At 71.7% G+C, this 113,547-nt stretch carries 113 protein-coding genes, 1 pseudogene and 1 riboswitch; of the genes and pseudogenes, 89 read left to right on the plus strand and 25 right to left on the minus strand.

The genetic code is table 11. From position 1 onward, the window contains the following. Positions 1–232: 232 nt before the first annotated feature. The 47 genes from rplK (at position 233) to truA (ending at position 37,764) form a co-directional block, all read left to right on the plus strand. Entirely contained in the window at positions 233–664 is a 432-nt protein-coding gene (gene rplK, locus AB0K07_RS19480) for a 50S ribosomal protein L11 (RefSeq protein WP_053653970.1), read from the plus strand. 77 nt (positions 665–741) lie between these two features. Further along, positions 742–1,458, plus strand: coding sequence for a 50S ribosomal protein L1 (gene rplA, locus AB0K07_RS19485; protein ID WP_363756832.1), 717 nt, complete (start codon positions 742–744; stop codon positions 1,456–1,458). Positions 1,459–1,543: 85 nt separating this feature from the next. Next, a complete protein-coding gene (locus AB0K07_RS19490) occupies positions 1,544–2,380 on the plus strand; it encodes an ABC transporter ATP-binding protein (protein WP_363756833.1) in 837 nt (278 codons plus the stop codon). Continuing rightward, a complete protein-coding gene (locus tag AB0K07_RS19495; RefSeq protein WP_363756834.1) occupies positions 2,377–3,066 on the plus strand; it encodes a hypothetical protein in 690 nt (229 codons plus the stop codon). Before AB0K07_RS19490 ends, AB0K07_RS19495 begins: the two co-directional genes overlap by 4 nt. A 347-nt stretch (positions 3,067–3,413) precedes the next feature. Further along, positions 3,414–3,959: a 50S ribosomal protein L10 gene (gene rplJ / locus AB0K07_RS19500; RefSeq protein ID WP_363756835.1), complete on the plus strand. Its 546-nt coding sequence runs from the start codon at positions 3,414–3,416 to the stop codon at positions 3,957–3,959. Between the two features lie 54 nt (positions 3,960–4,013). Then, on the plus strand, positions 4,014–4,397 hold the full coding sequence (gene rplL / locus AB0K07_RS19505) for a 50S ribosomal protein L7/L12 (protein ID WP_354964801.1): 384 nt from the start codon (positions 4,014–4,016) through the stop codon (positions 4,395–4,397). 571 nt (positions 4,398–4,968) lie between these two features. Then, positions 4,969–8,400 carry a DNA-directed RNA polymerase subunit beta gene (locus AB0K07_RS19510; protein ID WP_363756836.1) on the plus strand — a complete coding sequence of 1,144 codons (3,432 nt, stop codon included), beginning with the start codon at positions 4,969–4,971 and terminating at the stop codon, positions 8,398–8,400. An 80-nt stretch (positions 8,401–8,480) separates the two neighbouring features. Beyond that, positions 8,481–12,371 carry a DNA-directed RNA polymerase subunit beta' gene (locus AB0K07_RS19515; RefSeq protein ID WP_363756837.1) on the plus strand — a complete coding sequence of 1,297 codons (3,891 nt, stop codon included), beginning with the start codon at positions 8,481–8,483 and terminating at the stop codon, positions 12,369–12,371. A gap of 92 nt (positions 12,372–12,463) precedes the next feature. Then, a complete protein-coding gene (locus AB0K07_RS19520; RefSeq protein ID WP_363756838.1) occupies positions 12,464–12,832 on the plus strand; it encodes a hypothetical protein in 369 nt (122 codons plus the stop codon). 579 nt (positions 12,833–13,411) lie between these two features. After that, positions 13,412–13,834 carry a hypothetical protein gene (locus tag AB0K07_RS19525; protein WP_363757162.1) on the plus strand — a complete coding sequence of 141 codons (423 nt, stop codon included), beginning with the start codon at positions 13,412–13,414 and terminating at the stop codon, positions 13,832–13,834. Positions 13,835–14,346: 512 nt separating this feature from the next. Next, complete coding sequence (gene rpsL / locus AB0K07_RS19530; RefSeq protein WP_014440718.1) at positions 14,347–14,721, plus strand: 30S ribosomal protein S12; 375 nt, start codon at positions 14,347–14,349, stop codon at positions 14,719–14,721. Between the two features lies 1 nt (position 14,722). After that, positions 14,723–15,193 (plus strand): 30S ribosomal protein S7, encoded by a 471-nt coding sequence (rpsG, locus tag AB0K07_RS19535; protein ID WP_007465317.1) that lies wholly within the window; start codon positions 14,723–14,725, stop codon positions 15,191–15,193. Between the two features lie 74 nt (positions 15,194–15,267). Beyond that, positions 15,268–17,364 carry an elongation factor G gene (fusA, locus tag AB0K07_RS19540; protein WP_363756839.1) on the plus strand — a complete coding sequence of 699 codons (2,097 nt, stop codon included), beginning with the start codon at positions 15,268–15,270 and terminating at the stop codon, positions 17,362–17,364. Between the two features lie 213 nt (positions 17,365–17,577). Next, a complete protein-coding gene (gene tuf / locus AB0K07_RS19545; protein WP_357050837.1) occupies positions 17,578–18,771 on the plus strand; it encodes an elongation factor Tu in 1,194 nt (397 codons plus the stop codon). Between the two features lie 349 nt (positions 18,772–19,120). After that, positions 19,121–19,429 (plus strand): 30S ribosomal protein S10, encoded by a 309-nt coding sequence (gene rpsJ, locus AB0K07_RS19550; protein ID WP_007073037.1) that lies wholly within the window; start codon positions 19,121–19,123, stop codon positions 19,427–19,429. A gap of 11 nt (positions 19,430–19,440) precedes the next feature. Then, positions 19,441–20,106 (plus strand): 50S ribosomal protein L3, encoded by a 666-nt coding sequence (rplC, locus tag AB0K07_RS19555; protein ID WP_363756841.1) that lies wholly within the window; start codon positions 19,441–19,443, stop codon positions 20,104–20,106. Further along, positions 20,103–20,753, plus strand: a complete 651-nt coding sequence (gene rplD, locus AB0K07_RS19560) for a 50S ribosomal protein L4 (protein ID WP_053653946.1) — start codon at positions 20,103–20,105, stop codon at positions 20,751–20,753. Before rplC ends, rplD begins: the two co-directional genes overlap by 4 nt. Continuing rightward, on the plus strand, positions 20,750–21,052 hold the full coding sequence (rplW, locus tag AB0K07_RS19565; RefSeq protein WP_007465304.1) for a 50S ribosomal protein L23: 303 nt from the start codon (positions 20,750–20,752) through the stop codon (positions 21,050–21,052). Before rplD ends, rplW begins: the two co-directional genes overlap by 4 nt. Positions 21,053–21,064: 12 nt before the next feature. Next, positions 21,065–21,904, plus strand: coding sequence for a 50S ribosomal protein L2 (rplB, locus tag AB0K07_RS19570; protein ID WP_088987576.1), 840 nt, complete (start codon positions 21,065–21,067; stop codon positions 21,902–21,904). A 12-nt stretch (positions 21,905–21,916) separates the two neighbouring features. After that, positions 21,917–22,198 (plus strand): 30S ribosomal protein S19, encoded by a 282-nt coding sequence (gene rpsS / locus AB0K07_RS19575; RefSeq protein WP_007465299.1) that lies wholly within the window; start codon positions 21,917–21,919, stop codon positions 22,196–22,198. Positions 22,199–22,239: 41 nt separating this feature from the next. Next, entirely contained in the window at positions 22,240–22,698 is a 459-nt protein-coding gene (gene rplV / locus AB0K07_RS19580) for a 50S ribosomal protein L22 (protein WP_089018943.1), read from the plus strand. Further along, a complete protein-coding gene (gene rpsC, locus AB0K07_RS19585) occupies positions 22,698–23,567 on the plus strand; it encodes a 30S ribosomal protein S3 (protein ID WP_007465294.1) in 870 nt (289 codons plus the stop codon). The genes rplV and rpsC overlap by 1 nt, the downstream gene beginning before the upstream one ends. A 3-nt stretch (positions 23,568–23,570) precedes the next feature. Beyond that, positions 23,571–23,996 carry a 50S ribosomal protein L16 gene (gene rplP / locus AB0K07_RS19590; protein ID WP_007465292.1) on the plus strand — a complete coding sequence of 142 codons (426 nt, stop codon included), beginning with the start codon at positions 23,571–23,573 and terminating at the stop codon, positions 23,994–23,996. After that, positions 23,996–24,232, plus strand: a complete 237-nt coding sequence (gene rpmC, locus AB0K07_RS19595; protein WP_007465283.1) for a 50S ribosomal protein L29 — start codon at positions 23,996–23,998, stop codon at positions 24,230–24,232. The genes rplP and rpmC overlap by 1 nt, the downstream gene beginning before the upstream one ends. Further along, positions 24,229–24,504, plus strand: coding sequence for a 30S ribosomal protein S17 (rpsQ, locus tag AB0K07_RS19600; RefSeq protein WP_363756842.1), 276 nt, complete (start codon positions 24,229–24,231; stop codon positions 24,502–24,504). The genes rpmC and rpsQ overlap by 4 nt, the downstream gene beginning before the upstream one ends. A 97-nt stretch (positions 24,505–24,601) precedes the next feature. After that, the gene (gene rplN, locus AB0K07_RS19605; RefSeq protein ID WP_015619002.1) at positions 24,602–24,970 is read left to right on the plus strand and encodes a 50S ribosomal protein L14; all 369 of its coding nucleotides are present in this window, start codon (positions 24,602–24,604) and stop codon (positions 24,968–24,970) included. After that, on the plus strand, positions 24,967–25,287 hold the full coding sequence (rplX, locus tag AB0K07_RS19610; protein WP_007465276.1) for a 50S ribosomal protein L24: 321 nt from the start codon (positions 24,967–24,969) through the stop codon (positions 25,285–25,287). Before rplN ends, rplX begins: the two co-directional genes overlap by 4 nt. Next, a complete protein-coding gene (gene rplE / locus AB0K07_RS19615; RefSeq protein WP_074314595.1) occupies positions 25,287–25,853 on the plus strand; it encodes a 50S ribosomal protein L5 in 567 nt (188 codons plus the stop codon). The genes rplX and rplE overlap by 1 nt, the downstream gene beginning before the upstream one ends. Position 25,854: 1 nt before the next feature. Beyond that, positions 25,855–26,040, plus strand: coding sequence for a type Z 30S ribosomal protein S14 (locus AB0K07_RS19620; RefSeq protein ID WP_007073023.1), 186 nt, complete (start codon positions 25,855–25,857; stop codon positions 26,038–26,040). Between the two features lie 116 nt (positions 26,041–26,156). Continuing rightward, the gene (gene rpsH / locus AB0K07_RS19625) at positions 26,157–26,564 is read left to right on the plus strand and encodes a 30S ribosomal protein S8 (RefSeq protein WP_007465270.1); all 408 of its coding nucleotides are present in this window, start codon (positions 26,157–26,159) and stop codon (positions 26,562–26,564) included. Between the two features lie 16 nt (positions 26,565–26,580). After that, positions 26,581–27,123 carry a 50S ribosomal protein L6 gene (gene rplF, locus AB0K07_RS19630; RefSeq protein WP_363756843.1) on the plus strand — a complete coding sequence of 181 codons (543 nt, stop codon included), beginning with the start codon at positions 26,581–26,583 and terminating at the stop codon, positions 27,121–27,123. Further along, positions 27,120–27,509, plus strand: a complete 390-nt coding sequence (rplR, locus tag AB0K07_RS19635; protein ID WP_363756844.1) for a 50S ribosomal protein L18 — start codon at positions 27,120–27,122, stop codon at positions 27,507–27,509. The genes rplF and rplR overlap by 4 nt, the downstream gene beginning before the upstream one ends. Positions 27,510–27,542: 33 nt before the next feature. Beyond that, positions 27,543–28,157 carry a 30S ribosomal protein S5 gene (rpsE, locus tag AB0K07_RS19640; protein WP_074314587.1) on the plus strand — a complete coding sequence of 205 codons (615 nt, stop codon included), beginning with the start codon at positions 27,543–27,545 and terminating at the stop codon, positions 28,155–28,157. Further along, positions 28,157–28,339 (plus strand): 50S ribosomal protein L30, encoded by a 183-nt coding sequence (rpmD, locus tag AB0K07_RS19645; protein ID WP_074314584.1) that lies wholly within the window; start codon positions 28,157–28,159, stop codon positions 28,337–28,339. Before rpsE ends, rpmD begins: the two co-directional genes overlap by 1 nt. Further along, a complete protein-coding gene (gene rplO / locus AB0K07_RS19650; RefSeq protein ID WP_030329906.1) occupies positions 28,339–28,782 on the plus strand; it encodes a 50S ribosomal protein L15 in 444 nt (147 codons plus the stop codon). Before rpmD ends, rplO begins: the two co-directional genes overlap by 1 nt. A 233-nt stretch (positions 28,783–29,015) precedes the next feature. After that, the gene (gene secY / locus AB0K07_RS19655; RefSeq protein WP_363756845.1) at positions 29,016–30,344 is read left to right on the plus strand and encodes a preprotein translocase subunit SecY; all 1,329 of its coding nucleotides are present in this window, start codon (positions 29,016–29,018) and stop codon (positions 30,342–30,344) included. Next, a complete protein-coding gene (locus AB0K07_RS19660) occupies positions 30,345–30,998 on the plus strand; it encodes an adenylate kinase (protein ID WP_363756846.1) in 654 nt (217 codons plus the stop codon). Between the two features lie 87 nt (positions 30,999–31,085). Then, a complete protein-coding gene (map, locus tag AB0K07_RS19665; RefSeq protein ID WP_363756847.1) occupies positions 31,086–31,937 on the plus strand; it encodes a type I methionyl aminopeptidase in 852 nt (283 codons plus the stop codon). 115 nt (positions 31,938–32,052) lie between these two features. After that, complete coding sequence (locus AB0K07_RS19670; protein WP_363756848.1) at positions 32,053–32,646, plus strand: DUF1707 domain-containing protein; 594 nt, start codon at positions 32,053–32,055, stop codon at positions 32,644–32,646. A gap of 292 nt (positions 32,647–32,938) precedes the next feature. Continuing rightward, a complete protein-coding gene (gene infA, locus AB0K07_RS19675; protein ID WP_007073013.1) occupies positions 32,939–33,160 on the plus strand; it encodes a translation initiation factor IF-1 in 222 nt (73 codons plus the stop codon). A 91-nt stretch (positions 33,161–33,251) separates the two neighbouring features. Continuing rightward, positions 33,252–33,365: a 50S ribosomal protein L36 gene (gene rpmJ / locus AB0K07_RS19680; protein ID WP_012184307.1), complete on the plus strand. Its 114-nt coding sequence runs from the start codon at positions 33,252–33,254 to the stop codon at positions 33,363–33,365. A 266-nt stretch (positions 33,366–33,631) separates the two neighbouring features. After that, a complete protein-coding gene (rpsM, locus tag AB0K07_RS19685) occupies positions 33,632–34,012 on the plus strand; it encodes a 30S ribosomal protein S13 (RefSeq protein ID WP_007465236.1) in 381 nt (126 codons plus the stop codon). An 88-nt stretch (positions 34,013–34,100) separates the two neighbouring features. After that, complete coding sequence (gene rpsK, locus AB0K07_RS19690; RefSeq protein WP_007073011.1) at positions 34,101–34,508, plus strand: 30S ribosomal protein S11; 408 nt, start codon at positions 34,101–34,103, stop codon at positions 34,506–34,508. A 13-nt stretch (positions 34,509–34,521) separates the two neighbouring features. Next, positions 34,522–35,148: a 30S ribosomal protein S4 gene (gene rpsD, locus AB0K07_RS19695; RefSeq protein WP_089018952.1), complete on the plus strand. Its 627-nt coding sequence runs from the start codon at positions 34,522–34,524 to the stop codon at positions 35,146–35,148. A gap of 99 nt (positions 35,149–35,247) precedes the next feature. After that, positions 35,248–36,270 carry a DNA-directed RNA polymerase subunit alpha gene (locus AB0K07_RS19700; RefSeq protein ID WP_089018953.1) on the plus strand — a complete coding sequence of 341 codons (1,023 nt, stop codon included), beginning with the start codon at positions 35,248–35,250 and terminating at the stop codon, positions 36,268–36,270. 34 nt (positions 36,271–36,304) lie between these two features. Next, on the plus strand, positions 36,305–36,865 hold the full coding sequence (rplQ, locus tag AB0K07_RS19705) for a 50S ribosomal protein L17 (protein ID WP_363756849.1): 561 nt from the start codon (positions 36,305–36,307) through the stop codon (positions 36,863–36,865). Between the two features lie 68 nt (positions 36,866–36,933). Then, a complete protein-coding gene (truA, locus tag AB0K07_RS19710) occupies positions 36,934–37,764 on the plus strand; it encodes a tRNA pseudouridine(38-40) synthase TruA (RefSeq protein ID WP_363756850.1) in 831 nt (276 codons plus the stop codon). Positions 37,765–37,784: 20 nt separating this feature from the next. Here truA and AB0K07_RS19715 read toward each other — a convergent pair whose 3' ends face one another. Then, the gene (locus AB0K07_RS19715; RefSeq protein ID WP_363756851.1) at positions 37,785–38,846 is read right to left on the minus strand and encodes a hypothetical protein; all 1,062 of its coding nucleotides are present in this window, start codon (positions 38,844–38,846) and stop codon (positions 37,785–37,787) included. A gap of 102 nt (positions 38,847–38,948) precedes the next feature. Here AB0K07_RS19715 and AB0K07_RS19720 point away from each other — a divergent pair, with 102 nt between their 5' ends. Genes AB0K07_RS19720 through AB0K07_RS19730 form a run of 3 tightly spaced genes read left to right on the plus strand, consistent with a single transcriptional unit; the run spans position 38,949 to position 42,274 of the window. Further along, on the plus strand, positions 38,949–39,554 hold the full coding sequence (locus tag AB0K07_RS19720; RefSeq protein WP_363756852.1) for a methyltransferase: 606 nt from the start codon (positions 38,949–38,951) through the stop codon (positions 39,552–39,554). Positions 39,555–39,594: 40 nt separating this feature from the next. Next, on the plus strand, positions 39,595–41,274 hold the full coding sequence (locus AB0K07_RS19725) for an ATP-binding cassette domain-containing protein (protein WP_363756853.1): 1,680 nt from the start codon (positions 39,595–39,597) through the stop codon (positions 41,272–41,274). 37 nt (positions 41,275–41,311) lie between these two features. After that, complete coding sequence (locus AB0K07_RS19730; RefSeq protein WP_363756854.1) at positions 41,312–42,274, plus strand: aldo/keto reductase; 963 nt, start codon at positions 41,312–41,314, stop codon at positions 42,272–42,274. 100 nt (positions 42,275–42,374) lie between these two features. Here AB0K07_RS19730 and AB0K07_RS19735 read toward each other — a convergent pair whose 3' ends face one another. Next, the gene (locus tag AB0K07_RS19735) at positions 42,375–42,911 is read right to left on the minus strand and encodes a hypothetical protein (RefSeq protein WP_363756855.1); all 537 of its coding nucleotides are present in this window, start codon (positions 42,909–42,911) and stop codon (positions 42,375–42,377) included. Between the two features lie 71 nt (positions 42,912–42,982). Beyond that, a complete protein-coding gene (locus tag AB0K07_RS19740) occupies positions 42,983–48,832 on the minus strand; it encodes a ThuA domain-containing protein (RefSeq protein ID WP_363756856.1) in 5,850 nt (1,949 codons plus the stop codon). Between the two features lie 292 nt (positions 48,833–49,124). Further along, positions 49,125–49,234, plus strand: a riboswitch (TPP riboswitch). Here AB0K07_RS19740 and thiE point away from each other — a divergent pair. The 7 genes from thiE (at position 49,229) to thiC (ending at position 55,159) form a co-directional block, all read left to right on the plus strand. Beyond that, a complete protein-coding gene (gene thiE, locus AB0K07_RS19745; RefSeq protein ID WP_363756857.1) occupies positions 49,229–49,855 on the plus strand; it encodes a thiamine phosphate synthase in 627 nt (208 codons plus the stop codon). It overlaps the preceding riboswitch by 6 nt. After that, positions 49,852–51,033 carry a glycine oxidase ThiO gene (gene thiO, locus AB0K07_RS19750; RefSeq protein WP_363757163.1) on the plus strand — a complete coding sequence of 394 codons (1,182 nt, stop codon included), beginning with the start codon at positions 49,852–49,854 and terminating at the stop codon, positions 51,031–51,033. Before thiE ends, thiO begins: the two co-directional genes overlap by 4 nt. Further along, complete coding sequence (gene thiS / locus AB0K07_RS19755) at positions 51,030–51,230, plus strand: sulfur carrier protein ThiS (RefSeq protein ID WP_363756858.1); 201 nt, start codon at positions 51,030–51,032, stop codon at positions 51,228–51,230. Before thiO ends, thiS begins: the two co-directional genes overlap by 4 nt. Beyond that, positions 51,227–52,006 (plus strand): thiazole synthase, encoded by a 780-nt coding sequence (locus tag AB0K07_RS19760; protein WP_363756859.1) that lies wholly within the window; start codon positions 51,227–51,229, stop codon positions 52,004–52,006. The genes thiS and AB0K07_RS19760 overlap by 4 nt, the downstream gene beginning before the upstream one ends. Positions 52,007–52,089: 83 nt before the next feature. Continuing rightward, positions 52,090–52,767 carry a thiamine phosphate synthase gene (locus AB0K07_RS19765; protein WP_363757164.1) on the plus strand — a complete coding sequence of 226 codons (678 nt, stop codon included), beginning with the start codon at positions 52,090–52,092 and terminating at the stop codon, positions 52,765–52,767. Further along, on the plus strand, positions 52,764–53,549 hold the full coding sequence (gene thiD / locus AB0K07_RS19770; RefSeq protein ID WP_363756860.1) for a bifunctional hydroxymethylpyrimidine kinase/phosphomethylpyrimidine kinase: 786 nt from the start codon (positions 52,764–52,766) through the stop codon (positions 53,547–53,549). The genes AB0K07_RS19765 and thiD overlap by 4 nt, the downstream gene beginning before the upstream one ends. 17 nt (positions 53,550–53,566) lie before the next feature. After that, entirely contained in the window at positions 53,567–55,159 is a 1,593-nt protein-coding gene (thiC, locus tag AB0K07_RS19775) for a phosphomethylpyrimidine synthase ThiC (protein WP_363756861.1), read from the plus strand. Positions 55,160–55,216: 57 nt separating this feature from the next. On the opposite strand, the gene AB0K07_RS19780 is transcribed toward thiC, so the two are convergent. The 4 genes from AB0K07_RS19780 to AB0K07_RS19795 all read right to left on the minus strand — a co-directional run bounded on the left by AB0K07_RS19780 (position 55,217) and on the right by AB0K07_RS19795 (position 60,421). After that, positions 55,217–58,300, minus strand: a complete 3,084-nt coding sequence (locus tag AB0K07_RS19780; RefSeq protein WP_363756862.1) for a hypothetical protein — start codon at positions 58,298–58,300, stop codon at positions 55,217–55,219. Positions 58,301–58,377: 77 nt separating this feature from the next. Further along, the gene (locus tag AB0K07_RS19785; RefSeq protein WP_074314545.1) at positions 58,378–58,686 is read right to left on the minus strand and encodes a cupin; all 309 of its coding nucleotides are present in this window, start codon (positions 58,684–58,686) and stop codon (positions 58,378–58,380) included. After that, on the minus strand, positions 58,686–59,633 hold the full coding sequence (locus tag AB0K07_RS19790) for an LLM class F420-dependent oxidoreductase (RefSeq protein ID WP_363757165.1): 948 nt from the start codon (positions 59,631–59,633) through the stop codon (positions 58,686–58,688). The genes AB0K07_RS19785 and AB0K07_RS19790 overlap by 1 nt, the downstream gene beginning before the upstream one ends. A gap of 2 nt (positions 59,634–59,635) precedes the next feature. Continuing rightward, positions 59,636–60,421: an ABC transporter ATP-binding protein gene (locus AB0K07_RS19795; RefSeq protein ID WP_363756863.1), complete on the minus strand. Its 786-nt coding sequence runs from the start codon at positions 60,419–60,421 to the stop codon at positions 59,636–59,638. 271 nt (positions 60,422–60,692) lie between these two features. On the opposite strand from AB0K07_RS19795, the gene AB0K07_RS19800 reads away from it, so the two are divergent. Further along, on the plus strand, positions 60,693–61,724 hold the full coding sequence (locus tag AB0K07_RS19800) for an ABC transporter substrate-binding protein (RefSeq protein WP_363756864.1): 1,032 nt from the start codon (positions 60,693–60,695) through the stop codon (positions 61,722–61,724). A gap of 100 nt (positions 61,725–61,824) precedes the next feature. After that, complete coding sequence (locus AB0K07_RS19805; RefSeq protein ID WP_363756865.1) at positions 61,825–62,685, plus strand: ABC transporter permease; 861 nt, start codon at positions 61,825–61,827, stop codon at positions 62,683–62,685. A gap of 104 nt (positions 62,686–62,789) precedes the next feature. Here the strand turns inward: AB0K07_RS19805 and AB0K07_RS19810 are convergent, their stop codons facing one another. Continuing rightward, positions 62,790–63,971, minus strand: a complete 1,182-nt coding sequence (locus tag AB0K07_RS19810) for an ABC transporter substrate-binding protein (RefSeq protein WP_363756866.1) — start codon at positions 63,969–63,971, stop codon at positions 62,790–62,792. A gap of 444 nt (positions 63,972–64,415) precedes the next feature. Between AB0K07_RS19810 and AB0K07_RS19815 the strand changes: the two genes are divergently transcribed. From AB0K07_RS19815 to AB0K07_RS19830, 4 genes are all read left to right on the plus strand, one after another. After that, positions 64,416–67,622, plus strand: coding sequence for a nitrate- and nitrite sensing domain-containing protein (locus AB0K07_RS19815; protein ID WP_363756867.1), 3,207 nt, complete (start codon positions 64,416–64,418; stop codon positions 67,620–67,622). Next, positions 67,619–68,026: a roadblock/LC7 domain-containing protein gene (locus AB0K07_RS19820; RefSeq protein ID WP_007465177.1), complete on the plus strand. Its 408-nt coding sequence runs from the start codon at positions 67,619–67,621 to the stop codon at positions 68,024–68,026. Before AB0K07_RS19815 ends, AB0K07_RS19820 begins: the two co-directional genes overlap by 4 nt. A gap of 90 nt (positions 68,027–68,116) precedes the next feature. Continuing rightward, positions 68,117–68,482, plus strand: coding sequence for a DUF742 domain-containing protein (locus tag AB0K07_RS19825; RefSeq protein ID WP_363756868.1), 366 nt, complete (start codon positions 68,117–68,119; stop codon positions 68,480–68,482). Continuing rightward, on the plus strand, positions 68,463–69,086 hold the full coding sequence (locus AB0K07_RS19830; RefSeq protein WP_363756869.1) for an ATP/GTP-binding protein: 624 nt from the start codon (positions 68,463–68,465) through the stop codon (positions 69,084–69,086). Before AB0K07_RS19825 ends, AB0K07_RS19830 begins: the two co-directional genes overlap by 20 nt. Before the next feature lie 43 nt (positions 69,087–69,129). On the opposite strand, the gene AB0K07_RS19835 is transcribed toward AB0K07_RS19830, so the two are convergent. Both AB0K07_RS19835 and AB0K07_RS19840 read right to left on the minus strand, forming a co-directional pair. Beyond that, complete coding sequence (locus AB0K07_RS19835) at positions 69,130–70,218, minus strand: uroporphyrinogen-III synthase (RefSeq protein WP_363756870.1); 1,089 nt, start codon at positions 70,216–70,218, stop codon at positions 69,130–69,132. Beyond that, a pseudogene (locus AB0K07_RS19840) lies at positions 70,218–70,313 on the minus strand (nitrite reductase (NAD(P)H) small subunit); the annotation flags it as partial. The pseudogene AB0K07_RS19840 and the gene AB0K07_RS19835, both read right to left, overlap by 1 nt. A gap of 339 nt (positions 70,314–70,652) precedes the next feature. Here AB0K07_RS19840 and AB0K07_RS19845 point away from each other — a divergent pair. From AB0K07_RS19845 to glmM, 6 genes are all read left to right on the plus strand, one after another. Continuing rightward, on the plus strand, positions 70,653–71,360 hold the full coding sequence (locus tag AB0K07_RS19845; protein WP_363756871.1) for a methyltransferase domain-containing protein: 708 nt from the start codon (positions 70,653–70,655) through the stop codon (positions 71,358–71,360). Positions 71,361–71,430: 70 nt separating this feature from the next. Beyond that, the gene (locus tag AB0K07_RS19850; protein WP_363756872.1) at positions 71,431–71,718 is read left to right on the plus strand and encodes a DUF6364 family protein; all 288 of its coding nucleotides are present in this window, start codon (positions 71,431–71,433) and stop codon (positions 71,716–71,718) included. Beyond that, positions 71,657–72,001: a hypothetical protein gene (locus tag AB0K07_RS19855; protein ID WP_199723366.1), complete on the plus strand. Its 345-nt coding sequence runs from the start codon at positions 71,657–71,659 to the stop codon at positions 71,999–72,001. The genes AB0K07_RS19850 and AB0K07_RS19855 overlap by 62 nt, the downstream gene beginning before the upstream one ends. Positions 72,002–72,358: 357 nt before the next feature. Then, positions 72,359–72,802, plus strand: coding sequence for a 50S ribosomal protein L13 (gene rplM / locus AB0K07_RS19860; RefSeq protein WP_363756873.1), 444 nt, complete (start codon positions 72,359–72,361; stop codon positions 72,800–72,802). A 20-nt stretch (positions 72,803–72,822) separates the two neighbouring features. Continuing rightward, entirely contained in the window at positions 72,823–73,287 is a 465-nt protein-coding gene (gene rpsI, locus AB0K07_RS19865; protein WP_363756874.1) for a 30S ribosomal protein S9, read from the plus strand. Between the two features lie 117 nt (positions 73,288–73,404). Beyond that, positions 73,405–74,763: a phosphoglucosamine mutase gene (gene glmM, locus AB0K07_RS19870; RefSeq protein WP_363756875.1), complete on the plus strand. Its 1,359-nt coding sequence runs from the start codon at positions 73,405–73,407 to the stop codon at positions 74,761–74,763. A gap of 129 nt (positions 74,764–74,892) precedes the next feature. Here glmM and AB0K07_RS19875 read toward each other — a convergent pair whose 3' ends face one another. Next, on the minus strand, positions 74,893–76,086 hold the full coding sequence (locus AB0K07_RS19875) for a pyridoxal phosphate-dependent aminotransferase (RefSeq protein ID WP_363756876.1): 1,194 nt from the start codon (positions 76,084–76,086) through the stop codon (positions 74,893–74,895). Between the two features lie 200 nt (positions 76,087–76,286). On the opposite strand from AB0K07_RS19875, the gene glmS reads away from it, so the two are divergent. Then, positions 76,287–78,200 carry a glutamine--fructose-6-phosphate transaminase (isomerizing) gene (gene glmS, locus AB0K07_RS19880; protein WP_363756877.1) on the plus strand — a complete coding sequence of 638 codons (1,914 nt, stop codon included), beginning with the start codon at positions 76,287–76,289 and terminating at the stop codon, positions 78,198–78,200. An 83-nt stretch (positions 78,201–78,283) separates the two neighbouring features. On the opposite strand, the gene AB0K07_RS19885 is transcribed toward glmS, so the two are convergent. Both AB0K07_RS19885 and AB0K07_RS19890 read right to left on the minus strand, forming a co-directional pair. Beyond that, the gene (locus AB0K07_RS19885; RefSeq protein ID WP_363756878.1) at positions 78,284–79,954 is read right to left on the minus strand and encodes an alpha/beta hydrolase; all 1,671 of its coding nucleotides are present in this window, start codon (positions 79,952–79,954) and stop codon (positions 78,284–78,286) included. After that, positions 79,951–80,247 carry a hypothetical protein gene (locus AB0K07_RS19890; protein ID WP_363756879.1) on the minus strand — a complete coding sequence of 99 codons (297 nt, stop codon included), beginning with the start codon at positions 80,245–80,247 and terminating at the stop codon, positions 79,951–79,953. The genes AB0K07_RS19885 and AB0K07_RS19890 overlap by 4 nt, the downstream gene beginning before the upstream one ends. Before the next feature lie 173 nt (positions 80,248–80,420). On the opposite strand from AB0K07_RS19890, the gene AB0K07_RS19895 reads away from it, so the two are divergent. From AB0K07_RS19895 to ung, 6 genes are all read left to right on the plus strand, one after another. Continuing rightward, positions 80,421–80,789 (plus strand): holo-ACP synthase, encoded by a 369-nt coding sequence (locus AB0K07_RS19895; RefSeq protein ID WP_363756880.1) that lies wholly within the window; start codon positions 80,421–80,423, stop codon positions 80,787–80,789. A 54-nt stretch (positions 80,790–80,843) separates the two neighbouring features. Next, on the plus strand, positions 80,844–82,313 hold the full coding sequence (locus AB0K07_RS19900) for an NAD(P)H-hydrate dehydratase (protein WP_363756881.1): 1,470 nt from the start codon (positions 80,844–80,846) through the stop codon (positions 82,311–82,313). A gap of 91 nt (positions 82,314–82,404) precedes the next feature. Further along, entirely contained in the window at positions 82,405–83,523 is a 1,119-nt protein-coding gene (alr, locus tag AB0K07_RS19905; RefSeq protein WP_363756882.1) for an alanine racemase, read from the plus strand. Continuing rightward, complete coding sequence (locus tag AB0K07_RS19910) at positions 83,520–84,605, plus strand: alpha/beta hydrolase (protein WP_363756883.1); 1,086 nt, start codon at positions 83,520–83,522, stop codon at positions 84,603–84,605. Before alr ends, AB0K07_RS19910 begins: the two co-directional genes overlap by 4 nt. 15 nt (positions 84,606–84,620) lie before the next feature. After that, a complete protein-coding gene (tsaE, locus tag AB0K07_RS19915) occupies positions 84,621–85,103 on the plus strand; it encodes a tRNA (adenosine(37)-N6)-threonylcarbamoyltransferase complex ATPase subunit type 1 TsaE (RefSeq protein WP_363756884.1) in 483 nt (160 codons plus the stop codon). Between the two features lie 69 nt (positions 85,104–85,172). After that, positions 85,173–85,874 carry a uracil-DNA glycosylase gene (ung, locus tag AB0K07_RS19920; protein ID WP_363756885.1) on the plus strand — a complete coding sequence of 234 codons (702 nt, stop codon included), beginning with the start codon at positions 85,173–85,175 and terminating at the stop codon, positions 85,872–85,874. A gap of 65 nt (positions 85,875–85,939) precedes the next feature. Here the strand turns inward: ung and AB0K07_RS19925 are convergent, their stop codons facing one another. Beyond that, complete coding sequence (locus AB0K07_RS19925; protein WP_363756886.1) at positions 85,940–86,644, minus strand: helix-turn-helix transcriptional regulator; 705 nt, start codon at positions 86,642–86,644, stop codon at positions 85,940–85,942. 326 nt (positions 86,645–86,970) lie between these two features. On the opposite strand from AB0K07_RS19925, the gene AB0K07_RS19930 reads away from it, so the two are divergent. The 7 genes from AB0K07_RS19930 (at position 86,971) to AB0K07_RS19960 (ending at position 93,258) form a co-directional block, all read left to right on the plus strand. Next, a complete protein-coding gene (locus AB0K07_RS19930; RefSeq protein WP_363756887.1) occupies positions 86,971–87,111 on the plus strand; it encodes a hypothetical protein in 141 nt (46 codons plus the stop codon). Between the two features lie 37 nt (positions 87,112–87,148). Continuing rightward, positions 87,149–87,826, plus strand: coding sequence for a tRNA (adenosine(37)-N6)-threonylcarbamoyltransferase complex dimerization subunit type 1 TsaB (gene tsaB / locus AB0K07_RS19935; protein WP_363756888.1), 678 nt, complete (start codon positions 87,149–87,151; stop codon positions 87,824–87,826). Positions 87,827–87,887: 61 nt separating this feature from the next. After that, complete coding sequence (gene rimI / locus AB0K07_RS19940; protein ID WP_363757166.1) at positions 87,888–88,361, plus strand: ribosomal protein S18-alanine N-acetyltransferase; 474 nt, start codon at positions 87,888–87,890, stop codon at positions 88,359–88,361. Continuing rightward, on the plus strand, positions 88,354–89,400 hold the full coding sequence (gene tsaD / locus AB0K07_RS19945) for a tRNA (adenosine(37)-N6)-threonylcarbamoyltransferase complex transferase subunit TsaD (RefSeq protein ID WP_363756889.1): 1,047 nt from the start codon (positions 88,354–88,356) through the stop codon (positions 89,398–89,400). Before rimI ends, tsaD begins: the two co-directional genes overlap by 8 nt. Before the next feature lie 13 nt (positions 89,401–89,413). Further along, positions 89,414–89,668, plus strand: a complete 255-nt coding sequence (locus AB0K07_RS19950) for a hypothetical protein (RefSeq protein ID WP_074314499.1) — start codon at positions 89,414–89,416, stop codon at positions 89,666–89,668. A gap of 93 nt (positions 89,669–89,761) precedes the next feature. Continuing rightward, positions 89,762–91,462: an ABC transporter ATP-binding protein gene (locus AB0K07_RS19955; protein WP_363756890.1), complete on the plus strand. Its 1,701-nt coding sequence runs from the start codon at positions 89,762–89,764 to the stop codon at positions 91,460–91,462. Further along, positions 91,462–93,258 carry an ABC transporter ATP-binding protein gene (locus AB0K07_RS19960; protein WP_363756891.1) on the plus strand — a complete coding sequence of 599 codons (1,797 nt, stop codon included), beginning with the start codon at positions 91,462–91,464 and terminating at the stop codon, positions 93,256–93,258. The genes AB0K07_RS19955 and AB0K07_RS19960 overlap by 1 nt, the downstream gene beginning before the upstream one ends. A gap of 9 nt (positions 93,259–93,267) precedes the next feature. On the opposite strand, the gene AB0K07_RS19965 is transcribed toward AB0K07_RS19960, so the two are convergent. From AB0K07_RS19965 to AB0K07_RS20000, 8 genes are all read right to left on the minus strand, one after another. Further along, on the minus strand, positions 93,268–94,008 hold the full coding sequence (locus AB0K07_RS19965; protein WP_363756892.1) for a DUF4142 domain-containing protein: 741 nt from the start codon (positions 94,006–94,008) through the stop codon (positions 93,268–93,270). A gap of 125 nt (positions 94,009–94,133) precedes the next feature. After that, positions 94,134–94,442, minus strand: coding sequence for a DUF1707 domain-containing protein (locus AB0K07_RS19970; RefSeq protein ID WP_363756893.1), 309 nt, complete (start codon positions 94,440–94,442; stop codon positions 94,134–94,136). A 19-nt stretch (positions 94,443–94,461) separates the two neighbouring features. Continuing rightward, positions 94,462–95,643 (minus strand): ROK family protein, encoded by a 1,182-nt coding sequence (locus AB0K07_RS19975; protein WP_363756894.1) that lies wholly within the window; start codon positions 95,641–95,643, stop codon positions 94,462–94,464. Positions 95,644–95,663: 20 nt separating this feature from the next. Next, complete coding sequence (locus tag AB0K07_RS19980) at positions 95,664–96,926, minus strand: ABC transporter permease (RefSeq protein WP_363756895.1); 1,263 nt, start codon at positions 96,924–96,926, stop codon at positions 95,664–95,666. Next, complete coding sequence (locus AB0K07_RS19985) at positions 96,923–97,741, minus strand: ATP-binding cassette domain-containing protein (protein WP_363756896.1); 819 nt, start codon at positions 97,739–97,741, stop codon at positions 96,923–96,925. Before AB0K07_RS19985 ends, AB0K07_RS19980 begins: the two co-directional genes overlap by 4 nt. Positions 97,742–97,854: 113 nt before the next feature. Next, entirely contained in the window at positions 97,855–98,949 is a 1,095-nt protein-coding gene (locus AB0K07_RS19990) for a substrate-binding domain-containing protein (protein ID WP_363756897.1), read from the minus strand. 178 nt (positions 98,950–99,127) lie between these two features. Further along, complete coding sequence (gene ybaK, locus AB0K07_RS19995) at positions 99,128–99,607, minus strand: Cys-tRNA(Pro) deacylase (protein ID WP_363756898.1); 480 nt, start codon at positions 99,605–99,607, stop codon at positions 99,128–99,130. Between the two features lie 10 nt (positions 99,608–99,617). After that, on the minus strand, positions 99,618–100,820 hold the full coding sequence (locus tag AB0K07_RS20000; RefSeq protein WP_363756899.1) for a methyltransferase domain-containing protein: 1,203 nt from the start codon (positions 100,818–100,820) through the stop codon (positions 99,618–99,620). 310 nt (positions 100,821–101,130) lie between these two features. On the opposite strand from AB0K07_RS20000, the gene groES reads away from it, so the two are divergent. The 3 genes from groES to AB0K07_RS20015 all read left to right on the plus strand — a co-directional run bounded on the left by groES (position 101,131) and on the right by AB0K07_RS20015 (position 104,964). Further along, a complete protein-coding gene (gene groES / locus AB0K07_RS20005; RefSeq protein ID WP_030330046.1) occupies positions 101,131–101,445 on the plus strand; it encodes a co-chaperone GroES in 315 nt (104 codons plus the stop codon). Between the two features lie 70 nt (positions 101,446–101,515). After that, positions 101,516–103,162, plus strand: a complete 1,647-nt coding sequence (gene groL, locus AB0K07_RS20010) for a chaperonin GroEL (protein ID WP_363756900.1) — start codon at positions 101,516–101,518, stop codon at positions 103,160–103,162. Positions 103,163–103,287: 125 nt separating this feature from the next. Further along, positions 103,288–104,964, plus strand: a complete 1,677-nt coding sequence (locus tag AB0K07_RS20015; RefSeq protein WP_363756901.1) for a molybdopterin-dependent oxidoreductase — start codon at positions 103,288–103,290, stop codon at positions 104,962–104,964. A gap of 191 nt (positions 104,965–105,155) precedes the next feature. Here the strand turns inward: AB0K07_RS20015 and AB0K07_RS20020 are convergent, their stop codons facing one another. After that, positions 105,156–105,539, minus strand: a complete 384-nt coding sequence (locus AB0K07_RS20020) for a WhiB family transcriptional regulator (protein WP_363756902.1) — start codon at positions 105,537–105,539, stop codon at positions 105,156–105,158. A 252-nt stretch (positions 105,540–105,791) separates the two neighbouring features. Between AB0K07_RS20020 and AB0K07_RS20025 the strand changes: the two genes are divergently transcribed. Continuing rightward, positions 105,792–106,604 carry a LuxR family transcriptional regulator gene (locus AB0K07_RS20025; protein WP_363756903.1) on the plus strand — a complete coding sequence of 271 codons (813 nt, stop codon included), beginning with the start codon at positions 105,792–105,794 and terminating at the stop codon, positions 106,602–106,604. Positions 106,605–106,706: 102 nt separating this feature from the next. Here the strand turns inward: AB0K07_RS20025 and AB0K07_RS20030 are convergent, their stop codons facing one another. Then, positions 106,707–107,126, minus strand: a complete 420-nt coding sequence (locus AB0K07_RS20030; RefSeq protein ID WP_363756904.1) for a DUF5319 domain-containing protein — start codon at positions 107,124–107,126, stop codon at positions 106,707–106,709. A 184-nt stretch (positions 107,127–107,310) separates the two neighbouring features. On the opposite strand from AB0K07_RS20030, the gene guaB reads away from it, so the two are divergent. Both guaB and AB0K07_RS20040 read left to right on the plus strand, forming a co-directional pair. Beyond that, positions 107,311–108,873, plus strand: a complete 1,563-nt coding sequence (guaB, locus tag AB0K07_RS20035; protein ID WP_363756905.1) for an IMP dehydrogenase — start codon at positions 107,311–107,313, stop codon at positions 108,871–108,873. A 27-nt stretch (positions 108,874–108,900) separates the two neighbouring features. After that, positions 108,901–110,019, plus strand: coding sequence for a GuaB3 family IMP dehydrogenase-related protein (locus tag AB0K07_RS20040; RefSeq protein WP_363756906.1), 1,119 nt, complete (start codon positions 108,901–108,903; stop codon positions 110,017–110,019). Between the two features lie 69 nt (positions 110,020–110,088). Here AB0K07_RS20040 and AB0K07_RS20045 read toward each other — a convergent pair whose 3' ends face one another. After that, complete coding sequence (locus tag AB0K07_RS20045) at positions 110,089–113,406, minus strand: ThuA domain-containing protein (protein WP_363756907.1); 3,318 nt, start codon at positions 113,404–113,406, stop codon at positions 110,089–110,091. Positions 113,407–113,547: the final 141 nt, after the last annotated feature.

The following is a 113,547-nucleotide window of genomic DNA, read 5'->3' on the forward strand; positions in this document are numbered from 1 at the left end:
CTCCCGGGTGTGCCAAAACTACTCTAGGTGCCCTTTTTTTTTCCGGGGGCGGGGGGGGCGCCCCCCCCCCCCCCCCGACGTCGGCGTACGCCCTCCCGCTCGACCTCGGCGGACGAGTGGGCTGCGGCCTGCGCTACTCTTGAACGTCGCCGCTGTCGCACCGCGCTGACCGTGCGCGCCCGCCAGGGCGGCGTCAGCCGCATTTTCCCAGCTCCAAGCCCCAGGAAGTGACATGCCTCCGAAGAAGAAGCTCGTCAAGACGTTCACGCTTCAGCTGCCGGCGGGCCAGGCCACGCCGGCGCCGCCGGTCGGCCCCGCGCTCGGCCAGCACGGCGTGAACATCATGGAGTTCTGCAAGTCCTACAACGCGCAGACCGAGTCCCAGCGGGGCGACATCGTCCCCGCCGAGATCAGCGTGTACGAGGACCGGTCCTTCACCTTCGTGCTGAAGACCCCGCCCGCTGCCCGGCTGCTGATCAAGGCCGCCGGTGTGCAGAAGGGCTCGGGCGTTCCGCAGAGCGAGAAGGTCGGCTCGGTCAGCCGCGCCCAGCTGCGTGAGATCGCCGAGAAGAAGATGGCCGACCTCAACGCCAACGACCTGGACCAGGCCGAGAAGATCATCGCCGGCACCGCCCGGTCGATGGGCATCACCGTCAACGACTGACCTCGGCCCCGGCCGACGACCCATCGTGGGAGGGCCCGCGCCGAGCGGCCCGCCAGAGACCACAGGAGTAATCAGCAATGCAGCGCAGCAAGAGCTACCGCAAGGCCGCCGACGTCATCGACCGGTCCAAGCTCTACACCCCCGCCGAGGCCGTGAAGCTGGCCAAGGAGACCACCAACGTCAAGTTCGACGCCACGGTCGAGGTCGCCATGCGCCTCGGCGTCGACCCCCGCAAGGCGGACCAGATGGTCCGCGGCACGGTCAACCTGCCGCACGGCACCGGTAAGACCGCCCGCGTGATCGTCTTCGCCGCCGGCGCGAAGGCCGATGAGGCCGCCGCTGCGGGTGCGGACGAGGTGGGCACCGACGAGCTGGTCGCCCGGATCCAGGGCGGTTGGCTGGACTTCGACGCGGCGATCGCCACGCCGGACCAGATGGCCAAGATCGGCCGGATCGCGCGGATCCTGGGCCCGCGCGGTCTCATGCCGAACCCGAAGACCGGCACGGTGACCATGGACGTCACCAAGGCGGTGCAGGACATCAAGGGCGGCAAGATCACCTTCCGGGTGGACAAGCACTCCAACCTGCACCTGATCATCGGCAAGGCCTCCTTCTCGGAAAGCCAGCTGGTGGACAACTACGCCGCGGTGCTCGACGAGGTGCTGCGCGCCAAGCCGTCCGCGGCGAAGGGCAAGTACCTCCGCAAGGTCATCCTGACCACCACGATGGGCCCGGGCGTCCCGGTCGACCCGAACCTGGTGAAGAACCTGCGTGAGGACTCGGTCGAGGCCTGAGCCGAGCCGACACTTCGCTCCACCGGGGCGCCGCCACACCTGTGGCGGCGCCCCGCCGCGTTCCCGGTGTGACAGGCTCGACCGCATGTGGCTGGAGAACGTCTGGTTGCGGTACCACCGGCGTGGTCCGTGGGTGCTGCGGGGCGTGGACGTGCGGATCGGTCCGGGTGAGGTGGCGGTCGTGCTGGGCCGAAACGGGGTGGGCAAGTCGACCCTGCTCCAGGTGGCCGCCGGGGTGCTCCGCCCGGATCGGGGTCGGGTCACCGACCGGCCGGGGCGGGTGGGCTGGGTGCCCGAGCGGTTCCCGGCCGACCAACCCTTCACCGTGGCGCGCTACCTGACCGGGATGGCCCGGATGGCCGGCCTGGGCCGCACGGCGGCCGACGAGGCCGTGACGGCCTGGACGGACCGGCTGGGGTTGGCCGAGTTCCGTGCGGTCCGGCTGCCCGAGCTGTCGAAGGGCACCGCGCAGAAGGTGGGCCTCGCCCAGGCGATGCTGCGCCCACCGGGCCTGCTGGTGCTCGACGAGCCGTGGGAGGGGCTGGACGCCACCACCCGGGAGCTGGTTCCCAAGCTGATCGACGAGGTGCTGGTCGCCGGCGCGGCGGTCCTGGTCAGCGACCACCGTGGCGAGACGGTCCGGCTGCCGGGCGCGCGCCGCTGGACGGTGGCCGACGGCACGGTCACCGAGGATTCCGCACCGCCGGACGAAACGGTCGCCGTGGTCGAGGTCGCGGTGCCGGCCGCGCGGGTCGCCGGCACCGTCGCCCGGTTGCGCGCCGAGGGCCACCAGGTGCTGCGGGTACGCACCGACGCCCGCTCAGCCCCGCCGCCGGCCCGCCCGGGCGGTGACGCCCCGCCGGACGAGCCGGTGGGGGTCGACGGCGACGCGGTCGAGCAGGCTGCGGGGGAGGCCCGATGACCGGCCTGGTCCGGCTGCGACTGGCCGGTTTCCTGCGGACCGGGCGGGCGGTCGCGCCACTGCTCGCCGGCCTCGTCGCGCTCGGCATCCTGTACGGCGGCGGCCGGGCCCAGCCGGCGGAGGCGTACGGCGTCTCCGCCGTGGTGCTCTTCCCGGTGCTCGCCTGGCAGACCAAGATCCTGCTCGACGTCGAGCCGGACGTGCAGCGCCGGCTCGCCCAGGTGACGGTGGGGGTGGCCCGGGAACGGCTGGCCGGGCTGCTCGCCGCCGGTGTGGCGGCCCTGGTCACGGTGGCCGTGGCGCTGGCCTTCCCGTGGTTGGTCGGCGGGGTCACCGGCCCGGTCGACCCGGGGGACCGGTCGGTGCCGGCCGGTGTCGCGCTGGGCCTGTGGGCGCATCTGCTGGTCGTACCCGCCGCGGTGGCCCTCGGCGCGCTGGCCAGCCGGGCGTCCGTGGGCAGCGCCGGGTACGGCGTCGCGGTGCTGGCCCTCGGCGGCGTCGGCGCGGTGGTGCTCGGCCTGACCGGGTCGGTGGCCCCCTGGCTGGCACCGCCGATCATGGCTGCGGCCCGGGCCGCCGCGGGCGACGCCGCCGCGCTCACCCTGCTCGGGCTCACCGCCTGGGCGCTGGCATGGAGTGCCGCGGCGGTCGGCGGTTACCTGTGGCGGCGGCGGGCCCGGAGCTGACCGGCTCCCGGGCGTGGGCGGCGTGGCCCGGCCCACAGGGAGGTGATTTGGCGCTGGTCACCACGGTCGCGTACTCTTCAACCGTCATCCGTGCCTGTCATGGATGAGGAACCACCCAGAGACCGCTGGTCACCGTGCTTCGGCACGGTCGAAGGTCCCGCGACAACGGGCGACCCGCGTAGGGCGGCAAGCGTAACTCGGCAGTGAGCATGGTCCGCCGACCGTGACGATCCGCCGGCCCTCGCCCCGTGCGCCCTGCGCCGGGGCTTTTTCGTTGTCGTGCTGCCTCCGCCCCCGTTCCGGCTCGGCCGGCGGGGACCAGCCTCGAGTAACGAGAGAGGAGGGACATGGCGGACAAGCCGATCCGGGCCGACAAGGCCACGGCCGTCGCAGAGCTGACCGAGAGCTTCCGCAGCGCGGGCGCCACCGTGCTGACCGAGTACCGCGGTCTGACGGTCTCCCAGCTCACCCAGCTGCGGCGCTCGCTCGGCGCCGAGACCAGCTACACGGTCGCGAAGAACACGCTGGCGAAGCGTGCTGCGACGGACGCGGGCATCACCGGCCTCGACGAGCTGTTCACCGGTCCTACCGCGCTGACTTTCGTTTCGGGCGACGTCGTCGAGGCGGCGAAGGGGCTTCGCGACTTCGCGAAGGCCAACCCGAAGCTCGTCATCAAGGGCGGTGTCTTCGAGGGCAAGGCCATTTCCGCGGCCGAGGTCACGAAGCTCGCCGACCTGGAGTCCCGCGAGGTGCTGCTGGCCAAGCTGGCCGGCGCGATGAAGGGCAACCTGAGCAAGGCCGCGGCCCTGTTCCAGGCCCCGCTGTCGAAGACCGCCCGTCTGGCGGCTGCCCTGCAGGACAAGCGCGAGAAGGAGAGCGCCGAGGCGGCCTGAGGCCCTCCCGGCGCACCAGTTCTTACTTAACAGATTCAGGAAAGGACGCCAGACATGGCGAAGCTCAGCACCGACGAGCTGCTCGACGCGTTCAAGGAGATGACGCTGATCGAGCTCTCCGAGTTCGTGAAGCAGTTCGAGACGACCTTCGAGGTCACCGCCGCTGCCCCGGTCGCCGTGGCCGCCGCTGGTGGGGCTCCGGCCGCCGCCGAGGCCGAGCCGGAGAAGGACGAGTTCGACGTCGTCCTCGAGGCTGACGGTGGCAAGAAGATCCAGGTCATCAAGGTCGTGCGTGAGCTGACCGGCCTGGGCCTCAAGGAGGCCAAGGACGCGGTTGAGTCCGCGCCGAAGGCCATCCTGGAGAAGGTCAACAAGGAGACCGCCGAGAAGGCCAAGGCCAAGCTCGAGGGCGAGGGCGCCAAGGTCACCCTCAAGTGACCTGACGCTCCACCAGCGCGTGCCCGGCTCGGTGAGCTGGGACACGATCGCGTCGCGGCGGGCGGCGATCCGACACGGATCGCCGCCCGCCGTGTTGGTGAACGCGGCCACAGCCGTCCTGAGCTGGGCGCCGACGGCCCGGTGGGATGACCCGGAGGAGCGCGGCGGGTCGCCCTTCGGTGGGAAAGACGGGTCGACCCGGATACCGGCCCTTGACGCGGCCCCGGGCTGCCAGGCACGCTGACACCAGCAAGACACCGCGCTTGCGACGGCCACGACGTGGGTAATGACAGCGGCGGCACCATCGGCCGCAGCAACCCGAGCGGCCCAGCGGGAACGTTGCGTTCCGAGCGGCCCGGCAGACCCCGGTTCACGGGGGCCGAGGCGCGTTCCGCAAACGACCTGCGGGGTGGGCTGGACAGCGGTTAGCCTCTCGGCTACACTGCTAGTTTGCGCTGCCTTCCGACTTGACCCCTGCTCGGAAATGTCCGTTTACGGATATTTCTGGTGGGGTCATTGGAGTGCACGCGTACCAGCCGTTCTGCAGCACCGGTCCTCGGAAGGACGCATCTTGGCAGCTTCCCGCCCTGCGAAGACCAGTCGTACGTCGAGCGCTTTCGCGCCCCGCCGAGTTTCATTCGGCAGGATCACCGAACACCTCGAGGTCCCCAACCTCCTCGCCATCCAGAACGAGTCCTTCGACTGGCTCGTCGGCAACGAGGGTTGGCAGGGCCGGTCGGCGGACGACCCGCACGCACGCTCGGGTCTCGCGGAGATCCTCGAAGAGATCAGTCCCATTGAGGACTTCTCCGGCACCATGTCGCTTTCCTTCTCGGCACCGCGCTTCGACGAGGTTAAGGCCTCGATCGAGGAGTGCAAGGAGAAGGACCTGACCTACTGCGCTCCGCTCTTCGTGACCGCGGAGTTCACCAACAACACCACTGGCGAGATCAAGAGCCAGACGGTGTTCATGGGTGACTTCCCGATGATGACGCCCAAGGGCACCTTCGTCATCAACGGCACCGAGCGCGTCGTGGTCAGCCAGCTCGTCCGGTCTCCGGGCGTGTACTTCGACAAGCAGCCGGACAAGACCTCCGACCGCGACCTCTCCAGCGTCAAGGTCATCCCGAGTCGGGGTGCCTGGCTGGAGTTTGACATCGACAAGCGCGACACGGTCGGCGTACGCATCGACCGCAAGCGTCGGCAGGCCGTCACGGTCCTGCTCAAGGCCATCGGATGGTCGGCTGAGCGGATCCGTGAGCGGTTCGGCTGGTCCGAGCTGATGATGACCACGCTCGAGAAGGACCACATCGCCGGCCAGGACGAGGCCCTGCTCGACATCTACCGCAAGCTGCGCCCTGGCGAGCCGCCGACGCGCGAGAACGCCCAGACCCTGCTCGACAACCTCTTCTTCAACCCGAAGAGGTACGACGTCGCCAAGGTCGGGCGCTACAAGTTCAACAAGAAGCTCGAAGTCGACGTGCCGATCACCACGGGCACGCTGACCGAGGACGACATCGTCGCCACCGTGGAGTACCTCTGCCGGCTGCACGCCGGTGAGGAGGGCTACGAGGCCGACGACATCGACCACTTCGGCAACCGGCGCCTGCGCACCGTGGGTGAGCTGATCCAGAACCAGGTTCGGGTCGGCCTCTCCCGCATGGAGCGGGTCGTCCGCGAGCGGATGACCACGCAGGACGTCGAGGCGATCACCCCGCAGACCCTGATCAACATCCGCCCGGTGGTGGCGGCGATCAAGGAGTTCTTCGGGACGTCGCAGCTGTCCCAGTTCATGGACCAGACCAACCCGCTGGCGGGCCTGACCCACCGGCGCCGGCTGAGCGCGCTCGGCCCGGGTGGTCTGTCCCGGGAGCGGGCCGGCTTCGAGGTCCGCGACGTGCACCCGTCCCACTACGGCCGGATGTGCCCGATCGAGACGCCGGAAGGCCCGAACATCGGCCTGATCGGCGCGCTGTCCACCTTCGCCCGGGTCAACCCGTTCGGCTTCATCGAGACGCCGTACCGGAAGGTCATCGAGGGTCGGGTCACCGACCAGATCGACTACCTGACCGCGGACGAGGAGGACCGGTTCGTCAAGGCCCAGGCCAACGCGCCGCTGAAGGCTGACGGCACGTTCGCCGAGGACCGGGTCCTGTGTCGTCGTAAGGGCGGCGAGACCGAGGACGTCGTCCCCGGCGCCGTCGACTACATGGACGTGTCGCCGCGGCAGATGACCTCGGTCGCGACCGCCATGATCCCGTTCCTCGAGCACGACGACGCCAACCGGGCACTGATGGGCGCGAACATGCAGCGCCAGGCGGTGCCGCTGGTCAAGGCCGAGGCGCCGCTGGTGGGCACGGGCATGGAGTACCGGGCCGCGGTCGACGCTGGCGACGTGGTCGTCGCCGAGGTCGGCGGTGTGATCGAGGATCTCTGCGCCGACTACGTCACCATCCACCAGGACGACGGCCACCGCCGGACGTACCTGCTGCACAAGTTCCGCCGCTCCAACGCCGGCTCCTGCGTCAACCAGAAGCCGGTCGTCTTCGAGGGCGACCGCGTCGAGGCCGGTCAGGTCATCGCCGACGGTCCCTGCACCGACGAGGGCGAGATGGCGCTCGGGCGCAACCTGCTCGTGGCGTTCATGTGCTGGGAGGGCCACAACTACGAGGACGCGATCATCCTGTCGCAGCGCCTCGTGCAGCAGGACGTGCTCACCTCGATCCACATCGAGGAGCACGAGGTCGACGCCCGGGACACCAAGCTCGGCCCGGAGGAGATCACCCGCGACATCCCGAACGTCAGCGAGGAAATGCTCGCCGACCTCGACGAGCGCGGCATCATCCGGATCGGCGCCGAGGTCGTCCCCGGCGACATCCTGGTCGGCAAGGTCACGCCGAAGGGCGAGACCGAGCTGACCCCGGAGGAGCGGCTGCTTCGCGCGATCTTCGGTGAGAAGGCGCGTGAGGTCCGGGACACCTCGCTGAAGGTGCCGCACGGCGAGACCGGCACGGTCATCGGTGTGCGTACCTTCTCCCGCGAGGACGGCGACGAGCTGCCTCCGGGCGTGAACGAGCTGGTCCGGGTGTACGTGGCCCAGAAGCGGAAGATCCAGGACGGCGACAAGCTCGCCGGCCGGCACGGTAACAAGGGCGTCATCTCCAAGATCCTGCCGATCGAGGACATGCCGTTCCTGGAGGACGGCACGCCCGTCGACATCGTGCTCAACCCGCTGGGTGTGCCGAGCCGGATGAACATCGGCCAGGTGCTCGAGACCCACCTCGGCTGGGTCGCCAAGACCGGCTGGAAGGTCGAGGGCGACGACGCCTCCTGGAAGAAGCAGCTGCGTTCGATCGACGCGCACGAGTCCGAGGGGGACACCAACGTGGCCACCCCGGTCTTCGACGGCGCCCGCGAGGAGGAGATCGCCGGTCTGCTCTCGTCGACCCTGCCCAACCGGGACGGCAACCAGCTGATCGGCGCCAGCGGCAAGGCGCAGCTGTTCGACGGTCGCTCCGGCGAACCGCTGCCGGACCCGATCGCGGTCGGCTACATCTACATCCTGAAGCTCAACCACCTGGTCGACGACAAGATCCACGCACGGTCGACCGGTCCGTACTCGATGATCACGCAGCAGCCGCTGGGTGGTAAGGCGCAGTTCGGTGGTCAGCGCTTCGGTGAGATGGAGTGCTGGGCGATGCAGGCGTACGGCGCCGCGTACGCCCTGCAGGAGCTGCTCACGATCAAGTCCGACGACGTCCTCGGCCGGGTGAAGGTCTACGAGGCCATCGTCAAGGGCGAGAACATCCCGGAGCCGGGCATCCCGGAGTCGTTCAAGGTGCTGCTCAAGGAGCTGCAGTCGCTGTGCCTCAACGTTGAGGTGCTGTCCAGCGACGGCGTGGCCCTGGAGATGCGCGAGACCGACGACGAGGTGTTCCGGGCCGCCGAGGAGCTGGGCATCGACCTGTCCCGGCGCGAGCCGAGCTCGGTCGAAGAGGTCTGAGGTGAGCGGTCGGGGGCCGGCCTGCCGGCCCCCGACCTCGCCCGAGTATTAGCAGTACAGACGACGACATAGGGGACATAGTGCTCGACGTCAACTTCTTCGACGAGCTGCGCATTGGTCTCGCCACCGCCGACGACATCCGTCAGTGGTCGCACGGCGAGGTCAAGAAGCCTGAGACGATCAACTACCGCACCCTGAAGCCGGAGAAGGACGGGCTCTTCTGCGAGAAGATCTTCGGTCCACAGCGGGACTGGGAGTGCTACTGCGGTAAGTACAAGCGCGTCCGGTTCAAGGGCATCATCTGTGAGCGCTGCGGCGTCGAGGTGACCCGCTCCAAGGTCCGTCGTGAGCGGATGGGGCACATCGAGCTCGCCGCTCCGGTGACCCACATCTGGTACTTCAAGGGCGTGCCGAGCCGGCTGGGCTACCTGCTGGACCTCGCCCCCAAGGACCTCGAGAAGATCATCTACTTCGCCTCGTACGTCGTGACGAGCGTGGACGCGGAGTCGCGTCACCGTGACCTCTCGACGATCGAGAACGAGATCCTGGCCGAGAAGCGGCAGTCCGAGAACAGCCGCGACTCGGAGATCGAGAAGCGCGCCGCCAAGCTCGAGGCCGACCTGGCCGAGCTGGAGGCCGAGGGCGCCAAGGCGGACGTCCGGCGCAAGGTCAAGGAGGGCGGAGAGCGCGAGATGCGCCAGATCCGCGACCGGGCCCAGCGCGAGATCGACCGCCTGGACGAGGTGCTGGACACCTTCCGCAAGCTGGAGCCGAAGCAGCTGGTCACCGACGAGCTGCTCTACCGCGAGCTGCGCGACCGGTTCGGTGAGTACTTCACCGGTTCCATGGGCGCCGAGGCCATCAAGGCTCTGGTCCAGAACATGGACCTCGACGCCGAGGCCGAGAGCCTGCGGGAGACCATCCGGTCCGGCAAGGGCCAGCGGAAGATCCGGGCGCTCAAGCGGCTCAAGGTCGTGGCGGCGTTCCTGAACACCCGCAACTCGCCGCTCGGCATGGTGCTGGACTGCGTCCCGGTCATCCCGCCGGACCTGCGTCCGATGGTGCAGCTCGACGGTGGCCGTTTCGCCACCTCCGACCTGAACGACCTGTACCGCCGCGTGATCAACCGGAACAACCGCCTCAAGCGACTGATCGACCTCGGCGCGCCCGAGATCATCGTCAACAACGAGAAGCGGATGCTCCAGGAGGCCGTCGACGCGCTGTTCGACAACGGCCGCCGCGGCCGGCCGGTCACCGGTCCGGGCAACCGCCCGCTCAAGTCGCTGTCCGACATGCTCAAGGGCAAGCAGGGCCGGTTCCGGCAGAACCTGCTGGGCAAGCGCGTCGACTACTCCGGCCGTTCGGTCATCGTGGTCGGCCCGAAGCTCAAGCTGCACCAGTGCGGCCTGCCCAAGCAGATGGCGCTGGAGCTGTTCAAGCCGTTCGTGATGAAGCGGCTGGTCGACCTCAACCACGCACAGAACATCAAGTCCGCCAAGCGGATGGTCGAGCGGCAGCGCCCGGTCGTGTGGGACGTGCTGGAAGAGGTCATCGGCGAGCACCCGGTGCTGCTCAACCGGGCGCCGACCCTGCACCGCCTGGGCATCCAGGCCTTCGAGCCGCAGCTGGTCGAGGGCAAGGCGATCCAGATCCACCCGCTGGTCTGCACCGCGTTCAACGCGGACTTCGACGGTGACCAGATGGCGGTGCACGTGCCGCTGTCCGCCGAGGCCCAGGCCGAGGCGCGGATCCTGATGCTGTCGTCGAACAACATCCTCAAGCCGGCCGACGGCAAGCCGGTCACCATGCCCACCCAGGACATGGTCATCGGCCTCTACCACCTCACCCACCTCACCCCCGGTGAGAAGGGCGAGGGCCGGGCGTTCAGCTCGGACGCCGAGGCGCGGATGGCGTTCGACAACGGCGAGCTGCACCTGCAGGCGCCGGTGCGGATCCGGCTGCGCGACGTGATCGGTGTCGACAACGGCGCCGGCGCCGAGGCGTGGACCGCCCCGGAGGGCTGGGTCGAGGGTGACCCGCTGACCGTGGAGACCACCCTGGGCCGGGTGCTGTTCAACGAGACGCTGCCGCAGGGCTACCGCTTCGTGAACTACGAGATCCGCAAGGGTCAGCTCTCCGCGATCGTCAACGACCTCGCCGAGCGCTTCCCCAAGGTGGCGCTGGCCGCCACCCTGGACGGGCTCAAGGAGGCCGGTTTCCACTGGGCCACCTGGTCCGGCGTCACGATCGGCATGGAGGACGTCATCGCTCCTCCGCGCAAGGCGGAGATCCTGGCGAAGTACGAGAAGGAAGCCGACCGGATCGACAAGCAGTACCAGCGTGGTCTGATGACCGCCGAGGAGCGTCGCGGCGAGCTCATCGAGATCTGGACCAAGGCGACCAACGAGGTCGCCAAGGAGATGGACACCGCGCTGCCGCAGGAGAACCCACTGTGGAAGATGATCAACTCGGGTGCCCGCGGTAACCTGCTCCAGCTCCGGCAGATCGCGGCGATCCGTGGTCTGGTGGCCAACCCGAAGGGTGAGATCATCCCGCGGCCGATCAAGGCCAGCTACCGGGAGGGTCTGTCCGTGCTGGAGTACTTCATCTCCACGCACGGTGCCCGTAAGGGTCTCGCCGACACCGCGCTGCGGACCGCCGACTCGGGTTACCTGACCCGTCGTCTGGTGGACGTCTCGCAGGACGTGATCATCCGCGAGGAGGACTGCGGCACCGACCGGGCGATCCCGATGCAGATCGGCGAGCGCCTGGAGGACGGCAGGCTGGTCGTGCACGAGCACGCCGAGACCAGCGTGCACGCCCGTACCCTGGCCGACGACATCAAGGGGCCGGACGGCACCGTCGTCGCCGAGCGGGGTCAGGACATCAACTCCATCGGGGTCGACAAGATCGTCGCCGCTGGCGTGGAGACGGTCCGGGTGCGCAGCGTGCTCACCTGCGAGTCGAAGCTGGGTGTCTGCGGTGCCTGCTACGGGCGCTCGCTGCCGACCGGCAAGACCGTGGACGTCGGCGAGGCGGTCGGCATCATCGCCGCCCAGTCGATCGGTGAGCCGGGTACGCAGCTGACGATGCGTACCTTCCACACCGGTGGTGTCGCGGGTGAGGACATCACCCAGGGTCTGCCGCGTGTCCAGGAAATCTTCGAGGCCCGGGTCCCGAAGGGTAAGGCGCCCATCGCCGACACCCCGGGCCGGATCCGGATCGAGGACGGCGAGCGCTCGCGGAAGATCATCGTGGTGCCGGACGACGGCAGCGACGAGATCGTCTACGACAAGATCTCCAAGCGGGTCCGGCTGCGGACCCACGACGGCGGTCACGTCGAGGTCGGCGAGAAGCTCACCGAGGGCACCATCGACCCGCACGAGCTGCTGCGCATCCTCGGTCCGCGCGCGGTCCAGGTCCACCTGACCCAGGAGGTCCAGGAGGTCTACCGCTCGCAGGGCGTGCTCATCCACGACAAGCACATCGAGATCATCATCCGCCAGATGCTCAAGCGGGTGACGGTCATCGACTCCGGCTCGACCGAGTTCCTGCCGGGTGTGCTGGTCGACCGGGCGCTGTTCGAGTCGGAGAACCGCCGGCTCGTCTCGGAGGGCGGCGAGCCCGCCGCCGGTCGTCCGGTGCTGATGGGTATCACCAAGGCCTCGCTGGCCACCGACTCCTGGCTCTCGGCGGCCTCCTTCCAGGAGACCACCCGGGTGCTGACCGACGCTGCGATCAACTCGCGCAGCGACTCGCTGGTCGGCCTCAAGGAGAACGTGATCATCGGAAAGCTCATCCCGGCTGGTACCGGCATCAGCAAGTACCGCAACGTCCGGGTGGAGCCGACCGAGGAGGCCAAGGCCAAGGTCTACTCGATGACCGGGTACCCGGAGACCGACTACGGCTTCGGGCCGGCCAGCGGGCAGGCTGTGCCGCTGGACGACTTCGACTTCGGGTCGTACCGCTAAGCACCAACCACGACGAGGCCCCCGGCGGATGCCGGGGGCCTCGTCGTGTCCGGAGTGACCCGGCCGGGGACCGGGTTCGGCATGATGGGGGCATGACGACCGCACCCGGGCAGGTGCCCGTGGCGCAGCAGGGCCTGCGTCACCCGCTCGATCCCGACCCGGTCCGCGCCACCAAGGCGCGGGCGGTCTTCGCGCTGGGGCTGCTCGGCCTGCTGACCGGCCTGTTCATCGGCGGGGTGGTGCCCGCCACGGTGGCACTCCAGCTGGCCCGGCAGGCACGCCGAGAGGCGTACGCCTCGGGGGGTTTCCTGACCGGCGGCGCCTGGCTGCGGCGGGGGGAGCAGCTGGCCTGGGGTGGCCTGGTGCTGGTCGCGGTGAGCGTGGTGGTCGTGGTGGTGATCGGGGTGGTGCGGTTGGCCGGCACGCCGTTCGGCCACGACTACCCGGCGAACATGGACTGAGCCGGCCCGCGGCCGCGCCCGGCGGGGGCGGCTGTGTCCCCGGCGGTAGCCTGGCCGGTGTCCGCCGCGCGGCGGCGGCGGCCCTGTCGACAGGAGGACCTCGTGACGGAACCGGCGCGGCCCCCGGCGGACGATCCGGCCGGGCACCCTGGCGCGCCGGACCCGGCCCCGGGCCCGTCCGAGCCGAGCGGCTGGGAGCGACCCGACCCGAGCGGGCAGCCCGACGCACCCGCGGCCGCCCCTCACCCGAGCGGGCAGCCCGACGCACCCGCGGCCGACCCCGACCCGGGTACGCCGCCGGCGTCTTCGCCCGCCTGGGGCACCCCGCTCGCGGCCACGCCCGGTTGGGGCGCGCCGCCGCCATCCTCCGGTTGGGGCGCACCGGCGGCCGGCTGGGGTGCGGCCACCCCACCCGGGTCCGGTCAGCCGTACCCGGCGTCCTCCGGGGCGCCGAGCCCGTCGCCGCACGGCTGGGGTCAGCCGTCGTCCGGTCCGGCGGGCGGGCAGGGTGCGCCGGCGGGCTGGGGACAGCCGGTGCCGGGCCATCCTCCGACCTGGGGTACCGCGTCGGGTCGGCCGGTGCCGCCGCCCACCGACGACGAGCGTCGCCCGCCGAAGCGGGTCGAGGCGGTGCCCGGCACCCCGTTCGGTGTGGTCTACCTGGACGTGCCCCCGGTCACCTCCGGGCTGGCCATCGGGGCGCTGGTGGCCGGGATCGCGTCGATCCTGGTCTCGCTGCTGGTGATCTGCTTCGGGGTGGTCGGCGCGAACAACGGTGGGGTCTGGGCGTCCGGGGCGTTCACCGTGCTCGGCGTGCTGGCCGGGGCCGCGGCGACCGTCGCCGGCCTGCTCGGTCAGCGGCAGATCCGCCGGCCGGCCGGACCGCCCGCGGTCCGCTTCACCGGCCGGGGGTTGGCGATCGCCGGGATCAGCTGCGGGGCGGCGGGGGCGCTGCTGAGCCTGCTCGGCCTCGGCCTGGCGCTGGTGATCTCCCTGGCGTGAGGCCGGTCACGACCGGATCCCGCCCGCGACCCGGGCCGCGCACCTGGTCCGCGGTGCCGGCCCCGGGGCCGACGGGTGGTCCGCCGGAGAAGCCGGTACACTTGTGTCTGTAGGTGCCCATCGCGGGCGACGGGGCAGGGCGAGATCCGGCCGGCAGGTGTGAGACGGTCGCCGGGCCATTCCGTTTTGACCTGGGCGGCTGTGGTAGGTACTCTTTCCCCTTGTGCCCGGGCCTGCCCGGGCAACTCGTGCGTGCGCTGGATCCGGAGTACGGACGGCGGCACGACAAGCCAAAGATCCGGGGCGGGGCGACCCGCGTGCCGGTGACAGAACCCGGTACGTCCGCGCAAGCGTCCGCACCGGGACCGTGAGCTGGGCGACACGCCCGACCGCGGGTGCCGGGACCTCCGCAAGGTGGCCCTGGTCGGAATGTAGGAGAGCCGGTCATCAGGCCGGCTAACGAGCAGACGGCGCGGCCGCAACACTGCGGCCGAAGGGAGCGGAGAAACCCGGTGCCCACGATCCAGCAGCTGGTCCGAAAGGGCCGCCAGGCGAAGACGAGCAAGACCAAGACCCCGGCGCTGAAGGGTTCCCCTCAGCGGCGCGGCGTGTGCACCCGCGTGTACACCACCACCCCCAAGAAGCCGAACTCGGCGCTGCGCAAGGTCGCTCGTGTGAAGCTCAGCAGCCAGATCGAGGTGACCGCCTACATCCCGGGCGTCGGTCACAACCTGCAGGAGCACTCGATCGTGCTCGTTCGCGGCGGCCGGGTGAAGGACCTCCCCGGCGTGCGTTACAAGATCGTTCGCGGCTCGCTGGACACCCAGGGTGTCCGCAACCGCAAGCAGGCGCGCAGCCGTTACGGCGCGAAGAAGGAGAAGAGCTGACATGCCGCGTAAGGGACCCGCTCCGCGGCGGCCGCTGGTCGCTGACCCGGTGTACAACTCGCCGCTGGTCACCCAGCTGGTGAACAAGATCCTGCTGCGCGGCAAGCGTCAGCTCGCCGAGTCGATCGTGTACGCGGCCCTCGAGGGCTGCCGCGAGAAGTCCGGCACCGACCCGGTCGTCACCCTCAAGCGGGCGATGGACAACGTCAAGCCGACCCTCGAGGTGCGTAGCCGTCGTGTCGGTGGCGCCACCTACCAGGTTCCGGTCGAGGTCCGCCCCACCCGGGCGACCACGCTGGGTCTGCGCTGGCTGGTCACGTACTCCCGCGCCCGGCGCGAGAAGACCATGGTCGAGCGGCTGATGAACGAGCTGCTGGACGCGAGCAACGGCCTCGGTGCCGCCGTCAAGCGGCGCGAGGACACGCACAAGATGGCCGAGTCCAACAAGGCCTTCGCGCACTACCGCTGGTAACACCCTGGTTCCGGCGCCCTCGGGCGCCGGAACCGCCACCAGTTGAGTCGAGACGACGATAAGTAGGGATTGAAGTGGCCGCCGCAGACGCGCTCGCCAACGTACGCAACATCGGCATCATGGCGCACATCGATGCCGGTAAGACCACGACCACCGAGCGGATCCTGTTCTACACCGGCATCACGTACAAGATCGGTGAGGTCCACGAGGGCGCTGCCGTCATGGACTGGATGGAGCAGGAGCAGGAGCGTGGTATCACCATCACCTCCGCTGCCACCAAGTGTGAGTGGAAGGGCCACACGATCCAGATCATCGACACGCCTGGCCACGTCGACTTCACGGTCGAGGTCGAGCGGTCGCTGCGGGTGCTGGATGGTGCGGTCGCGGTCTACGACGGTGTCGCCGGCGTTGAGCCGCAGACGGAGAACGTCTGGCGGCAGGCCGACAAGTACAACGTCCCGCGGATGTGCTTCGTCAACAAGCTCGACCGGACCGGCGCCGACTTCTTCCGCTGCGTGCAGATGATGATCGACCGGCTCAACGCCACCCCCCTGGTGCTCCAGATCCCGATCGGGCTCGAGGGCGACCACATCGGTGTCGTCGACCTGATCGGCATGCGCGCGCTCACCTGGCGTGGGGAGACCCAGAAGGGTGACGACTACGCGATCGAGGAGATCCCGGCCGACCTGGCCGACTCCGCGGCCGAGTGGCGCGAGAAGCTGATGGAGACCCTGGCCGACGTCGACGACGCGGTGATGGAGAAGTACCTGGAAGGCGAGGAGGTCTCCGTCGAGGAGATCAAGGCCGCCATCCGGCGCGCCACCATCGCCGGCAAGGCCAACCCGGTGCTCTGCGGCTCGGCGTTCAAGAACAAGGGCGTCCAGCCGATGCTCGACGCCGTGGTCGACTTCCTGCCGTCGCCGCTGGACGTTCCGGCGATCGAGGGTACGGCCACCGACGGCGAGACTCCGCTGCTGCGGAAGCCCTCCAAGTCGGAGCCGTTCTCCGGCCTGGCCTTCAAGATCCAGACCGACAAGCACCTTGGCAAGCTCACCTACGTCCGGGTCTACTCCGGCGTGGTCGAGACCGGCACCCAGGTGGTCAACTCCACCAAGGACCGCAAGGAGCGCATCGGCAAGATCTACCAGATGCACGCCAACAAGCGGGAAGAGCGCGGCTCGGCCCAGGCTGGCGACATCATCGCGGTGCAGGGTCTCAAGCAGACCACCACCGGTGACACGCTGTCCGACCCGGCGAACCCGGTCATCCTCGAGTCGATGACCTTCCCGGAGCCGGTCATCGAGGTTGCCATCGAGCCGAAGACCAAGGCCGACCAGGAGAAGCTCAGCACCGCCATCCAGCGGCTGGCCGAGGAGGACCCCACCTTCCGCGTCAAGCTGGACGAGGAGACCGGTCAGACGGTCATCTCCGGCATGGGTGAGCTGCACCTGGACATCCTGGTCGACCGGATGCGCCGCGAGTTCAACGTCGAGGCGAACATCGGTAAGCCGCAGGTGGCGTACCGCGAGACCATCCGCCGCAAGGTGGACAAGGTCGAGTACACGCACAAGAAGCAGACCGGTGGTTCCGGCCAGTACGCCCGCGTCATCGTGAGCGTCGAGCCGCTGCCCCTGGACAACGACTCGCCGACCTACGAGTTCGCCAACGCCGTCAGTGGTGGCCGCATCCCCCGGGAGTTCATCCCGTCGGTGGACGCGGGCGCGCAGGACGCCATGCAGTACGGCATCCTCGCCGGCTTCCCGCTGGTCGGTGTCAAGCTGACCCTGCTGGACGGCCAGTACCACGAGGTCGACTCGTCGGAAATGGCATTCAAGATCGCCGGCTCGATGGTGATGAAGGACGCGGCCCGCAAGGCCGACCCGGCGTTGCTCGAGCCGATGATGGCCGTTGAGGTCACCACTCCTGAGGAGAACATGGGTGACGTCATCGGCGACCTCAACTCCCGCCGCGGCCTGATCCAGGCGATGGAGGAGCGCAGTGGCGCCCGCATCGTCAAGGCTCTGGTGCCGTTGTCGGAGATGTTCGGCTACGTCGGCGACCTGCGGTCGAAGACCCAGGGCCGGGCTAGCTACAGCATGCAGTTCGACTCCTACGCCGAGGTTCCGCAGAGCGTCGCGAAGGAGATCATCGCCAAGGCAACGGGCGAGTAACGTCCCCGAGCAGGTGATTCGTGGTCGGTCGCGGGAGGGTTCACCCGCCCGCGGCCACCACGATCGGGTTGCGTGAGACCGGGCCTGTAGGCTTCATCGCCGCAGAACCCACAAAAGCTCTCCGGCCGTCAGGCCGGAAAGGCTGTCGACAGAGTCCTAAGCGCCGACCGGCGCGCCGGGCGTACGAACCAAGAAGTCCACAGGAGGACACCAGTGGCGAAGGCGAAGTTCGAGCGGACTAAGCCGCACGTCAACATCGGCACCATTGGTCACATCGACCACGGTAAGACGACGCTGACGGCGGCCATCACCAAGGTCCTGCACGACCAGTTCCCGGACCTGAACCCGTACACGCCGTTCGACGAGATCGACAAGGCGCCGGAGGAGAAGGCCCGCGGCATCACGATCTCGATCGCGCACGTCGAGTACCAGACCGAGGCGCGGCACTACGCGCACGTCGACTGCCCCGGCCACGCGGACTACATCAAGAACATGATCACCGGTGCCGCGCAGATGGACGGCGCGATCCTGGTGGTCGCGGCGACCGACGGCCCGATGCCGCAGACCCGCGAGCACGTGCTGCTGGCCCGTCAGGTTGGCGTGCCGTACATCGTCGTGGCGCTCAACAAGAGCGACATGGTCGACGACGAGGAGCTCCTGGAGCTCGTCGAGCTCGAGGTCCGCGAGCTGCTCTCCTCGCAGGAGTACCCGGGTGACGACCTGCCGGTCGTCCGGGTCTCGGCGCTGAAGGCCCTCGAGGGTGACCCCGAGTGGACCGGCAAGCTCATGGACCTGATGACCGCGGTCGACACCGCGATCCCGCAGCCGGAGCGCGAGACCGAGAAGCCGTTCCTCATGCCGATCGAGGACGTCTTCACGATCACCGGTCGTGGCACCGTCGTCACCGGTCGCGCCGAGCGCGGCATCCTCAAGCCGAACGAGGAGGTGGAGATCGTCGGTATCCGCGAGAAGTCGCAGAAGACGGTCTGCACCGGCATCGAGATGTTCCGCAAGCTGCTCGACGAGGCCCGCGCGGGCGAGAACGTCGGTCTGCTGCTGCGTGGCATCAAGCGCGAGGACGTCGAGCGCGGCATGGTGGTCGTCAAGCCGGGCACCACGACCCCGCACACGGAGTTCGAGGCGACCGTCTACATCCTCTCCAAGGAGGAGGGCGGCCGGCACACCCCGTTCTTCCAGAACTACCGTCCGCAGTTCTACTTCCGGACCACGGACGTCACCGGTGTCGTCACGCTCCCCGAGGGCACCGAGATGGTCATGCCGGGTGACAACACCACCATGACGGTGAAGCTGATCCAGCCCATCGCCATGGAGGAGAACCTCAAGTTCGCGATCCGCGAGGGTGGCCGCACCGTCGGCGCCGGGTTCGTCACCAAGATCATCAAGTGAACTAGGTAACCCCGATTAGACCCGCCGCCGGTCGTGCGGCATACTAGTCAGGTTGCGTAACGACAGTTCGTCGCCTGTGTTCGGCTTTCGCTGAACCTCCGGGTGACAGGACAGTCGAGCGTGGGGTGGTTGGCGGCTCGCCGCCAACCACCCTCGCACGGCGTTCAGGTCGCGGTAGTGCGATCGGCGCCTTGACCCACCGCGCGGTCAGCACCGCTCTGGAGTCCCAGGGCGGAGCCCGGCCCGAGGGCGCGACACGCCCGACCGCGGGGGTCGGCGAAGTGGGCCTGTACCAGCCGGTACAGGCGCCCGCAACACAGCGGCATCGAGAGAAGGAACAGAAGCCACCATGGCGGGACAGAAGATCCGCATCCGGCTCAAGGCCTATGACCACGAGGTCGTCGACTCCTCGGCTCGGAAGATCGTCGAGACGGTGACGCGCACCGGGGCGCAGGTCGCGGGCCCGGTGCCGCTGCCCACGGAGATCAACCGTTTCTGCGTTATCCGCTCGCCGCACAAGTACAAGGACTCGCGCGAGCACTTCGAGATGCGCACGCACAAGCGGCTGATCGACATCATCGACCCGACCCCGAAGACGGTCGACTCGCTCATGCGCCTCGACCTGCCGGCTGGCGTCGACATCGAGATCAAGCTGTAGGGACCGGACAAATGGACAGGCAAGTCAAGGGGATCCTGGGCGCCAAGCTCGGCATGACCCAGGTCTGGGACAACAACCGTGTTGTTCCCGTGACCGTGGTCGAGGCCGGCCCGTGCGTCATCAGTCAGGTTCGTAGCGCCGAGAAGGACGGTTACTCCGCGGTCCAGCTGGCGTACGGCATCATCGACCCGCGCAAGGTCAAGAAGCCGATCAGCGGGCACTACGCGAAGGCGGACGTGGCGCCGCGCCGGCACATCGTCGAGCTGCGCACCACGGACGCGGGAGAGTACTCGCTCGGCCAGGAGGTCACGGTCGAGGAGTTCCCGCCCGGCGTCACGATCGACGTCACCGGCAAGACCAAGGGCAAGGGCTACGCCGGCCCGATGAAGCGGCACGGCTTCCACGGTCTGCGCGCCAGCCACGGTGTCGAGCGCAAGCACCGCTCGCCCGGCTCCATCGGCGCCTGCGCCACTCCGGGTCGTGTCTTCAAGGGCACCCGGATGGCCGGCCGGATGGGTGGCGTGCGGTACACCGTGCAGAACCTCACCGTCCAGGCGGTCGACACCGAGAACAACCTCCTGCTCGTCCGTGGTGCCATTCCTGGTCCCAAGGGCGCGCTGGTTCTGGTCCGTACCGCGGCCAAGAGCAAGGTGAAGAAGGGCGGTGCGGCCAAGTGACCACCGTTGACGTGCGCACCGTCGAAGGCAGCACCAGCGGCTCCGTCGAGCTGCCGGCTGACATCTTCGACGTGCAGGCCAACGTCGCGCTGATGCACCAGGTCGTGGTGGCCCAGCTCGCGGCGGCCCGACAGGGCACGCACAAGACCAAGACCCGCGGCGAGGTCGCCGGCGGCGGCAAGAAGCCGTACAAGCAGAAGGGCACCGGTCGCGCCCGGCAGGGCTCGATCCGCGCGCCGCAGTTCGCCGGCGGTGGCGTGGTGCACGGTCCCGTGCCGCGCGACTACAGCCAGCGGACCCCGAAGAAGATGAAGGCCGCCGCGCTGCGCGGTGCCCTCTCCGACCGGGCCCGCGCCGGGCAGGTGCACGTCGTCGAGGCGTTCGTCTCGGGCGAGAAGCCGTCGACCAAGGCGGCTCTGGCCACGCTGACCAAGCTCACCGAGGCCCGTCGGGTCCTGGTCGTGCTGAGCAGCACCGACGAGCTGAACTGGGTGTCGCTGCGCAATGAGCCGCGGGTGCACCTGATCGAGTCCGGCCAGCTGAACACGTACGACGTGCTGGTGGCCGACGACGTGGTCTTCACCAAGGACGCCCTGGACGAGTTCCTGGGCGTGCCCGCCGAGACCACCGAGGAGGGTGGCAAGTGAGCACGATCGCCGACCCGCGCGACATCATCGTGGCGCCGGTCGTCTCGGAGAAGAGCTACAGCGAGCTGAACCGGAACTGGTACACCTTCCTGGTGCACCCGGACGCGAACAAGACCGAGATCAAGATCGCTATCCAGCAGATCTTCAACGTCCGCGTCCTGACGGTGAACACGCTCAACCGCCAGGGTAAGCGCAAGCGCACCAAGACCGGCTTCGGTCAGCGCAAGGCGACCAAGCGGGCGATCGTGAAGCTGGCTGACGGTGACCGCATCGAGGCCTTCGGCGGCCCGGTCAGCTGAGGGGTGTAGACAATGGCTATCCGTAAGTACAAGCCGACGACGCCGGGCCGACGTGGCTCCAGTGTCGCCGACTTCGCCGAGATCACCCGGTCCACGCCGGAGAAGTCGCTGCTGGCTCCGCTGCCGAAGAAGGGCGGGCGTAACGCCCACGGCCGGATCACCACGCGGCACCACGGTGGCGGTCACAAGCGCCAGTACCGTCTGATCGACTTCAAGCGGGTCGACAAGGACGGCGTGCCGGCGAAGGTCGCTCACATCGAGTACGACCCGAACCGCACGGCGCGCATCGCGCTGCTGCACTACGCCGACGGCGAGAAGCGGTACATCATCGCGCCGAAGGACCTGAAGCAGGGCGACCGCGTCGAGTCCGGCCCGGGCGCCGACATCAAGCCGGGTAACAACCTGCCGCTGCGCAACATCCCGGTCGGTACCACGATCCACAACGTGGAGCTGCGTCCGGGTGGCGGGGCCAAGCTGGCCCGTTCCGCCGGCGTCGGCATCCAGCTGCTCGGCCGTGAGGGCGCGTACGCGACCCTGCGTATGCCGTCCGGCGAGATCCGGCGGGTGGACGTGCGCTGCCGCGCCAGCGTCGGCGAGATCGGCAACGCCGACCAGTCGAACATCAACTGGGGTAAGGCCGGCCGTATGCGGTGGAAGGGCAAGCGCCCGACCGTCCGTGGTGTCGCCATGAACCCGGTCGACCACCCGCACGGTGGTGGTGAGGGTAAGACCTCCGGTGGTCGCCACCCGGTCAACCCGCAGGGTAAGCCCGAGGGCCGCACCCGCCGTAAGGGCCAGCCGAGTGACCGGCTGATCGTCCGCCGTCGCTACGCCACGCGTAAGCGCGGCTGAGGGAGATAAGACATGCCTCGCAGCCTGAAGAAGGGCCCGTTCGTAGACGACCACCTGCTCAAGAAGGTGGAAGTTCAGAACGACAAGGGCTCCAAGAACGTGATCAAGACCTGGTCGCGGCGCTCGACGATCATCCCCGAGATGCTGGGGCACACGATCGCCGTGCACGACGGACGCAAGCACGTCCCGGTGTTCGTGACCGAGGCGATGGTCGGGCACAAGCTCGGCGAGTTCGCGCTGACCCGCACGTTCAAGGGTCACGAGAAGGACGACCGGAAGAGCCGTCGGCGCTGACGCCGCGGGCATACGGATAGAGGGAACAAGGGGTTACAGCGATGCCAGGAAAGGGCGACGCTCCGGTGCTTCCGGGCGCGCGGGCGGTTGCGCGGCACGTGCGCATCTCGCCGATGAAGGCGCGCCGGGTGGTCAACCTCGTCCGCGGCCTGCCCGCGAAGGAGGCGCTCACGGTGCTGCAGTTCGCGCCGCAGGCTGCGAGCGAGCAGGTGTACAAGGTGCTCGCTAGCGCGATCGCCAACGCGGAGAACAACGAGCGGCTGGACCCCGACGCGCTGCTCGTCAGCGAGGCGTTCGTGGACGAGGGCCCGACGATGAAGCGGTTCCAGCCGCGGGCGCAGGGCCGGGCCTACCGGATCCGCAAGCGCACCTGCCACATCACCGTGGCGGTCGAGGCGGTCGCGCCGGCAGCGCCGAGGAAGGCCGCGGCGAAGAAGGCCGCCCCGGCCACGCAGGCCGCACCGGCCGAAGCGCAGAGCAAGACGGAGGACGCCGAGTAATGGGTCAGAAGGTTCACCCCACTGGGTTCCGGCTCGGCATCTCGACCGACTGGAAGTCCCGCTGGTTCGCGGACAAGCTCTACAAGGACTACATCGGCGAGGATGTCAAGATCCGCCGCATGATGTCCAAGGGCCTCGAGCGTGCCGGCATCTCCAAGGTCGACATCGAGCGCACCCGCGACCGGGTCCGCGTGGACATCCACACCGCCCGGCCGGGCATCGTCATCGGCCGTAAGGGTGCGGAGGCCGACCGGATCCGCGGCGAGCTCGAGAAGCTCACCGGCAAGCAGGTGCAGCTGAACATCATCGAGGTGAAGAACCCCGAGTCGGACGCACAGCTCGTCGCGCAGGGCGTGGCCGAGCAGCTGTCGAGCCGGGTCAGCTTCCGTCGGGCGATGCGCAAGGCCATGCAGTCGGCCATGAAGAACCCGGTCTGCAAGGGCATCCGCGTGCAGGTCTCGGGTCGTCTCGGCGGCGCCGAGATGAGCCGGACCGAGTTCTACCGTGAGGGCCGGGTTCCGCTGCACACGCTGCGGGCCAACATCGAGTACGGCTTCTTCGAGGCCCGTACCACGTTCGGTCGGATCGGCGTGAAGGTCTGGATCTACAAGGGCGACGCCGTCCCGGGCCGGGAGGCTCCGGCCGAGGCCGGTCCGTCCCGCCCGCGTCGTGGTGAGCGCGGCGACCGTCCCGAGCGTCCGCGCCGTGGCCGGTCGGGTTCGTCCGGCACGACGGCTGGTGGCACCGAGGCTGGCCGTGCTGCTGCGACCACCATCGCGCAGCAGGCCGAGACGCCGAGTGGCGAGCCGGTGGACAGCGCTGCTGTCGCCGCCGCGGCCGCTCCGGCAGAAACGCAGCAGGAGGGCTGACAGATGCTGATGCCGCGCAAGCCCCCGAAGGGCTTCCGCAAGCCGCACCACCCGGACCGCAGTGGCGCGTCCAAGGGTGGTAACCGGGTGGTGTTCGGCGAGTTCGGGATCCAGGCTCTCGAGCCGGCGTACGTGACCAACCGCCAGATCGAGTCGGCGCGTATCGCGATGACCCGTCACATCAAGCGTGGCGGCAAGGTCTGGATCACGATCTTCCCGGACCAGGCCCTCACCAAGAAGCCGGCCGAAACCCGGATGGGTTCCGGTAAGGGTTCGCCCGAGTGGTGGGTCGCCAACGTCAAGCCGGGGCGGGTTCTCTTCGAGATGTCCTTCCCCAACGAGCAGATTGCGCGAGAGGCGATGCGTCGCGCGATCCACAAGCTCCCGATGAAGTGCCGCATTGTTACGCGCGAAGTGGGTGAATCCTGATGGCAGCGGGCGTTAAGGCGACCGAGCTGCGTGAGCTCTCCGAGGAGGAGCTGGTCACGAAGCTGCGGGAGGCCAAGGCGGAGCTGTTCAACCTCCGCGTGCAGGCCGCAACCGGGCAGCTGGACAACAACCGGCGGCTGCAGGTCATCCGTCGGGAGATCGCCCGGATCTACACGATCATGCGCGAGCGCGAGCTGGGGCTCTCGGCCGCGCCGACTGAGGTGACTGCATCATGACCGAGAACACCACCGCCGACGCGCGGGCCCGCCGTAAGGTTCGTGAGGGCCTGGTGGTCAGCGACAAGATGGACAAGACCGTCGTGGTCGAGGTCGAGGACCGGGTTCGGCACGCGCTGTACGGCAAGATCATGCGTCGTACCAGCAAGCTGAAGGTGCACGACGAGCAGAACGCCGCCGGCACCGGCGACCGGGTCCTGATCATGGAGACCCGGCCGCTGAGCGCCACCAAGCGTTGGCGGATCGTGGAGATCCTGGAAAAGGCCAAGTAGCGAAGGCTCGAGCTCGCCCGGCGTTGCGTCGGGCGTTGGTTCCGCCAGGCTCCGGCCGCCACGGCGGCCGGAGAACCGGCAGACATAGGAGATAGACGTGATTCAGCAGGAGTCGCGACTGCGCGTCGCCGACAACACGGGTGCTCGGGAGATCCTGTGCATCCGGGTTCTCGGTGGCTCCGGTCGGCGCTACGCGAGCATCGGCGACGTCATCGTGGCCACCGTCAAGGACGCGATCCCGGGTGCCGGTGTCAAGAAGGGCGACGTCGTCAAGGCGGTCATCGTCCGCACCGCCAAGGAGAAGCGGCGGCCGGACGGCTCGTACATCCGCTTCGACGAGAACGCCGCCGTCATCATCAAGGACGGCGGGGACCCGCGCGGTACCCGCATCTTCGGCCCGGTGGGCCGGGAGCTGCGGGACAAGCGGTTCATGAAGATCATTTCCCTCGCGCCGGAGGTGTTGTGACCGTGAAGGTCAAGAAGGGCGACACGGTCGTCGTCATCGCCGGCAAGGACAAGGGTGCCAAGGGCAAGGTCATTGCGGCCTACCCGCGGCAGGACAAGGTCCTGGTCGAGGGCGTGAACCGGGTCAAGAAGCACACCCGCATCAGCACCACCCAGCGTGGCGCCAAGACCGGCGGCATCGTCACCCAGGAGGCCCCGATCCACGTCTCGAACGTGCAGGTCCTGGACTCCGACGGCAAGCCGACCCGCGTCGGTTACCGGATCGACGACAACGGCCAGAAGGTCCGCATCGCGCGTAGCACCGGTAAGGACCTGTGATGACCACGGCTACCGAAAAGACCATGCCGCGCCTCAAGGAGCGGTACCGCAACGAGATCGTGGCCCAGCTGCGTGAGCAGCACAGCTACGGCAACCCCATGCAGGTGCCGCGGCTGGTCAAGATCGTCGTCAACATGGGTGTCGGCGAGGCTGCTCGCGACGCCAAGCTGATCGATGGCGCGGTCCGCGACCTCGCCACGATCACCGGCCAGAAGCCGCAGGTGCGGCGGGCGACCAAGTCCATCGCGCAGTTCAAGCTCCGCGAGGGCATGCCGATCGGCGCGAAGGTCACCCTTCGCGGTGACCGGATGTGGGAGTTCCTGGACCGGCTGCTGTCCATCGCGCTGCCGCGTATCCGCGACTTCCGCGGTCTGGACGGGCGCAAGCTCGACGGGCACGGCAACTACACGTTCGGTCTGACCGAACAGTCGGTGTTCCACGAGATCGACCAGGACCGGATCGATCGCCAGCGGGGCATGGACATCACGGTGGTCACCACCGCCACGACCGACGACGAGGGCCGGGCGCTGCTCAAGCTCCTGGGCTTCCCGTTCAAGGAGAACTGAGATGGCCAAGAAGGCGCTGATCCTCAAGGCGGCCGCGAAGCCGAAGTTCTCGGTTCGCGCGTACACCCGCTGCCAGCGGTGCGGGCGTCCGAAGGCGGTCTACCGCAAGTTCGGTCTCTGCCGGGTGTGCATCCGGGAGATGGCCCACCGCGGTGAGCTGCCGGGCGTGTCCAAGGCTTCCTGGTAAGGGCGACCGCGTCCCGGCTGTCAGCCGGGAACTCCTGCACCGATTAGGTATTGCTCTTCGCCGTAGGCCCGGGGCTGATGCCCCGGGAACCCCGGCGAGAAAGGCTGACGAAATCCATGACGATGACCGACCCGATCGCAGACATGCTCACGCGTCTGCGTAACGCCAACCAGGCGTACCACGATCAGGTGAAGATGCCCTACTCCAAGATCAAGGCGAACATCGCCGAGGTCCTGAAGGCCGAGGGTTACATCGCCACCTGGTCGGTCGAGGAGCCCGAGGAGGGCGCCGTCGGCAAGCGACTGGTCGTCGAGCTGAAGTACGGCCAGAACCGGGAGCGGAGCCTGGCCGGCATCAAGCGCGTGTCCAAGCCCGGTCTCCGGGTGTACGCCAAGTCGGACGGGCTCCCGCGGGTGCTCGGTGGGCTGGGCGTGGCGATCATTTCGACGTCCCAGGGGCTGCTGACCGACCGGCAGGCCCGCAAGCGGAGTGTTGGCGGGGAAGTCCTCGCCTTCGTCTGGTAACGGGAGACAGGTAGAAATGTCGCGAATTGGACGTAAGTCGATCCCGGTACCAGCCGGCGTCGACATCACGATCGACGGGCAGACCGTCAAGGTCAAGGGCCCGAAGGGCCAGCTCCAGCACACCCTCGCCGAGCCGATCACGATCGAGCGGGCCGAGGACGGGCAGCTGAGCGTCAACCGCCCGAACGACGAGCGCAAGGCCAAGGAGCTCCACGGCCTGAGCCGCACGTTGGTCGCCAACATGATCGTCGGGGTCACCGAGGGCTACCGCAAGAGCCTGGAGATCGCCGGCACCGGTTACCGGGTCACCGCCAAGGGCACGGACCTCGAGTTCGCGCTCGGGTTCTCGCACCCGGTGGTCGTCCCCGCCCCGGCGGGCATCACCTTCACGGTGGAGCGGCCGACCCTGTTCCACGTTGCTGGCATCGACAAGCAGCAGGTCGGTGAGGTCGCCGCCAACATCCGGAAGATCCGCCCGCCGGAGCCCTACAAGGGCAAGGGCGTGAAGTACCAGGGCGAGGTCATCCGCCGCAAGGCCGGAAAGGCAGGTAAGAAGTGAGCGCCACGCTGCTCAAGCGCCGCCGCGGCGTCGCCGCCAAGCGCGCCGTTGGGCGTGCGCGTCGGCACTTCCGCGTCCGCAAGAACGTCAGCGGTACGGCCGAGCGTCCGCGCCTGGTCGTCACCCGTTCGCTGCGGCACATGGTCGCCCAGATCGTCGACGACACCAAGGGTCACACCCTGGCGTCGGCGTCGAGCCTGGACGCCTCGCTGCGCGGTGCGGAGGGCGACAAGAGCGCCCTCGCCGGCAAGGTGGGCGCCCTGCTCGCCGAGCGGGCCAAGGCCGCCGGCATCTCCAAGGTCGTCTTCGACCGCGGTGGCAACCGGTACGCGGGGCGAGTCGCCGCGCTTGCCGACGCCGCCCGCGAAGCCGGGCTCGAGTTCTAACAACCCCGTCACGAGAGATAAGGAAGGCTGCTGATGCCAGGTCAACAGCGCCGTGGCGGCGGGTCCGGTGGCAACGAGGGTGGTCGCCGCGACAACCGCCGTGAGGGCGGCCGCGGAAACGCGCCCGTCGAGAAGACCCCGCACCTCGAGCGGGTCGTCGCGATCAACCGCGTCGCCAAGGTCGTGAAGGGTGGTCGTCGCTTCAGCTTCACCGCCCTGGTGATCGTTGGTGACGGCGACGGCACGGTCGGCGTGGGCTACGGAAAGGCCAAGGAGGTGCCCGCGGCCATCGCCAAGGGTGTCGAGGAGGCCAAGAAGCACTTCTTCAAGGTTCCGCGGATCGGCCAGTCGATCCCGCACCCGGTGACGGGTGAGGACGCCGCTGGTGTGGTGCTGCTCAAGCCGGCCTCGGCCGGTACGGGTGTCATCGCCGGTGGTCCGGTGCGCGCCGTTCTGGAGTGCGCCGGTATCCACGACGTGCTCTCCAAGAGCCTCGGCTCGTCGAACCCGATCAACATCGTGCACGCCACCGTGGCGGCCCTGAAGGGGCTCGAGTCCCCCGAGCAGGTCGCGGCGCGTCGTGGCCTGCCGGTGGAGGACGTCGCGCCGGCCGCCATGCTGGCGTCGCGTGCGGGGGTGGCGCACTGATGGCACGCCTGAAGGTCACCCAGGTCCGATCCGGCATCGGGACCAAGCAGAACCAGCGTGACTCGCTGCGTTCGCTCGGGCTCAAGCGGATCAACGACGTGGTGGTCAAGGAGGACCGGCCCGAGATCCGCGGCATGATCTTCACTGTGAACCACCTCGTGAAGGTCGAGGAGGTCGAGTAATGACGATCAAGGTGCACCACCTGCGCCCGGCGCCCGGTTCCAAGACCGCGAAGACCCGTGTGGGTCGCGGTGAGGGTTCCAAGGGCAAGACCGCTGGTCGCGGTACCAAGGGTTCCAAGGCCCGCAAGAACATCTCGGCGGCGTTCGAGGGTGGGCAGATGCCCATCCACATGCGCCTTCCGAAGATGAAGGGCTTCAAGAACAAGTTCAAGGTGGTCTTCCAGGTGGTCAACCTGGACCGGCTCGCCGAGCTGTTCCCGAACGGCGGCCAGGTCGGCCCGCTGGAGCTGGTCGAGTCCGGCGCGGTCCGCAAGGGCCACCCGGTCAAGGTCCTCGGCACCGGGGATCTCGGCGGGGTGGCGCTCCAGGTGTCGGCGCACGCGTTCAGTGCGTCGGCCAAGGAGAAGATCGCCGCCGCCGGTGGCTCCGTCACCGAGCTGTAAGGCGTACGACCCATGGCGCCCGTCCAGTTGTGAGCAACTGGCGGGCGCCATGGTCTGCCTGGGGCGTATGCGCCCGGTAATATCGCAATCGGTTTATGTAGCCGGGCACATCTGCCCGGACCGGGATGGGGCTGTTAGAGTCCCATCCCAGCCATGGATTCCGGGCGCTCGCCCGGGATCCACCCCGACCCGCCAGGGATCACCGGCGGCCCGCCTCGCGCAGGAGGAAGAAGTTGCTGTCCGCCTTTCTCAGTGCGTTCCGTACGCCTGACCTGCGCAAGAAGCTGCTGTTCACAGTTGGCATCATCGCGGTCTACCGGCTGGGTGCCACGCTGCCCAGCCCGGGCGTCTCGTACGGCAACGTGCAGAAGTGCCTCGACACCATCCAGGGTGACACCACCGGGGTGGTGAACCTGCTCAACCTCTTCTCCGGCGGAGCGCTGCTACAGCTCTCGGTCTTCGCGCTGGGCATCATGCCCTACATCACCGCGTCGATCATCCTGCAGCTGCTGACCGTCGTGATCCCGCGCCTTGAGCAGCTCCGCAAGGAGGGCCAGGCCGGCCAGGCGAAGATCACCCAGTACACCCGCTACCTGACCCTCGGTCTCGGTGTGCTGCAGGCTTCGGCGTTCGTGGCGCTGGCCCGTTCCGGGCAGCTCTTCCAGAACCGCTGCGACCAGTTCCCGATCATCCCGACCGGCACCGGCATCCCGGACTGGCTGACCCTGGCCATCTTGGTGATGACGATGACCGCCGGCACCGGCATGGTCATGTGGCTCGGTGAGCTGATCACCGACCGGGGCGTCGGCAACGGCATGTCCGTCCTGATCTTCACCTCGATCGCGGCGCGGCTGCCCAGCGAGGGCTGGCAGATCAAGACCAGCAAGGGCTGGGACATGTTCGCCCTGGTCATCGCGCTGGTCCTGGTGGTCATCACCGCGGTCACCTTCATCGAGCAGGCGCAGCGCCGCATCCCGGTGCAGTACGCCAAGCGGATGATCGGCCGGCGGATGTACGGCGGCACCTCGACCTACATCCCGCTCAAGGTCAACCAGGCCGGTGTGATCCCGGTCATCTTCGGCTCGTCGCTGCTCTACCTGCCGCAGCTGGCCCTGCAGTTCTTCGACCAGACCGACCCGGGCAAGACCCAGGCCTGGATCCAGAACAACCTGGTCAACCCGAGCAGCCCGATCTACATCTCGGTCTACTTCCTGCTGATCATCTTCTTCACGTACTTCTACGTCTCGATCACGTTCAACCCGACCGAGGTCGCGGACAACATGAAGAAGTACGGCGGGTTCGTGCCGGGTATCCGCCCGGGCAAGCCGACGGCCGACTACCTGGACTTCATCCTCAGCCGGATCACCCTGCCGGGCGCGCTCTACCTCGGCGTCATCTCGATCCTGCCGAACTTCTTCTTCATCTGGCTGGACAACCAGCAGTACCAGAACTTCCCGTTCGGCGGCACCGCTGTGCTCATCATGGTCGGCGTCGGTCTGGAGACCGTTAAGCAGATCGAGAGCCAACTCATGCAGCGGAACTACGAAGGGTTCCTGCGGTAGATGAGACTCGTTCTGGTTGGCCCGCCGGGCGCGGGCAAGGGCACGCAGGCCGAGTTCATCGCCGCGCACCTGTCGGTGCCCAAGATCTCGACCGGGGACATCTTCCGGTCGAACGTCTCCCAGGGCACGCCGCTCGGTGTCGAGGCGAAGCGGTACATGGACGCGGGCGAGCTGGTCCCGGACGAGGTCACCATCAACATGGTCCGGGACCGGCTGGCGGAGCCCGACGCCAGCGAGGGGTTCCTGCTCGACGGTTTCCCGCGGACGACTCCGCAGGCCGCCGCGCTGGACAAGCTCCTGGCCGACCTGGGCACCGCACTGGACCTGGTCCTGGAGCTGGTGGTCGACGACGACGAGGTGATCCGCCGGCTCTCCGGCCGGCGCACCTGCCGGGGCTGCGGCAAGATCTGGCACGTCGAGTTCGACGCCACCACCCGGCCCGGTGTCTGTGACCGGTGCGGCGCCGAGCTGTTCCAGCGCGACGACGACAAGCCGGAGACCATCGCCACGCGGCTGCGCGAGTACAGCGAGAAGACCGCTCCACTGGTCGACTACTACGGCGCCCAGGGCAAGCTGGTCGGGATCGACGCCACCGGCCCGGTGGAGGACGTCACCACGCGGGCCATAGACGCGCTGCGGTCGTACGGCGGCTGAGGTCCGGCCGGGCCACGGCGGATAGAGTGCGATCAGCGGGGTACGTGCCACGTGCTCCGCTGATCGGCAACGAAAGGTAATCGCTCCATGCGTCGTCCCCAGCTGGACATCCAGCTGAAGACCCCTGACCAGATCGAGAAGATGCGGGCCGCCGGGCTGGTGGTGGCCGAGGCGCTGCGCCGGATGCGCGAGGCGGTGGCCCCGGGCGTGAGCACCGCCGACCTGGACGCCATCGCCGAGTCGACCATCCGCGAGGCGGGTGGCGTCCCGTCGTTCATGGGCTACCACGGCTTCCCCGCGTCGATCTGCTCCTCGGTCAACGAGCAGATCGTGCACGCCATCCCCTCGCCGGAGCAGGTGCTCCGGGACGGCGATCTGATCTCCATCGACTGCGGTGCGGTGCTGGACGGGTGGCACGGCGACTCGGCGATCACCGTCGGGGTCGGTGACGTCGACCCGGCGCTGCTCAAGATGGCCAAGGTCGCCGAGGACGCGATGTGGGCCGGCATCGCCGCCGCCGCACGCGGTGCCGCCAGCGGCAAGGGACGGCTCACCGACATCTCGCACGCGGTGGAGACGGCGGTCCGCAAGGGCGGCCGGTACGGCATCGTCGACGGCTACGGCGGGCACGGCATCGGCACCGAGATGCACCAGGACCCGCACGTGCTCAACCACGGCCGGCCGGGCAAGGGCCCGCGACTGGTTCCCGGCATGGCGCTGGCCATCGAGCCCATGATCACCATGGCGTCGCCGCGTACCGTCGAGCTGGCCGACGGTTGGACGGTCGTCACCCGGGACGGGTCGGTGGCCGCGCACGTCGAGCACTCGATGGCGCTGCTGCCGGATGGCGTCTGGGTGCTCACCGCGTTCGACGGCGGTCGGGCCCGACTCGGCGACCTGGTCACCGCGCGGCAGCCGGCCGCCTCGCCCGCGTCCTGACCGCCTCGACCGGCCCGGCCAGCCCCGCGCAGGGGAGCGCACCGGCCCGACCGGTGGACCGGCGAGCGATGATCGGATCGGACGCGGCTGGCGTGACGGTGGCATGCTTGCCGGCATGAACGGGCGCGACGGGATGCGAGCGGCGGACGCGGACCGTGAGGCGGTGGCCGATCGGCTGCGGGTGGCCCTCGGCGAGGGCCGACTGGACCTGCACGAGTACGACGAGCGGTTGCAGCGGGCCTATGCCGCGCGCACCTACGCCGAGCTGGACGCCCTGCTGACCGATCTGCCGCCGGTGGCGCCGCCGGAGCGCTCGACGCTGGCGTCGGTCACCACACCGGCCGCCGGGCCGTTGGACGGCGCTGCGGGGGGTCAGCCCGTCCCGGCGGTGGCCGGCGGGGTCACGGCGCGCTGGCTGGCCGAGGTGTGGCTGCCGTACCTGAAGGTGATCGCCATCGTGGTGACCATCTGGGCGGTGACCTCGCTGCTCAGCCGGGAGGTGCTCTACTTCTGGCCGGCCTGGGTGGCCGGGCCGTGGGGCGCGGTGCTGGTGGTCCGCACGGTCACCGGGCTGGCCGGGGGAGAGCCACGGCGGCGGGCGATCGAGAGGCAACGCCGGCGGCAGCGCAAGCGGGTGAAGCGGGACCGCCGGAGGGCGTTGCGGGCCGGCGAACCGGACGAACGGGACGACCCGCGACCGGCCGGCTGACGCCCGGACGGGGCGTCGCCGTACGAGTCGGCGGCGGTTCGACGGAGATCATCGGGAGCCCGGAGGGGGGAGCGGCGCCCGACACAGCGGTGCGGTGGGTGGCCGGTTTGGCGACCACCCGCAGGCCGGCGTACACTTTCTGATCGGCGCACAGCGTCCACTCCGGCATGCCCACCCTGCGCTTCGGTGGGTGCTGGAGCCGCGGCTGGCGCGGGCTTTCTGATCTTGGTCAGTTTCCCGTGTAAGGCGTTGTGGGCCGCCCGGAGCAATCGACGTCAGGACAGCGGAGGACATGCCGAAAAAAGACGGAGCCATTGAGATCGAGGGTCGGGTCATCGAGCCCCTGCCGAACGCCATGTTCCGGGTGGAGCTCGCGAACGGCCACAAGGTGCTGGCTCACATCAGCGGCAAGATGCGGCAGCACTACATCCGCATCCTGCCGGAGGACCGGGTCGTCGTCGAACTCTCGCCGTACGACCTGACCCGCGGGCGCATCGTCTACCGCTACAAGTAGTCCTGACGACGGCCGGGAAGTCCCGTGTCCGTCTTCGACGTCCGGTCTCGCGCTGCGCGCGTCCCCGGGCCAGATGGGAAGTAAGGCAACCGTGAAGGTCAAGCCGAGCGTCAAGAGGATCTGCAACAAGTGCCGGGTGATCCGCCGGCACGGCCGGGTCATGGTGATCTGCACCGACCCGCGCCACAAGCAGCGCCAGGGCTGATTCAGCCCGTCCGGCCGGAACACGGCCGGGTGGGTTCGGTCCAGGCAGATCCCCAGCGACACACACAACACACATGCTCGTCCCAGCCGCGAGCGGTACGCGAGACGTACTCCTGCGTGGCTGACCCCCGGTCGGAGGCCGGGGCCCGCTCGGGCAGCGACCGATCCCGGTCGCCGGCGCTCACCGCGTCGGAAAGACGGGACGGCCGGTAGCGGGGTGGGACGGGTCCACACCTCCGCCACACATCACGAGGAGTACGCCCGCACATGGCACGTCTAGTCGGCGTGGATCTCCCCCGCGAGAAGCGGATGGAGATCGCGCTCACCTACATCTTCGGGGTCGGTCGTACCCGCGCCCTGGAGACACTCGCCGCCACCGGCATCTCGCCGGACAAGCGCGCTCGGGACCTCACGGACGAGGAGCTCGTGCAGCTCCGCGACCACATCGAGGGCAACTACAAGGTTGAAGGCGACCTGCGCCGCGAGGTCGCCGCTGACATCCGTCGCAAGGTCGAGATCGGCTGCTACGCCGGCATCCGGCACCGCCGGGGCCTGCCCGTGCGTGGCCAGCGGACCAAGACCAACGCGCGGACCCGCAAGGGCCCGAAGCGGACCGTCGCCGGCAAGAAGAAGCCCGGCAAGAAGTAAGACGTAGACCGGAATGCGGGTCTGGGTCCGCCGAGCTAGGCCAGGCCGCAACCTGTATCGGGAAGTCAACTAGGAGCGCAGAAGACTTATGCCACCGAAGGCTCGTGCCGGAGCCGCTGTAAAGAAGGTCCGGCGCAAGGAACGCAAGAACGTCGCCCACGGGCAGGCGCACATCAAGAGCACGTTCAACAACACCATCGTGTCCATCACGGACCCGACCGGTGCGGTCATCTCCTGGGCCTCCGCGGGCCAGGTGGGCTTCAAGGGCTCCCGCAAGTCGACTCCGTTCGCCGCGCAGCTGGCCGCCGAGGCCGCCGCGCGTCGGGCCATGGAGCACGGCATGCGCAAGGTCGACGTGTTCGTCAAGGGCCCCGGCTCCGGCCGGGAGACCGCCATCCGTTCGCTGCAGGCCGTGGGCCTCGAGGTCGGGCAGATCTCCGACGTCACGCCGCAGCCGCACAACGGATGCCGTCCGCCGAAGCGTCGCCGGGTCTGAGAGGTAGAGAGAGATGGCTCGTTACACCGGTGCTGACTGCCGCCGTTGCCGGCGGGAGAAGATGAAGCTGTTCCTCAAGGGCAGCAAGTGCGATGGCCCGAAGTGCCCGTTCGAGTCCCGGCCGTTCCCGCCCGGGCAGCACGGCCGCGGCCGTACCAAGGAGACGGAGTACCTGCTCCAGCTCCGTGAGAAGCAGAAGGCCCGCCGCGTCTACGGCGTGCTGGAGAAGCAGTTCCGCGGTTACTACGAGGAAGCCGTTGGCAAGCAGGCCAAGACCGGTGAGGTCCTCCTGCAGATCCTCGAGTCGCGGCTGGACAACGTCGTTTACCGGGCCGGCTACGCCCACTCGCGGGACATGGCCCGCCAGCTGGTCAAGCACGGTCACTTCACGGTGAACGGCAAGAAGGTCGACATTCCGTCGTACCGCGTCAAGGAGCACGACATCATCGAGGTCCGGGGCAAGAGCAAGGAGCTCACCCCGTTCATCGTGGCGCAGGCTCAGGCCGGTTCGCGGGCTGTCCCGGCGTGGCTCGAGGCCATCCCCAGCCAGATGAAGATCCTCGTGCACTCCCTCCCGGCCCGGCAGGTCATCGACACGCAGGTCCAGGAGCAGCTGATCGTCGAGCTCTACTCCAAGTAGTCAGAGCTCGTTGCGGTGGCCCGCCCTCCGGGGCGGGCCACCGGAACAGTTTGTGTCGTGGGCGTCAAATAGCGGGCGTCCCGGAAGAGAAGAGAAAACATGCTCATCAGCCAGCGACCCTCCCTCTCCGAGGAGTCGATCAACGAGACCCGGTCGCGGTTCGCCATCGAGCCGCTGGAGCCGGGCTTCGGCTACACCCTGGGCAACTCGCTGCGGCGCACGCTGCTGTCGTCGATCCCGGGTGCGGCGGTCACCTCGATCAAGATCGACGGCGTCCTGCACGAGTTCACCACCATCCCCGGTGTCAAGGAGGACGTGGTCGAGCTCGTCATGAACATCAAGGAGCTGTGCGTCAGCTCCGAGCACGACGAGCCGGTCAGCATGTACCTGCGCAAGCAGGGCCCGGGCGACGTGACCGCGGGTGACATCCAGCCGCCGGCCGGCGTCTCGGTGCACAACCCGGATCTCAAGCTCGCCACCCTCAACGGCAAGGGCCGGCTCGACATGGAGCTGACCGTCGAGCGGGGCCGGGGCTACGTGACGGCGGCGCAGAACAAGCAGTCCGGCGCGGAGATCGGCCGGATCCCGGTCGACTCGATCTACTCGCCGGTGCTGAAGGTGACCTACCGCGTCGAGGCGACCCGTGTCGAGCAGCGGACCGACTTCGACCGGCTGATCATCGACGTCGAGACCAAGCCGTCGATGGGCCCGCGTACCGCGCTGGCCTCCGCCGGTTCGACGCTGGTGGAGCTGTTCGGTCTGGCTCGGGAGCTGGACGAGACCGCCGAGGGTATCGACATCGGGCCGTCCCCGCAGGACGCCCAGCTGGCGGCGGACCTCGCCCTGCCGATCGAGGAGCTGGACCTCACCGTCCGCTCCTACAACTGCCTCAAGCGCGAGGGCATCAACACCGTTGGTGAGCTCATCGGGCGTACCGAGGCCGACCTCCTCGACATCCGCAACTTCGGTCAGAAGTCGATCGACGAGGTCAAGATGAAGCTCGCCGGGATGGGTCTGGGGCTGAAGGACTCGGCCCCGAACTTCGACCCGGCGCACGTCGTGGACACCTTCGGCGAGGCCGACTACGACACCGACGACTACCGCGAGACCGAGCAGCTCTAGTCCGCGCTGCCGCCACAACTGAGGAGCACCAAGCATGCCCACGCCCACCAAGGGCCCCCGCCTCGGCGGCAGCCCCGCGCACGAGCGGCTGATGCTGGCCAACCTGGCCACCGCGCTGTTCCAGCACGGCAAGATCAAGACCACCGAGACGAAGGCCCGGCGGCTGCGTCCGCTGGCCGAGCAGCTCATCACCAAGGCCAAGCGCGGTGACCTGGCCTCGCGGCGGCGGGTGCTGGGCGTCGTCAAGGACAAGGACGTCGTCTACGCCCTGTTCGACCAGATCGCGCCCCGGTACGCCAACCGCCCCGGCGGTTACACCCGGATCGTGAAGACCGGCCCGCGCAAGGGTGACAACGCTCCGATGGTCGTCATCGAGCTGGTGGAGGAGCTTCAGGTCGCCGAGCCGAAGGCGAACAAGAAGACCGCCGCCCGCAAGGCCGCGCAGCAGGACAAGGTCGAGGCGCTCGCCCCGGAGGAGGAGACCCCGAAGTCGGCCCAGGCCGACCAGGACTCCGAGCCGCCGGTGTCGGCGTCCGGTGACACCGCCGAGGCGCGTGAGGACAGCGACCTCGCCACCGAGGAGAACAAGGCCTGATCTCGGGCATCGTTCGGGCCCGGCACCCCATCGGGGTGCCGGGCCCGACCCGTAACGGGAGGTACGAGGTGGACGAGCGGATCCGGCTGCGGCTGGACGTCTCGTACGACGGCACCGGCTTCTCCGGCTGGGCCGCCCAACCGACCCGGCGCACGGTCGCCGGGGTGCTCGTCGAGACCCTGGACCTGGTCCTCGGCGCCGGCACGGCCACCGGGTTGACGGTGGCCGGGCGGACCGACGCGGGGGTGCACGCCACCGGGCAGGTCTGCCACCTCGACCTTCCCGCCGAGGTGTGGCGCCAGCACGAGGGTCGGCTGCTGCGTCGGCTGGCCCGTCTGCTCCCCACCGACGTCCGGGTGCGGGAGATGACCGAGGTGCCGGTCGACTTCGACGCCCGGTTCTCGGCGACCTTCCGCCGCTACGAGTACCGGGTGACCGACGCCCGGTACGGCGCGGAGCCGCTGCGCCGGCACGAGATCCTGGCCTGGCCGCGGCCGCTGGACCTGGCGGCGCTGAACGCCGCGGCGGCCGGCCTGGTCGGGGAGCACGACTTCGCCGCGTACTGCCGGCGCAAGGAGAACGCCACGACGCTGCGCGAGGTGACCAGGCTGGACTGGCGCCGTGACCCGGACGGCATCCTGGTCGCCACCGTGCAGGCGGACGCGTTCTGCCAGGCGATGGTGCGCAGCCTGGTGGGCGCGATGCTGGTGGCCGGGGACGGCCGCCGCCCGGTGGAGTGGCCGGGCACCCTGCTCACCCGGCGGGAGCGGTCCAGCGAGGTGACCGTGGCCCCGGCGCACGGGCTGACCCTGGTCGAGGTCGGCTACCCGGCCGATCCGGCCGAGTACGTCCGCCGCGCCGACCTGACCCGCCGGCTGCGGGTCCCCGTCGAGGGCTGACCCGCCGCCGGTGGGTGAGGTCAGTCGCCGGGCACTTCGTCGTTGCCGCCGGTGGTGCCGCTCTGGGAGCCGCTGGTCTCGGTCGGTGCCGTCGTGGGTTGACCCGCCGTGCCGCCGTCGGCCCGCCGTTGCAGCACGCCCTGGCTGAGGTGCAGCTCGATCATGTCGAACAGGATCTCGCGGATCGTGGTGTCGCCGGCCTTGACCGCCACCCCGTCCGTGCGGACCACCAGCGCGTACGCGAGGTAGTGGCCGCGGACCTGCCAGCCGACCCGGGCCGGGGCGGTGGCCAGCACCTCGGTGCGGTCGCCGTCCTTGCCGACCAGGCCCCGGAAGCGGCCCTGCCGCTCGTCGAGCAGTTGCCGGATCCGGTCCCGTGCCCGTTCCGCGCTCACCTTGTCGGTGAGGTTGAACAGCCCGGTGGTGACCAGGTGGTCGCCGCGCGGAGCCCGCAGCGTGGCCCGGACCACCTGGTTGCAGCCGAGCCGGACCAGCAGGTCGGCCACCTCGCCGGTGGCGGCGACGGCACAGCTGCCGCTCGACTGTGTCGTGAGCACCTGGTAGCCCGGCTGGCCGTCGGTGACCTTCAGCTCCTTGCCGGGGAAGAGTTCCTTGGCGGTGAGCGGGGCCTGATCGGTGTCCCGGGAGTCGAGGTCCTGCCGTTCCGCCGGGGCGGACGCGGCGGCGTTCGGCTGGTACGTCGGCGTGGCCTGCGGCTGCGGGTCGCGGTCCATGAGCAGAGCGGCGGCGCCCAGGCCGCAGAGTGCGAGGAGCACCAGGACGGCCGCGCCCCCGATCAGCACCTGCCAGAGCCGGCCGCCACCGCGCCGGGAGGGCGACTCGACCGGCTCCGCCGAGGTGTAGATCGGCTCGCGTGGTGGGGCGGGCGGGATGTCGGCACGGACCGGCGGCGGCGCGGACGACGGCAGCGCGATCTGGTTCGTCCGGCGCAGCGACGGGGTGGGGAAGCGCGACGGAGAGGGCCCGGCAGGCGGGGGCGGACCGCCGTGCACGGACAGGTCGTTCCCGTCATCCGGGTACTCCACGAAAGCGTCCTCATCGGACTCGTACCGATACACCATGTCGCCCAGAGTAGGAGTCATTGTCCCTTTAGGGGGTAATAACGGGAAATGTGGGTGTGGGCCGTGTCGGGGCATGCCTCGGCCGGTGCGAGAATTGCCGGTGTGACCGGCGACCACTACTTCACCGCTCAGCCCGCCAGCGACGCCCCGCCGCGCGAGGTCGAGTTCTCCGTCGCCGACCGCGACTACCGCCTCGCCTCGGCCGGCGGCGTCTTCTCCGCCACCCGTCTCGACCCGGGCACCGCGGTGCTCCTGCGCAAGGCCGAGCTGCCCACCGCCGCCACCACCGGCGACCTGCTCGACCTCGGCTGCGGGTTCGGGCCGATCACCTGCGTGCTGGCCGACCTGGCGCCGGCGAGCACCGTCTGGGCGGTCGACGTCAACGCCCGCGCCCGCGAGCTGACCGCGGCCAACGCCGCCCGGGTCGGCGCCGACGACCGGGTCCGGGTCCGCGCACCGGACGACGTGCCCGCCGACATCCGCTTCGCCCAGCTCTGGTCCAACCCGCCGATCCGGATCGGCAAGGACGGGTTGCACGACCTGCTGCTGCGCTGGCTGCCCCGGCTCGCCCCGGACGGCGTCGGCTGGCTGGTGGTCGCCCGGCACCTCGGCGGCGACTCGCTGCACCGCTGGCTCACCGACCAGGGCTGGCAGGTCGAGCGGCACGCGAGCCAGAAGGGCTTCCGGGTGCTGCGGGTCACCCGGTAATTGGATGTACCGCCCGGCCCCGCTGGGGCAGGATCCCCGCGTGGGATACGTGGACGTGGCAGCGGTCGGGCACATCCTGCCCGACGGTCGGGAGCTCTTCGCCGACGTGTCGTTCCGGGTCGGTGAGGGCGCGAAGGTCGCCCTGGTCGGGCCCAACGGCGCGGGTAAGACGACGCTGCTGCGGATGGTCGCCGGCGACCTGCCAGTGCGTACCGGGGCCATCGCGCGGGCCGGCGGGCTGGGCGTCATGCGCCAGTTCATCGGCATGATCGGCGACGAGTCGACGCTCGCCGACCTGGCGCTGTCGCTGGCCCCACCACCGCTGCGGGAGGCCGGCCGCCGGCTCGGCGAGACCGAGGCGGCCATGCGGGCGGCCGAGGTCCGCGGCAAGTACAGCACCGCGGCCGGCAAGGCTCAGCTGGCGTACGCCGACGCGCTGGGCGCCTGGGGCGAGTCCGGCGGGTACGACGCCGAGGTGCTCTTCGACACCGTCGCCACCACCGTGCTCGACCTGGCGTGGGACGCCGTCCGGGACCGGCCGGTCCGCACCCTCTCCGGTGGGCAGCAGAAGCGCTTCGCGCTGGAGCTGCTGCTGCGCGGCCCGGACGAGGTGCTGCTGCTCGACGAGCCGGACAACTTCCTCGACGTGCCCGGCAAGCGCTGGCTGGAGGCGCGGCTGGCCGAGTCGACCAAGTCGGTGCTGTACGTCTCGCACGACCGCGAGCTGCTGGCCCAGACCGCGGACCGGGTGGTCGCCGTGGAGGGCGGCAGCGCCTGGGTGCACCCGGGCGGCTTCGCCAGCTGGCACGAGGCGCGGGTGGCGCGGCACGCCCGCCTCGACGAGCTGCGCCGGCGCTGGGACGAGGAGCACCAGAAGCTGCGCGAGCTGATGCTGATGTACAAGCAGAAGGCCGCGTACAACGACGGGCTCGCCTCGCGGTACCAGGCCGCGCAGACCCGGCTGCGCAAGTTCGAGGAGGCCGGGCCGCCGCCCGTACCCCCGAAGGACCAGGACATCCGGATGCGGCTGACCGGCGGGCGGACCGGCAAGCGCGCGGTCGTCTGCGACCAGCTGGAGCTGGACGGTCTGACCTACCCGTTCGACCTGGAGATCTGGTACGGCGACCGGGTGGCGGTGCTCGGTGCCAACGGCACCGGCAAGTCGCACTTCCTGCGGCTGCTGGCCCGGGGTGGCAGCGACCCCGACCCGGCCAACGGGCCGGTCGACGGGGCCGGGGCGCTCGCCCCGGTGGCGCACGAGGGCACGGCCCGGCTCGGTGCCCGGGTCCGCCCCGGGCACTTCTCCCAGACCCACGACCGGCCGGAGCTGATGTCGAAGACGCTGGTCGAGATCCTCTGGCGCGGCGACGAGCACCGGACCGGAATGGACCGACACGCGGCGATGGGGGTGCTCAGCCGCTACGAGCTGGCCGGCCAGGGTGACCAACGTTTCGGCACCCTCTCCGGCGGGCAGCAGGCCCGGTTCCTGGTGCTGCTGCTGGAGCTGTCCGGGGCGACCCTGCTGCTGCTCGACGAGCCCACCGACAACCTCGACCTGGCCAGCGCGGAGGCGCTGGAGGCGGGCCTGAACGCGTTCGAGGGGACGGTGGTCGCGGTCACCCACGACCGCTGGTTCACCCGCTCCTTCGACCGGTTCGTGCTGTTCCGCGGCGACAGCGAGGTGGTGGAGACCCCGGAGCCCGTCTGGGACGTCCGTTGACGGACGGCCCGGCGAACGTCGACCCGGCCGGCATAGGGTGGATCTCGTGACTGAGATGACCTATCGCCGGCTGGGCGACTCCGGGCTCGTGGTGTCCGTGGTCGGCATCGGCTGCAACAACTTCGGCCGCAAGCTCGACCTCGACGGCACCCGCGCGGTGGTGGACGCCGCCCTGGACGCCGGGATCACCCTGTTCGACACCGCCGACATCTACGGCGAGCCGCAGGGCGCCTCCGAGGAGCTGCTCGGGCAGGCGCTCAAGGGACGCCGGGACGACGTGGTGGTGGCCACCAAGTTCGGCATGGACATGAACGGCCTCAACGGGCCGGACTTCGGCGCCCGGGGGTCGCGGCGCTACATCGCCCGCGCGGTGGAGGCGTCGCTGCGCCGGCTCGGCACCGACCACATCGACCTGTACCAGATGCACGAGCCCGACCCGGGCACGCCGATCGACGAGACGCTGGCCGCCCTGGACGACCTGGTCCGCGACGGCAAGGTCCGCTACCTGGGCAACTCCAACTTCGCCGGCTGGCAGATCGCCGACGCGGACTGGGTCGCCTCGTCCAACGGCCGGGCCCGCTTCATCAGCGCGCAGAACCACTACAGCCTGGTGGAGCGGTCCGTGGAGACCGAGGTGATCCCGGCCTGCGAGCGGTTCGGCCTCGGCATGCTGCCGTTCTTCCCGCTCGCCAACGGCCTGCTCACCGGCAAGTACAAGCGCAGCGAGCAGCCGCCGGCAGGCAGCCGGCTCTCCGGTGGTGGCCGGTACGCGGAGCGGCTCGCCGCCGCCGACTGGGACACCATCGAGGCGATCGAGGCGTACGCGGCCGAGCGTGGGCTGACCATGCTCCAGGTGGCGATCGGCGGGCTGGCCGCCCAGCCGGCGGTGACCTCGGTGATCGCCGGCGCCACCACGCCCGAGCAGGTGCATGCCAACGCCGCCGCGGGCACCTGGGAGCCCACCGACGAGGACCTGGCCGCGCTGCGCGCCATCCTCTGACCTCCGGGCGGGTCGCACCGCCGGGCCAGGAACGACACGGGCCGGACCGCTCAGGGCGGTCCGGCCCGTCCGGTGTGGGGCGCCGGAGCGCCCCGGGTGGTCAGTCGGCTCGGCGTCGGCTGAACAGCATCGGCACCGCCACCGCCAACGCGGTGAGCACCAGGGCCGCCAGCCCGACCGGCCACCACCAGGCGCTCCCCTCGGCACCGGCGGCGCGGCCGTCGGCCGGCGCGGTCACCGCGACCGGTGCGGGCGTCGGCGGGGACTGGGCGGGCCGCGCCTGCACCTGGGCGCTCGCGTCGCCCCTGTTCGGCGCCGGTGCGGTCACCGTCACCTTCCAGGTGCCCGGGGAGAGCACCGGACCGCTGCTGTAGAAGCCCTGCCCCTCGGGCGCCGGCTCCAGTTGCACCGGGCCGAGTCGCCGTCCCTCCGGGCCGGTGCCGGTCAGGGTCAACCGCACGGGCTTGTCCAGCCGGTGCCCGTCGGCGTAGGTGGCCTGGACGGTGACCCCGTCGGCCCCGTCGCCGGCCACGGTCAGCTTGAGCTTGCCGGTGTGCGCCGTGGCCGGAGCGGCGGAGAACAGGGCCAGGGCCAGTCCGGCGAGCAGGGCGGCGAACACCTTGCGGATACGGGTCACGGACGTCTCCTCACTACGGATGAGGGAGGCCCCTCCCCGACGCCGGAGCGTCGGGGAGGGGCCTCGTCGGATCAGAGCTGGCGACCGGGTGCCAACCGGGTGGCGTCGCCACCGAGCCGCCCGGCGCCCTTGACCGGCTCGCCGTCGTTCGCCCGGACCCCGGCCTTGCTGGCCGTGCCGCCGAGCCGGACGATCATGGCGTCGGCGTCCCGGATCAGGACGTCCCGGATCTCCGCCTCACCCACCAGCGTGGCGTCGGCGGCGAGCGTACGGAACTCGGTCAGCTGCTTGATCGCCTTCGTGTCGTTGCCGGCCGCCTCGGCCTTACGGGCCGCGTCGAGCTTGGCCGTCAACTGCTTGTGTGCCTTGGCCGAGAGCCGCCCCGTCGCCTTGAACCGGTCCAGCAGGTTCTGCATGTCCCGGAACGAGGTGGTGACGAAGAACCGGACCGTCGAGGTGGTCTTGTTGCCCGCCTTGTCGGTCGCGGTCACGGTCAGCTCGTGCAGGCCGAGCGGCAGCTCGTACATGGCCTGCAGGGTGCCGCTGGCGTACGACCGGCCGTCCAGCTGACCGACCACGGTCGCGATGCCCGAGGTCGGGTCGACGGCCTGCCAGGACACCCGGACGTCCTGGCTGTCACCGTAGAGCTGGCCGTCGGCGATCCCCGACACCAGCAGCGTCGGCTTGGTGCCGTCGATGCGCAGCACCGCCGACTTGAGCGTCTCGGCGTTGCCCGCCTTGTCGGTGGCCCGGAACAGCAGCTCGTGCTGCCCGTCGCCGGTCACCTCGACCGGCGCCGAGTACGGCGTCCACGCGCCACCGTCCAGCGACCACTCCACCGTCTTCACGCCGGAACCGGCGTCGGTCGAGGTCAGCACCACCGGGATGGTCCCGTTGTGCCAACCGTCGTCGTTCGCCGGAGCGAACGTCGCCGAGGTGACCGGCGCGGTGGCGTCGATCTTGACCGTGACGGTCTTCGTCGGCTCCACGTTGCCCGCCTCGTCGGTCGAGCGGAACCGCACCTCGTGCTCGCCGTCGCCGCTGACCGCCACCGGAGCGGTGTAGTCCGTCCAGGTGGTGGCCCCGTCCAGCTGGTACGCCGTGCCGGCGAGCCCGCTGCCGCCGGCCTCGTCGGCGCCGGTCAGCGTGACCGTCACCGGCCCGGTGTACCAACCGTCGGTCGGGGTGCCGGACACCGTCGCGGTGGTCACCGGTGCGGTCTGGTCGGCCGCCTCGGTGGTGAGCCGGAAGTAGTCGAACCCGGCGGTCTTCGAGGCCGTCTGGTTGGCGCCCAGGGTGAACAGCCCGACCTTCGGGGTGGCCCCGACCGCGCTGTTGGTCAGCGTCGTCAACGCGGTCCAGGTCGTCCCGTCGGCCGAGTACGACGCGGTGAACGTGTCACCGGTGCGGGCCAGCCGCAGGTGCCACACCGCCGAGGTGAGGTTGGCCGCCTCCGGCTGCGGGTTCTGGACCGCCCCACCGATCTCGCTGCGGAACTCGATCCGCCGCGTCACCGGCTGGCCGACCTGGTTGTCGGCGATGTAGTCGAACTTCAGGTAGTTGTCGTCGTCGCCGTGCACGATCAGGCCGGCCTGCTGGTACTGCTCGTTCAGCAGGCTGCCGTCGACCTTCGTCTCCAGGGTCCAGTCGCCGGAGGGCGCGGTCTGGAGGATGAAGTTCTTCGGCCCGGTGTTGTCGCCGCCGTAGATGTCACCGTTGGGCACGTCGACCCGCAGCGCGCCACCGGTGACCCGGTAACCGTTCGGGTCCTCCCGCAGGATCGCGTTCCACCGGCACTTGTCCAGCGTGTCGCCGGTGAACTCGTCCGACGGCACGACCGGTCCGGCCGGGGCGTCCGGGGTGATCTGGAACCAGTCGAAGCTGGCGTCCACCACCGGCGCCTCGGTGCCGCCGTTGAGCGCGAAGAGCCCGATCCGCGGGTTGGTGATGCCGGCGAGCGCGGCCGACCGGCCGACCGGGGTGAAGGTCTGCCCGTCGGCCGAGACGGCGGCGGTCAGGTTCGTCCCGTCGCTGTTGAGCCGCAGGTGCAGGGTGTCACCGGCGGGTGCGGCGGTGCTGTCGGCGGCCTCGTTGCGCGGCGTCCCGGCGGTCTCCCGGATGAACTCCACCCGCCGGCTGCCCGAGTAGAGCAGGTCCAGCTTGGCGTAGTTGTCGTCGTCGCCGTACACCAGCAGGCCGGCCTGCTGGTAGTTGGTCGTCACCGGCAGGGTGACTCGGGTGGTCACCTGCCAGGCCCCGCTCGGAGCCGGCTGGAGCACCAGGTTGGTGGCGTCGTTGCGGCCGCCGTAGAGGTCACCCACCGAGGTGGGCAGCCGCAGCGCGCCACCGGAGACCGAGTAGAGCTGGTTCTCCCGGACCACGCTGGTCCACCGGCCCTTGTCGAGGCTGGCGCCGGTGAAGTCGTCCGAGCGCGCCCCGAAGCAGGACGTGTTCGGCGCGTCGACCCGCACCGGCACGGTGGCGTACGACTTCGCGCCCTTGCTGTCCGTCACGGTCAGGGTGGCCGTGAAGGTGCCCGGGCTGGTGTAGGTGTGGCTGGCGTCCAGGGTGGTCGCCGTGCCGCCGTCACCGAAGTCCCAGGCGTACGTCAGCGGGGTGTTGCCCTCGGCGTCGGTGGCCGTGCCGTCGAAGGCGACGGTGACCGGTGCCGTCCCGGTGGCCGGGGTGGCGGTGGCGCTGACCACCGGCGGCGCGTTCTCGGTGACGCCGCGGCCGAGGAAGTCCATCCAGTTGACGTTGAACAGCGACCCCGCGCCGCCGTTCGGGTCCCGGGCGACGAAGTACAGCGTGCCGCTCGCGGCGGTCACCGGCGCGGTCACGTCCGTGTACGTCTGCCACCCGCCGGTGCCCGGCACGGTCGCCGAGGCGACCAGGGGCCCGTCGACCGCGCCGGCCCGGACCTCGACCCGACCTCCGGCGACGGCCGAGGCGGCCCGGAACCGGATGTCGGTGACGTTGGTCAGGTTCGCCGGGGCGAGCGACCACCAGTCGCCGTCCTCGATGAAGCCGATGTTCTGGCCGCCGCCGGCGGTGTCGCCGCTGGTCTCGCGCTGCACGCCGGCGTCGCCGCCGCCGGTGCTCACCGGGGCCCGCCCGGTGGCGGTGAAGTACTCGGCCTGCTTGCGCTTGGGCTGCAACTGCTCGATGGCGCGGCCGGTGAGCGGGCCGGCCCCGCCAGCGCCGCCCTCGTCGGTGTAGGTGGCCTCGAAGACCGCGAACACGTTCGCCTCGGCGCCGTGCCCGGAGGCGAGCGACGTCTGGACGGTGCCGGTGCAGCCGGTGTGCTGCTCCAGCGGGTGGGCGTGCTCGTCGTGGCCGAGCAGCACCTGGAGCTGCACCCGGTCGCAGTCGATCTGCCCGTCCTCCGGGTCGGTCACCGTCACCGTGTAGCGGACCTGGTCACCCCAGTCGAAGAAGCCGCCGTCCGGCGGGAACTCGATGGTCACCGTCGGCGCGGTGTTGCCCACGGTGACCGGCACGTTGGCCACCGCCGTACGACCCTTCGGGTTGGTGACGGTGAGCTGGGCCGTGAAGCTGCCCGCCGTGGCGTACGTGTGCGTCGGGTTGGCCTCGGTGGAGGTCTGCCCGTCGCCGAAGGCCCAGGCGTAGGTGAGCGTGCCACCGTCCGGGTCCCGCGAACCGGCGCTGGAGAAGGTGACCGTCAACGGCGCGGGCCCCGAGGTCGGGGTTGCCGCCGCCACCGCGATCGGTGCGCGGTCACCGGCGATGTAGTCGATCCGGTAGACGCCGGAGTTGTCGTTGTTGCCGCCGAAGCCGCTGCCCCACTCGATCAGGTAGAGCGCGCCGTCCGGGCCGAACTCGAAGTCCATCGGCCGGATCATGCTCATCCCGGTGAGCAGCTGGTTGATGTCCACCAACGACTTCCCGTCGGCGGTCACCTGCATGGTGTACATCTTCGACTGGTTCCACTCGCCGAGCAGCGCCTTGCCGTCGTAGTACGCCGGCCACTTCCGGTCGGAGTCGAGGTCGGCGTCGTAGCGGTAGACCGGGCCGCCCATCGGGGCACCGCCGCCGCCGATCTCCGGGTACCGCGCGTCACCGGCGTACCCGTAGTCGACGGTCGCCGGGACGACCGGCGGGAGGTTGGTCAGGCCGGTGTTGTTGGGCGAGTTGTTCACCGGCGCGGCGCAGTCGAACTTCGCCCCGCTCGGGCCGGACGGGAACGTGTAGTCGTTGTACGCCTCGTTCGTCCCGGTGCAGTACGGCCAGCCGTAGTTGCCGGGGGTCACGATGTTCCACTCGACCAGACCCCGCGGGCCCCGGGTGGGGTTGTCCGCGTTGGCGTCCGGCCCGTAGTCCGCGACGTAGAGCGTCTTGGTCTTCGGGTCGGTGCCGATCCGGAACGGGTTGCGGAAGCCCATCGCGTAGATCTCGGGACGGGTCTTTTCGGTGCCCGGCGCGAAGAGGTTGCCGGCGGGGACGGTGTACGTCCCGTCGTCCTCCGGGTGGATCCGGATCACCTTGCCACGCAGGTCGTTCGTGTTGCCGGAGGTGCGCTGCGCGTCGTAGTCCTGACGGCCCGGCCGCTCGTCGATCGGCGTGTACGCGCTCGACTCGAACGGGTTGGTGTTGTCACCGGTGGCCAGGTAGAGGTTGCCGTCGCTGTCGAAGGCCATGCTGCCGCCGGCGTGGCAGCAGGTGTTGCGCTGGGTGTCGACCCGCAGCACCTGCTTCTCGCTGGCCGGGTCGATGGTGTCGCCGGTCACCGTGAACCGGGACAGCAGGTTGCGCGTGATCCCGTCGTTGGGGGCGTAGTAGAGGTAGACCCACTTGTTGGTGGCGAAGTCCGGGTCGAGCCGGATGCCGATCAGGCCGTCCTCGTTGCCGGTGAAGACGTCCAGGTCGACGGCCGTGACGGTGCTGCCGGTGTCCGGCTTGACGATCTGTACCCGGCCGTCGCGCTCGATGTAGAAGACCCGCCCGTCGGGCGCGATGTCCAGCTCCATCGGGTTGCTGGTGTTGCTGTCCAGCGCGACCTTCTCGAAGCTCGCGGTCTTCGAGGCGCCGCAGTCGGCGTCCGCGACACCGGCCGCGGTCCGGATGCCGCCGAGCAGGTGGGAGAGGAACTCCGGCTCGGCGTACGACTCCCGCGTGTGCCCACCGCCGGTGTACCAGGAACGGCCGCCGTCGAAGTCCTGACACCAGGCGGTCGGGTGGTCGGCGCCCATCGCACCCGCGCCCGGGGTGTAGCTCTTCTCGTCCAGGCTGGCCAGCACGTGCACGTCCGGCCGGGGGTTGGTCTGGAAGTTGTACCACTCGTCGAAGCGGGACCAGCGGTCCGGCAACTCGGCGGTGGACGGGTGGGCGTGGTCCTCCACCTTGACCGTGGCCTGCTGGTTCTGCGGGTGGTTGGCGAAGTACGCGCCGACCAGGTCGCCGTACCAGGCCCAGCTGTACTCGGTGTCCGAGGCGGCGTGGATGCCGACGTAACCGCCGCCGGCACGTACGTAACGCTCGAACGCGGCCTGCTGCTGGGCGTCCAGGACGTCGCCGGTGGTGGAGAGCCAGATCACGGCCTTGTACTTGGCCAGATTGGCGTCGGTGAACGCTCCGCCGTCCTCGGAACTGTCCACGGTGAATCCGTTGGCGGCACCGAGTTGTTGGATGGCGGCGATACCGGTGGGAATGGAGTCGTGGCGGAAGCCGGCCGTCTTGGAGAACACCAGGACGGAGAAGGGCTCTTCGGCTGCCTGGGCCGCCCGGGGGAGTGGCTGGGTGGCCGGGGCGGCCTGCACGACCGCTGGCGCGGCCTTCGCGGCCGGTGCGGCCTGCGCGGCGGGTGCCGCCTGCGCGGGCAGACCGAAGAGGGTCGTCGAGGCCAGGGCCAGGGAGATCAGGGTCGCAGTGATGGGTATGCGGGCACGACGAGAGTGGGACACGCCGCCTCCTAGGTCGCGGTGGACAGGAATCGCGGGGGCCGGCTCGCCGAAGACCGTCCCAGATGGAGCCGGTACGGGTGCCGTGCCAGGGCGCCCGCGCCAGCATTTTTGTCGAATCGCTGAACAAATTAATTCGGTTGGATCAATGTCGGGCAAGATGCCGGCGGGTAACGGTTCTGCAACGGCGGGCGACATTCCGAACAGGACCGTATGAAGCGCCCAGCGGATCTGGTCCGTCGCGGCCCGCCGACCCCGCCTTGGCAGCCGGCCGGAACTGTCGTACGGTGACACGCAAGTAACCCACGGGAGCCCGGTGTACCGGGCTGAGAGGGGGGCTGACAGCCCCCGACCGTCGAACCTGATCCGGGTAATGCCGGCGCAGGGAGGAGCGTTGCCGTGCCGTCCCTCGGGCGACTGCATCTGATCACCGACACCCGACCCGGGCGGGACCCGCTCACCGTGGTCCGGGCCGCCCTCACGGCGGCCCGCGCCGACCTGGTGGTGCAGGTCCGCGTCGAGGACTCCGCCACCGACCGCGAGGCGTACGACCTGGCCCGCCGGGTGCTGGCGCTCTGCACGCCGTACGGGGCGACCTGCCTGGTCAACGACCGGCTGCACGTGGCGCTGGCGGTGGGGGCCGCCGGCGGGCACGTCGGTGCCGAGGACCTGCCGGTCGCCGCCGCCCGCCGGGTGCTCGGCCCCACCGGCGTGCTGGGAGCCACCGCCCGGGCCCCGGAGACGGCGACCGCGGCGGTCGCCGAGGGGGCCAGCTACCTGGGCGTCGGGCCGTGCCACACGACCAGCACCAAGTCCGGTCTGCCCGATCCGATCGGCCCGGCCGGGCTGGGGGCGGTCACCGGCGCGGTGGACGTGCCGGTCATCGCGATCGGCGGGGTGACCGCCGCCCGGGTGCCGGCGCTGCGAGCCGCCGGGGCGTACGGGGTGGCGGTGGTCGGGGCGGTCTCCGCCGCCGCCGACGCGGCCCGTGCCACCGCCGAGCTGCTCGGAGCCCTGACGTGCTGACCGGCCGGTCCCCGTCGACGCCGTTCGACGATCGGGTCCGGCCGGACGTGGCGGTGGTGGGGGCGGGGCCGATCGGGCTGGCGATCGCCTGGCGGTGCGCATCCCGCGGGCTCCGGGTGGTGGTGCACGATCCGGCCCCCGGCTCGGGCGCGTCGGCGGTGGCCGCCGGCATGCTCTCCCCGGTGGCCGAGGCGTACTTCGGTGAGCGGCAGCTGACCGGGTTGCTGCTGGCGTCCGCCGCCCGCTGGCCGGCGTTCGCCGACGAGCTGACCGAGGCGAGCGGCGCCGAGCTGGGCTACCGGACCGAGGGCACCCTGATGGTCGGGCTGACCGGGGACGACCTGGCCGAGGCGCGCCGGCTCTGGGCGTACCAGCAGGGGCTGGACCTGCCGGTCACCCCGCTGCGCCCCACCGAGCTGCGCGACCGCGAGCCGGCGCTCGCGCCGCGGGTGCGCGGCGGGGCCCTCGCGCCCACCGATCACCAGGTCGACCCGCGGCTGCTGGTGCCGGCGCTGCGCACGGCCGCCCAGCGGGCCGGTGCGGTGCTCGTTCCGCAGGCGGTCCGGCATCTCTCCGAGGTGGACGCCCGGGTCACCGTGGTCGCCGCCGGCTGCGGCGCCGCCGCCCTCACCGGCCTGCCGGTGCGGCCGGTGAAGGGTCAGATCCTCCGGCTGCGCGCGCCCGGCGGCGCCGCGCCGGGCTTCCGGCACGTCATCCGGGGGTACGCCGACGGCGAGCCGGTCTACCTGGTGCCGCGCGCCGACGGCGAGGTGGTGCTCGGCGCGACGGTCGAGGAGCGGTCGGACACCACCGTCACCGCCGGCGCGGTGCTGCGCCTGCTCCGCGCCGGCGTCGACCTGCTGCCCGAGCTGGCCGAGTACGACCTGGTCGAGGCGGTCGCCGGACTGCGCCCGGGCACCCCGGACAACGCGCCGATCCTCGGGCCGCTGCCCGGCCGGCCGGACGTGCTGACCGCCACCGGGCACCACCGGCACGGCATCGTGCTCACCCCGGTCACCGCCGACCTGATCGCCGACCTGGTGACCACCGGCGTGGCCGACCCGCTGCTCACGCCCTTCCGCCCGGACCGTTTCGCGGGCACCGCGCCGGATCCCACCGCCGCTCCCGGTGCGGCCGACCTCGACGTGCCTGATCACACCCTGGAGGAGGACTCGTGAAGCTCACGGTGAACGGAGTCGGGCGAACCGTCGCGGGTGGCGCGTCGGTGGCCGACCTGGTCCGCGACGTCACCGGGCAGCAGCGCGGGGTCGCGGTCGCGGTCAACGGCGAGGTCGTGCCCCGGACCGGCTGGCCGGCCACGGTGCTGCAGGACGGCGACCGCGTCGAGGTGCTCACCGCCGCGCAGGGTGGGTGACCGGCATGTCGTTCGAGCTGGGTGGGACGACGTTCACCTCGCGGCTGATCCTCGGCACCGGCGGCGCCGCCAACCTGCACGTGTTGGAGCAGGCGATCCGGGCGTCCGGCACCGAGCTGGTCACGCTGGCGCTGCGCCGGGTGGACACCGCGCCGGGCTCCGCCGGTGGGCTGCTCGATCTGCTGGACCGGTGCGGGGTGCGGCTGCTGCCGAACACCGCCGGCTGCCACACGGCGACCGAGGCCGTGAAGGTGGCCCGGCTGGCCAGGGACGCGTTCGACACCGACTGGATCAAGCTGGAGGTGATCGGCGACGAGCGGACCCTGCTGCCCGACGGCGTCGAGCTGCTGCGCGCCGCCGAGGAACTGGTCGCCGACGGTTTCACCGTCCTGCCGTACACCAGCGACGACCCGGTGCTCGCCCGCCGGCTGGCCGACGTGGGCTGCGCCGCCGTGATGCCCGCCGGCGCGCCGATCGGCTCGGGGCTCGGCATCGGCAACCCGCACCACATCCGGCTGATCCGGCAGGGCGTGGACGTACCGGTGATCCTGGACGCCGGCATCGGCACCGCGTCCGACGCGGCGCTGGCGATGGAGCTGGGCTGCGACGCCGTCCTGCTGGCCAGCGCGGTCACCCGGGCCGCCGACCCGGTCGCGATGGCCACCGCGATGCGGTACGCGGTCGAGGCCGGTCGGCTGGCCGCCGGCGCCGGCCGGATCGCCCGCCGCTTCCACGCCCTCCCCTCCACCCCCGACGAGGGAAGGCCGGACCTGTGACCCCCACCCCACCTCCGTCGGCCGGGTGTGCCCCGCCAGATCTTGGAAGCGAACCGCCCCTGGTGGGGCCCGATCCTTCCAGGATCTCGGCGGGGACCGTGCCGTGGGGCGTCGTGGTGTTGACGGATCGGCTGGTGGCGCGAGCGCCGCTCGATCGGGTCGTGGCGGGGGCCGTCGCCGGGGGAGTGCGCTGGGTGGTGCTGCGGGAGAAGGACCTGCCCCGCGCCGAGCGCGCCGCCCTCGCCGTCGACCTGCGCGGGATCCTCGCCGACGTCGGCGGAACCCTGATCGTGGCGGGCCCCGACCCGCTCGACGGCGACGCCGTCCATCTGCCCTCCGCCGGCCCCTACCCACCACCGACCCTTCCGCTCGTCGGCCGCTCGTGCCACAACCAGGCCGAGCTGAGCCGACTCACCACCGAGCACTACGCGACGGTCTCCCCGGTCTGGCCAACGAAGACGAAGCCGGGTTACGGCCCACCCCTAGGACCGGACGGCCTGCGAAAGCTGGTCGAGGCCAGCCCAGTGCCCGTGCTGGCGCTCGGCGGAGTGGAAACCCCAGAACAGGTAACCGCCTGCGTCCAAGCAGGAGCCACCGGCGTAGCCGTACTAGGCGCACTCATGCGAGCCCGAGACCCCACCGAAACAGCCATCACCGTCACCACCGCCTATGCCGAGGCGGTCATCCCGGAGCTTCTCCAAGCCCGCGCGGAGGCACCCAGGTCCCCGCAGCCCCAAACCGCAACCAGGGAGGAGAAGTGACACCGCGCACCATCCTCACCATCGCCGGCTCGGACTCCGGAGGCGGCGCCGGCATCCAGGCCGACCTCAAGGTCTTCGCGGCGCTCGGCGCGTACGGCACCAGCGTCCTCACCGCGATCACCGCGCAGAACACCCGGGGCGTCGACGCGGTCCTGCCGCTGCCCCCGCGCACGGTCACCGAGCAGCTGGACAGCGTGCTCGCCGACTTCACGGTCGGTGCGGTCAAGACCGGGATGCTCGGCAATCCCGCCGTCGCCGACGCCGTGGCGGTCGCCGCCCGGGACGGCCGGCTGCCCCAGCTCGTCGTCGACCCGGTGCTGGTCGCCACCAGCGGCCACCGGCTCGGCGTGGTGGACGCGGTCGAGCGGCTCCTTCCGTACGCCAGGGTGGCGACGCCGAACTGCGCGGAGGCCGCGGCCATCACCGGGCGCCCGGTGGACGACGTGGCCGGGATGGTCGCGGCCGCCGAGGCCCTCGCGGCCGGTGGCCCGGAGTACGTGGTGGTCACCGGCGGCGACCTGGACGGTGGCGAGGCGGTCGACGTGCTGCACGGCGCCGGAAGCACCACCCTGCTGCGCGCGCCCCGGGTGGACACCCGGCACACCCACGGCACCGGGTGCTCGTTCTCGGCGGCGATCGCCGTGCGGCTCGCGCTGGGCGATCCGGTGCCGGCGGCGGTCGGGGTCGCCAAGGAGTACGTGCTCCGCGCACTGACCGGAGCGCGGGGTTGGGAGCTGGGCGCGGGCCGTGGGCCGCTGGATCACTTCGGCTGGTCCGCTTGATCACCAGGGAGGCTGTCATGCAGGCACGAGGCAAGGTGTACGTCGAGGGTTCGCGGCCGGATGTGCGGGTGCCGTTCGCCGAGGTGGCGCTGACCGGTGACCATCCGCCGGTGCGGCTCTACGACACGTCCGGTCCCGGCTCCGATCCGGAGGTGGGGCTGCCGCCGCTGCGCGGGCCGTGGATCGCCGAGCGGGGTGACGTCGCCCCGGTGCGGGGCGCGGGTACGCCGCTGGCGGCGGTGGCCGGACGCCGGCCGACCCAGCTCGCGTACGCGCGGGCCGGTGTGGTGACGCCGGAGATGCAGTTCGTGGCGATCCGGGAGAGCGTCGACCCGGAACTCGTCCGCGCCGAGATCGCCGCCGGTCGGGCGGTGCTGCCGCTCAACGTCAACCACCCGGAGTGCGAGCCGGCGATCATCGGCAAGGCGTTCCTGGTCAAGGTGAACGCCAACATCGGCACCTCGGCGGTCAGCTCGTCGGTGGCCGAGGAGGTGGAGAAGCTGACCTGGGCCACCTGCTGGGGTGCGGACACCGTGATGGACCTGTCCACCGGCAAGCGGATCCACGAGACCCGCGAGGCGATCGTGCGGAACTCGCCGGTGCCGATCGGGACGGTGCCGATCTACCAGGCCCTCGAGAAGGTCGGCGGCGACCCGGTGAAGCTGAGCTGGGAGGTGTTCCGGGACACCGTCATCGAGCAGGCCGAGCAGGGCGTCGACTACATGACGGTGCACGCCGGGGTGCTGCTGCCGTACGTGCCGCTGGCGGTGGACCGGGTGACCGGGATCGTCTCCCGAGGCGGCTCCATCATGGCCGCCTGGTGCCTGGCGCACCACGAGGAGAACTTCCTCTACACCAACTTCGCCGAGCTGTGCGAGCTGCTGGCCCGCTACGACGTGACCTTCTCTCTCGGCGACGGGCTGCGGCCCGGCTCCATCGCGGACGCCAACGACGAGGCGCAGTTCGCCGAGCTGCGCACCCTCGGCGAGCTGACCACTGTCGCCTGGGAGCACGACGTGCAGGTGATGATCGAGGGCCCCGGGCACGTGCCCATGCACAAGATCAAGGAGAACGTGGACCTCCAGCAGGAGTGGTGCCACGAGGCCCCGTTCTACACCCTCGGCCCGCTGACCACCGACATCGCGCCGGCGTACGACCACATCACCTCGGCGATCGGCGCCGCGATGATCGGCATGTTCGGCACCGCGATGCTCTGCTACGTCACCCCGAAGGAGCACCTCGGCCTGCCGGACCGCGACGACGTCAAGGCCGGCGTGATCGCGTACAAGATCGCTGCGCACGCGGCGGACCTGGCCAAGGGGCACCCCGGTGCGCAGGCGTGGGACGACGCGCTGTCGAAGGCGCGGTTCGAGTTCCGCTGGGAGGACCAGTTCAACCTTTCGCTGGACCCGGAGACGGCGCGTTCGTACCACGACGCCACGCTGCCCGCCGAGCCGGCGAAGACCGCGCACTTCTGCTCGATGTGCGGCCCGAAGTTCTGCTCCATGAAGATCAGCCAGGAGCTCAAGGAGTACGCCGCTCGTGGCATGAAGGACAAGTCGGAGGAGTTCGTCTCCGGCGGTGGTCGGGTCTACCTGCCCCTGGCCTGATCCGCCCGCCCTGCGCTGGCCGGCCGTTTCCGGGCGGGCCAGCGCGGGGCAGCGGCGTCAGTCGCGGTGGTGTCGCCCGGTGGAGCGAAGGGAGCGGCGGCCGCTCTCCTGCTCCGGCTCGTTGTCCGCCACCGGGTTGCTCAGGCCGGCGACCCAGTCGACGAACTCCTCGTCCTGCGCCGGCAACGCCTCGGTCGCATCGGACGCGGCCGGGCTCTCGTCCTCCGCGCGGGACCGGTTGCGGCGGAACAGGCCGCCCAGCCGGCCCCGCCGGGAGGGCTGCTCCGCGTCGTCGCCGGCTGCGGACGCAGCCGGTACGGCGTCGGCGCTCGCCGGACCACCGGTGGCGGCCCCGGTGCCGACGCCGGTCTGCTCGGGTACCACCGGAGACGCCGAGGTCGGGATGGCCTGTTCCGCCGGCGCGGACGGAACGGCCTCGGTGGTCCGGTCCGGCGTGCCGGCCGCCCGGCGCCACCGGGCGGCCGCCCGGTCCGACGCGCTGCGCGGGCCGCTCGTGGGTCCGGTCGGGCTCGATGATCCGGTGGGAAGGGTCGGGTCGCTGGTCGCGGCCGAGTTGGTCAACGCGGGCCCGGTGCCGCCCGTCGGGCTCTCCCGCGGGTCTGCCGGCCCCTCGCGGCGCGCGGATGTGAAGGCGTCCCAGGTGCTGGCGTTGGTCAGGTCCGGCAGGGGAGCCCGGTGCCGGGGGCGGGGCGTCCACTCGGTCGGCGCCGCCGACCCGGTCGAGGTGTCCGATGTGGCCGGTTCCGGCGCACCGGTCTGTGCGGGAGCCGTCCAGGCCGAGGTGACGGGCCAGGCCGGCGCGGCCGGAGTCCAGCGGTCCGCCTCCGGTTCGCCGGCCGCCGCCACCCCGAACAGCGGACCGGCGGGACCACCCGGGGCCGCGGTCCGGTCGGTCCGGTCGGTCCGGGGCGCGACGGTGGCTGCGGAACCGGTGGCCGGCTCGGCCGGGGCCGGGGTGGTGGCAGCGCTCGCCGCCGGGCCGGTGGCAGCGCTCGCCGTCGGGCCGGCGGCGGCTGGGCTCCCTGCCGGGCCGGTGGTGGCGGCGCTCGCCGTCGGGCCGGCGGTGGCTGGGCTCGCTGTCGGGTCGATAACGGTGGGGCTCGCCGCCGGGTTGGTGGCGGCTGGGCCAGCTGCCGCGTCGGTGGTGGGGGCCGGGGTCGCCGCAGGCGTCCGGGCTCCCCGACCGGGTTCGGTGCTCGGGGCGTCCCTGTCCGGGCGGGGTTCGTCGGTGGCCGTGCCGGAGCCGGCGCTGTCGGTGGTCTTGGCGGGCCGGGTGGTCCTCTTTGCGCGGCCGGACGTCGCGGACCCGCCCGGGTCCGCGGAAGCGTCCGGGGCGGCGTCCGGGGCGGGCGGCGTCGTGCCGTCGGCCAGCTCGGACGCCGTGGCGGCCGGGACGGACTTCGGCTTGCGGGTCCGGCGCGGCTTGGGTGCCGGCGCGTCGGCCGTGCCGTCGCTGGCCATGCCCGTGTTCTTGCCGGCCGTGCCCGCGTTGCTCGTGCCGGCGCTGCTCTCGCCCGCGCTCGTCGTGCCCGCGGTCGTGCCGGCGCTGCTCGTGCCCGCCTTGGTCGTGTCCGTTCCCGTGCTCACGGTGGTCGTGCCGTGGTGGGCCGGGCCCTTGCTCGGCGCGCCGTCGTCGGTCTGCCGGATCGCGCCGGTCGCTGCCGTCGGGGTGCTGGTCGAGCCGTCGTCCCCGGGGCCGCCCGCCGGAACGGCGGCGTCGACGCCGGTCCGGCTCGACCGGACGGAGCCGCGCGGGCCGGTGACGGTGGCCGTCCCGGCCGGCTCGGCACTGCCGGCCGCGTCGGCGGGGGACGTGCGGGTGCCGGGCACGGGCCCGGTGGTCTCGGTCGGCCCGGTCTCCTGGTGCTCGACGCCGGCCGGACCGTCCTCTGCCGGTCCGCCCGTGCTCGGCTCGCGCGTGGCGCGGTCACTCGGGTCGTCGGTGTGGTGGCGGGGGCGGTCGGCCGCTCGGGGCACGGGGGTGGCAGCCGCGCCGGTCGGGTCGGTGGGCATCGGGCCGTGCTGGCCGCTCGCCGAGGTCGCCGGCCAGTCCCAGTGGGCCGGGACGGTGCGGACGGCGCCGGTGCTGTCGGCAGCGCGCAGGTCCTGTCCGGCGCCGGGCCGCTTTGCGCCGGCCAACTCCGCGCCGGTGGGTTCCGCGGTGTGCCGGTCGTTCGCCGGATTCGTCGACTCGGCGCCGGGCAGGGCCGGGCCGGCGGGCAGCGGGCGAAGGATGGTGGTGGGTTCGATCGCCTGCGACTCGGCGGTGCGCGCACGCGCCGGCCAGCGCAGCAGGGCGGCGGCCGCCGCGCCGAGCGCGCCCGCGAGGATCGCGATCAGCGCGCCGTAGTACGGGGTGGTCTGGTAGCGGTCCACCGCGTCGCCGGGGCCGGCGGTCAGGTAGGCGAACGCCACCAGCACCGGACCGGCCACCCCGGTCGCCCCGCTGACCAGCGGAACCTGGCCGCGCCACCGGGCCAGCCCGGCCGTCGCCGCGCCGGCCAGCAGCGCGGTGAGGGGCAGCAGGACCAGCGCCAGCCGTTGTGCCGCGTCGTCGTCCAGCCAGTTCGGCTCGAGGACGCCGAGTCGGACCGTGGGCAGCGGCCCGTTCGTGCCGAGTGACGGCAGGACGGAGACCAGCGCCAGCACCCACACCGCACCGGCCACCGCCGCCATGTTCCAGCCCAGCTCGGGCCGGATCAGGACGGCGGTCGCCGCCCCGGCCCCGATCACCGCGCCGAGCACGGCGCAGATGCCGACGGCCCAGACCGGGTCGACGGAGATCAGTTCGGCTGCCCGGGCGGGCTGCATGCAGAGCGGGGCGACGACGGTGGCGCCGAACGCGGCCGCGGCGCCGATGGCCAACTGCCGGCCCGTGCTGGCCGGCACGTCCCGGCGGGCCAGGCGGCCGGTCAGGACGGCACCGGCGACGGCGGCGTTCGCGGCGAACCAGCCCACCCAGACGAGCTGGGCCGGCCACTGATTGACGGTCGTGCCGGTGAAGGCGCCGGTGAGTCGGATGATGCCGAATCCGTACGCGACGCCGAGCTGGCCGGCTCCGGCCAGCACGCTCACCCCGAGCGCCGTGAGCAGCAGTCTGCCCCAGGTCCGAAAGGCCATGTCCGGCACGTTACGCACCCGGTACACACGATCGCCACCGGCGCGCCGCTCGGCGCGCCGGCCGCTCCCCGGCGGGTCTACTTGAGTTCGACCAGGCGGGCCAGGTAAGTCGTGTCCCCGACATTGGTCAGCATGTGCACCGCTCCCGGGTCCCGGTAGACCACTCCGCCGGTGGGCTCGTCGGCGTCGATCCGGGTGCCGTCGACCGTCTGCACGACGTTCTTCGCCCCCTCGATCGCCACCACCAGATAGGGGTGGTCGTGCCGGTGCAGCGGCTGCCGCTCGCCCGGTTCGAGCCGGATGTGCCAGACCCGGACCCGGTCGTTCTCGTACACGATCTCCTGGCCCACCGGCCCGAGCTCGGTGCCGTCGAACACGTCGGTCATCATTCTCCGTCCAGTTGGGGCAGCACCTCGGCGGCGATCAGCTCGAGGTGGTCGAGGTCAGCGAAGTCGATCAGGCGCAGGTGCACCCGGGTGGTGCCGACCGCGGCGAACTCGCCGATCCGCTGCACGAGCTGCGCGGGCGAGCCGACCACCGGGTCCTCCGGCGGCAGCGCGCTCTTCTCGTGCAGGGGCGCGGCCCGCCGCTGCGCCTCCGCGTCGGTCCGGCCGATGGCCACCACGATCCCGGCGGAGAGGACCAGTGGCGCCTGCCCGGACTCCGTCCGGCCGGTGCGGTCGCACGCCTCGCGCACCCGGTCGTACGCCCTGGCGGACTCCGCCACGGACTTGAACGGCATGTTGAACTCGGTGGCGTACCGGGCGGCCAGTTCCGGGGTGCGCTTGGGGCCGCGCCCGCCGACGATGATCGGCGGCCCGGGCACCTGCACCGGCTTGGGCAGGGCCGGCGCGCCGACCAGGCGGTAGTGGTCGCCGGCGTAGCTGTACGTCTCGCCCGCCGGGGTCCGCCACAGGCCGGTGATGATGTCGAGCTGCTCGGCCAGCCGGTCGAAGCGTTCGCTGACGGCGGGGAACGGGATGCCGTACGAGGTGTGCTCGCGCTCGTACCAGCCCGCGCCGATGCCCAGCTCGACCCGCCCGCCGCTCATCTGGTCGACCTGAGCGACCATGACGGCCAGCGGGCCGGGCAGCCGGAAGGTGGCCGACGTGACCAGGGTGCCGAGTCGGATCCGCTCGGTCTCCCGGGCCAGCGCGGCGAGGGTCAGCCAGGCGTCCGTCGGGCCGGGCAGGCCCGGGTCGGCGCCCATCGACTGGTAGTGGTCGGCGCGGAAGAAGCCCTCGAAGCCGCCCGCCTCGACCATCCGCGCAAACCGGAGCTGGTCGTCGTACGTGGCGCCCCGGTGCGGCTCGGTGAAGACGGAGACCCGCATGCTCATCGCCCTTCCGCGCCGGCCGCGGCCGGCTGGTCGCGTTCCATCAACAGCTCGTGCAGGTCGGCGCTGACCCGGGCGACGTCGGCGAGGTGGGCGTTGCGGCCCAGCGTGCGGGGCCGCGGGATGGTCACGTCGACGACCTTGCGGATCCGGCCGGGGCGAGGGCTCAGCACGACCACCCGGTCGGCGAGCAGTACCGCCTCGTCGATCGAGTGGGTGACGAAGACGATGGTCGGCTTGTTCTCCATGTGCACCCGCTGGAGTTCGCCCGAGAGCTCCTCGCGGGTGAGTGCGTCGAGCGCGGAGAACGGCTCGTCCATCAACATCACCCGGGGCTCGCCGATCAGCGACCGGCACAGCGACACGCGCTGCTGCATGCCGCCGGAGAGCTCGTGCGGCAGCCGCTTCTCGAAGCCGGCCAGCCCGGCCACGTCGAGCAGCTGCCGGGCCCGCTCGCGGTGCTTGGCGCGGCTCCAGCCGAAGATCTCCACCGGCAGGAGAACGTTGTCCAGCACGGTGCGCCAGGGCAGCAGCGCCGGCTTCTGGAACAGCATGGCGATGTCCCGGCGGGGCCGCGTGATCGGCGTACCGGCCACGGTGATCTCGCCGGCGGTCAGCGGGAGCAGCCCGGCGACCAGCCGCAGCAGTGTGGACTTGCCGCAGCCGGAGCGGCCGAGCACGGCGACGAACTCACCCTCGGCGACGTCGAGGTCGATGCTCCGAAGCGCCTCCACCCGGCCGGATCGGCCCTCGAAGGTACGGGACACCCCGGACAGTCGAATCATCTCCGGCGGACCTCCGCTGAGTGGACGGTCAAGAATCCGGCAAAGGCTAGCCGTCTCGTCTCCCAATCGCACCGTCCGGGGTGGTCGTCATCTTGTTTCCGTTCCGCAACCCGATACGCCTGGCGTCGCAAAGGTGGGTTTCTCGTACGCTGTGCGCGCGAAGAGTCCCCTCACGACGGTGGTGCCCGGCTTCGACCCCTCCCGCCGGTTCCGCCGCGACAACCCCCTCCGGTGGCCTGCCGGCCCCGGTCGGAAAGGACATGGTGCACACATGAGAAGGCTGACCCGTACGGTCGCTACGGCCGCGCTGGCCACTGCCCTCGCCCTTGTCTCCGCCTGCAGCAGCGGGTCGGACTCGTCCGACGACGCCAAGGGCGGCAACGGCGGGGCGCTGGAGAAGGTGACCTACCTCACCTCCTTCGGCAACTTCGGCCGTGACTCCTACGCCTGGGTGGCGAAGGACAAGGGCTTCTTCAAGGACGCGGGCTTCGAGGTCGAGATCAAGGCCGGGCAGGGCACCGGTGGTGTGATCCAGACCGTCGTCGGTGGCCAGGCGGACTTCGGGCCGATCGACCTCACCGGCGGCCTGCTCCAGCTCGGCAACGGCCAGGCGAAGGACTTCGTCGCGGTGGCCGCGATCCAGCAGCGCACGATGGCCGGCATCGCCACCGTCGAGGGGAAGAACATCGCCTCCCCGAAGGACCTGGAGGGCAAGAAGCTCGCCGACACCCCCGGGTCCGTGGTCCGCAACCTGTTCCCGACGTACGCCCGGCTCGCCGGTGTGGACGCCAGCAAGGTGACCTGGGTCAACGGTGAGGCGCAGGCGCTGATCGGCACGCTGGCCTCCGGGTCGGTGGACGGCATCGGCCAGTTCGTCGTCGGCCAGCCGACCATCGAGGCGGTGGCCAAGAAGAAGGCCGTCATGCTGCCGTACAGCAACGTGATGCAGGACCTCTACGGCAACGTGCTGATCACCTCCTCGAAGATCGCCAAGGAGAAGCCCGAGATGGTGAAGCGGTTCACCGCGGCGCTGCTCAAGGGCCTGGAGTACAGCCTGGCGAACTCCAAGGAGGCCGCCGAGATCCTGAAGAAGAACGTCGACGCCACCAACCCGCTCGCGGCCGCCGCGGAGCTTGAGCTGATGGCCGCGTACGTCCGCTCCGGCAACTCCGGCACCGCGATCGGCACGCTGGACAACGGCCGGGTCGCCAAGAGCATCGCGATCCTGCAGGGCGCCGGCGCGCTGAAGCAGAACATCACCCCCGAGCAGATCATCGACTTCAGCCTCGCGCCGAAGGCCTGATCGTCCGGTCGTCACCAGGGGGTACGTCCCGCCGATTCCGGTAGGGCGTACCCCCGTCGCTCGTCGGCCCCCGGGGCCGTGCCATATCGAGGAGGACAAGATGACCGAGGTCCGGTCAGCGGAGCCGGCGGTGACGGTGGCCCCACCCCCGGGTGCCGCCCCCGGTGCGGGGCGCGCGGGTCGGGGTGCCGGCCTCCGTGCCGGGGCCGGGGCGGCGCTGCTGCCCGCGGCCGGCCTGCTGGTCGCCCTGGCGGCCTGGTGGTTGATCGCCCGGCTGGAACTGGTCCACCCGGCCGCCCTGCCACCGCCGGGCGATGTGCTCACCGCGTTCGTCGACAAGCCCGCCCGGATGCTCGAGCACACCTGGGACACGTTGCTGGAGATCCTGATCGGCTTCGCCCTGTCGGCGGCCGCCGGTGTCCTGATCGGACTCTCCCTGGCCAGTTCCCGCACGGTGGAGCGGATGTTCACCCCGCTGCTGGTCGCCGTCAACGCGGTGCCCAAGATCACGCTGGGGCCGCTGCTGGTGGTGGCGCTCGGCTGGGGTCAGAAGCCGATCCTGACCATGGTGTTCCTGCTCTGTTTCTTCCCGATCGTGCTCTCCACCGCGACGGGGCTGACCACCACTCCGGCCGACCTGGCCGAGTTGGTCCGCTCCTGGAACGCCTCCCGCTGGCAGGCGTTCCGCAAGGTGCGCTTCCCGGCGGCGCTGCCGCAGATCTTCGTCGGGCTCAAGGTGGCCATGCCGCTGGCCGCGATCGGCGCGGTGATCGGTGAGTTCCAGGCCGGCGAGAGCGGCCTGGGCTACGTCATCCTCCAGTACGCGGGCGTCGGCGACACCGCCACCGCCTGGGCGGCGATCATGCTGGTGGCGCTGGTGAGCATCCTGCTCTACTCGGCGCTCCTGCTGGTCGAGCGGATCGCCCTGCCCTGGGTCCGAGAGACCACCAGCAGCCGCTGACGACTGAGATCACAGGCAAGATCATCCCTGGAAAAGCGCAGGGCCGGCCCCCACCGGAGGCCGGCCCATTGCGGTGACCGTGACGCGCGGACGGTGTGGAGCGGCTACCCCGCCAGCCGCCACCGGCCGTTGCGCGCGACCAGCGTGGTGAGTGCCTGCGGCATCAGCCCGGAGTGGTTGTCCGGCGTCATCCGGATCGGGCCGGACAGACCGTCCATCTGGGACGTCTCCAGCACGTCCCGGATGCCGTCGCGGTCCACCTGCCCGGCCGGACCACCGGCACGCAGCTCGGCGTCGGCGATGAGCTGGATCGCGTCGGCGGCGAAGGACGAGGACCCGTTGTACCCGCCGAAGCGGGCGGTGTAGTCCTGGAACCACTGCCGCCGGGCCGCCTTCGCCGGCGTCGTGGCGATCACGTCGTCGATCACCATGGTCTGGGTGAAGATCAGCGTGGCCCGCTCGGTGGCCCGGGCCGCCGCGCCGAGGAAGAGGTCGCCGGCCGCGCCCGGGTCGAAGAAGAGCGACCCGCGGAAGGCGGTCTGCTGGGCGCTGGTGGCGGCCAGCGTCGCCTGCTCCGGCGGGGTCCAGATGACCAGCGCGTCGGGCTTGAGCCCGGCCAACCGCCCGATCTGCTGCGAGACCTCGGTGTCGGTGGTCTTCACCGACTCCTCGCCGACCGGCTTGATGGGGGTCTTGGCCAGTTCCCGGCGGAGTGCGACCGCGCCCTCCCGGCCGTAGTCGTCGTCGCTGTGGAGCAGGCCCACCTTGCGGACGTTCTTGCGACGCAGTTCGGTGGTGAGTGCCGCGGCGCTGTCCGCGGCGTTCGGGCCTAGTTTGAACACGTATCGCCGTTCTGCGGCCGGGCTGGCGATCGCGCCGGAAGCGGCGAGCGCAATGGTGGGAATCCGCTTCTCGTTGATGGTCCCGACGGCGCCGACCGCGCATTCGTTGCAGCCACCCATGATGATGGCGCTGACCCGGGAATCACCGCTGAAGTCAACGATGTTGCGTAACGACTCCGCGGCATCGGAACGGTTGTCCTTGACCTTCAGATCGATCTTCCGGCCGTTCAGTGCTCCGGAGGAGTTCAACTGCTCGACCTTGAGTTCCAGGGCCCGTTGGTATGCCCGGCCGACCGGAGCGGCGGCGCCGGAGAGTTCGAGGTCGGCGGCGATCACGATCGGACTCGTGTCCTGCTCCGCACCACCGAACTGACAGCCGGTGAGCGTGGTGGCCACGACGGCCGATGCGAGCGCCGCGATGGTCGCGGAGCGGATGGGGCTCAACTCAGTCCTCCAGGTGCGGGCGCGGGCGCTGCCCGGTCACCGCCGCTAATCCGTCCTCAGTGGAGGACGGGGTCTCCTCTGCCGTACGGTTGGCGCGAAGCCTGCAAAACCTTGCCAATGGCCGGCGCTGTGGTCAAGCGCGGACGCGGGTCGCATTTTCGGGACGGCCATCCCACATGCTGGGGTAACGCAATGTTTGCAAAAGCTCACTTTGCATACACGCGCGACCACTCTGGAGTTACATGCCCTGTTCAGGGGCTTGCGGAAATGAAGGTATCAGTTGACCGGATCACGGGTTGCGTGCCGTCCGACCGTTTCCTGCCCCACTGCGGCTTCCCAAAGAGGACCTTCTCTGATGAAATCGCGGCCGTGCCGCGCGTGGTCCCCTCCGCTTGCGGCACGGTTCGGCGGGTCAGGCGGGGAAGAAACGACGGAGGCGATGTCGTGAGCACCGGACCGACGACCCTGCCCGCGCTCGGCGACACCAATCGGCCCACCCGCCGACGGATGCCTAGACTGCGCGACGCCCGGATCCGGTCCAAGCTGGCACTGATCCTGGTCGTCCCGGTGGCGGCGGTGATCGCGCTGGCCACGGTCCGGCTGATCTCGGTCGGCGAGGGCGCCCTCGACGCCACCCGGGCGCGGTCGCTCACCGCGCTCTCCATCGACGTCAGCGCGCTGACCCAGGACCTCCAGGTCGAGCGGATGGCCGCGGCGGCCTACCTGGCCGCACCGCAGCAGCCCGCCGACGCGTACAACCTGCGGGTCCGCCAGACGCAGCAGCGGGTGGACGAGTACCGCGCCGAGCGGGGCCGAATCGGCGAGGTGCCGGCGGCCCTGCGGGACCGGCTGGCCGCCATCGACGACCACCTGGACACGTTGGACGGCACCCGCCAGGAGGTGCTGGACCGCCGGCAGATGGCCGTCGCCGAGGCGGTCCTGCGGTACGGCGTCATCCTCACCGACCTGGTCGCCTACGGTGACGGGCTCGCTCAGCTGCCCGGCGAGGAGAGCCTGTCGGACAGCCGGCGCGCGGTCGCCGCGTTCGCCCGGGCCAAGGCGTCCGTCGCCGAGGAGGGCGCGGTCGCCTTCACCGCCCTGACCGCCGGCCAGCTCGACGAGGAACAGTTCTCCTCCTTCGTCGCCACGCTCACCAGCCAGCAGGAGGCCCTGGTCGCCTTCTCGCTCGCCGCCGACCCGGAACAGCGCGCCCTGGTCAACAGCACCGTCTCCGGTGACGCCGTCGGCCTGGCCGACCGGGTGGCCACCGACATCACCCGCTCGGTCGGGCAACGACCGCTGGTCACCGCACAGGACGCCACCGCCTCCATCGGCGCGGTCAACGACCTGATGCGCTGGGCCGAGATCCAACTGCAGAACCGGTTGTTCGAGCAGGCCGACCAGGCGCGCGCGAACGTCATCCGGCAGGCCGTGGTCGAGTCGGTGCTGGTGCTGCTCACCCTGATCATCGCCGTGTCGCTGGCCGTGGTGCTGGCCCGCTCACTGAACCACTCGCTGCGCCGGCTGCGCGAGGGCGCGCTCTCGGTGGCCAACCACGACCTGCCCGACGCGGTGCAGCGGCTGCAGAACATGGGCAGCGTGGGCGACGGCGGGGTGGAGGAGATCGTCCGCCAGGTCCGGGACCCGATCCAGCTCACCAACCGCGACGAGGTCGGACAGGTCGCGTTGGCCTTCAACGTCGTACACCGGGAGGCGGTGCGGGTCGCGGCCGAGCAGGCCGCGTTGCGCACCAGCGTCTCGGCGATGTTCCTCAACCTGGCCCGCCGCAGTCAGACCCTCGTCGACCGGATGATCGGCGAGCTGGACGCGATCGAGCGTGGCGAGGAGGACCCGAAGCGGCTCGCGCAGCTCTTCGAGCTGGACCACCTGGCCACCCGGATGCGCCGCAACGACGAGAACCTGCTGGTCCTGGCCGGCGCCGACTCCGCCGTACCGCGTCGCGACGACGCGCTGGTGGTGGACGTCCTGCGCGCCGCCCAGTCCGAGGTCGAGCTGTACAACCGCATCGAGTTCGGCACGGTGGACACGGACATCTCGGTGGCCGCGCACGCGGTCAACGACGTGGTGCGGCTCGTCGCCGAACTGCTCGACAACGCCACCCGGTTCTCGCCACCGAACACCACTGTGGTCGCCGACGGTCGCCGGATCCGCGACTACGTGCTGATCCAGATCGAGGACCGGGGGCTCGGCCTCAGCGACGAGCAGCTCGACTCGCTCAACCGTCGGCTGGCCGCGCCGCCGAGCGTCGACGTCGCCGCGTTCCGGCTCATGGGTCTGGCCGTGGTCAGCCGGCTCGCCTCCCGCTACGGCATCCGGGTGGAGTTGCGCCGCAACATGGAGGGCGGCACCGTTGCCCAGGTGACGCTGCCCGCCGCGACCGTGGTGCTGCCCGCCAACCGGGGCCGCGAGCAGGTGCTGACCCGGCCGCGCCAGCCGATGGCGGTCGAGCAGACGCCGCTCACCCCGGTCGGTCACGCCGAGCCGTTCGCCGGCGCCACCACCTCGGCGGCGACGCTGCCCGACCAGTGGCGGACGAGCACGCCGACACCGGCGGCCTGGCAGTCCCCGCTGGACGCCCGGAACACCGCCCCGGCAGTGCAGGCCGGCGGCTTCACCGGGGCACACGCGACGGTGCCGCCCGCACCGGCCCCGGCCGCACCGGCCCCGGCCGCACCGGCCCCGGCCGCACCGGCCCCGGCCGCACCGGCCCCGCCGGCACGGACTCCGTACGGCAAGGGCGGGGGTGCCTCCCTGGGCAGCCCGACGGTGGCGTACCCGACCGTCGACCCGCTGCCCCGGCGCGGCTCGGGGGCGGACGCCACCGACGCGCGGAGCGCCTCGGTGCTGCCGGTCGGGCCGGTCGCCGGCCCGGGTGCGGTCGCACCGCCGCCCGCGCCGCCGATGCCGGCCGCCCCGGTCAGCAACCGGCCCGACTTCCCCGCCGAGGCACCGATCTTCCGGGAGATGGAGGCGGTCTGGTTCCGGTCGCACGGCGACGACGCCACCGCGATCTTCACCCGGCCGCAGTTCGACTCGCCGCCACCGCCCGCCGACGCCGGCTCGCGCTCGGGCGGCGGGGGTCACACGACCGCCGCGTCCGCGCCGGCAGCGTCGCCGGCCCGACCGCCACTGCCGACCCGTACCCCGGGCAGCTCCGCCACCGATGGCACCGGAACGCCGGGCAGCGCGGGCACCGGCGGGCTCGGAGCCGGGACGGCGGCACCGCCTCCGCCGCCGTCGTACAGCCCGCCGCCGGCCGCCCGGACCACGCCGGCCGCGCCCGCCACTCCGAGCGCGCCCGCCACTCCGAGCGCGCCCGCCACTCCGAGCGCGCCCGCCGCTCCGGCGGTGGACCCGAGCGCCTGGCGGACGGCCGCGGACGAGGGCTGGTCCCGGGCCAGCAGGGCCGCCGAGCCGGCCGCCGCTGGAACCACCCGCTCCGGGCTTCCCAAGCGGGTGCCGCAGGCGCAGCTCGTGCCGGGCGGCATCGAACCGAAGGCCGGCCGGGACCGCAGCCGGCGGACCCCCGATGAAGTACGCGGTCTGTTGTCGGCCTACCACCGTGGCGTGCAGCGCGGACGGTCGGCCGGAACGGACGTGAACAGCACCTCGACCAAGGAGAGCCGATGAACAGGCCAGCTGCCATGCAGGACATGGGTTGGCTGCTCACCAACTTCGCCGACAGCGTGGCGGGCATCGCCCACGTGGTGGCGGTGTCCGCTGACGGGCTGCTGCTCGCCTCCTCCCGGGACCTCCCGGGAGACCGGGCGGACCAGCTCGCTGCGATCACCTCTGGAGTGGTGAGCCTGACCGAGGGCGCGGCCCGGATGTTCAGCGCGGGCGGGGTGTTGCAGACCGTCATCGAGATGGACAGCGGCTACCTCTTCCTCATGTCGATCAGCGACGGCTCGTCGATGGCCGTGCTGGCCGCGCGCAGCTGCGACGTGGGCCAGGTGGGCTACGAGATGGCGCTGCTGGTCGAGCGGGTGGGTGCCGCACTGGTGCCGCTGCCGCGCGACGCGGTGCGCTCGTAGCGACGAGACCACGGCGTGCCGACGGCGCGCCGGACCAGGGAGGGGAGGCGGTGTGGACCGGCTCCACGGGGGACGAGGAGGTGACCGGGGATGGACCAACGACGCGCTGACCCGCGCGGCGCCCTGGTACGTCCCTACGCGGTCACCCGCGGTCGTACCGAGCCCCGGCAGGACATCGCCCTCGAGGCGGTCCTCACGTCCTCTCCCACCCAGGTCGCCGAGTCCCGCTTCGCGGGGCATGACAAGCACCGCATCGCCACGGTCTGTGAGGGCCGGGCACAGTCGCTGGCGGAGATCGCCGCGTACACCCGGATGCCGCTGGGCGTCGCCCGGGTGCTGGTCGCCGACATGGTGGCCGAGAGCCTGCTGACGTTACACACTGCTGCTCCCGCCGAGGGGTTCGAGGAGCGGATGGAACTGCTTGGAAGGGTGCTAAGTGGACTTCGCAGGCTATGACCCCGCTGGGGGGCGGCAGAGCCGGGGAATCGTCTCCGCGAAGATCGTCGTCGCGGGCGGCTTCGGCGTCGGTAAGACGACGCTGGTCGGTTCGATCTCCGAGATCACACCGCTGACCACGGAGGCGGTGATGACCGCGGCCGGTGTCGGCATCGACGACCCGTCCAAGGTGCCGGGCAAGGAGACCACCACGGTCGCCATGGACTTCGGCCGTATCACCATGGCCCAGGACCTGATCCTGTATCTCTTCGGCACACCCGGCCAGACCCGGTTCTGGTTCATGTGGGACGAGATCATCCGGGGTGCGGTGGGCGCCGCCGTGCTGGTGGACACCCGCCGGATCACGGACGCCTTCGCCCCGCTGGACTACTTCGAGAACCGCAACCTGCCGTACGTGGTGGCGCTGAACCGGTTCGACGGCGCTCCCCAGTACGAGCCGGAGGAGGTCCGTGAGGCGCTGGCCATCTCGCCGCAGGTGCCGCTGGTGATGACCGACGCCCGGCATCGGGAGTCGGTCAAGCAGGTGCTGGTGACGGTGGTCGAGCACGCGATGCTCCGGCTCCAGGCCGAGCACGGCCGGGGCTTCCCCACGCCGGTCGGCTGATCCGACGTGGCCGGCCGGCACACACCGGCCGGCCCGCGACGCGTCAGTCGACCCGGAGCCGGTAGCCGCGCTTCACCACGGTCTGCACCACGCGGGGGGCGCGCAGGCCGGCCCGGAGTCGGGCCACCGCCATCTCCACCGCGTGCTCGTCCGCGCCCCGGGGCAGGGTCCGCAGCAGCGCGGTCCGGGACAGCACCCGGCCGGGGGTCTGGGCCAGCGCACGCAGCACCGCCATCGGAGCGGGGGCGAGCGGGCGCAGCTCACCGTCGATCACCGCGGCGTGCCCGCGCAGGGTGAGCAGATGCCCGCCGGCCTTGAACGTCGTCGTCCGGCGGGGCAACTCGTCGACGATGGTCCGTACCAGCGCGCCGAGCCGGGCCCGCCCCGGCGCGCTGACCGGCACCCCGAGCCGCAGCAGTGGCTCGGCGGTCACCGCGCCGACGCAGCTGGCCAGCACCTCACCACGGAACGCGGACAGCACGGCGTCGGTACGGTCCCCGGCCGCCCGCAGCAGTGCCTCGACCGCCGGCGCCGAGGTGAACGTCACCGCGTCCACCAGCCGGCCGGCGATCAGGTCGACCAGCCGGTGCAGCGGCGCCGGGTCGGTGGGCGGCGCCCAGCGGTAGACCGGCACCTCGATCACCGTGGCTCCGGCCGCCTCCAGCGCCAGCGTGCACTCCGGCTGCCGCTCGCCGTGCAGCTGCACGGCGATCACCTGCCCGGCCACGCCGCGCCGGCGCAGGTGGTCGACCACCTCGTCGCAACTCTCCGAGGCCGGTGACCACTGGTCGTGCAGTCCGGCCTCCCGGATCGCGCCACGCGCCTTGGGGCCTCGGGCCACCACGTACGAGCTGGCCAGCACCGAGCGCAGCGGCTCGGCCAGCCCCCAGCCCTCGGCCGCCTCCAGCCATCCCCGCATGCCGATGCCGGTGTTGGCCATCAGGATGTCCGGCGGTCGGTCCAGGCAGGCGCGGGTCGCCGCGCGCAGCTCGGTGTCGTCGGACAGCGGCACGATCCGCAGTGCCGGGGCGAGGACCACCCGGGCGCCCCGCCGCTCGAGCAGCGCGGCCAGCTCGTCGCGCCGGCGGTCGGCGGTCACCCCGATGGTGAAGCCGGCCAGTTCCTCCCGCATCAGGCCTCCTGCCGCAGCCGCACCTCGACCAGCCCGTCCCGGCAGCGCACGTCGTGTCGGCCCACCGCCACCCCGGGCAGGTCGAGGCAGCGCCCGTGCGGATCGCGGGTCCGCAGCGCGTCCACGAAGCGCTGTCCGACCATGCCGTTGCCGATGACGACCAGTTCGCCACCGTTCATGGCGTTGCCGCACTGGAGCGCGCAGTACGGGCAGTGTGTCGCGGCCTCCCGGGGCGAGAGCCCCGGTCGAGTTGTCGACCGTGCACCGTCTGTCATGTCGGGAAAGCGTGCCGCCGGGCGGTTTCCGGTCCGGGTCCCTTCTGTTTCGGTCCTGTCAAGTGCGGCTCACACCGCGCCGGCGCAAGGGAGGCGTTTGCGGGACGGCATCTGTGATCTAGAATGTGGGAAAGCCGTCTCGACATTTGGGAGAGCGCGATGAGCGTGGCGGACGCGTTCGACGCGGTGGCCGGCAGCTACGACGAAGCCCGTCGACGGCTGGTGCCCTGCTTCGACGCCTTCTACGGCACCGCCGTCCAGGTCGCCACGCCACCACTGCGCGCCGCGCTCGCCGCCGGGCGTACCCCGGAGGTGCTGGACCTGGGTGCGGGCACCGGCCTGCTCTCGCTGCTGCTCGCCGCCGCGGTGCCGGGGGTGCGGCTGACCCTGGTGGACGCGGCACCGGCGATGCTCGCCCGCGCCGCCGACGAACTGCACGCCCGGTCCGTGCCGCACCGGACGGTCCGGGCCGACCTGGCCGACCCGCTGCCGGCCGGCCGCTACGACGCGGTGGTCAGCGCCCTGGCGATCCACCACCTGGACGACTCCGGCAAGCAGGCCCTGTACCAGCGGGCCGCCGACGCGCTGGTGCCCGGCGGGGTGTTCGTCAACGCCGAACAGGTGGCCGGCCCGACCCCGGCCCTGGACCGGCGCTACGACGAGGTGTGGACCGCCCGGATCACCGAGTTGGGCTCGCCTCCCGAGGAGATCGCCGCCGCCCGGGAGCGGATGCGGCACGACCGACCGGCGACCGTGGCCGACCAGTGCCGCTGGCTCACCGAGGCCGGCCTCGTCGACGTCGACTGTAACTTCAAGGAGTGGCGCTTCGCGGTGTTCGGCGGCCGGGCGGCCGGTGCCGGGCGCTGACATCCGCGAGCTGCCGGCGGAATGTGCGTTTCGACGCCGATGGGGAGCGCTCCGACCACGAGGATGACTGATGGTCATACCGCTGGGTAGTCTCAGCGGCATGACTGCCAAGGTGACCCTGTCGTTCACAGACGAGACGATCGAGGAGGCCAGGCGGTTCGCCAAGCGCGAGGGGCTGTCGCTCTCCGCGTGGATGGACCAGGCCGCCCGGGAGAAGGCGCTGCGCGAGGTCTTCAGCGCACACGCCGCCGCCGTGGGCCGCGCCGGTCTGGACCTGGAATCCGCCGCCCTCGCCGATGCCCGCGAGGTGGGCATGGTCGACGACCTGCTCTTCCGCGGCCGGCCGCGTGCTGCGTAGGGGTGAGGTCTGGCGCATCGAGGGCGCTCGGGAACGCCTCGGACTCGTGATCAGCTCGGACGTCTACAACTCCACCGACGTGCCTATCGTGATCGTCGTCGAGGTGGTCGAGGAGTCGCTGCTGCGCGACTCGCCGCTCGCCGTGTCGATGGGCCGGTACGTGGTGATGCCCGACCGGCTCTCCTCGCCGATGAAGAAGTGGTTCACCGACTGCGTGGATGTCGCCGACACCGACACCATGCTCCGGGTCGGCCGCGCGCTGCGCATCCTCCAGCAGCTCTGACCGTCGACCGCGACACCCCGCTCGTGCCGTGCGGGCTCACCACCGCCGCCCGGCCGCCGTGCGGCCCTCGTATCCCCGCCGACCATCGGCTGGTACGCGCTCTGTTTCGCGGTGACCTGGTTCTTCTACCGTCGGCGGGGGGCGGCCCGGCTGGCCGGCGTGTGAGCTGTGCCATGATGGGCTACGCCGGCACGCGCGGCCGTACCCCCGTTTTGACCTGCCGATGGGGCGCCGGGTATCGTTGCCTGCTGTTGTACGACATCCAGAGGCGTGCCCTATCAGGTACGCTTGGTCGTTCGTGCGCGCCTGGTCACCTCGGCGCGCGACCCCAGACCGACGACGAGACAAGGTAGACCTGTGCGTACGTACAGCCCGAAGCCGGGTGAGATCGAGCGTCAGTGGCACGTCATCGACGCCTCTGATGTCGTGCTGGGCCGCTTGGCCACCCACGCCGCCACGTTGCTGCGTGGTAAGCACAAGCCGACTTTCGCGCCGCACGTCGACACGGGCGACTTTGTCGTCATCGTGAACGCGGGCAAGGTTGCGCTGACCGGCAACAAGCGCCAGACCAAGATCGCTTACCGCCACTCCGGTTACCCGGGTGGTCTGAAGCAGGTCGGCTACGAGGAGCTGCTGACCAAGCGCCCCGAGCGGGCCATCGAGCTGGCCGTGAAGGGGATGCTCCCGCACAACAAGCTCGGCCGTCAGCTGATCAAGAAGCTGAAGGTCTACGCCGGTGCCGAGCACCCGCACGGCGCGCAGCAGCCGATGCCGTTCGAGATCAAGCAGATCGCGCAGTGAGCGCGGGCGAAGGAAGCAGCATGACCGACATCACCGAGACCGAGGTTGCCCCCGAGGCCACCGAGGCGCCGGCGCCCGTCGCCCGCGCGCCGCGTGGTGACCGCCCGATCCAGACCGTGGGTCGGCGCAAGGAGGCCATCGTCCGGGTTCGTATCGTCCCGGGCACCGGCAAGATCACCTGCAACGGCCGTGACCTCGAGGCCTACTTCCCGAGCAAGGTGCACCAGCAGCTGATCAAGGACCCGCTGGTCACCGCCGAGAAGCCCGAGCAGTTCGACGTCATCGCCAACCTGCGTGGCGGCGGCACCACCGGCCAGGCCGGTGCGCTGCGGCTGGCCATCGCCCGGGCGCTGATCGTCAACGAGCCGGACGACCGTCCGGCCCTCAAGAAGGCCGGCTTCCTGACCCGGGACGCCCGGGTCAAGGAGAGCAAGAAGTACGGCCTCAAGAAGGCCCGTAAGGCTCCTCAGTACTCGAAGCGCTGATCTTCACCAGCGCGTTGTACTTCTGACGGACGGCCGGTCCGCCTCCCCTCGACCGGGGAGGTGGGCCGGCCGTTCCGCTTTCTCCTCATCGGTAGTGCTCATCGGAGGTTGGCGGGTATGGGTCGGTTGTTCGGCACGGACGGCGTACGCGGGCGGGCGAACGCCGATCTCACCCCCGAGTTGGCGCTCGCGCTCGCCGTGGCCGCCGCGCACACTCTCGCCGAGACGGACCGCAGCCATCCGCCGCTCGCCGTGGTCGGCCGTGACACCCGGGCCAGCGGCGAGATGCTGGAGGCGGCCGTGGTCGCCGGGCTGACCAGCGCGGGCGCCAACGTCGTACGGGTCGGCGTGCTGCCCACCCCGGCGGTCGCGTACCTCACCGCGGAGGCCAAGGCCGACCTCGGGGTGATGCTCTCCGCGTCCCACAACCCGATGCCGGACAACGGCATCAAGCTCTTCGCCGCCGGCGGGCACAAGCTGCCCGACGAGATCGAGATGCAGATCGAGGCGGCCGTCGAGACGAACGCCACCACCGCCTGGGACCGGCCGATCGGCGCGGGCGTCGGCCGGGTGCACGACCTGCTCGACGGCGCCGACCACTACGTCCAGCACCTGGTCGGCACCGTGCCGCACCGGCTCGACGGGATCAAGGTCGTGGTCGACTGTGCCAACGGCGCCGCCGCCGAGGTCGCCCCGGTCGCCTACCGGGAGGCCGGCGCGGAGGTCGTGGCGATCCACGCCGAGCCGGACGGGCTGAACATCAACGACGACTGCGGCTCCAACCACATCGAGGCGCTGCGCGCCGCAGTGGTCGAGCACGGCGCCCACCTGGGCATCGCCCACGACGGCGACGCCGACCGCTGCGTGGCGGTCACCGCCGACGGCGACGAGGTCGACGGCGACCAGGTGATGGCCATCCTCGCGCTCGCGATGCGCGATGCCGGCACGCTCACCCAGGACACCCTCGTGGCCACCGTGATGAGCAACCTCGGGCTGCGGCTGGCGATGTCCGCGCAGAACATCCGGCTGATCGAGACGAAGGTCGGCGACCGGTACGTGCTGGAGGAGCTGCGCGGCTCCGGGCTGGCGCTCGGCGGTGAGCAGAGCGGCCACATCGTGATGCCCGCGCACGCCACCACCGGCGACGGGGTGCTCACCGGCCTGCACCTGATGGCCCGGATGGCGGCCACCGGCCAGTCCCTCGCGGAGCTGGCCTCGGTGGTCACCAAGCTGCCCCAGGTGCTGATCAACGTGCCGGTCGGCGACCGGACCGTCGGCGCCGCGGCGCCGGCCGTCCTCGCCGAGGTCGAGCGGGCCGAGGCGGAGCTGGGCGAGACCGGTCGGGTGCTGCTGCGCCCGTCGGGCACCGAGCCGCTGGTCCGGGTGATGGTCGAGGCGGCCACCGAGGCGACCGCCCGCGAGGTCGCCGAGCGGATCGCCGCCCTGGTCCGCAGCGCCAGTCCCGCCGGGGCGTAGCGGCCCGCGGGCGCCACGACCTCCGGCTGGTCCTGTCGAACCTGGGTCGCTGTGGAGCTGAGTCGTCTACGACATCAGCTCCACAGCGACCATGGCGGGAACACGGACGGGCCTACCCGGCCGTGGGCGTCAGGTGGTCGACAGCCGCCGCAGGCGGGTGACCGCCTCGGTCAGCACCTCCGGGCGCTTGCAGAAGGCGAACCGGACCAGTCGCCGGCCCGCCTCCTGGTCGTCGTAGAAGACCTGCGTCGGCACGGCCACCACGCCGCAGCGCTCCGGCAGCGAACGGCAGAACTCCACCCCGTCCCGGCCGCCGAGGGCGGTGACGTCGGCGGTGACGAAGTACGTCCCCTCCGGCACCAGCACCTCGAACCCGGCGTCGGTGAGGCCGCCGACGAGCTGGTCACGGCGCTGCTGGAGCCCGTCCCGGAAACCGGCGTAGTAGTCGTCCGCCAGCGCCAGCGCCACGGCGACCGCGGGTTGCAGCGGGGCGGCGTTGACGAAGGTGAGGAACTGCTTCACCCGCAACACCGCCGACACCAGCGGCGCCGGGCCGCTCACCCAGCCGACCTTCCAGCCGGTGCAGGAGAACGTCTTGCCGGCCGACGAGATGCGCAGCGTCCGCTCCCGCATACCGGGCAGGCTGGCCAGCGGCACGTGCGGGCTGGCTGCGTCGGTGAAGACCAGGTGCTCGTACACCTCGTCGGTCACCGCGTACGCGCCGTGCTCCTGGCACAACTCGGCGACCAGCGCCAGCTCGTCCGGGGTGAAGACCTTGCCGGTGGGGTTGTGCGGCGAGTTGAGCAGCACCAGCCGCGTGCGGGGGCCGAACGCCGCGCGCAGCGCGGCCGGGTCGAAGGCGTACCGGCCGTCGGCCGCGGGGCGCAGGGTGACCGGCCGCCGGACCGCGCCGGCCAGGGCGATCGAGGCGGCGTACGAGTCGTAGTACGGCTCGAAGCAGACCACCTCGTCGCCCGGCTCGCAGAGGGCGAGGATGCTGGCCGCGACCGCCTCGGTCGCGCCCGCGGTGATCACGATCTCGCTGTCCGGGTCGTACGCCAGGTCGTGGAACCGCCGCTGGTGGGCCGCGACCGCCGCACGCAGGGCGGGGACCCCCGGCCCGGGCGGGTACTGGTTCTGCCCACCGCGCAGCGCCTCGGCGGCGGCGGCCAGCATCTCCGGTGGGCCGTCGGTGTCCGGGAAGCCCTGGCCGAGGTTGACCGCCCCGGTCCGTACGGCGAGGGCGGACATCTCGGCGAAGATCGTCGTGCCGAACGGCCGCATCCGGGCCACCAGCGGGTCGACATCGGTGCTCGTCGTCACCTGCGCCAGCCTACGTGCCGGCCGGTTGCGACCCTAGGTGCGCGGGTAGGCAGGGGTGCGGTGAACGCCCGCGTTGTCGTACGCCTGGCCGGCGATCCGGCCAGGTCGGCGCGGTGCGCCGGACGTTCGCTCAATCTCAATGTTCGTTTACCCGACTTTCGAGCAACCATCGTGAGCGAAACTGGGTTAGGCTGCGGGCCATGTGTGGAATCGTGGGATACGCGGGCGCGCGCCCCGCACTCGGCATCGTGCTCGACGGGCTCCGGCGACTGGAGTACCGCGGCTACGACTCGGCGGGCGTCGCCATCGTCTGCGACGACCAGTTGCTGACCGAGAAGAAGGCCGGCAAGCTGGCCAACCTGGAGAAGGTGCTCTCCGAGCGGGCCGCCGACGACCCGGCCTCGTGCGCGGCCAGCCCGATCGGCATCGGTGACGGCACCACCGGCATCGGGCACACCCGCTGGGCCACCCACGGCGGCCCGACCGACCGCAACGCCCACCCCCACCTCGCCCCCGACGGCCGGGTCGCGGTGATCCACAACGGCATCATCGAGAACTTCGCCAAGCTCCGTGCCGAGCTCGAGGCCGACGGCGTCCAGTTCACCAGCGACACCGACACCGAGTGCGCCGCCCACCTGCTCTCCGCCGCGCTGGCCGACCTGCGCGCCGCCGGCCAGCCGGACAGCCCGCAGCTTCTCGCCGCCGGCATGCGGGTCGTCTGCCAGCGGCTGGAGGGCGCGTTCACCCTGCTCGCGGTGGACGCCGCGGTGCCCGGCGCGGTCGTCGGCGCCCGGCGCAACTCGCCGCTGGTCGTCGGCCGGGGCGACGGGGAGAACTACCTGGCCAGTGACGTGGCCGCGTTCATCGAGCACACCCGGGACGCGGTGGAGCTGGGCCAGGACCAGATCGTCCTGATCACCGGCGACAGCATCGAGATCACCGACTTCGAGGGCCAGCCCGCCACCGGCAAGGACTTCCACATCGACTGGGACTCGTCGGCCGCCGAGAAGGGCGGTTACGACTGGTTCATGCTCAAGGAGATCGAGGAGCAGCCGCAGGCCATCGCCGACACGCTGCTCGGCCGGCTCACCGAGACCGGTGAGATCGCCCTCGACGAGGTCCGCCTCAGCGACCAGGATCTGCGCGACGTCGACAAGATCTTCATCGTGGCCTGCGGCACGGCGTACCACGCCGGCATGGTCGCCAAGTACGCCATCGAGCACTGGACGCGGATCCCCTGCGAGGTGGAGCTTGCCAGCGAGTTCCGCTACCGCGACCCGGTGCTCGACCGGTCCACGCTGATCGTGGTGATCTCGCAGTCCGGCGAGACGATGGACACCCTGATGGCGCTGCGCCACGCCAAGGAGCAGAAGGCCCGGGTGCTGGCGATCTGCAACACCAACGGCTCGACCATCCCCCGCGAGTCCGACGCGGTGCTCTACACCCACGGCGGGCCGGAGATCGCCGTCGCGTCCACCAAGGCGTTCCTCACCCAGGTCGTCGCCTGCTACCTGATCGGCCTGCACCTGGCCCAGGTGCGCGGGATCAAGTTCGCCGACGAGGTGGGCGCGGTGGTCGCGCAGTTGCAGGAGATCCCGGGCAAGCTGCGTGAGCTGCTCGACCGGATCGACCCCGTGCGTGAGCTCGCCCGGGAGCTGAAGTCCGAGCCCACCGTGCTGTTCATCGGCCGGCACGTCGGCTACCCGGTGGCCCTGGAGGGCGCGCTCAAGCTCAAGGAACTGGCGTACATGCACGCCGAGGGCTTCGCCGCCGGCGAGCTGAAGCACGGCCCGATCGCCCTGATCGACGAGGGCACCCCGGTGATCTGCGTGGTGCCCTCGCCGGTCGGCCGGGGCATGCTGCACGACAAGGTCGTCTCCAACATCCAGGAGGTGCGGGCGCGTGGCGCGCGGACCATCGTGATCGCCGAGGAGGGCGACGAGGCCGTCGTCCGGTACGCCGACCACCTGATCTACGTGCCGCGTACGCCGACCCTGCTGGCCCCGCTGGTCACCACCGTGCCGCTCCAGGTGCTCGCCGCCGAGATCGCCGCGGCTCGGGGGCACGACGTGGACCAGCCCCGTAACCTGGCCAAGTCCGTCACCGTCGAGTAACCGGCCCGACTGCCGACCTGGGCCCCGGACGTCGCACCACGCGGCGACCGGGGCCTTCGTCGTGCCCCGACACGGCCCGGCGGTCAGCGACCCAGGACGATACGGGCCATCCCGTCCAGTGCCGGGTTGTCCGGCTCCCAGTAGCCGACGTGGCCGTGCCGCCCGCTGGGGAACGTCCGCCCGCCGAAACCCGGCCCGGCCGGGTCCCGGCCGAACCACAGCTCGTGCTCGCCGTGCCCGACCAGGCTGAGCGCGGCGGCCACCGGCGACGGACCGAGCAGCAGCCGCCGGGCCAGGTCGTCCGGTGGACGGGTCAGCCGGATCACGTCGTCCGGTGCGCTGCTCGCCCAGACCTGCCCGGACGGCACGCCCAACTCGGCGGCGTGCGCCACGCCGACCCCCGGCGAGCCGACGAAGACCAGCGCGTCGGCCGCCAGCCCGTGGTCCCGGGCGGCCATGCCCACCACCAGCGACCCGTAGCTGTGCCCGAGCACCGTCTGCCGGGCCGCCGGCCCCTCGTGGCTGGCCCGCAGCCCCTCCTGGAAACGGTGCAACGCCGGGCCGGCGTCCCGGGCCTGGCCGGCCGAGGCCGCCTCGTGCAGGAAGTCCGGGGCGTCGTAGTCCAGCCAGAGCACCGCGGCCGTCTGCTCGCCCGGGTCGAGGGTGGCGCACCGGCCCTGCACGCGCCCCACCCGGGTCAGCTCACCCGGCGCGTCGTCGAGGCCGGAGGTCATCCCCGGCACGTAGGTCACCACCCGATCGGCCTGGTCCGGGTCGCCGAGCGAGACCACCACCCGTCCCTCGCCGGTCGGATCCAGCCCGAGCAGGTAGGCCCTCGGGACCTGCGGCCCGGCCAGCCGGTCGCCGAGCGCGTCCAGACCGGCCAGGCGCGCCTCGACGCCGCGCAGCCGCAGTGCGGCGACCGGCCCGGGAGGCACGCGGGACAGCAGCCTCCGTCGCTCGGCGAGCAGCTCCTCCCGCCGGGCCCCGAGCAGCAGCCGGTTGGCCTGGTCCCGGGCGGCCACCGGCACGCCGTCGAGCCGCCCGACCAGCGTCGGCTCGTGCCCCACCAGCCACCGGCGCTGCGCCGGGGTCAGCCCCGCCCACCACGCCCGCACCGCGACCGGGGTGGCACCCGGTGCCGGGCGGCCGGGCGGCGGAGGTGCCTGCCAGCCGCCGGCGGCTGCCGAGGCCAACTCGTCGAGCCGGGCCGTCGCGGCCCGGTCCGCGGCCCCGGCCAGCTCCAGCGCCGCCCGTAGCGCCGCCGCCACCCGGGCTGTCGCCGGCCCGTCCCGCTCACCGGGTGGCCGGGACCGGGCCGGATCCGCGCCGACCCGCCCGTGCCGGTCGACCAGCAGCCCCGCAGCCTCGGCCAGCGCCACCGCCTCGGCCAGGCGGCCCTTCGCCGCGGAGAGCCGGCCGGCGAACTCGGCGAGCACCTGATCGGCCTCGATCAGCGCGGGCGCGATCGAGGTCAGCTCGCCGCGCAGCTCCGCGAGCCGCCCGTCGGCCGCCGTGGCCGCCCGGCCCGACCAGGCGACCCGCAACGCCCGGGCGCCCGTGCCCAGCTCGCCGGCCCGCGTCTCGACCAGCGTGGTCAGCCTGGCCCAGGCCGCCCCGGCGACCCGCCACGCCCCAGGGTCGGCCGCCCACAGCTGGGCGTAACCGACCGCAGGCGGGCCGGCCGGGTCCGCCGTGACGCGCCCTCGGGCACCCACCGGCCCGGCCGCGCGCGGGCGCGTCGGCGCGGTCACCGGGGTAGCGCGGCGAGCCGGCGGGCCGCCCGGTCATCCACCGCCCGGTACGACTCCACCGCCGTGCGGACCGCACCGCCCGTCGCCGCCACCAGGCCGCCGAGGCGGCCCAGCCACCCGTGCACCGCCGACTCCAGCCCCACCAGCGCCGCGCCGGCCCGCCAGTCGGGTGCCGGCACCATCAGCCCAGGCACCCCGACCAGCCCGTGCGCCAGCCGGTACGCGTCGTCGTCCAGCGCCCGGGCCACCCCACCCAGCAGCTCCGGTCGGACCGTCAACGGCTCCTCTGTCATCCCCACACCCCCGTGTGCGATCGGCATCGACGTGCCGACGCTAGGCGGGCCCGGGACGCCCGGGAGTGCCCTGTGGACAGCCGTCGACGGCCGTACCCCGGCCTGTCCACAGGCGTTGCCCGGTGCGGGGCCGACGGCTAATCTGCCGCCTCCGCCGCCGGTAGGGTGGTCTGGTGATCGTCGCTGTCGGCATCGACGTCGTCCTGGTGGACCGGTTCGCCCGGGCCCTGGCGCGGACGCCGTTGCTCGTCGACCGGCTCTTCACCGAGGCCGAGCGGTCCACCCGCTCCGGCAACCCGCGCTCGCCCGAGTCGCTGGCCGCCCGCTTCGCCGCGAAGGAGGCCGTCGCCAAGGCACTCGGCGCGCCGGCCGGGCTGAGCTGGCACGACTGCGAGATCGTGCCCGACCCGGACGGCCGACCCTGGCTGACGGTGTCCGGCACGGTCGCGGCGGCGGCCGTCGAGCGTGGGGTCAACCGCTGGCATCTCTCGCTGTCGCACGACGGCGGGATCGCGTCGGCGATGGTGGTCGCGGAACGGTGACGTCGGCCGGGTGGGCCGTCCGGCCCGCCCCCTAGCGGGATGGGGCACGGTGGCATGAGACCGGTGTGGCGGGTGGCCGACGTACGGGCGGCCGAGGCGGGGCTGATGGGCACGTTGCCGGAGGGCACGCTGATGCAGCGGGCCGCCGCCGGGCTGGCCCGCCGGGCGGCGCTGCTGCTCGCGGAGCGGGGCGGGGTATACGGCGGGCGGGTGCTGCTGCTGGTCGGCTCCGGCGACAACGGGGGCGACGCGCTGTACGCCGGTGAGCGGCTGGCTCGCCGTGGCGTCACCGTGTCCGCCCTGCTGCTCACCCCCGGGCGGGCACACGCCGCGGGGCTGGCCGCGCTGCGGGCCGCCGGCGGCCGGCTGGTGGACCGCCCGACCGGCCCGGTCGACCTGGTCCTGGACGGCATCGTCGGCATCGGTGGCACCGGCGGGCTGCGGACGAACGCGGACGAGGTGGTCCAGCGCCTCGGTGAGCTGCGCGGGCGGGACGGCGGACGGGCCACCGTGCTGGCCGTGGACGTGCCGAGCGGTGTGGCGGTGGACACCGGCCACGTGCCGCTGTCCGCGTCCGGCCGGCCCACCGCGGTCCGCGCCGACGTGACGGTGGCCTTCGGCGCGTTGAAGCCCGCCCTGGTCGTCGGGCCGGCCGCCGCCCTGGCCGGCCACGTGGAGCTGATCGACATCGGGCTGCGGCCGTGGTTGCGGGGCACCCCGGCGCTGCGGGTCACCGAGTGGTCCGACCTGGTCGACTGGTGGCCGAGGCTGGGCCCGGCGTCGGAGAAGTACACCCGGGGCGTGGTCGGCGTGTCCACCGGCTCGGCGACGTACCCGGGCGCGGCGGTGCTCTCCGTCGGCGGCGCGCTGGCCGGGCCGACCGGCATGGTCCGCTACGCCGGCGGTGCCCGGGCCGAGGTGCTGCACCAGCACCCCTCGGTGATCGCCACCGATCGGGTCGCCGACGCGGGCCGGGTGCAGGCCTGGGTCTGCGGCTCCGGGCTGGGCACGGGCGAGGACGCGGCGGCCGAGCTGCGCGCCGTGCTGGCCGCTCCGGTGCCGGTGGTGCTCGACGCCGACGCGCTGACCCTGCTGGTCGACGGCTCGCTCGCCGACCGGCTGCGCGGCCGGGACGCGCCGATCGTGGTCACCCCGCACGACCGGGAGTTCACCCGGCTCTGTGGCGAGGAGCCGGGCGCCGACCGGGTCGCCTCGGCGCTGCGGCTGGCCGCCTGGATGAACGCGGTGGTGCTGCTCAAGGGGGACCGCACGGTGATCGGCACGCCGGACGGCCGGGCGTACGTCAACCCCACCGGCACCCCGGCGCTGGCCACCGGCGGCACCGGCGACGTCCTGGCCGGGCTGCTCGGCTCACTGCTGGCGGCCGGTGTGCCCGCGGACCGGGCGGCGGCCTCGGCCGCGTACCTGCACGGGCTGGCCGGCCGGGAGGCGGCCCGGGGCGGGCCGGTGACCGCGCCTGACGTGGCCACCGCACTGCGCCCGGTTGTCGCCCGGCTGCCCTGATCATCCCCGTCTGGCCGGGATGACGCGTTCGGCGAGCCCCGGGACGTGCGTCGCCGCCCGCGGTGATCACGGCGGAAAGTAGGCTGGGTGTATGTGGCAGGCCGAGGTACGCGTCGATCTTGACGCGATCCGTGAGAACGTGAGCCGACTCCGGTCCGGCACCACCGCCGAGCTGATGGCGGTGGTGAAGGCCGACGGGTACGGCCACGGCATGGTCCCGGCCGCCCGTGCGGCCATCGACGCCGGGGCGGACTGGCTCGGTGTCTGCACCCTCGACGAGGCGCTCACCCTGCGTCGGGCCGGGGTGGCGGTGCCGGTGCTGGCCTGGCTGCTCGCGCCCGGGCTGCCGCTGCACGAGGGCGTCAGCGCCGGCGTGGACCTGGGTGCGGCCAGCCTGACGCAACTCGACGAGATGATCGAGGCGAGCCGGCGCGCCGAGCGTCCGGCCCGGCTGCACCTGAAGATCGACACCGGGTTGTCCCGGGGCGGGGCGACCGTCGCCGACTGGCCGGCCCTGCTGGACGCCGCCGCCAAGGCGCAGGCCGACGGGCTGATCGAGGTGGTCGGTGTGTGGAGCCACTTCGTGTACGCGGACATGCCCGGCCACCCGACCACGGACCGGCAGCTGGCCGTCTTCCACGAGGGGCTGACCATGGTGGAGCGGGCCGGGCTGCGCCCGCGCTGGCGGCACCTGGCCAACTCGGCGGCCACCCTGACCCGGCCGGACACCCACTTCGACCTGGTCCGTCCCGGGCTGGCCGTCTACGGGCTCTCCCCGGTGGCGGGCGAGACGTACGGGCTGCGACCGGCGATGACCGCGCGCGCCCGGGTCGTGCTCACCAAGCGGGTACCGTCCGGCACCGGCGTCTCCTACGGGCACACCTACACGACGGGCAGCGACGCGAACCTGGCCGTGGTGCCGCTCGGGTACGCCGACGGCGTGCCCCGGCACGCGTCCAACAGCGGGCCGGTGCAGCTCGCCGGTGCCCGGCGGACCATCTCGGGGCGGGTCTGCATGGACCAGTTCGTGCTGGACTGCGGCGACGACCCGGTGGCCGACGGCGACATCGCGACGCTGTTCGGCAGCGGCGCCAACGGCGAGCCGACCGCCGACGACTGGGCCGAGGCCGTCGGCACGATCAACTACGAGATCGTCACCCGGTTCGGTGGCACGCGGGTGCCCCGGGTCTACGACGGCGAACGGCCATGAGCTATCGCATTCCGCGGCCGAGGACGGCCGCGGGCCGGGTCGCCGGGATCGTCGGCGCGGCGGTGGGGGTGGCGGCGGCCGGTCTCGCGGCCGGCGTCGCGACGGAACGCACCCTGGTCCGCCGGCTCAAGGCCGACCCGGCCGACCGCTACGCGCACGAGCCGTTCGGCGAGCAGCGGTACGACGAGGCGTTCCGGCTGGAGCTTCCGGACGGCACCGACATCCACGTCGAGGTGGTCGAGCCGACCCGGCCGGTGCCCGGGCACCCGACGGTGGTGCTGGTGCACGGGTTCTGCCTGGACATGGGGACCTTCCACTTCCAGCGCCAGATGCTCGCGGCGCGCGGCGACTACCGGATCGTGGCGTACGACCAGCCCGGCCACGGCCGGTCCGGCCGCCTGGAGACCGGCGAGTACGACCTCGCGGTGCTCGGCCGGACGCTGCGTCGGGTGATCGACCGTACCGCCCCGGACGGGCCGCTGGTGCTGGTCGGCCACTCGATGGGCGGCATGACCATCATGGCGTTCGCCGAGTTGTTCCCGGAGCTGTTCGGTGACCGGGTGGTGGGCACCGTGCTGATGGCCACCTCGGGCGGGCTGGTCGCGGAGACCAAGCTGGTCGCGCCGGCGCTGCTCGGCCGGGTCGGCGGCCCGGTGCTGTTCATGGTCAGCAACGCCACCCGGTACGGCGGGCCGGTGATCGACAAGGCCCGGAAGTCGACCTCGAACGTGGCCTGGCTGCTCACCCGCAAGTACGGCTTCGGCACCCGCAAGCCCAGCCCGGCGCTGGTGTCCTATGTGGAGATGATGAACTCCCGGACGTCGGCCGACACGGTGACCCGCTACCTGCGGACCCTGGCCACCCACTCGCGCTTCCCGGCGCTCGCGGCCCTGGCCGACACGCCGGTGCTGGTGGTGGTCGGCGACAAGGACATGATTACTCCGGTGACCCACTCGGAGGAGATCGTCCGGCGGTTGCCGCACGCCGAGTTCGTGAAGATCAAGGACAGTGGGCACGTGGTGATGCTGGAGCACGCGGACGAGGTCAACGCCGCGCTGGCGCGGTTCCTCGAGTCACTCTGATAGCGCGGAGGAACGGTGAGTCACGTCGTCAAGCTGCCGACCGTCGAGGACACCCGGGAGTTCGGCCGCCGGTTGGCCGGGCTGCTGCGCGCCGGTGACCTGGTGCTGCTGACCGGGCCGCTGGGTGCCGGGAAGACCGCCCTCACCCAGGGCATAGGTGCCGGGCTCGGGGTGCTCGGGGACATCACGTCCCCGACGTTCGTGATCGCGCGGGTGCACCGGCCGGACCCGGGTCGGGGCGGCCGGGTGGCCCTGGTGCACGCCGACGCGTACCGCCTGGGCGACGCCACGGACCCGCGCGCCGAGATCGACGACCTCGACCTGGACGCCTCGGTGGACGAGTCGGTGACCGTGGTGGAGTGGGGCGAGGGCCTGGTGGAGCAGTTGGTGGACGCGCACCTGCGGGTCCGCATCGACCGCCGCGACGACGACACGCGGATCGTCGAGCTCGACCCGGTCGGTGGGGACTGGGCCCGGCGGCTCGCCGATCTGGGCTAGGCCGCCCGGCCGCTGTCGTACCCGGTGCCTAGAGTGCGGGGGACCGACCCGCGCTGTGAGAGGTTCCCGATGCCCGACGACGCCCCCGCCCTGGATCTGCTGGCCCTGCTGCCGGAGCAGTGGCGTGCCGTGCTCACCCCCCACCTGGACCAGGCCCGCACCGCCGCGCTGGCCGAGTTCGTCTCGCGGGAGTACGCGACGCAGACCGTCTTCCCGCCGTTGGCGGACCTGTTCTCCGCCTACCGGCTCTGCCCGCCGCAGAGCACCCGGGTGCTCATCCTCGGGCAGGACCCGTACCACCGGGCCGGGCAGGCGCACGGGCTGAGCTTCAGCGTCCGGGACGGGGTGGCGGTGCCGCCGTCGCTGCGCAACGTCTTCAAGGAGCTGGGCGAGGACCTGGGCGTGCCCAAGCCGCGCAGCGGCAACCTCGACGGCTGGGCCGCGCAGGGCGTGCTGCTGCTCAACGCGGTGCTGACGGTCCGTCAGGCCACCCCGGGCTCGCACGCCAACTCCGGCTGGGAAGAGTTCACCGACGCCACGATCCGGGCGCTGGACTCCTCACCGGACCGGGTGGTCTTCCTGCTCTGGGGCGGCTACGCCCGCAAGAAGGCCGCCCTGGTCACCAACCCGCAGCACGTGGTGCTGGAGGCTGGCCACCCCAGCCCGATGAACCCGCGCGGCTTCCTCGGCAGCCGGCCGTTCAGCGCGGCCAACAAGGCGCTCGCCGACGCCGGCCTGCCCACCATCGACTGGGACCGCACCGCCGGCTGACCCGCGCCGCCGGGCTGGCCCGATCCGCCGGCTGACCCGGTCCCGCCGACGGGGTTGGGGTTCCGTCACTCCCCGCCGGCGGCCTGCCGGGCCCGGTATCGGCGGAGCAGGTCGGCCGCCCGCGGCTCGGTCAGCTCCAGCTCGACCAGCGGCACGACCCGGTAACCCCGGCCGGCGTGGCGTACCTCTATCGTTTCGGGCAGTTCGTCACACATTGTCGCCCTGATCTCGCCGTAGCGGGTCGTCCAGAGATGCTCGCCCTGCTCCTCGGGCTCCAACCACACCCCGCCGAACTCGCCCCAGCGGGCGTTCCACCGCTGGCCGTAGGCCGCCTCCAGCCAGCGGGTGAACCGTTTCGAGTCCTGCCAACGCAGGGCGATCTCCAGCGCCGCGACGGGCACCGGCGCGCCCTGCAACAGGGCCGCCGTGCTCCCGGTGATCACCTGTGGGAAGTCGGTGAGCCGGTCCAGCATCCGGTTCAGGCCCAGCTCTTCGATCCGCTCGGCGATCGGCCGGGCGGCCAGGTCGTCGATCCGGGCGTCGAGGTGCGCGTCCAGCGGTTCGATCCCGACAACCAGCTGCACGTCCATCGCGGCCAGCAACGCTTCGAGCACCGGGATGCTGGGTGCGCGGTTGCCGCGTTCGATGCGGGCCACCGCCGCCTGGCTGACTCCGGCCAACTCGGCGAGCTCGCACTGGCTCAGCTCTCTCAGGTGCCGTTGCTGTCGGATGGTGCTGCCGAGCAGAGTGACGAGGCGAGTGGATGACATCCCGGGATGGTGGACCAGGCCGGGCCGTAGCCGATACCGCTGAGGCGGATTGATGACTGGCCAGCTTTCGACCGAGGTCTCCGGTGCCGGATGACGTGCCTTTTCGGCCGGGTAATCCTCACGAGCGCTATACCTGTGAGTCATGTTTATGACTCACAGGTATAGCGCTCACCAGGGGAGGTGCCGCCGCGCGGTGGGACGGGCGGCCCGGCCGCTCGGTCGGGTCGCCGAGCTGTCACCCAGTGGGCGGGGACGTCGGGCACGCCGGAGTGCGGCTCGCTCCCCATCCGCATCAGGACGGATCCGGCAGCGCGAGCCGGGCCGGCATGACGCGGCCCGGAGTGGTGGACGGGGTCGGAGTGGTGGACGGGGCCGGGGTGGCGGCTGCCGTGGGGGCTCGGGCCGGGGTCCGGCCCGAGGCGGTGGTCGGGCCGTGGGCGGTGGCATGGCAGTGGGGCGGGGCGTGACCGGGGGCCGGCGGCGGGGCGGCTAGGCTGGCTTACCGTGCTCGTACTCGTGGTGGACAGCTCGACCCCCGCGGTGACCGCGGCTCTGGCGGAGGTCTCGGCGGACGGAGTGGCGTCCCGGGCGCACCGGTGCACGGTCGACGCCCGCGCGCACGGCGAACTGCTGGCGCCTCAGATTGACGCGGTCCTCGCCGACGCCGACGCGCGCCCGCAGGACCTGGGCGCCATCGTCTCCGGGCTCGGGCCGGGGCCGTTCACCGGGCTGCGGGTGGGGCTGGTCACCGCCGCCACCATGGGCCAGGTGCTCAACATCCCCACCTACGGGGTCTGCTCGCTGGACGCCATCGGTCACCCGGCGGCCGTCGGCGAGCCGGTGCTGGCCGCCAGCGACGCTCGGCGCAAGGAGCTGTACTGGGCCGTCTACGACGGCGCCGGCCAGCGGATCGTCGGGCCCGAGGTGTCCACGCCCGTGGTAGCCGCGGCCCGCGCCCGGGAACTGGGGGCGACGGTGGCGGTCGGCGACGGCGCCCACCGGTACGCCGAGACCCTGGGCCTGCCGGTCCGGGTCGAGCCGCGCTACCCGGACGCGACCGTGCTGGCGCTGCTCGCCGCCGAGCGGATCCGGGCCGGCGCGCCCGGCGAACGGCTCACCCCGCTCTACCTGCGCCGCCCGGACGCCGTGGTGGCGGCCGGCCGTAAACCGGTCCTCCCGTGAGCGCGAGGAGTGAGCCGGGGTTGCGAGCCCCGCAGTCGCGAACAGAGGCTGCTCCGTGAACGTGCGGCTGGACCGGTTCCGTTGGTGGCACATCGACCAGGTGCTGCCGATCGAGGCGGACCTCTTCGGCGCCGAGCAGTGGTCGCCGGCGATGTTCTGGAACGAGCTGGCCAACGGGCACCACTACCGGGTCGCCACCGACGACGACGGCACAGTGCTGGGCTACGCCGGGCTCGCCGGGGCCCCGCCGGACGAGGTGTGGGTGCAGAACATCGCGGTCCGCCGCGACGTCCAACGGCGCGGCGTGGGCCGTGCCCTGCTGGAGGAGCTGCTCGCCGAGGCGACCCGAGTCGGCGCCCGCAGCACCCTGCTGGAGGTCGCCGCGGACAACGCACCCGCCCAACGGCTCTACGCGACGTACGGTTTCGAGCCGATCGGGGTGCGGCGCGGCTACTACCAAGCGAGCAACACCGACGCGCTGGTCATGCAGCGCGTCGCCGAGCCGACCGGAGACGGACCACACGACCATGGCTGACGAACCGCTGATCCTGGGCATCGAGACCTCCTGCGACGAGACCGGCGTCGGCATCGTGCGGGGGCACACCCTGCTGGCCGACGCGCTCGCCTCCAGCGTCGAGGAGCACGCGCGGTTCGGGGGTGTGGTGCCCGAGGTGGCCAGCCGGGCCCACCTGGAGGCCATCGTGCCGACGATGGACCGGGCCCTGGCCGAGGCCGGCGTGACCCTGGCCGACATCGACGCGATCGCGGTCACCTCCGGCCCCGGGCTGGCCGGCGCGCTGCTGGTCGGCGTCGCCGCCGCCAAGGGGTACGCGCTCGCCGCTGAGAAGCCGGTGTACGGCGTCAACCACCTGGCCGCGCACGTCGCGGTGGACACCCTCGAACACGGCCCGCTTCCCGAACCGGCCATCGCCCTGCTGGTGTCCGGCGGGCACTCGTCCCTCCTGCTGATCGACGACCTGGCCCGGGGCGTCACCCCGCTCGGCGCCACCATCGACGACGCGGCCGGCGAGGCGTTCGACAAGGTCGCCCGGCTGCTCGGGCTGCCGTTCCCGGGCGGCCCGCCCATCGACCGCGAGGCCCGGGCCGGCGACGCGGGCGCGATCGCCTTCCCGCGCGGCCTGACCGCCGCCAAGGACCTCGCCGCGCACCGGTACGACTTCTCGTTCTCCGGACTGAAGACGGCGGTGGCCCGCTGGGTCGAGGCGCGGCAGCGCGCCGGCGAGTCCGTGCCGGTGGCCGACGTGGCCGCGTCCTTCCAGGAGGCGGTCTGTGACGTGCTGACCACCAAGGCGATCGCCGCCTGCCGGGCGAACGGGATCGAGACCCTGGTGATCGGCGGGGGAGTGGCGGCGAACTCGCGGCTGCGGGCGATGGCCGAGCAGCGGGCCGAGAAGTACGGCATCCGGGTTCGGGTGCCCCGGCCGAAGCTCTGCACCGACAACGGGGCGATGGTCGCCGCGCTCGGGTCGCACCTGGTCGCCGCCGGGGTGGCGCCCAGTCGGCTGGACCTGCCGGCCGACTCGGCGCTGCCGTTGACCACGGTCAGTGTGTGACGGGGCCGCGGACATGATCGTGCGGATGTGGGAGGCGCGCGCGGAGGCGTACGGTGTCGCCGACCTGATCACCTGGGTGTGCGACACCGCCCTGCCCGAGTTGGAGCACGACCCGCTGCACGTGTCCAGCGAGGTCTTCTCCTCCACCGACCACCGCGTGGTGGTCATCTCCAAGTGGCGCAGCAACCCGCGCCCGCTGCCCGAGCCACCCGCTCTGCTGGTGGCCCGCGCCCCGCACTCCTGGGACTTCACCCAGGTCGACCGCTGACCCCGCCCAGCCCCGATTTCGCCGTGAGCTGCGGCACCCTCGGTCGGTAATTGGTTCGCCCGGTCCAGTGCGGCCGCATAGCGTCGAGCCGCTATGCGTTTCTCACCGGCCGGCGATCCCGGCGTACCCGATGCCCGGTCGGCGACCCGCTATCTGATCTGGTTGGCGAGCCGGCACAAGCGGCTGTTCACCGTCGGTATCGGGCTCGGTGTGGTGTGGATGGTGGCGCAGGCACTGATGCCGGCCGCCGTCGGCCGGGCCGTCGACGGGCTGGCCCGCCGCGACGAGGGCGCCCTGCTCACCTGGGGCCTGGTGCTGCTCGGTCTGGGCGTGCTCCAGGCGGTCGCCGGGATCCTGCGACACCGCTGCGCCGTGCACAACTGGCTGGCCGGGGCGTACCGCACGGTGCAGTTGACGGTGGAGGCGGCGAACCGGCTCGGCGCCGCGCTGCCCCGCCGGGTGGCCGCCGGCGAGGTGGTGAGCATCGGCACCGCCGACATCGGCCAGATCGGGCACGCCATCGACATCACCGCCCGGGGCGCCGGCTCGCTGGTCGCCATCGTCACCGTCGCCGTGATCCTGCTGAACACCTCGATGCCACTCGGGCTGGTCGTGGTCCTCGGCGTGCCGTTGCTGATGGCCGTGGTGGCACTGCTCATCCGGCCCCTGCACCGCCAGCAGCAGGCGTACCGGGACGCGGAGGGAGCGCTCACCACCCGGGCCGGCGACATCGTCTCCGGGCTGCGGGTGCTGCGCGGCGTCGGGGGCGAGCCGGTGCTCTCCGCCGGGTACCGCGCCCGGTCGCAGGAACTGCGTACGCGTGGTCTGCGGGTGGCCCGGGTCGAGTCGCTGCTGGAGGCGGCGCAGGTGCTGCTGCCCGGCGCGTTCCTGGTGCTGGTGACCTGGCTGGGCGCCCGGTTCGCGCTGCGCGGCCAGATCAGCGCCGGGCAACTGGTCGCCTTCTACGGCTACACCGCGTTCCTGGTCAACCCGCTGCGCAACCTCACCGAGGCGGTCGACAAGCTGACCCGTGGCCACGTGTCGGCCCGCCGGGTCGTCCGGTTGCTGCAACTCACCCCGGAACTGGTCGACCCGGCGCAGCCGGTCGCGCTGCCGGACGGCCCGGGCGAGCTGGCCGACCCCGACTCCGGGGTGGTGCTGCGCCCCGGCCGGTTCACCGCGCTGGCCGCCACCGCCCCCGAGGACGCGGCCGCGATCGTGGACCGGCTCGGCCGGTACACCGATTCGGACGCCACGCTGCACGGCGTACCGCTGCGGTCGCTGGCGCTGCCGACGGTGCGCGCGCGGATCCTGGTGGCCGACAACGACGCACATCTGTTCACCGGCCTGCTCCGCACGGAGCTGGACCCGCACGACCGGGGCGACGACGCGGTGCTCGACGCGGCGCTGGTCGCGGCGAGCGCGACGGACATCGTCGAGGCGCTGCCCGACGGGCTGGACAGCCCGGTGGCCGAGCGCGGCCGGGAGTTCTCCGGTGGCCAGCGGCAGCGGCTGCGGCTGGCCCGTGCGCTGGTCGCCGACCCGGAGACGTTGCTGCTGGTCGAGCCGACCAGCGCGGTCGACGCGCACACCGAGGCCCGGATCGCGCAGCGGTTGGGTGCCGCCCGTGCCGGCCGGACCACCCTGGTCTGCACCACCAGCCCGCTGGTGCTCAGCCGAGCCGACCGGGTGATCTTCGTGGAGGACGGCAAGGTGACGGCCGAGGGGACGCACGCCGAGCTGCTGGACGGCGAGCCGCGCTACCGGGCGACGGTCAGCCGGGAGGAGAACTGATGGCCACCGCACTGCCGGTCGCCGACGCGCGGCAGGTCCGCCGGTACGCGCGGACGCTGGCCCGCCGGCACCCGCGCGCGCTGGCCACCGCGCTCGGCCTGCACGCGCTGGCCGCCGCCGCCGGGCTGGTCGCCCCGCGGCTGCTCGGCGACCTCGTGGAGGGCATCTCCCGGGGAGTCGTGCAGTCCACCGTGGACCGGGTCGCGCTGCTCATCGGCGGTTTCGTGGTGGCCCAGTCGGTGCTGGTCCGGTTCGCCCACCTGGCCTCGGCCCGGCTCGGTGAGCGGGTCCTCGCCGAGCTGCGCGAGGAGTTCGTGGATCGGGTCCTCGACCTGCCGCTGGCCACCGTCGAGCGCGCCGGCACCGGGGATCTGCTGACCCGCACGTCCCGGGACGTCTCCGCGTTGTCGCGGACCGTCCGCCTGGCGGTGCCCGAGACGCTGATCGCGGTGGTCACCAGCGGGTTCATCGTCGGCGCGCTGCTGCTGATCGGCCCGCTGCTCGCGCTGCCCTGCCTGCTGGCGGTGCCGCTGCTCTGGGCCGGCACCCGCTGGTACCTGCGCCGCGCCCCCGCCGGCTACCTGCGGGAGAACGCCGCCTACTCGGACATCACCGACGGGATCAGCGAGACCGTCGAGGGCTCGCGGACCACTGAGGCGTTGCGGCAGGAAGCGCGTCGCCGGGCCCGCACCGACACCGACATCCGCCGGTCGTACGCGGCCGAGCGGTACACCCTCAACCTGCGGACCGTCTTCTTTCCGGTCGCCGAGATCGGGTACGTGGTGCCGGTGGTCGCCACGCTGCTGATCGGCGGCTGGTTCTACCTGCGGGGCTGGGTCAGCCTCGGCCAGGTCACCGCGGCGACGCTCTACGTGCAGCAGCTGGTGGACCCGGTCGACCGGCTGCTCTCCTGGCTGGACGAGCTCCAGGTGGGCGGCGCCTCGATGGCCCGCCTGCTGGGGGTTGCCCGTACCGGTGACAGCCCCGCCGCCGATCCATCGCCCGCCGGTACCGCACCGGCCCCTGCCGCCGCCGGCACGGAGCAGCTCGCCGCCCGCGACGTCCGGTACGCGTACCGGACGGGCCGGGACGTGCTGCACGGCGTGACGCTGATCCCCCGGCCGGGCGAGAAGCTGGCCATGGTCGGGCCGTCCGGTGCCGGCAAGTCCACGCTGGGTCGGCTGCTCGCCGGCGTGCACGCCCCGGGCAGTGGCTCGGTGACCGTGGGCGGCCGGCGGCTGGACGAGCTGCCGCTGGACGAGCTGCGCTCGCAGGTCGCCCTGGTCACCCAGGAGCACCACGTCTTCATCGGCACACTGCGGGAGAACGTGGCCATGGTCCGGCCGGGCGCCGACCCGGCGCAGGTGCGCGATGCGCTCGCCGCGGTCGCCGCCCTGGACTGGGCCGAGGCGCTGCCCGACGGGCTGGACACCGTGGTCGGTGCCGGTGGCCACCCGCTCTCCCCGGCGCAGTCGCAGCAGGTGGCGCTGGCCCGGCTGGTGCTGGCCGACCCGCACACCCTGGTGCTGGACGAGGCGACCTCGCTGATCGACCCGCGGGCCGCCCGGGAGCTGGAACGCTCCCTGGCCGCCGTGCTGGCCGGCCGCACCGTCATCGCCATCGCGCACCGCCTCTTCTCCGCGCACGACGCCGACCGGGTGGCGGTGGTGGAGGACGGCCGGATCACCGAGCTGGGGCCGCACGACGAGCTGGTGGCGGCCGGCGGCTCGTACGCCGCGCTGTGGCGCTCCTGGCATCACAGCGACGAGCCCGGCGACCGGCCGGCCACCAGCTAGGCAACCGGGTCAGCTGCGGCGCAGCATCCGGTAGGTGGCGATCCCGCCGGTGCCCAGCGCGGCGAGGAACACCAGCCAGACGACAGTGCTGCTGACCCCGACCTGCGGGCCGGCGTTCGCCCCGGCGGCGGCCAGCAGCCCGTCCTTGCCGGGGGCGGGCAGCGCAGCCGGCGGCAGCTCGGGCCAGCGGACCAGCCCGGTGCTCTCCAGCATCTGCATGTGGTGCATCACGAAGCCGTTGGCGTCGTCGCAGAGTTTGCGCACCGTGGCGTCCCGGGTGCTGGCCCGGACCGCGCCGATCACCGGGAAGATCTTGCCGTGGGCCACCCGGAGCCGGGTGACGAAGATCTGGTCGAACCGGGCGCCGGAGGCGTTCTGCATCTCCGACAGCCAGCCCTTCTGCTCGGCGGTCGGCTCGGCCGGGATGGCGGCGCCCAGCTTGTTGGCGGCGTCCACGACGAGCTGGTCGAGCCGCTGGTGCTCGTTGGCGATGCCCGCGCCGATCTCCCGCACCTTGGCCGACTGGCCCTTCTCGGCGGCCATCTGACCGGCCGGCATCTCCCACAGGCCGGCCAGCCGCACCCCGTTGAGCAGTGTCATGTCGGCGGCGTTGAGCTGCTGCCCGCCGGCGGGCGCGGCGACGGCCACGCCGGGCAGGACACCGATCCCCGCGACGACAGCGATGAGCAGCATCGCCGCCCGGTGGGTCCGGTTGCCCGGCCGGCGACGGGCGGATCTGAGCGGTGCCATGTCTGCGGTGCCTCCTCGGTCCGGACCGAAACGCGTCTGAACCGGGCAGCCGCACACCGCCGGCTGCCCGTCCGTCCACTGATACGGACTGACCGCCCGATCAGTTCACCGGTTGGCGGAGCGGGTCAGCGGGTGACGGCGAGGAAGCCGCCGAGCAGCAGCAGGGTGAGCGCGGCGACGGCGAAGAGCACCAGCAGCTCCCGGCGGCCGTGCCCGACGGCATCGCCGCCGGTCGACGCGTCGGTGACCGGGGCGGGCAGGGCCGGCAGGTCGCGGGTCAGCGCGGCCAGGTCACCGAGGGTGCGGGAGGTCCACACCGCGCCGACCCGGTCGGAGAACTCGTCCAGGGTGAGGCGGCCCGCCGTCGTGTGCCGGTGCAGCTCGGCGACCACCCGGTTGCGGTCGTCGTCGGAGGCGCGCAGCTCGACATCCACGCCGGACAGGGTACGCGGATCAGCCCACGTCGAGGGGGTCGGCGAGCAGCCGTTCGAAGGCCAGCTCGGCGGCGCCGATCAGGGGTGCGTCCTCGCCCAGCTTGGGGGTGCGCAGCCGGACGTGCTCCAGACAGGCGTCGAGCGCGTTGGAGTTGAGCCGGCTGCGGATCTGGGCAGCCGCGGCGAGGTAGAGGTCGCGCATGGTGCCGCCGAAGATGACCATCTCGGGGTTGAAGATGTTCACCAGGTTGGCCACCCCGAAACCGAGCCAGTCACCGGCCTGGCGGACCGCCGTTTGGGCCCGGGCGTCGCCCCGGTCGGCGGCGTCGAAGACCGCCAGCAGGGCGTCCCGGCCCCGGGCGTCGGAGCGTCCGGCCGCACGGAGCAGACCGTGCTCGCCGATCTCGGTCTCCCAGCAACCTCGGGCACCGCACTCGCAGGGCGTGCCGTCGCGGACCACCTTCATGTGGCCGACCTCGCCGCCGTAGCCGCCGTGCCCGGTCAGCCGTCGCCCGCCGGCGATGATGCCGGCGCCCACGCCGACGTCGCCGTACAGGTAGATGACGTTGTCGCAGCCGGCAGCCACACCTCGCGCGTGCTCGGCGAACGCGGCCACGTCGGCCACGTTGCCCACCGTGACCGGCACGTCGATGCCCAGCTCGGCGCCGAGCGCCGCGCCGATCGGTTCGTCCACCCAGCCGGTGGTCGGGCCGAGCCGGACCAGGCCGTCGTCGCGGCGGACCATGCCGCAGACGGCGACGCCGGCGCCGACGCAGATCGCGTCGGGCGGCACGCCCTGCTGCATCTCCTTCACCGCGCCGGCCAGCAGCGGGGCCGCCTCCGCGGCGAGCAGGCCACGCGGCCGGTCCAGCTCCCGTTGGTCCAGCACCGCGCCGCCCAGGCCGATCCGGGCGGCGCGCAGCCGATCCACCTCCACCGAGTACGCGTACGCGAACACCCGGGCCGACTCGGGTCGGACGACCAGCGACGGTCGCCCGGCCCGGCCGGTCTCCCGGGGCGCTCCCTCGCTGACCAGACCCACGCCGGCCAGGTCGGCGGTGAGCGCGCCGATGGTGCTCCGGTTCAGGCCCAGCGTGGTGGTGAGTTCGGCACGTGTGGTCGCCCCGTGGACGTGCACGTGCCGCAGCAGGGCGCCGAGGTTCTGCCGTCGGACCTCGTCCTGGCTTGGTGCCGGGCGCATCGCGGTGCCACCTCCCGCGGTCAGCGGGTGCCAGTAGCGGCGGCGCGGCGGCGGGAGAGAGCGTCCACGCTGGCGGCGAGGAGAAGCACGACGCCGGTGACCACGTACTTGACTCCCGCGCTGTACCCCATCAGACCCATTCCGTTTTCGATGACCGCGACCACCGCGCCGCCGAGCACGGCGTCGAGGACGCGGCCCTTGCCGCCGAAGAGGCTCGTGCCGCCGATCACCGCCGCGCCGACCGCGTAGAGCAGTACGTTACTGCCACCGGTGTTCGGGTCGACCGAGTTGGCCCGGCTGGCCGCCACGATGCCACCGACGGCGGCCATGGACGAGCAGATCACGAACACCGAGATCCGGATCCGGTCGACGTTGATGCCGGCCCGGCGGGCCGCTTCCCGGTTGCCGCCCACGGCGTAGATGTGCCGGCCGTAGCTGGTGCGTTGGAGCACGAAGGTCCAGACGATCAGCAGCACCGCGATGACCGGCACCACGATCGGCACACCCTTGAGCGAGACGATCAGTACGTTGCGGCTGCGCTCCAGGTTGAGGACGTACACCGCCGTGCCGAGGATGATGGCCAGCCCGGCGATCCGGAGCGCCACCACCGCGATCGGGTCGGTGATCAGACCGCGGGCGACGCGGTTGCGGTGGCGCAGCAGTTGCACCGCCGCGTAGCCGACGACGGCGAGGATGGTCAACGCCCAGCCCAGGGTGGGTGCGAGGTTGCGGTTGGCGATGGCGACCAGCACCTCGTCCCGGACGGAGATGTTGGTGCCCTCCTTCACGAGCAGCAGCACGATGCCCTGGAAGGCGAGGAAACCGGCGAGGGTGACCACGAAGGACGGAATTCCGATCTTCGCGACCAGCAGACCGAGGCCGGTGCCGATGACCAGACCGGTGGCGACCGCGGCGAGCACGGCCACCCACCAGGGGTAACCGAGCACGGTGACCACATTGGCCAGCACCGCGGCGCAGACCCCGCTGGCGAAGCCGGCGGAGAGGTCGATCTCACCGAGCAGCAGCACGAAGACCAGACCCATCGCGATCAGCGTGACCGCCGCGCCCTGGGTGAAGAGGTTGGCGAAGTTGCCGGCCGACAGGAACGACGACGGCCGCATGACCGCGAAGACGGTGCAGAGCACGATCAGGCCGAGCACGGCCGGTAGCGCGCCGACGTCGCCACCGCGTACGCGCCTCCAGTAGTTGCGGACGTGGCCCCCGACGGTCGGCGGCGGTGTGACGGCCGCGGGGCCGTCCTTCCGCACGGCGGTGGTGGTCATCGGTCGCCTCCTGAGGTCGAGTCGGCCGGCTGCGCGCCGTTGCCGTTGCCGCCCGGGTCGGTGGCGAGGCCGAGCCCGCCCGAGCGCCCGGCGGTGATCAGTTCGACCACCTGGGCATGGGTGATGTCGGTGGTCTTCACCTGCGCGACCATCTGACCGAGGTACAGCGCGGCGATCCGGTCGGAGACGGCGAAGACGTCGTTCATGTTGTGCGAGATGAGCACCACGGCCAGGCCGTTGTCGGCGAGCCGCCGGACCAGTTCGAGGACCTGGGCGGTCTGCGCCACGCCGAGCGCCGCGGTCGGCTCGTCCAGGATGACGATCCTGCTGTTCCACAGCACGGCCTTGGCGATGGCCACGGTCTGGCGCTGCCCCCCGGAGAGGCTGGAGACGTGCTGGCGCAGCGAGGTGACGGTGCGGATGGAGAGCCCGGCCAGCGTCTCGGCGGCGAGCTGTTCCATGGTCGGCTCGTCGAGGACGATGCCCCTGCGCCGCTCCCGGCCGAGGAACATGTTCTGCACGATGTCGAGGTTGTCGCAGAGCGCCAGGTCCTGGTAGACGACCTCGATGCCGAGTGCGGCGGCGTCGCGGGGGTTGCTGATGTGTACCGGTTCGCCGTTGAACAGGAACTCGCCGGCGTCGGTGGGGTGGATGCCGCTGATGCACTTGACCAGGGTGGACTTGCCGGCGCCGTTGTCACCGACCAACGCGGTCACCTCGCCGGGGTGGACGGTGAAGGCGACGTCGCGGAGCACCTGGACGGGACCGAAGCTCTTGTCGATCCCGCGTAGTTCCAGCAGGGGGGTCGCGGACACGGGGGTCTCCTTCTTAAGGGAGGGTCGGGGCCCGTCCGGCGGGCGCCGCCCGGCACGGGGAGGTTCTCCCGTGCCGGGCGGCGTGTGTCGTCGCGGCGGGTACTGCGCGTCGGTCAGCTGATGCCGGCGTCGGCGCAGAGCTTGGCGTACGTCCCGGCGCAGACCTCTTCCTTGGTCACGTAGCCGTCGGCGATGACGTCCTTGATGTTCTCCTTGTAGATGGCCTTCGGGGTGAGCAGCACCGAGGGGACGTCGCGGCCACCCTCCGGGTCCTTCACCGTCTGGCCGGTGTCCTTCTTCTCGCCCTTGGCGAGCGCGATGGCCAGGTCGGACGCGGCCTTGGCCTCTTCCCGGACCGCCTTGTAGACGGTCATGCACTGGTCACCGACGAGGATGTTCTGCAGGCCCTCCGGTGTGGCGTCCTGCCCGGTCACCGGCACCTTGCCGTTGAGCTTGTTCTTCTTCAGGATCGAGATGGCCGCGTTGCCGAGGCCGTCGTTGGCGGCGAGCACGCCGTCGATCTTGCCGTTGGCCTTGGTGAGCTGCTGCTCGAAGATCGTCGCGGCCTGCGCGTTGTCCCACGCCGGCACGGCGTCCTCGGGGCCCTTCGTGTATTCCTTGGCGTCGAACTTCGGCTTGAGCACCGAGTCGTAGCCGTTCTTGAACAGGGTGGCGTTGTTGTCGGTGGGGGAGCCGTTGAGGTACGACACGACCGGGTTCTTGGCGCCCTGGTCGGTCAGGCACTTGACCAGACCCTCGCCCTGGAGCTTGCCCACGGTCTCGTTGTCGAAGCTGACGTAGTACTGGGCGGAGCCGCCCAGGGTGAGCCGGTCGTAGTCGATGGTGGCCACACCCTGCGACTTGGCCTTGTCGAGCACGGCCTTGCCGGTGCCGGAGTCCAGGTTGACGATCATCAGGGCGGTGACGCCGCTGGTGATCATCTGGTCGGCGATGGTCTGGAAGGCGGTCTTGTCGTTCTGGGCGTTCTGGATGTCGTACTGGACGCCGGCGGCCTTGAACGCCTCTTCCAGGAACCGACGGTCCGCGGTCTCCCAGCGGGCGGAGGACTTGCTGTCCGGGAGGATGACGCCGATCTTGGGGGTCTTCGCGGAGCTGGCCTGGTCGTCGCCGGCGTTGTCGCCGCAGGCGGTCATGCTGCCGGTCGTGAGTAGACCCACGGCGGCGATGGTGAGGAGCCCCTTACGCATGTGCAGGGTCCTTTCGGGGTGGGGGAGGCGGTTCTTTTGTTGTGCCCGGCAACGTATTTCGCCTGCGCGCGGGTCCACAAGACCGCCGGAAGGTCAAGTTTGTTGGGAGCAATAACAATTCAGCAACGCGACTGTCACTCCCCGGTCATCCAGGGGTGATGACGCTGGGCGGCAGCGGTCAGCGGGTCTGCAGCGCCGCCGTACGCGCCTCGGTCAACGCCACCAGATCCGCCGCCGCCAGTTCGAGTTGCAGACCGCGCCGGCCAGCGGAGACATAGATCGTCGGCAGGTCCAGCGCGGATTCGTCCAGCACGGTGGGCAGCCGTCGGCGCTGCCCGAGCGGGCTGATCCCGCCGCGCACGTAGCCGGTCGCCCGCTCGGCGACCGCCCGGTCGGCCAGCGCCGCCCGCTTGCCGCCGACCGCCGCCGCGAGCGCCTTGAGGTCCAGCTCGCCGGTGACCGGGACGACCGCCACGGTGAGCCCCCCGTCGACCTCGGTCACCAGCGACTTGAACACCCGCTCCGGCGGCACGCCGAGCGCCGCCGCCACCAGGGCGCCGTAGTTCGGCGCGTCCGGTGCCACCCGGTACGGGTGGGTGCGATGCGCGATCCCACGCTTGACCAGCAGTGCCGTCGCCGGAGTGCCCTGTCCCGCCACGACGACGAACCTAGTCCACCGGTTGGCAGACCAGCACGGTCGGTGCCCCGGCGACCCGGGTGAGCACCAGGCTCGCCGCCGCGTCACCGGCCAGCCGCAGGTCCCGCCGGAGCTGCTCCGGGGTGAGCGCGGAACCCCGCTTGAGGATCTCCACCCGGCCCACCCGGCGGTCCCGCAGCAGGGCACGCAGACGCTTGAGCGAGAACGGCAGCACGTCGGTCACCTCCAGGCAGCGCGCGTACGGCGTGCGGGTGGCCTGGTCGGCGTAGAGGTAGGCGATGCTCGGGTCGCCGAGGGTGGCGTCCAGCTCGCCGGCCAGTTCGGCGACCAGGTGCGCGCGGACCACCGCCGGATCGGGGTCGTACAGGTAGCGGCGTACCGGCCCGACGGCGGCCTCGGCGGCACCCGAGCCGGTGAGCTGGTGGCAGCGGGTCTCCCCGCCGCCCGCCTCCTGCCGGTAGAGGGTGGCGCGACGGGGCACCCCGGCCAGCTCGCCGCACCAGAGCGCGGCCTCGACCAGGTCGCCGTCCACGCCGACCCACTCCGCCTCGGCGCCGGCCGGGATGAGCGCGTGATCCAGCCCCGGTGCCACCTTGACCACGGTGCGCGGCACCCGCTCGGCGAGCCCGGTGACGAAGTCCCACGGCGGGGAGTAGGCGCGCGGGTCGAAGATCCGCCGTCCGGTGCCGGCCCGCCGCCGGGCCGGGTCGCAGAAGACGCCGTCGACCCGGGAGACGTCGAACGTGGTGGCGTCGCCGCACTCGACCGTGAACAGGTCGGCCAGCCCGGCCGCCGCCGCGTTGGCGGCGGCCATCTCGGCGGTCACCGGGTCGGCCTCCACCCCGTACACCCGGATGCCGGCGCGGGCGGCGGCCAGCGCGTCGGCGCCGAGGCCGCAGCCGAGGTCGGCCAGGGTCTGGACGCCCGCGTCGCGCAGCCGGGCGGCCCGGCGGTCGGCGACCACCCGGCGGGTGGCCTGCTCCAGGCCGGCGCGGGTGAGGAACATCCCGGCGGCGGCCGGGCCGAACTTGCCGACCGCCCGGTGGCGCAGCTCGGCCTGGGTGAGCGCCGCCGCGGCCAGCGCCGGCGGCACCCCGGTCGCGCGCAGGGCCGACGCTGCGGTCAGCGGGTCACCGCCGGCCAGCCCGGCCGCCGCCGCGAGCGCGGCCGACCCCTCGGGGGTACGCAGAGCAGCCAGCTGGTCGAGGTCCACCCGATCATTGTCCCGGGCCGGCCGGGCTGCCCGGACGGTGGTGTCAGTCGGTGGACGTGGCGGCGACGACCGCCCGTTCCGTGGCGACACGGCGGGCGGTGCGTTGGCACTCTCCTTGACGGAGTGCTAGCCACGGAATAACCTGCGATTAGCACTCTCACCCTGAGGGTGCCAGCTCCCGGGTCTCGCGACCCGGGTGCGCACGCCAGGCGGACCGGCACCCGCGACGACGGCCCCGCCCGGTGGCATGAGGCAGATTGACGCTGGTCGGCCCCGCCGGCCGGCAACGAAACCAGTACCCCAGGAGGGTATGCCCGTGACTACCGCGACCAAGGTTGCGATCAAGCCGCTCGAGGACCGCATCGTGGTCCAGGCGAACGAGGCTGAGACCACCACGGCGTCGGGCATCGTGATCCCCGACACCGCCAAGGAGAAGCCGCAGGAGGGCACTGTCCTCGCTGTGGGCCCGGGGCGCGTCGACGACAACGGCAACCGGGTTCCGGTTGACGTTCAGGTCGGCGACACCGTCCTCTACTCGAAGTACGGCGGCACCGAGGTCAAGTACGCCGGCGAGGAGTACCTGGTGCTCTCCGCCCGCGACGTCCTCGCGGTCATCGAGAAGTAAGCAACCGATCAGTGTCATTGCCCCGGTCCGGCTCGCCGGGCCGGGGCAGTGGCGCTTCGAAGGGACATTCATGGCGAAGATCCTGAGCTTCTCGGACGACGCCCGGCACCAGCTGGAGCACGGTGTCAACGCCCTCGCGGACGCGGTCAAGGTCACCCTCGGCCCGCGCGGGCGCAACGTCGTCCTGGACAAGAAATTCGGTGCGCCGACGATCACCAACGATGGTGTGACCATCGCCAAGGAGATCGAGCTCACCAATCCCTACGAGAACCTCGGCGCGCAGCTGGTCAAGGAGGTGGCGACCAAGACCAACGACGTCGCCGGCGACGGGACCACCACCGCGACCGTGCTGGCCCAGGCGATGGTCCGCGAGGGCCTGCGCAACGTCACCGCCGGTGCCAACCCGGCGGGCCTCAAGCGGGGCATCGACGCGGCGGCCACCAAGATCTCCGAGGCGCTGCTCGGTCGGGCCGCGGAGGTCACCGGCAAGGAGTCGATCGCGAACGTGGCGACGATCTCCGCGCAGGACTCCACCATCGGCGAGCTGATCGCCGAGGCGATGGAGCGCGTCGGCCGCGACGGTGTCATCACCGTCGAGGAGGGCTCGATGCTCACCACCGAGCTGGACGTGACCGAGGGTCTCCAGTTCGACAAGGGCTTCATCTCGCCGAACTTCGTCACCGACCTGGAGGGTCAGGAGTCCGTCCTTGAGGACGCGTACATCCTGGTCACCACCCAGAAGATCTCGGCGATCGAGGAGCTGCTGCCGCTGCTGGAGAAGGTCCTGCAGAACGGCAAGCCGCTGCTGATCATCGCTGAGGACGTGGACGGCCAGGCGCTCTCCACGCTGGTGGTCAACTCGCTGCGCAAGACCATCAAGGTCTGCGCGGTGAAGGCCCCGGGCTTCGGTGACCGGCGCAAGGCGATGCTCCAGGACATCGCGATCTCCACGGGCGCCGAGCTGGTCGCCCCGGAGCTGGGCTACAAGCTCGACCAGGTCGGCCTGGAGGTGCTCGGCACCGCCCGGCGTGTCGTGGTCGACAAGGAGAACACCACGATCGTCGACGGCGGCGGCCAGAGCGCCGACGTTGCCGACCGGGTGGCCCAGATCCGCAAGGAGATCGAGGCCTCCGACTCCGACTGGGACCGGGAGAAGCTGGGCGAGCGGCTCGCGAAGCTCTCCGGCGGCATCGCCGTGATCAAGGTGGGTGCGGCGACCGAGGTCGAGATGAAGGAGCGCAAGCACCGCATCGAGGACGCCATCGCGGCGACCAAGGCCGCGGTCGAGGAGGGCACCGTGCCCGGCGGCGGCGCCGCCCTGGTGCAGGTCTCCTCGGTGCTCGATGACGATCTCGGCTTCACCGGTGACGAGAAGGTCGGCGTCTCGGTCGTGCGTAAGGCACTGGTCGAGCCGCTGCGCTGGATCGCGCAGAACGCCGGTCACGACGGCTACGTCGTGGTGCAGAAGGTCGCCACCAAGGAGTGGGGCAACGGCCTCGACGCCGCCACCGGCGACTACGTCGACCTGGTCAAGGCCGGCATCATCGACCCGGTGAAGGTGACCCGCAACGCGGTCACCAACGCCGCCTCGATCGCCGGCCTGCTGCTGACCACGGAGAGCCTCGTGGTCGAGAAGCCGGAGCAGGCCGAGCCGGCCGCCGCCGGTGGGCACGGCCACGGCCACGGCCACGGCCACCAGCACGGCCCGGGCTTCTGATCCGGTAGCAGTACGTCCCCGGGGCACACCGTCGTACGGCGGTGTGCCCCGGTCCGTCTCCTCCGGTCATTACCGAACGCTGACGTGGTTGGCGACCGGCCGAGTTGATCGCGCACACTGGGCCGATGAGCACCACGTCACGGCGGTACGCCGCGCTGGCCGGAGTCACCGCCGCCGCCGTCGCGATCGGGATCGCGGAACCGGTCGCGGTGCTGACAGGTCCCCGGTCGGCGCCGCTGGTCGCGGTCGGCGGGGTGGTCGTCGACGCCGTCCCGGAGTCGCTGAAGCAGTTCGCCATCGACGTCTTCGGCACCGCCGACAAGATCGCCCTGCTGGTCGGCACGGCGTTGCTGCTGGGCGCGTTCGCCGCGCTGTTCGGGATGCTGGCGGTGCGCCGGCTGGCTCTCGGCCTGGCCGGCATCGCGGCGTTCTCCGCCGTGGGCGTGGCCGCCGCGCTGACACGTGCCGGCGCGGACGCCGCCGACGCGCTGCCGTCCCTGGTCGGCGGTGGTCTCGGCGCCCTGGTGCTCTGGCTGTTCATCGCCGGCCCGCTGGAGCTGGATCCGTGGCCCTGGTCCCCACCCACGCCGATCGCGTCCCGCGAGGTCGCACCGCCGGCGCCGGTGTCGCCGGCCGGCCCCACCGCGCCGGACAGCCTGCCGGTGCCGGTGACCCCTGCCGCGCCGCCGGAGCCGGTCGCGTCGAGCGGGCGGGCGCCGGGTGAGGGGGTCGACCCGGAGTCGCGGCGGCGCTTCCTCACCAGCGCCGGGGTGCTGCTCGGCACGGCGACGGTGGCCGGTCTCGGCGGCCGCTGGCTGGCCGGGCGGCGTGGAGTGTCGGCCGCCCGGGAGGCGATCCGGCTGCCCGCGCCGGTCGCCCCCGCACCGGCACTGCCGGCGGGCGCGGACCTCTCGATGGCCCAGCTCGCGCCGTACGTCACCCCGAGCTCCGGGTTCTACCGGATCGACACCGCGCTGGTGGTGCCGCAGGTGGACCCGGAGACCTGGCGGCTGCGCATCCACGGTCGGGTCCGTACCGAGCGCACCTACAGCTACGCCGACCTGCTGGCCCGGCCGATGGTCGAGCGGTACATCACGCTGGCCTGCGTCTCCAACGAGGTCGGCGGGGACCTGATCGGCAACGCCCGTTGGCTCGGCGTACCCCTGCGCGAGCTGCTCGACGAGGTCGAGCCCGAGGAGGACGCCGACCAGGTCGTCGGCCGGTCCGTCGACGGGTGGACCTGCGGCACCCCCACCGCCGTGCTCCGCGACGGGCGGGACGCCCTGCTGGCGGTCGGCATGAACGGCGAGCCGCTGCCGGTCGAGCACGGCTTCCCGGTCCGGGTGGTGGTGCCCGGCCTCTACGGCTACGTGTCCGCCTGCAAGTGGGTGACCGAGCTGGAGCTGACCCGGTTCGCCGACTTCGACGCGTACTGGGTGCCGCGCGGCTGGTCCGCCCAGGGGCCGATCAAGACGCAGTCGCGGATCGACGCGCCCCGGGCGCGCAACCGGCTGACGACCGGCCCGGTCACCGTGGCCGGGGTGGCCTGGGCGCAGCATCGGGGCATCCGCCGCGTCGAGGTACGCGTCGACGGCGGGCCCTGGCAGGAGGCGGAACTGGCCCCGACGGTGTCGGTGGACACCTGGGTGCAGTGGTCGTGGCGCTGGGACGCCACGCCGGGCGAGCACCGGCTCCAGGTCCGGGCGACCGACGCGACCGGTGAGACCCAGACCGAGCGCACGCAGGGCGTCGCCCCGGACGGCGCCACCGGCTGGCACACGGTCGCCGTCAACGTCCGCTGAGCACCCCTCGGCCGGCTCCCGCCGCCTCCACCTGGAGATCTTGGACAGTTCCCGTTCCGTCTGCACGGAAACTGTCCAAGATCCGCACGCTGCGACCGGGAAATCGCGCAACCGAGCCCCCGACCGGGTACGCGCGAACCGCGCCCCCGTTGCGGGGGCGCGGTTCGCGGTATGTCGAGGGAGTGCCGGGGTCAGGCGACGTTGCGCTGGGCCGGGACGGTGGACTTGTGCGGGCGACCCAGCCGGGCCTCCAGGCGGGACACGTCGACCCGGGCCTGCCGGCGGTCCGCCAGGTCCTCCCAGCCGACGGCGAGCAGGCGCAGCCGCTCCGACTCGCTGAAGCCGCCCCACACGCCGTACGGCTCGCGGACCGACAGGGCGTGCGCGGCGCACTCGGCTCGGACCGGGCAGGCGCGGCAGACGGCCTTGGCGGCGGACTCCCGACGCAGTCGGGAGGAGCCCCGCTCGCCGTCGGGGTGGAAGAACTGGGCGCTGTCGCGGCCTCGGCAGGCACCGAGCCGCTGCCAGTCCCAGAGGTCGACGATGGGTCCGGGCAGTCTACGTACGTTCGACATCAGCACCCCTCCTCCCGCGCGGCACCGCGAGATGCTTGTGGCCGGCTTCCGGGCGGCGGGCCGCGCAGGCGCACCGTTCCCGGCCTGGATCTCTCGGTACCCGGGCTGTCCCCGACTCACACGTCTGTGATCGAGAACGCCCCGGAAGTTGCGGCTTTTGCCCCATCTGTCGGAAAAGTTCGGAGGATTGCCGGGAACCCCCTCCCCAGCCGACCCCGTCATGGTCTGCTCGTTGGCGGAGAGGAGATCACAGTGCGTAGCGTTCTTGTGTGCGTTCGGACACCACTCGCGGCCCAGCACCTGACTTCCGCGGCCGCGCGGCTGGGGTTGTCCGCGATCGTTCGTACCGCTGTCTCCGATCCCGAGGTGATGCTGCGGCTGGCCGAGCGGCCGGCCGACGTGGTGCTGGCCGACACGGCCCTCACCCGGCCGGACAGCGCCGGCTTCGTCCGCCGGGTGCTGGCCCGCGCACCGCAGGCGGCGGTGGTGCTGCTCGGCGCCGAGGAGTCCGAGGCCGCGGCGGCCACCATCAGCGCCGGCGCCCGGGGCCTCATCCAGAACGCCGACCACGACCTGACCAGCGCGGTGGCCAAGGCCCTGCTGCTGCTCACCGCGCCCGGCCGGGCCTCCCGGCAACGGATCACCGACCCGGCCCGGGACACGGCGGCGGTCGGCGGGCGCTCGGCGCCGTCGCTGCGCGGCTCCGGCGAACCCGGCTGGGTCGCCGCGCCGGGGGACGGGACGGCGGGTGTCCCGTCGGTGCCCGTGCAGCGGGGCGACGACGAGGTCGAGTCGGGTACCGGTGAGCCGGCGGGGGACCAGACCGACCCGCCCCGGCCCGCTCCGAGCGCCCGGCCCGCCCGGGCGTCGATCGGGCTCACCGAGCGGGAGCTCCAGGTGCTGCTGGGCATGGCCGAAGGCAAGAGCAACGCGGAGATCGGCCGGGAGCTGTTCGTCTCCGAGGACACCGTCAAGACCCACGCCCGTCGGCTGTTCCGCAAGCTCGGCGCCCGGGACCGGGCACACGCGGTGGCCGCCGGGTTCCGCGCCGGCCTGGTCGCCTGACCGAGCCCGGGCGCCCGAGCGCGCTCGATCCAGGATGAGAGTGGCCTCCCGGAACCGGGAGGCCACTCGTTCCGTGTTGCGGCGCGCGGTGGGGCCCCGGGGTCAGTCGGTGGAGGAGGAAGCGCCCGGTTCGTCCTCGGTGCCCTCGGTCAGGGTGTCGTGCACCCCGTCGGCGTACCCACGGGCGTAGTCCCAGGTCACGTAGTGGTCCGGGTCCGGGTCGTACGCGGGCTCGTGCACCCGGGGCCGGCCCGAGTTGAGCAGGTGCCGCAGGTTGCCCCGGAGCAGGTCCCAGTCGAAGTAGTGGGGCTCCCGGCAGTCCTCGCATTCGATCACCAGGCCGCGGACCCCGATCGGAGCCAGCAGGGCCTGGTAGATCTCCAGGTCGGCGAGGTCTTCCAGCACATCCTGCCGCTCGACGTCGGTCAGCGGATCCGGCGTCGCGTCGTCGCCCGGATCGTCCAGCCCCGCGGTCGGATCGGCCGGGTCGCCGTTGAACGGGTCGATGGGCTCGTCGTGCACCCCCTCACCGTAGACCCAACGCGGCGAAGACGTCCGCCCCCGGCCCGCGCCGGGCCGGCCCGCCACCGGCGGAGGTGCCCAGCTCACTGGGTACGATGGGACGACGCGCCGGCACCGTGGCGCGCTCCGGTGCCCACCCGCGCCACCTCGCTGAAGCCCATCCGAGCAGCTCAGGGGAGCAATCGTGGAGAATTCGCCCAGCACCGATCTTCCGGCCGGCGCCGACCACGCCGAGCTGGGCGGCCACCTGCCCGAGCTGCCTGCCGGCTCGGCCCGGGTGGTTCCGCTCGGGCTCACCTTCGACGACGTGCTGCTGCAGCCGGGCGAGTCGGACGTGGTTCCCAGCCGCGTCAACACCCGTACGAAGCTCACCCGCAACATCGAGTTGTCCATCCCGCTGCTGTCCAGCGCGATGGACACGGTGACCGAGGCCCGGATGGCGATCGCCATGGCCCGCCAGGGTGGCATCGGCGTGTTGCACCGCAACCTCTCGCTGGAGGACCAGGCCCTCCAGGTCGACCTGGTGAAGCGCTCCGAGTCCGGCATGATCACCAACCCGGTGACCGCCAGCCCGACCGACACCCTGCGCGAGGTCGACGAGCTCTGCGGGCGGTACCGGATCTCCGGCGTGCCGGTGGTGGACGGCGACGGCCAGCTCGTCGGCATCGTCACCAACCGCGACATGCGCTTCGTTCACGAGCCGGACACCCCGGTGCACGAGATCATGACCCGGACCCCGCTGGTCACCGCCCGGGTCGGGGTGAGCAAGGACGAGGCGCTGGACCTGCTGCGCCGGCACAAGGTCGAGAAGCTGCCGATCGTCGACGACTCGGGCCGGCTGCGCGGGCTGATCACCGTCAAGGACTTCACCAAGAGCGAGCAGTACCCGAACGCCACCAAGGACGACGCGGGCCGGCTGCGGGTCGCCGCCGCCGTGGGCGTCGGCGAGGACGCGTACAAGCGGGCCCGGACCCTGGTCGACGCGGGCGTGGACGTGCTGATCGTGGACACCGCGCACGGCCACCAGCGGGCCGTGCTGGACATGGTCCGCCAGCTCAAGAAGGACGTCAGCATCGATATCGTGGGCGGCAACGTGGCCACGTACGCCGGCGCGAAGGCACTGGTCGACGCCGGCGCCGACGGGATCAAGGTCGGCGTGGGTCCGGGCGCGATCTGCACCACCCGGATCGTCGCCGGGGTCGGCGTCCCGCAGATCACCGCGATCATGGAGGCGGCCCGGGCCGCCCGCCCGGCCGGTGTGCCGGTGATCGGCGACGGCGGTATCCAATACTCCGGCGACATCGCCAAGGCGCTGGTCGCCGGCGCCGACACGGTGATGCTGGGCAGCCTGCTGGCGGGCTGCGAGGAGAGCCCCGGCGAGCTGATCTTCATCAACGGCAAGCAGTACAAGGCGTACCGCGGGATGGGCTCGCTCGGCGCGATGCAGTCCCGGGGGCAGGCCAAGTCGTACTCGAAGGACCGGTACTTCCAGCAGGACGTGCTCGCCGAGGACAAGCTGGTCCCCGAGGGCGTCGAGGGCCAGGTGCCCTACCGGGGCCCGCTGTCCGCGGTCGCCCACCAGCTCACCGGCGGGCTGCGCGCCGCGATGGGGTACGTCGGCGCGGAGAGCATCCCCGAGCTGCACCGGCGTGGCCAGCTGATCCGGATCACTGCGGCCGGGCTCAAGGAGAGCCACCCGCACGACATCCAGATGACCGTCGAGGCGCCCAACTACCACTCCCGCTGACCATCCCCCAACAACCTGGAGTCCCCCATGCGTGACGTGGTCGAGATCGGGCTGGGCAAGACCGCGCAGCGCGGCTACCACCTGGACGACATCGCCATCGTGCCGAGCCGACGGACGCGGGACGTCGACGACGTCTCCACCGCCTGGCAGCTGGACGCGTACCCGTTCGGCATCCCATGTGTCGGGCACCCGTCCGACGCCACGATGAGCCCGGCGTCCGCGGTCCGGCTCGGTCAGCTCGGCGGCCTCGGCGTGCTCAACGTCGAAGGGCTGTGGACCCGCTACGAGAACCCGACCAAGGTGCTGGAGGAGCTGGCCGGCCTCGACGAGGACGCCCGCGCCACCAAGCGGCTCCAGGAGGTGTACGCGGAGCCGATCCGCCCCGACCTGATCGCCGAGCGGGTCCGCGAGCTGCGCGCCGGTGGCGGCACGGTGGCGGTGCGGGTGTCCCCGCAGCACACCCTGGCGCTGGCCCCGGTGATCCTGGACGCCGGGGTGGACATCCTGGTCATCCAGGGCACCATCGTCTCGGCCGAGCACGTGTCGACCACCGACGAGCCGTTGAACCTCAAGGAGTTCATCGCCGACCTCGACCTGCCGGTGATCGTCGGCGGCTGCACGGACTACAAGACCGCGCTGCACCTGATGCGCACCGGCGCGGCCGGCGTGATCGTGGGCATCGGCGGCGACGAGTGGTCGACGACCGAGTCGGTGCTGGGCATCCGGGTGCCGATGGCCACCGCGATCGCCGACGCCGCGGCGGCCCGCCGGGACTACCTCGACGAGACCGGCGGCCGGTACGTGCACCTGATCGCCGACGGCGACATCCAGACCTCGGGCGACATCGCCAAGGCGCTGGGCTGCGGTGCCGACGCGGTGATGCTCGGCGAGCCGCTGTCGCTCTGCGACGAGGCGCCCGCCGGTGGTGCCTGGTGGCACTCGGCGGCCAGCCACCCGTCGCTGCCCCGGGGCGCGTTCGAGGCGTCCGGCGAGCCGATCGGGTCGATGGAGCAGCTGCTCTTCGGCCCGGCCGACGAGCCCGACGGCCAGCTCAACCTGTTCGGCGGGCTGCGCCGGGCGATGGCCAAGTGCGGCTACCGCGACCTCAAGGAGTTCCAGAAGGTCGGCCTGGTCCTCGACCGCTGACCCGTCCCGCACACGCCGGAAGGCCGGCCCCGCCACGCTGCGGGGCCGGCCTCCGTCGTACCGGGGGCGTCAGCCCTCGGTGAACTCGACCCAGTTGAGGTTGCCCAGGCCGCTGGTCGGCCCGCCGGGTACGGCGGTGTAGACCAGGTAGAGCCGGTGCGCTCCGGCCGGCTGGTCCACCGGCACGGTGGTGCTGGTGAAGGCGGCGTTGCCGGTGGTCGCGTTCAACGTCGCCGTGGCGGCGACCGGGCCGGTCGGCGAGTCGAGCCGCAGCTCCACCCGGGCCCGCGGGGTGCCGGCGGTGGCCGCCGAGCCGCCCGAGTGCCGCAGCGTCACGGTGGAGACACCGCCCAGGTTGATCGGGTCGAAGGCGATGTGGTCGCCCGGGTCGATCGCGCTGACGTGCTGCCCGCCGCCGGTGTCACCGGTGGTGGCCACCTCGACGCCCTGCTTCACCTGGGCGTACTCGGCCTGCTGCCGGGGCGCCTGGATGATCGCCTGGCCGACCGTGGTGAGCGGGGCCTGACCGCCGCCGCCGAGGTCCGTGTACGAGGCGCTGATTCCGCCGTACAGGTACCCGCCGGCGTGGTCACCGCCGTCGGCCGGGGTGGCGAGGGTGCCGGTGCAGCCGGTGGTGGAGCTGTCCGGGTGGCCGTGGCTGTCGTGGCCGAGGACGAAGGTGACGGTCACCCGCGAGCAGTCCACCGGCCCGTCCTCCGGGTCGGAAACCGTGACGGTGAACGGCACGCTCTCACCCCAGGTGAAGAAGCTGCCGGCCACCGGGGAGGTGACGGTCACCGTGGGCGCGGTGTTGCCGACCACGATCTCCTTGGTGAGCACCGCGGTCCGGCCGCTGGAGTCGGTCACCGTCAGCTTGGCGGTGTACGTCCCGTTCGCCGGGTAGGTGAACGACGGGTTCGGGTCGGCCGAGTCGACCGTGCCGTCGCTGGTGAAGTCCCAGGCGTACGAGATGGACTCGCCCGGGTCCGGGTCGTAGCTGCCGGCCGAGGAGAACCGCACGGTCAACGGCGCGGTACCCGACGTCGGGGTGGCGTCGAGCTTCGCCACCGGCGACCGCTGACCCTTGACGTACCGGATCACCGACAGCTGCGCGTCCGGGTTGGCCCGGAAGAAGCCGTCGCCGTACTCGAGCAGGTAGAGCGAGCCGTCCGGGCCGAACTCCATGTCCATCGGGTTGTCGAAGACGACGCCCGGCAGGAACTGCTCGACCCCGGTCAGGGTGCCCCGGCCGTCGGTGCGCATCATGAAGATCTTGTCCCGGGTGAACTCACCGAACACCACCGCGTTCTGGTAGTACTCGGGGAACTTCACCTCCGAGGTCGACGCCGGGTCGTACGAGTAGATCGGGCCGCCCATCGGGCCGACGCCGCCCGTGCCGATCACCGGCCACGTGAAGTCGCAGCTGGTCGGCGGGGTCTCCAGGTACGACCCGGCGCACGGGGTGCGTCCGTCGAAGGTGTACCAGAACTGCGGCTGCTCGACCTTCGGCAGCACCCGCAGGCCGGTGTTGCGCGGCGAGTCGTTGACCGGGGCGCCGCAGTTGAACGGGGCGCCGGAGGTCCGGGTGACGAAGTCGAAGTCGATGTACGGCAGGCTCGGCGAGTAGCAGTAGGGCCAGCCGTAGTTGCCGGCCTTGTCGGTGGCGAACCAGCGGCCGGTGCCGTCCGGTCCACGGGTCGGGCTCGGTACGCGGGAATCCGGCGAGTAGTCGCCGACGTAGACCGTGCCGCGGGCGTCCACGTCGTACCGGAACGGGTTGCGCAGCCCCATCAGGAAGATCTCCGGTCGGGTCCGGCCGGTGGTGTCCAGCTCCTCGGGGAAGAGGTTGCCCTTCGGGACGGTGTACGTGCCGTTGGCCCGGACCTTGATCCGCAGGAGCTTGCCGCGCAGGTCGTTGGTGTTGGCGGCGGAGCGCTGCGCGTCGTAGCCGGGGCCCTGGGTCGGCGACTCGTTGATCGGGGCGTACCCGTCCGAGCCGCCGGCGTTGGTGTCGTCCCCGGTGATCAGGTAGAGCAGGCCCTTGCCGTCGAACTTGATCTCACCGGCCACGTGGCAGCAGATGCCACGGTCCACGTCGACCCGGAGGATCTGCTGTTCGGTGCTCATGTCCAGGTGCGGGGTGGGGGAGTTCACCAGCTTCACCCGGGAGAGCTGGTTGTAGCCCTTGAACTTGTTCCACACGGTCGGGTCGGTGGAGGTGGCCGGCGCGTCGCCCTCGTTGACGCCCGGGGTGGCCGGGTCGTCGACCGGGGTGTTCAGCTTCGGCGCGTAGTAGATGTAGACCCACTTGTTGGTGGCGAAGTCCGGGTCGATCGCCACCGACTGGAGGCCGTCCTCGTCGTGCTGGTACACGTCGACGGTGGTGATCACCGGGCTGGCGCCGGTGGCCGGGTCGTAGAGCCGCACCTCGCCGCCGCGGGTGTTGTGCAGCACCCGGCCGTCGGGAAGGACGGCCAGCGACATGGGCTCGCCCGGGTCGTCGTTGAGCGTGACCTTCTCGTAGTTGCCGAGCACGGTGGCGCCGCAGTCGCCCTCGACCACGCCGGCGGACCACTGGATGCCGCCGAGCAGGTGCTCCCGGAACTTCGCCGAGCGGTACGTCTCGATGCTGTGCCCGAGGCCGGTGTAGAAGGAGCGTCCGCCCTGGTGGTCCTTGCACCAGGTGACCGGGTGGTCGTACCCCATCGCGCCGCCGGCGTAGGTCTTCTCGTTCACCGTGGCCAGCACGTGTGCGGAGCCGCGGACGTTGCGGTCGAAGTTGTACCACTCCTCGGTCAGGGTGAGCGTGCGCGGCAGCGTCTCGGCGGCCGGGTGGGCGCGGTCGGCCACGTCCACGACGCCGCGGACGACCGGCGAGGCGCCGGCCACCTTCGCGCCGACCAGATCCTGGTAGAAGGTCCAGTCCGGTTCGGTCTCCGCCGCCGCGTGCACGCCGACGTAGCCGCCGCCGGCCTTGACGTACGCCTCGAATGCCGCCTCCTGGCTGGCGTTGAGCACGTCTCCGGTGGTGTTGAGGAAGACCACCGCCCGGTACTTCGCCAGCTCGGCGGCGGTGAACACGGCGGCGTCCCGGCTCACCGTGACCGTGAAGTCGTTGGCCTTGGCCAACTGCCGGATGGTGTCGACGCCGTCGGGAATGGAGGCCCGACGCTCACCGGCGGTCTTGTTGAAGACGAGCACCCGGTAGGTCTGCGGGGCGCGGGCGGCGGAGCGCAGCGCGGCCGGCCCGTTCTCCACCACGCCCGGCGCGGTCGGTGGCGCGTCGTCGGTCGGCGCGGCGGTGGCGGGCACGGCGGAGGTGAGGGGGATGGTGAGGATGAGTCCAGCGGCGACGGCGAACCATCGTCGTCCGGTCGGTCGGGTCATCGTTCCTCCGGAGATCGGCAGGCGCGCGGCATCCCCGGCCTGGTCGGGCCGGCAGCGCGACTGCGTGGGGGATGGACCGTTCGCCTCCCGTCGCCGTACGGGAGACGCGGGGTGACCGGGCCGGTGGTCGACCGGGCCCGT

This window comes from Micromonospora sp. NPDC049301 (assembly GCF_040678715.1).
In the GTDB taxonomy this organism is placed as follows: domain Bacteria; phylum Actinomycetota; class Actinomycetes; order Mycobacteriales; family Micromonosporaceae; genus Micromonospora.

Coding starts and splice junctions, on each gene's coding strand:
- rplK (WP_053653970.1), top strand. CDS start 233: ATGCCTCCGAAGAAGAAGCTCGTCAAGACGTTCACGCTTCAGCTGCCG.
- rplA (WP_363756832.1), top strand. CDS start 742: ATGCAGCGCAGCAAGAGCTACCGCAAGGCCGCCGACGTCATCGACCGG.
- AB0K07_RS19490 (WP_363756833.1), top strand. CDS start 1,544: ATGTGGCTGGAGAACGTCTGGTTGCGGTACCACCGGCGTGGTCCGTGG.
- AB0K07_RS19495 (WP_363756834.1), top strand. CDS start 2,377: ATGACCGGCCTGGTCCGGCTGCGACTGGCCGGTTTCCTGCGGACCGGG.
- rplJ (WP_363756835.1), top strand. CDS start 3,414: ATGGCGGACAAGCCGATCCGGGCCGACAAGGCCACGGCCGTCGCAGAG.
- rplL (WP_354964801.1), top strand. CDS start 4,014: ATGGCGAAGCTCAGCACCGACGAGCTGCTCGACGCGTTCAAGGAGATG.
- AB0K07_RS19520 (WP_363756838.1), top strand. CDS start 12,464: ATGACGACCGCACCCGGGCAGGTGCCCGTGGCGCAGCAGGGCCTGCGT.
- rpsG (WP_007465317.1), top strand. CDS start 14,723: ATGCCGCGTAAGGGACCCGCTCCGCGGCGGCCGCTGGTCGCTGACCCG.
- rpsJ (WP_007073037.1), top strand. CDS start 19,121: ATGGCGGGACAGAAGATCCGCATCCGGCTCAAGGCCTATGACCACGAG.
- rplC (WP_363756841.1), top strand. CDS start 19,441: ATGGACAGGCAAGTCAAGGGGATCCTGGGCGCCAAGCTCGGCATGACC.
- rplB (WP_088987576.1), top strand. CDS start 21,065: ATGGCTATCCGTAAGTACAAGCCGACGACGCCGGGCCGACGTGGCTCC.
- rpsS (WP_007465299.1), top strand. CDS start 21,917: ATGCCTCGCAGCCTGAAGAAGGGCCCGTTCGTAGACGACCACCTGCTC.
- rplV (WP_089018943.1), top strand. CDS start 22,240: ATGCCAGGAAAGGGCGACGCTCCGGTGCTTCCGGGCGCGCGGGCGGTT.
- rpsC (WP_007465294.1), top strand. CDS start 22,698: ATGGGTCAGAAGGTTCACCCCACTGGGTTCCGGCTCGGCATCTCGACC.
- rplP (WP_007465292.1), top strand. CDS start 23,571: ATGCTGATGCCGCGCAAGCCCCCGAAGGGCTTCCGCAAGCCGCACCAC.
- rpmC (WP_007465283.1), top strand. CDS start 23,996: ATGGCAGCGGGCGTTAAGGCGACCGAGCTGCGTGAGCTCTCCGAGGAG.
- rpsQ (WP_363756842.1), top strand. CDS start 24,229: ATGACCGAGAACACCACCGCCGACGCGCGGGCCCGCCGTAAGGTTCGT.
- rplE (WP_074314595.1), top strand. CDS start 25,287: ATGACCACGGCTACCGAAAAGACCATGCCGCGCCTCAAGGAGCGGTAC.
- AB0K07_RS19620 (WP_007073023.1), top strand. CDS start 25,855: ATGGCCAAGAAGGCGCTGATCCTCAAGGCGGCCGCGAAGCCGAAGTTC.
- rpsH (WP_007465270.1), top strand. CDS start 26,157: ATGACGATGACCGACCCGATCGCAGACATGCTCACGCGTCTGCGTAAC.
- rplF (WP_363756843.1), top strand. CDS start 26,581: ATGTCGCGAATTGGACGTAAGTCGATCCCGGTACCAGCCGGCGTCGAC.
- rpsE (WP_074314587.1), top strand. CDS start 27,543: ATGCCAGGTCAACAGCGCCGTGGCGGCGGGTCCGGTGGCAACGAGGGT.
- rpmD (WP_074314584.1), top strand. CDS start 28,157: ATGGCACGCCTGAAGGTCACCCAGGTCCGATCCGGCATCGGGACCAAG.
- rplO (WP_030329906.1), top strand. CDS start 28,339: ATGACGATCAAGGTGCACCACCTGCGCCCGGCGCCCGGTTCCAAGACC.
- AB0K07_RS19660 (WP_363756846.1), top strand. CDS start 30,345: ATGAGACTCGTTCTGGTTGGCCCGCCGGGCGCGGGCAAGGGCACGCAG.
- map (WP_363756847.1), top strand. CDS start 31,086: ATGCGTCGTCCCCAGCTGGACATCCAGCTGAAGACCCCTGACCAGATC.
- AB0K07_RS19670 (WP_363756848.1), top strand. CDS start 32,053: ATGAACGGGCGCGACGGGATGCGAGCGGCGGACGCGGACCGTGAGGCG.
- infA (WP_007073013.1), top strand. CDS start 32,939: ATGCCGAAAAAAGACGGAGCCATTGAGATCGAGGGTCGGGTCATCGAG.
- rpsM (WP_007465236.1), top strand. CDS start 33,632: ATGGCACGTCTAGTCGGCGTGGATCTCCCCCGCGAGAAGCGGATGGAG.
- rpsK (WP_007073011.1), top strand. CDS start 34,101: ATGCCACCGAAGGCTCGTGCCGGAGCCGCTGTAAAGAAGGTCCGGCGC.
- rpsD (WP_089018952.1), top strand. CDS start 34,522: ATGGCTCGTTACACCGGTGCTGACTGCCGCCGTTGCCGGCGGGAGAAG.
- AB0K07_RS19700 (WP_089018953.1), top strand. CDS start 35,248: ATGCTCATCAGCCAGCGACCCTCCCTCTCCGAGGAGTCGATCAACGAG.
- rplQ (WP_363756849.1), top strand. CDS start 36,305: ATGCCCACGCCCACCAAGGGCCCCCGCCTCGGCGGCAGCCCCGCGCAC.
- AB0K07_RS19715 (WP_363756851.1), bottom strand. CDS start 38,846: ATGGTGTATCGGTACGAGTCCGATGAGGACGCTTTCGTGGAGTACCCG.
- thiC (WP_363756861.1), top strand. CDS start 53,567: ATGCAGGCACGAGGCAAGGTGTACGTCGAGGGTTCGCGGCCGGATGTG.
- AB0K07_RS19780 (WP_363756862.1), bottom strand. CDS start 58,300: ATGGCCTTTCGGACCTGGGGCAGACTGCTGCTCACGGCGCTCGGGGTG.
- AB0K07_RS19785 (WP_074314545.1), bottom strand. CDS start 58,686: ATGACCGACGTGTTCGACGGCACCGAGCTCGGGCCGGTGGGCCAGGAG.
- AB0K07_RS19790 (WP_363757165.1), bottom strand. CDS start 59,633: ATGCGGGTCTCCGTCTTCACCGAGCCGCACCGGGGCGCCACGTACGAC.
- AB0K07_RS19795 (WP_363756863.1), bottom strand. CDS start 60,421: ATGATTCGACTGTCCGGGGTGTCCCGTACCTTCGAGGGCCGATCCGGC.
- AB0K07_RS19800 (WP_363756864.1), top strand. CDS start 60,693: ATGAGAAGGCTGACCCGTACGGTCGCTACGGCCGCGCTGGCCACTGCC.
- AB0K07_RS19805 (WP_363756865.1), top strand. CDS start 61,825: ATGACCGAGGTCCGGTCAGCGGAGCCGGCGGTGACGGTGGCCCCACCC.
- AB0K07_RS19820 (WP_007465177.1), top strand. CDS start 67,619: ATGAACAGGCCAGCTGCCATGCAGGACATGGGTTGGCTGCTCACCAAC.
- AB0K07_RS19825 (WP_363756868.1), top strand. CDS start 68,117: ATGGACCAACGACGCGCTGACCCGCGCGGCGCCCTGGTACGTCCCTAC.
- AB0K07_RS19835 (WP_363756870.1), bottom strand. CDS start 70,218: ATGCGGGAGGAACTGGCCGGCTTCACCATCGGGGTGACCGCCGACCGC.
- AB0K07_RS19845 (WP_363756871.1), top strand. CDS start 70,653: ATGAGCGTGGCGGACGCGTTCGACGCGGTGGCCGGCAGCTACGACGAA.
- AB0K07_RS19850 (WP_363756872.1), top strand. CDS start 71,431: ATGGTCATACCGCTGGGTAGTCTCAGCGGCATGACTGCCAAGGTGACC.
- AB0K07_RS19855 (WP_199723366.1), top strand. CDS start 71,657: ATGCCCGCGAGGTGGGCATGGTCGACGACCTGCTCTTCCGCGGCCGGC.
- rpsI (WP_363756874.1), top strand. CDS start 72,823: ATGACCGACATCACCGAGACCGAGGTTGCCCCCGAGGCCACCGAGGCG.
- glmM (WP_363756875.1), top strand. CDS start 73,405: ATGGGTCGGTTGTTCGGCACGGACGGCGTACGCGGGCGGGCGAACGCC.
- glmS (WP_363756877.1), top strand. CDS start 76,287: ATGTGTGGAATCGTGGGATACGCGGGCGCGCGCCCCGCACTCGGCATC.
- AB0K07_RS19890 (WP_363756879.1), bottom strand. CDS start 80,247: ATGACAGAGGAGCCGTTGACGGTCCGACCGGAGCTGCTGGGTGGGGTG.
- AB0K07_RS19900 (WP_363756881.1), top strand. CDS start 80,844: ATGAGACCGGTGTGGCGGGTGGCCGACGTACGGGCGGCCGAGGCGGGG.
- alr (WP_363756882.1), top strand. CDS start 82,405: ATGTGGCAGGCCGAGGTACGCGTCGATCTTGACGCGATCCGTGAGAAC.
- AB0K07_RS19910 (WP_363756883.1), top strand. CDS start 83,520: ATGAGCTATCGCATTCCGCGGCCGAGGACGGCCGCGGGCCGGGTCGCC.
- ung (WP_363756885.1), top strand. CDS start 85,173: ATGCCCGACGACGCCCCCGCCCTGGATCTGCTGGCCCTGCTGCCGGAG.
- AB0K07_RS19925 (WP_363756886.1), bottom strand. CDS start 86,644: ATGTCATCCACTCGCCTCGTCACTCTGCTCGGCAGCACCATCCGACAG.
- AB0K07_RS19930 (WP_363756887.1), top strand. CDS start 86,971: ATGACGCGGCCCGGAGTGGTGGACGGGGTCGGAGTGGTGGACGGGGCC.
- tsaD (WP_363756889.1), top strand. CDS start 88,354: ATGGCTGACGAACCGCTGATCCTGGGCATCGAGACCTCCTGCGACGAG.
- AB0K07_RS19950 (WP_074314499.1), top strand. CDS start 89,414: ATGATCGTGCGGATGTGGGAGGCGCGCGCGGAGGCGTACGGTGTCGCC.
- AB0K07_RS19955 (WP_363756890.1), top strand. CDS start 89,762: ATGCGTTTCTCACCGGCCGGCGATCCCGGCGTACCCGATGCCCGGTCG.
- AB0K07_RS19960 (WP_363756891.1), top strand. CDS start 91,462: ATGGCCACCGCACTGCCGGTCGCCGACGCGCGGCAGGTCCGCCGGTAC.
- AB0K07_RS19965 (WP_363756892.1), bottom strand. CDS start 94,008: ATGGCACCGCTCAGATCCGCCCGTCGCCGGCCGGGCAACCGGACCCAC.
- AB0K07_RS19975 (WP_363756894.1), bottom strand. CDS start 95,643: ATGCGCCCGGCACCAAGCCAGGACGAGGTCCGACGGCAGAACCTCGGC.
- AB0K07_RS19980 (WP_363756895.1), bottom strand. CDS start 96,926: ATGACCACCACCGCCGTGCGGAAGGACGGCCCCGCGGCCGTCACACCG.
- AB0K07_RS19990 (WP_363756897.1), bottom strand. CDS start 98,949: ATGCGTAAGGGGCTCCTCACCATCGCCGCCGTGGGTCTACTCACGACC.
- groES (WP_030330046.1), top strand. CDS start 101,131: ATGCCCGTGACTACCGCGACCAAGGTTGCGATCAAGCCGCTCGAGGAC.
- groL (WP_363756900.1), top strand. CDS start 101,516: ATGGCGAAGATCCTGAGCTTCTCGGACGACGCCCGGCACCAGCTGGAG.
- AB0K07_RS20015 (WP_363756901.1), top strand. CDS start 103,288: ATGAGCACCACGTCACGGCGGTACGCCGCGCTGGCCGGAGTCACCGCC.
- AB0K07_RS20020 (WP_363756902.1), bottom strand. CDS start 105,539: ATGTCGAACGTACGTAGACTGCCCGGACCCATCGTCGACCTCTGGGAC.
- AB0K07_RS20040 (WP_363756906.1), top strand. CDS start 108,901: ATGCGTGACGTGGTCGAGATCGGGCTGGGCAAGACCGCGCAGCGCGGC.
- AB0K07_RS20045 (WP_363756907.1), bottom strand. CDS start 113,406: ATGACCCGACCGACCGGACGACGATGGTTCGCCGTCGCCGCTGGACTC.